Annotated in this window: 86 protein-coding genes and 1 pseudogene (1 of these 87 cut by a window edge); 56 read left to right on the top strand and 31 right to left on the bottom strand. The window is 54.7% G+C overall.

The window, feature by feature from the left end; all coding sequences use genetic code 11:
* The 7 genes in view from LEPIL_RS19965 to trpD are tightly spaced (at most 52 nt apart) and all read left to right on the top strand, a layout consistent with a single transcriptional unit that may run on beyond the window.
* Positions 1-935: the 3' portion of a methyl-accepting chemotaxis protein gene (locus tag LEPIL_RS19965; RefSeq protein WP_002775442.1), read on the top strand. The gene continues 613 nt to the left of window position 1, outside the view; the window shows 935 of its 1,548 coding nt (coding positions 614-1,548); its start codon lies off the left edge, out of view; it ends in the stop codon at positions 933-935.
* Positions 936-987: 52 nt separating this feature from the next.
* Positions 988-4,173, top strand: a complete 3,186-nt coding sequence (locus LEPIL_RS22665) for an FtsK/SpoIIIE family DNA translocase (protein WP_002775444.1) — start codon at positions 988-990, stop codon at positions 4,171-4,173.
* A 30-nt stretch (positions 4,174-4,203) separates the two neighbouring features.
* Positions 4,204-4,905: a LolA family protein gene (locus LEPIL_RS19975; protein WP_040919173.1), complete on the top strand. Its 702-nt coding sequence runs from the start codon at positions 4,204-4,206 to the stop codon at positions 4,903-4,905.
* A gap of 1 nt (position 4,906) precedes the next feature.
* Positions 4,907-5,980 (top strand): helix-turn-helix domain-containing protein, encoded by a 1,074-nt coding sequence (locus tag LEPIL_RS19980; RefSeq protein WP_002775447.1) that lies wholly within the window; start codon positions 4,907-4,909, stop codon positions 5,978-5,980.
* Entirely contained in the window at positions 5,977-7,332 is a 1,356-nt protein-coding gene (gene rimO, locus LEPIL_RS19985) for a 30S ribosomal protein S12 methylthiotransferase RimO (RefSeq protein ID WP_002775449.1), read from the top strand. Before LEPIL_RS19980 ends, rimO begins: the two co-directional genes overlap by 4 nt.
* Positions 7,329-8,042 (top strand): CDP-diacylglycerol--glycerol-3-phosphate 3-phosphatidyltransferase, encoded by a 714-nt coding sequence (gene pgsA, locus LEPIL_RS19990; RefSeq protein ID WP_002775451.1) that lies wholly within the window; start codon positions 7,329-7,331, stop codon positions 8,040-8,042. The genes rimO and pgsA overlap by 4 nt, the downstream gene beginning before the upstream one ends.
* Before the next feature lie 45 nt (positions 8,043-8,087).
* Positions 8,088-9,131, top strand: a complete 1,044-nt coding sequence (gene trpD, locus LEPIL_RS19995; RefSeq protein WP_002775459.1) for an anthranilate phosphoribosyltransferase — start codon at positions 8,088-8,090, stop codon at positions 9,129-9,131.
* Positions 9,132-9,153: 22 nt separating this feature from the next.
* On the opposite strand, the gene LEPIL_RS20000 is transcribed toward trpD, so the two are convergent.
* Entirely contained in the window at positions 9,154-10,974 is a 1,821-nt protein-coding gene (locus tag LEPIL_RS20000) for an SLC13 family permease (protein WP_002775461.1), read from the bottom strand.
* A gap of 117 nt (positions 10,975-11,091) precedes the next feature.
* Here LEPIL_RS20000 and LEPIL_RS20005 point away from each other — a divergent pair, with 117 nt between their 5' ends.
* From LEPIL_RS20005 to LEPIL_RS20040, 8 genes are all read left to right on the top strand, one after another.
* On the top strand, positions 11,092-11,457 hold the full coding sequence (locus LEPIL_RS20005; protein ID WP_040919175.1) for a YceK/YidQ family lipoprotein: 366 nt from the start codon (positions 11,092-11,094) through the stop codon (positions 11,455-11,457).
* A gap of 100 nt (positions 11,458-11,557) precedes the next feature.
* On the top strand, positions 11,558-11,950 hold the full coding sequence (gene yajC / locus LEPIL_RS20010) for a preprotein translocase subunit YajC (protein WP_002775463.1): 393 nt from the start codon (positions 11,558-11,560) through the stop codon (positions 11,948-11,950).
* Positions 11,951-11,956: 6 nt separating this feature from the next.
* A complete protein-coding gene (locus LEPIL_RS20015; RefSeq protein ID WP_002775465.1) occupies positions 11,957-12,313 on the top strand; it encodes a hypothetical protein in 357 nt (118 codons plus the stop codon).
* Between the two features lie 29 nt (positions 12,314-12,342).
* The gene (secD, locus tag LEPIL_RS20020) at positions 12,343-14,250 is read left to right on the top strand and encodes a protein translocase subunit SecD (protein ID WP_002775467.1); all 1,908 of its coding nucleotides are present in this window, start codon (positions 12,343-12,345) and stop codon (positions 14,248-14,250) included.
* On the top strand, positions 14,247-15,239 hold the full coding sequence (gene secF, locus LEPIL_RS20025) for a protein translocase subunit SecF (RefSeq protein WP_002775469.1): 993 nt from the start codon (positions 14,247-14,249) through the stop codon (positions 15,237-15,239). The genes secD and secF overlap by 4 nt, the downstream gene beginning before the upstream one ends.
* Positions 15,208-16,506 (top strand): bifunctional diaminohydroxyphosphoribosylaminopyrimidine deaminase/5-amino-6-(5-phosphoribosylamino)uracil reductase RibD, encoded by a 1,299-nt coding sequence (locus tag LEPIL_RS20030; protein WP_002775471.1) that lies wholly within the window; start codon positions 15,208-15,210, stop codon positions 16,504-16,506. Before secF ends, LEPIL_RS20030 begins: the two co-directional genes overlap by 32 nt.
* Positions 16,493-18,721, top strand: a complete 2,229-nt coding sequence (locus tag LEPIL_RS20035) for an ATP-dependent helicase (RefSeq protein WP_002775473.1) — start codon at positions 16,493-16,495, stop codon at positions 18,719-18,721. The genes LEPIL_RS20030 and LEPIL_RS20035 overlap by 14 nt, the downstream gene beginning before the upstream one ends.
* 119 nt (positions 18,722-18,840) lie before the next feature.
* Positions 18,841-20,325, top strand: coding sequence for a potassium/proton antiporter (locus LEPIL_RS20040; RefSeq protein ID WP_002775475.1), 1,485 nt, complete (start codon positions 18,841-18,843; stop codon positions 20,323-20,325).
* A 43-nt stretch (positions 20,326-20,368) separates the two neighbouring features.
* On the opposite strand, the gene folB is transcribed toward LEPIL_RS20040, so the two are convergent.
* The 9 genes from folB to LEPIL_RS20085 form a co-directional block, all read right to left on the bottom strand.
* A complete protein-coding gene (gene folB, locus LEPIL_RS20045; protein ID WP_002775477.1) occupies positions 20,369-20,740 on the bottom strand; it encodes a dihydroneopterin aldolase in 372 nt (123 codons plus the stop codon).
* Between the two features lie 109 nt (positions 20,741-20,849).
* Positions 20,850-21,611: an SDR family oxidoreductase gene (locus tag LEPIL_RS20050; RefSeq protein ID WP_002775479.1), complete on the bottom strand. Its 762-nt coding sequence runs from the start codon at positions 21,609-21,611 to the stop codon at positions 20,850-20,852.
* Between the two features lies 1 nt (position 21,612).
* The gene (locus LEPIL_RS20055) at positions 21,613-22,836 is read right to left on the bottom strand and encodes a S41 family peptidase (RefSeq protein ID WP_002775481.1); all 1,224 of its coding nucleotides are present in this window, start codon (positions 22,834-22,836) and stop codon (positions 21,613-21,615) included.
* A gap of 20 nt (positions 22,837-22,856) precedes the next feature.
* On the bottom strand, positions 22,857-24,113 hold the full coding sequence (aroC, locus tag LEPIL_RS20060; protein WP_002775483.1) for a chorismate synthase: 1,257 nt from the start codon (positions 24,111-24,113) through the stop codon (positions 22,857-22,859).
* 85 nt (positions 24,114-24,198) lie between these two features.
* Entirely contained in the window at positions 24,199-24,492 is a 294-nt protein-coding gene (locus LEPIL_RS20065; protein ID WP_002775484.1) for a type II toxin-antitoxin system RelE/ParE family toxin, read from the bottom strand.
* Positions 24,477-24,713, bottom strand: a complete 237-nt coding sequence (locus tag LEPIL_RS20070) for a hypothetical protein (RefSeq protein ID WP_002775485.1) — start codon at positions 24,711-24,713, stop codon at positions 24,477-24,479. The genes LEPIL_RS20065 and LEPIL_RS20070 overlap by 16 nt, the downstream gene beginning before the upstream one ends.
* Before the next feature lie 109 nt (positions 24,714-24,822).
* A complete protein-coding gene (locus tag LEPIL_RS20075; protein WP_002775487.1) occupies positions 24,823-25,443 on the bottom strand; it encodes a periplasmic-type flagellar collar protein FlbB in 621 nt (206 codons plus the stop codon).
* 156 nt (positions 25,444-25,599) lie between these two features.
* Positions 25,600-26,193 carry a flagellar export protein FliJ gene (fliJ, locus tag LEPIL_RS20080; protein ID WP_002775489.1) on the bottom strand — a complete coding sequence of 198 codons (594 nt, stop codon included), beginning with the start codon at positions 26,191-26,193 and terminating at the stop codon, positions 25,600-25,602.
* Positions 26,193-27,542 (bottom strand): FliI/YscN family ATPase, encoded by a 1,350-nt coding sequence (locus tag LEPIL_RS20085; RefSeq protein WP_002775491.1) that lies wholly within the window; start codon positions 27,540-27,542, stop codon positions 26,193-26,195. Before LEPIL_RS20085 ends, fliJ begins: the two co-directional genes overlap by 1 nt.
* A gap of 106 nt (positions 27,543-27,648) precedes the next feature.
* On the opposite strand from LEPIL_RS20085, the gene LEPIL_RS20090 reads away from it, so the two are divergent.
* From LEPIL_RS20090 to LEPIL_RS20155, 14 genes are all read left to right on the top strand, one after another.
* Positions 27,649-28,524 carry a PP2C family protein-serine/threonine phosphatase gene (locus tag LEPIL_RS20090; RefSeq protein ID WP_002775493.1) on the top strand — a complete coding sequence of 292 codons (876 nt, stop codon included), beginning with the start codon at positions 27,649-27,651 and terminating at the stop codon, positions 28,522-28,524.
* Positions 28,525-28,553: 29 nt separating this feature from the next.
* On the top strand, positions 28,554-30,221 hold the full coding sequence (locus tag LEPIL_RS20095) for a putative PEP-binding protein (protein ID WP_002775495.1): 1,668 nt from the start codon (positions 28,554-28,556) through the stop codon (positions 30,219-30,221).
* Positions 30,222-30,336: 115 nt separating this feature from the next.
* Entirely contained in the window at positions 30,337-30,783 is a 447-nt protein-coding gene (locus LEPIL_RS20100; protein ID WP_002775496.1) for a hypothetical protein, read from the top strand.
* A gap of 46 nt (positions 30,784-30,829) precedes the next feature.
* Positions 30,830-32,422: an anti-sigma factor antagonist gene (locus tag LEPIL_RS20105; protein ID WP_002775505.1), complete on the top strand. Its 1,593-nt coding sequence runs from the start codon at positions 30,830-30,832 to the stop codon at positions 32,420-32,422.
* The gene (locus LEPIL_RS20110; RefSeq protein WP_002775506.1) at positions 32,422-34,302 is read left to right on the top strand and encodes a hypothetical protein; all 1,881 of its coding nucleotides are present in this window, start codon (positions 32,422-32,424) and stop codon (positions 34,300-34,302) included. The genes LEPIL_RS20105 and LEPIL_RS20110 overlap by 1 nt, the downstream gene beginning before the upstream one ends.
* Before the next feature lie 289 nt (positions 34,303-34,591).
* Entirely contained in the window at positions 34,592-35,023 is a 432-nt protein-coding gene (locus LEPIL_RS20115; protein WP_211208660.1) for a hypothetical protein, read from the top strand.
* A 28-nt stretch (positions 35,024-35,051) separates the two neighbouring features.
* The gene (locus LEPIL_RS20120) at positions 35,052-35,759 is read left to right on the top strand and encodes a tetratricopeptide repeat protein (protein ID WP_002775508.1); all 708 of its coding nucleotides are present in this window, start codon (positions 35,052-35,054) and stop codon (positions 35,757-35,759) included.
* Positions 35,760-35,860: 101 nt separating this feature from the next.
* Positions 35,861-37,069 carry a cyclic nucleotide-binding domain-containing protein gene (locus LEPIL_RS20125; protein WP_002775510.1) on the top strand — a complete coding sequence of 403 codons (1,209 nt, stop codon included), beginning with the start codon at positions 35,861-35,863 and terminating at the stop codon, positions 37,067-37,069.
* A 172-nt stretch (positions 37,070-37,241) separates the two neighbouring features.
* On the top strand, positions 37,242-39,131 hold the full coding sequence (locus LEPIL_RS20130; RefSeq protein ID WP_002775511.1) for a methylmalonyl-CoA mutase family protein: 1,890 nt from the start codon (positions 37,242-37,244) through the stop codon (positions 39,129-39,131).
* Positions 39,128-41,293, top strand: a complete 2,166-nt coding sequence (gene scpA, locus LEPIL_RS20135) for a methylmalonyl-CoA mutase (protein ID WP_002775512.1) — start codon at positions 39,128-39,130, stop codon at positions 41,291-41,293. Before LEPIL_RS20130 ends, scpA begins: the two co-directional genes overlap by 4 nt.
* Before the next feature lie 4 nt (positions 41,294-41,297).
* Positions 41,298-42,425: a methylmalonyl Co-A mutase-associated GTPase MeaB gene (gene meaB, locus LEPIL_RS20140; RefSeq protein WP_002775513.1), complete on the top strand. Its 1,128-nt coding sequence runs from the start codon at positions 41,298-41,300 to the stop codon at positions 42,423-42,425.
* 40 nt (positions 42,426-42,465) lie between these two features.
* Positions 42,466-43,158 carry a ribose-5-phosphate isomerase RpiA gene (gene rpiA / locus LEPIL_RS20145; RefSeq protein WP_002775514.1) on the top strand — a complete coding sequence of 231 codons (693 nt, stop codon included), beginning with the start codon at positions 42,466-42,468 and terminating at the stop codon, positions 43,156-43,158.
* 163 nt (positions 43,159-43,321) lie between these two features.
* Entirely contained in the window at positions 43,322-43,786 is a 465-nt protein-coding gene (locus tag LEPIL_RS20150; RefSeq protein WP_002775516.1) for a DUF4234 domain-containing protein, read from the top strand.
* A 96-nt stretch (positions 43,787-43,882) separates the two neighbouring features.
* The gene (locus tag LEPIL_RS20155; RefSeq protein ID WP_002775517.1) at positions 43,883-44,233 is read left to right on the top strand and encodes a hypothetical protein; all 351 of its coding nucleotides are present in this window, start codon (positions 43,883-43,885) and stop codon (positions 44,231-44,233) included.
* Between the two features lie 22 nt (positions 44,234-44,255).
* On the opposite strand, the gene LEPIL_RS20160 is transcribed toward LEPIL_RS20155, so the two are convergent.
* A complete protein-coding gene (locus LEPIL_RS20160; RefSeq protein ID WP_002775519.1) occupies positions 44,256-45,491 on the bottom strand; it encodes an IS256-like element ISLil1 family transposase in 1,236 nt (411 codons plus the stop codon).
* Positions 45,492-46,164: 673 nt separating this feature from the next.
* Between LEPIL_RS20160 and LEPIL_RS23140 the strand changes: the two genes are divergently transcribed.
* Together LEPIL_RS23140 and LEPIL_RS20170 are read left to right on the top strand one after the other, a co-directional pair.
* Positions 46,165-46,392, top strand: a complete 228-nt coding sequence (locus LEPIL_RS23140; protein ID WP_078123229.1) for a type II toxin-antitoxin system RelE/ParE family toxin — start codon at positions 46,165-46,167, stop codon at positions 46,390-46,392.
* A 24-nt stretch (positions 46,393-46,416) separates the two neighbouring features.
* Positions 46,417-46,713, top strand: coding sequence for a HigA family addiction module antitoxin (locus tag LEPIL_RS20170; RefSeq protein WP_002775523.1), 297 nt, complete (start codon positions 46,417-46,419; stop codon positions 46,711-46,713).
* 13 nt (positions 46,714-46,726) lie between these two features.
* Here LEPIL_RS20170 and vapC read toward each other — a convergent pair whose 3' ends face one another.
* Entirely contained in the window at positions 46,727-47,137 is a 411-nt protein-coding gene (gene vapC / locus LEPIL_RS20175; RefSeq protein WP_002775525.1) for a type II toxin-antitoxin system tRNA(fMet)-specific endonuclease VapC, read from the bottom strand.
* Positions 47,134-47,361 carry a type II toxin-antitoxin system antitoxin VapB gene (gene vapB, locus LEPIL_RS20180; RefSeq protein WP_002775526.1) on the bottom strand — a complete coding sequence of 76 codons (228 nt, stop codon included), beginning with the start codon at positions 47,359-47,361 and terminating at the stop codon, positions 47,134-47,136. Before vapB ends, vapC begins: the two co-directional genes overlap by 4 nt.
* Before the next feature lie 180 nt (positions 47,362-47,541).
* On the opposite strand from vapB, the gene LEPIL_RS20185 reads away from it, so the two are divergent.
* Together LEPIL_RS20185 and LEPIL_RS20190 are read left to right on the top strand one after the other, a co-directional pair.
* Positions 47,542-48,324, top strand: a complete 783-nt coding sequence (locus tag LEPIL_RS20185; protein WP_002775528.1) for a hypothetical protein — start codon at positions 47,542-47,544, stop codon at positions 48,322-48,324.
* A gap of 66 nt (positions 48,325-48,390) precedes the next feature.
* Positions 48,391-49,143 carry a CPBP family intramembrane glutamic endopeptidase gene (locus LEPIL_RS20190; protein ID WP_040919178.1) on the top strand — a complete coding sequence of 251 codons (753 nt, stop codon included), beginning with the start codon at positions 48,391-48,393 and terminating at the stop codon, positions 49,141-49,143.
* Between the two features lie 119 nt (positions 49,144-49,262).
* Here the strand turns inward: LEPIL_RS20190 and proB are convergent, their stop codons facing one another.
* From proB to LEPIL_RS20220, 6 genes are all read right to left on the bottom strand, one after another.
* Positions 49,263-50,390: a glutamate 5-kinase gene (proB, locus tag LEPIL_RS20195; RefSeq protein ID WP_002775532.1), complete on the bottom strand. Its 1,128-nt coding sequence runs from the start codon at positions 50,388-50,390 to the stop codon at positions 49,263-49,265.
* Positions 50,390-51,442 (bottom strand): GTPase ObgE, encoded by a 1,053-nt coding sequence (gene obgE / locus LEPIL_RS20200; protein WP_002775534.1) that lies wholly within the window; start codon positions 51,440-51,442, stop codon positions 50,390-50,392. The genes proB and obgE overlap by 1 nt, the downstream gene beginning before the upstream one ends.
* Positions 51,443-51,467: 25 nt before the next feature.
* Complete coding sequence (rpmA, locus tag LEPIL_RS20205; protein WP_002775536.1) at positions 51,468-51,725, bottom strand: 50S ribosomal protein L27; 258 nt, start codon at positions 51,723-51,725, stop codon at positions 51,468-51,470.
* A gap of 69 nt (positions 51,726-51,794) precedes the next feature.
* A complete protein-coding gene (locus LEPIL_RS20210) occupies positions 51,795-52,112 on the bottom strand; it encodes a ribosomal-processing cysteine protease Prp (RefSeq protein WP_002775537.1) in 318 nt (105 codons plus the stop codon).
* Positions 52,109-52,420 carry a 50S ribosomal protein L21 gene (rplU, locus tag LEPIL_RS20215; protein WP_002775538.1) on the bottom strand — a complete coding sequence of 104 codons (312 nt, stop codon included), beginning with the start codon at positions 52,418-52,420 and terminating at the stop codon, positions 52,109-52,111. The genes LEPIL_RS20210 and rplU overlap by 4 nt, the downstream gene beginning before the upstream one ends.
* 408 nt (positions 52,421-52,828) lie before the next feature.
* Positions 52,829-53,590 carry a peptidylprolyl isomerase gene (locus tag LEPIL_RS20220; RefSeq protein WP_002775539.1) on the bottom strand — a complete coding sequence of 254 codons (762 nt, stop codon included), beginning with the start codon at positions 53,588-53,590 and terminating at the stop codon, positions 52,829-52,831.
* Between the two features lie 152 nt (positions 53,591-53,742).
* Between LEPIL_RS20220 and LEPIL_RS22670 the strand changes: the two genes are divergently transcribed.
* The 4 genes from LEPIL_RS22670 to LEPIL_RS20240 all read left to right on the top strand — a co-directional run bounded on the left by LEPIL_RS22670 (position 53,743) and on the right by LEPIL_RS20240 (position 58,851).
* Entirely contained in the window at positions 53,743-54,441 is a 699-nt protein-coding gene (locus LEPIL_RS22670) for an LA_3696 family protein (RefSeq protein ID WP_143464600.1), read from the top strand.
* Positions 54,442-54,720: 279 nt separating this feature from the next.
* A complete protein-coding gene (gene leuB, locus LEPIL_RS20230; RefSeq protein WP_002775541.1) occupies positions 54,721-55,815 on the top strand; it encodes a 3-isopropylmalate dehydrogenase in 1,095 nt (364 codons plus the stop codon).
* A gap of 22 nt (positions 55,816-55,837) precedes the next feature.
* Complete coding sequence (locus tag LEPIL_RS20235) at positions 55,838-56,212, top strand: response regulator (RefSeq protein WP_002775542.1); 375 nt, start codon at positions 55,838-55,840, stop codon at positions 56,210-56,212.
* Between the two features lie 35 nt (positions 56,213-56,247).
* The gene (locus LEPIL_RS20240) at positions 56,248-58,851 is read left to right on the top strand and encodes a TIGR03960 family B12-binding radical SAM protein (RefSeq protein ID WP_002775543.1); all 2,604 of its coding nucleotides are present in this window, start codon (positions 56,248-56,250) and stop codon (positions 58,849-58,851) included.
* A gap of 57 nt (positions 58,852-58,908) precedes the next feature.
* On the opposite strand, the gene LEPIL_RS20245 is transcribed toward LEPIL_RS20240, so the two are convergent.
* Both LEPIL_RS20245 and LEPIL_RS20250 read right to left on the bottom strand, forming a co-directional pair.
* Positions 58,909-59,730 carry a sulfite exporter TauE/SafE family protein gene (locus tag LEPIL_RS20245; protein WP_002775544.1) on the bottom strand — a complete coding sequence of 274 codons (822 nt, stop codon included), beginning with the start codon at positions 59,728-59,730 and terminating at the stop codon, positions 58,909-58,911.
* Between the two features lie 89 nt (positions 59,731-59,819).
* Positions 59,820-60,158, bottom strand: coding sequence for a single-stranded DNA-binding protein (locus LEPIL_RS20250; RefSeq protein ID WP_002775545.1), 339 nt, complete (start codon positions 60,156-60,158; stop codon positions 59,820-59,822).
* A gap of 132 nt (positions 60,159-60,290) precedes the next feature.
* Between LEPIL_RS20250 and LEPIL_RS20255 the strand changes: the two genes are divergently transcribed.
* Positions 60,291-61,634, top strand: coding sequence for a UvrD-helicase domain-containing protein (locus tag LEPIL_RS20255; RefSeq protein WP_169314839.1), 1,344 nt, complete (start codon positions 60,291-60,293; stop codon positions 61,632-61,634).
* Here the strand turns inward: LEPIL_RS20255 and LEPIL_RS22675 are convergent.
* On the bottom strand, positions 61,622-62,299 hold the full coding sequence (locus LEPIL_RS22675) for a TetR/AcrR family transcriptional regulator (RefSeq protein WP_169314840.1): 678 nt from the start codon (positions 62,297-62,299) through the stop codon (positions 61,622-61,624). The genes LEPIL_RS20255 and LEPIL_RS22675 overlap by 13 nt on opposite strands.
* 177 nt (positions 62,300-62,476) lie before the next feature.
* Between LEPIL_RS22675 and LEPIL_RS20265 the strand changes: the two genes are divergently transcribed.
* Positions 62,477-63,043: a WbuC family cupin fold metalloprotein gene (locus LEPIL_RS20265; RefSeq protein ID WP_002775548.1), complete on the top strand. Its 567-nt coding sequence runs from the start codon at positions 62,477-62,479 to the stop codon at positions 63,041-63,043.
* Complete coding sequence (glgX, locus tag LEPIL_RS20270; protein WP_002775549.1) at positions 63,040-65,154, top strand: glycogen debranching protein GlgX; 2,115 nt, start codon at positions 63,040-63,042, stop codon at positions 65,152-65,154. Before LEPIL_RS20265 ends, glgX begins: the two co-directional genes overlap by 4 nt.
* Before the next feature lie 21 nt (positions 65,155-65,175).
* Here the strand turns inward: glgX and LEPIL_RS20275 are convergent, their stop codons facing one another.
* Entirely contained in the window at positions 65,176-65,907 is a 732-nt protein-coding gene (locus LEPIL_RS20275) for an EI24 domain-containing protein (RefSeq protein WP_002775550.1), read from the bottom strand.
* Entirely contained in the window at positions 65,908-66,285 is a 378-nt protein-coding gene (gene panD, locus LEPIL_RS20280; RefSeq protein WP_002775552.1) for an aspartate 1-decarboxylase, read from the bottom strand.
* Between the two features lie 265 nt (positions 66,286-66,550).
* On the opposite strand from panD, the gene LEPIL_RS20290 reads away from it, so the two are divergent.
* The 10 genes from LEPIL_RS20290 to LEPIL_RS20335 all read left to right on the top strand — a co-directional run bounded on the left by LEPIL_RS20290 (position 66,551) and on the right by LEPIL_RS20335 (position 78,900).
* Positions 66,551-68,590: an HD family phosphohydrolase gene (locus LEPIL_RS20290; RefSeq protein WP_002775554.1), complete on the top strand. Its 2,040-nt coding sequence runs from the start codon at positions 66,551-66,553 to the stop codon at positions 68,588-68,590.
* A gap of 71 nt (positions 68,591-68,661) precedes the next feature.
* A complete protein-coding gene (locus LEPIL_RS20295) occupies positions 68,662-69,168 on the top strand; it encodes a hypothetical protein (protein ID WP_002775556.1) in 507 nt (168 codons plus the stop codon).
* A 68-nt stretch (positions 69,169-69,236) separates the two neighbouring features.
* Positions 69,237-70,682 (top strand): catalase, encoded by a 1,446-nt coding sequence (locus LEPIL_RS20300; RefSeq protein WP_002775558.1) that lies wholly within the window; start codon positions 69,237-69,239, stop codon positions 70,680-70,682.
* Positions 70,683-70,830: 148 nt separating this feature from the next.
* Positions 70,831-71,673: an alpha/beta fold macrolide esterase gene (gene mle, locus LEPIL_RS20305; protein ID WP_002775560.1), complete on the top strand. Its 843-nt coding sequence runs from the start codon at positions 70,831-70,833 to the stop codon at positions 71,671-71,673.
* Between the two features lie 185 nt (positions 71,674-71,858).
* The gene (locus LEPIL_RS20310) at positions 71,859-72,239 is read left to right on the top strand and encodes an ArsR/SmtB family transcription factor (protein ID WP_002775562.1); all 381 of its coding nucleotides are present in this window, start codon (positions 71,859-71,861) and stop codon (positions 72,237-72,239) included.
* Between the two features lie 72 nt (positions 72,240-72,311).
* A complete protein-coding gene (locus LEPIL_RS20315) occupies positions 72,312-72,812 on the top strand; it encodes an SRPBCC domain-containing protein (protein ID WP_002775563.1) in 501 nt (166 codons plus the stop codon).
* Positions 72,813-72,933: 121 nt separating this feature from the next.
* Positions 72,934-73,398: an MORN repeat-containing protein gene (locus tag LEPIL_RS20320; protein WP_002775565.1), complete on the top strand. Its 465-nt coding sequence runs from the start codon at positions 72,934-72,936 to the stop codon at positions 73,396-73,398.
* Positions 73,399-73,544: 146 nt separating this feature from the next.
* Positions 73,545-75,767, top strand: a complete 2,223-nt coding sequence (locus LEPIL_RS20325) for an NADP-dependent isocitrate dehydrogenase (RefSeq protein WP_002775567.1) — start codon at positions 73,545-73,547, stop codon at positions 75,765-75,767.
* A gap of 167 nt (positions 75,768-75,934) precedes the next feature.
* On the top strand, positions 75,935-76,768 hold the full coding sequence (locus tag LEPIL_RS20330; RefSeq protein WP_002775569.1) for an SDR family NAD(P)-dependent oxidoreductase: 834 nt from the start codon (positions 75,935-75,937) through the stop codon (positions 76,766-76,768).
* On the top strand, positions 76,765-78,900 hold the full coding sequence (locus LEPIL_RS20335; protein WP_002775571.1) for a 7TM diverse intracellular signaling domain-containing protein: 2,136 nt from the start codon (positions 76,765-76,767) through the stop codon (positions 78,898-78,900). Before LEPIL_RS20330 ends, LEPIL_RS20335 begins: the two co-directional genes overlap by 4 nt.
* Positions 78,901-79,012: 112 nt before the next feature.
* Here LEPIL_RS20335 and LEPIL_RS20340 read toward each other — a convergent pair whose 3' ends face one another.
* The 3 genes from LEPIL_RS20340 to LEPIL_RS20350 form a co-directional block, all read right to left on the bottom strand.
* A complete protein-coding gene (locus tag LEPIL_RS20340; protein ID WP_002775572.1) occupies positions 79,013-80,266 on the bottom strand; it encodes a DUF6620 family protein in 1,254 nt (417 codons plus the stop codon).
* A 142-nt stretch (positions 80,267-80,408) separates the two neighbouring features.
* Entirely contained in the window at positions 80,409-81,380 is a 972-nt protein-coding gene (locus LEPIL_RS20345; protein ID WP_002775573.1) for an SPFH domain-containing protein, read from the bottom strand.
* Positions 81,377-82,264, bottom strand: coding sequence for a hypothetical protein (locus tag LEPIL_RS20350; protein ID WP_002775574.1), 888 nt, complete (start codon positions 82,262-82,264; stop codon positions 81,377-81,379). Before LEPIL_RS20350 ends, LEPIL_RS20345 begins: the two co-directional genes overlap by 4 nt.
* Positions 82,265-82,444: 180 nt before the next feature.
* Here LEPIL_RS20350 and LEPIL_RS20355 point away from each other — a divergent pair, with 180 nt between their 5' ends.
* Complete coding sequence (locus tag LEPIL_RS20355) at positions 82,445-83,680, top strand: IS256-like element ISLil1 family transposase (RefSeq protein ID WP_002771298.1); 1,236 nt, start codon at positions 82,445-82,447, stop codon at positions 83,678-83,680.
* Positions 83,681-84,003: 323 nt separating this feature from the next.
* On the opposite strand, the gene LEPIL_RS20360 is transcribed toward LEPIL_RS20355, so the two are convergent.
* From LEPIL_RS20360 to LEPIL_RS20375, 4 genes are all read right to left on the bottom strand, one after another.
* Positions 84,004-85,092, bottom strand: a complete 1,089-nt coding sequence (locus LEPIL_RS20360) for a DNA-methyltransferase (RefSeq protein ID WP_002775576.1) — start codon at positions 85,090-85,092, stop codon at positions 84,004-84,006.
* 30 nt (positions 85,093-85,122) lie between these two features.
* Positions 85,123-85,860 (bottom strand): DUF5131 family protein, encoded by a 738-nt coding sequence (locus tag LEPIL_RS20365; protein WP_002775577.1) that lies wholly within the window; start codon positions 85,858-85,860, stop codon positions 85,123-85,125.
* A 1-nt stretch (position 85,861) separates the two neighbouring features.
* A complete protein-coding gene (gene tcmP / locus LEPIL_RS20370; protein ID WP_002775578.1) occupies positions 85,862-86,755 on the bottom strand; it encodes a three-Cys-motif partner protein TcmP in 894 nt (297 codons plus the stop codon).
* A 179-nt stretch (positions 86,756-86,934) separates the two neighbouring features.
* Positions 86,935-88,338: a glycine--tRNA ligase gene (locus tag LEPIL_RS20375; protein WP_002775579.1), complete on the bottom strand. Its 1,404-nt coding sequence runs from the start codon at positions 88,336-88,338 to the stop codon at positions 86,935-86,937.
* 280 nt (positions 88,339-88,618) lie between these two features.
* Between LEPIL_RS20375 and xerD the strand changes: the two genes are divergently transcribed.
* The 5 genes and pseudogenes from xerD to LEPIL_RS20410 form a co-directional block, all read left to right on the top strand.
* Positions 88,619-89,542: a site-specific tyrosine recombinase XerD gene (xerD, locus tag LEPIL_RS20380; protein WP_002775580.1), complete on the top strand. Its 924-nt coding sequence runs from the start codon at positions 88,619-88,621 to the stop codon at positions 89,540-89,542.
* 248 nt (positions 89,543-89,790) lie between these two features.
* The gene (locus LEPIL_RS20390; RefSeq protein ID WP_157135122.1) at positions 89,791-90,321 is read left to right on the top strand and encodes a hypothetical protein; all 531 of its coding nucleotides are present in this window, start codon (positions 89,791-89,793) and stop codon (positions 90,319-90,321) included.
* Positions 90,322-90,504: 183 nt separating this feature from the next.
* A complete protein-coding gene (locus LEPIL_RS20395) occupies positions 90,505-90,945 on the top strand; it encodes a hypothetical protein (protein ID WP_143464753.1) in 441 nt (146 codons plus the stop codon).
* Between the two features lie 437 nt (positions 90,946-91,382).
* Complete coding sequence (locus LEPIL_RS20405; protein ID WP_002775583.1) at positions 91,383-92,552, top strand: hypothetical protein; 1,170 nt, start codon at positions 91,383-91,385, stop codon at positions 92,550-92,552.
* Positions 92,553-92,612: 60 nt separating this feature from the next.
* Positions 92,613-93,296: pseudogene (locus tag LEPIL_RS20410) on the top strand (IS256-like element ISLil1 family transposase); the annotation flags it as partial.

Below are 93,296 nucleotides of genomic sequence, written 5' to 3' on the forward strand. Positions count from 1 at the left end.
TGCGCACGATGGCTACGGCGATCGTACAGACGATAGAGACGGTCAGGTCACAGAGCGAGCAACAGGATCGTATCTCTGATCAGCTGAAAGGCATCTCAGAGCATCAGGCCGCTTCGCTTCAGCAGATCAGGGCTGCCCTGGCCGAACTTGCGGAGCGCGCCGACGCGAATAACGCCATTGCGCGTTCCCTGAACAACGAGACGGCCGCATCGATTCAATCGGTGCACGGTCTCAAGGCGATTAACGCCTCCGTTCAGGATGGGGCGGGGCGCATCCTCACCAACCTGAATAACGTTATGGCCTATTCTACGAATACGTCGCAGCAGATCCGCGATTCGATGGACAGATTCAATCAGGTGCAGACGCGAAGCGGCGAGATCGCGGCCATCGTCGAGGTCATCAACGATATTGCGGCGCGCGTAAACCTGCTCTCGCTTAACGCTGCCATTGAAGCGGCGAGGGCGGGTGAGCACGGGCGCGGCTTTGCCGTCGTTGCCGAGGAAATCTCGAAGCTTGCCGATGCGACGACGAAGAATGCGAAAGAGATATCGAGCATCATCGAAGAAAACCGCTCTATGATTCTCGAAAGCAGCCGAATGATCGCCGATTCGTCGGCGAGTATGGAGAAGCTGGATTCTGCGATCAACGTCATCAAAGGCGAGATCAGCGGCGTCGGCGAACAGATCCGGGACGTCGCCGGAGCGGTTTCGGCAATCGAAAGCCTGAATCAGAGCATCTCAGAAACCAGTCGCAGTATTGAGGCCTCCACGGAGCATCAAAAGAATTCCACCGAAGAGGCCAACCGAACGACGGTAGGTGTGTCGGACTATGCGACGAAGCTCGTCGAGGTGGCGCGAGAGGTTCACGAAAGCAGCCGGGCCACCGGCCGCAGCGTCGTGCAGCTTGAAGAGCTGGCTCAGAAAATGGCCGTGTAGCGCGACCCGAAAATCGCTGTACAGAACGGCGAATCTGCCGATACAGGAGGGGATGGACTCTGCCTCGCCTCCTGCCTCGCCCCCGCCTCCTCCGCCGACGGCCGGGGCGCGTATCGCAGCCGCCCTGCATGCCCGGTCCAGGGCCGTTATCGACGACCTGGCCGTATCGAAGCGCGCCCGTAACGTCACAGGATTCATCTTTATCATCGCCGGCCTGCTTTCAAGCATCGCCGCCGCAACCATCGATGGCGACGCCGCCGATCTCACCGGACGTTTTGGCATCTGGTCCGCTCATCTGCTCTTTGCTCTTTTCGGGAAGGCCGCCTACCTATTCGGGCCGGCCCTGATCTGGAGCGGCCTTCGCGGCATCGCCCGTGACGACTGGCAGGCTTATCTATCGGGAGTGATCGGCAACCTGTCGCTGCTGTGGAGTCTCGCCGTCTTTTTTCATCTCTCGGGCGGAACCGAGCCCGGCATAGCCGGTGAGCAGTTCGGATTGCTGCTTGAATTCTTCACAGGCCGCACGGGCGCCTATACGATCAACGCTCTTCTGCTATTTACGGGCTTGCTCCTGCTCTTGCAGATTCCCTTTGATCAGGTCAAAGAGCGCGTTATCGACATGCTGGAGGGGCGTAATCGCACGCCAGACTCCGATTCTTCCGTATGGTTGAAGCGCGCCGTCGCTCTTGTTCCGTTGATTCCGATGGCCTATTCGATATACAGCAAGTTTCGTAAATCCCGAAAAGAACAGACAACGAACGCGCAGTCTGAGGCGAAGCAATCGTCTACGCAGGAAACGCCTTTCAGCGGCGAGTCCGTTTATGGCGAACAGAATCAGCATAGCGCCGAACCTGTCGGCAAACAAGCGACATCCGGAGGTACGCCCGTGTTAAAGCGATTTCGTTCGGAGGATCGTCCGCCCTGGATTCAAAAGGTCGTCGTTTCAGACGATGGGCTCGAAACCGGCTCTGATCTCGAAGAGATGACAGAAGAGGCTATCCGCGAGGCGGAGTCGCTGTCGGGCAGGCCGCACGAAGGCCTTGAGCACGCAGGAATGGAACAGGAGCGGCCGTTCGAAGATCGTTACGCGCAGATTCGCAGGGCAGGCGGCAACCGCTGGCGGCCCGGTCATGGCTTCGATTCCACGGAAGATAGTGAGTATAACCCTTTTCCCGATGAATCCGACGACGCACGGCCATTCTCGAACGGAGGAGATCTGATCATCGAAGAAGATCGCTTCCCTCTTTCATCGAGTAGAAATGATTTCAAGAATGATCTGCCGCCTTCGCATTCGTCGCGATCAGGGCGTCATAATCCGCGTATCGTCTTTGATCCTGTGAAGAATCGCTATCTGTTCCGTCAGAGCGCCGAAGAACAGGCCCTTACTCCGACACGGCAGCGCGTCGAGCTTCTGGATCGCATGGATCTTGATCTGCCGCATGCCTATAAAGGATCATTTGCCGGCGAGAAGGAAGCGTTCGATAATGGAAACGGATTGGTCGCCACAGATGACGTCGCGGCGGATAGCTATGCCGACGGCTTTGTGGATAACGCTGGAGAAGGCTCTCAGGATGATCTTTTACAGAATTTCGACGAGAGATTCGAACCGGACAGTGTGGATAACCTCGATGAGACCTTCGGCGACGCCTATAGCTACGCCGGACCGGAAGAGACGGAAGATCTCGATGAAGAAGCGGACGACTTCACCGACGAAGAGCCTGCTATGTCTGCTCCGTCCGTAGCCGAAGCGAACGCCCCGAAGAAGAAGGCCGATCAGCCTCTGCTTCCGAATATCAACATGCCGCCCGTCGTTTTCTCTGAGAACCGCTTCTCGCGATATCGATTATCCCGCCGCATCGTGAAGCAGACGCCGAAGGTGGAGGCCGAAGATCCCGAGGCCGAGATTCGCGAAAACTGGCAGCGTCTCGAGAAGGTCATGAGCGATTATGGGATTCAGGCGAAGGTCGTCGGCGCCATCCGCGGACCGATGATTACGATGTTCGAAGTACTGCCCGAGCCCGGCGTTCGTGTGAACCGCATCCTTGGCATACAGGACGAGATTCGTATGCATCTTGCCGCTCTTTCGGTGCGCATTCTGGCGCCGATTCCAGGCAAGTCGACGATCGGCGTCGAGCTGCCGAATCGCAACCGACAGTATGTTTCGATGGGCGACCTCGCAAACGGCGATCCGGAGTTTTCGTCGGGCAAGCGAGAGTTATCCATCGCCCTTGGCAAAGATATTACGGGAACGAACCGCTACCTGGACCTGACGCGCCTGCCGCATCTGCTGATCGCCGGCGCAACGGGTTCGGGTAAGTCGGTGTTTATGAACTCCGTGATCGGTTCGCTGCTTTTCAACCATTCGCCCGATGAGGTGCGCTTCTTGATGGTTGACCCGAAGATGGTGGAGCTCAAACTTTTCGAAGGCATTCCGCATCTGCTGTATCCCGTTATCACCGATGTACGTCTGGCCGATCGTGCTCTGAACTGGGCCGTTCAGGAGATGGAGTCGCGCTATCAGCTTCTTTCAAGTGCGAAGTGCCGCGACATCCGTTCGTATAACGAGCGTGTGAAATCCGGAGCGCTTTCGGGCAAGCTCATGCCCTACATCGTCATCCTGATCGATGAGCTTTCTGATCTCATGATGGTGTCGGCGAAAGAGGTGGAGGATTCGATCATTCGCCTGACGCAGAAGGCCCGCGCCGTCGGGATTCACGTCATCATGGCCACACAGCGACCGTCCGTCGATGTGATCACGGCGCTGATCAAGGCGAACTGTCCGGCGCGCATCTCGTTTCAGGTGGCGCAGCGCACGGACTCGCGCGTCATCCTCGATGCAAACGGCGCCGAGGCGCTGCTCGGTCGGGGCGACATGCTCTATAAATCGCCGACGGCCGCCGATCCGGCACGCATGCAGTCGCCGATGATCTCAGACGAAGAGATCGAGCAACTTGTCGTCGAGGCCTGCCGTTACGGGCATCCGCGCTTTATCGAGTTGCCGGGCCGGGAGAGCGATGATGGCGGCGGCGATGACGGCGGAGCGGACGTCGACCAGGCCCTGCTTGACTCGGCATGGGAGATCATTCAGGAATCGGGCAAGACGTCGACGTCCTACGTGCAGCGTCGTCTGCGCATCGGGTACAACAGAGCGGCAACGATCGTCGAAAAACTTGAACAGATGGGCTATCTGGGCCCCGCCATCGGCAATCGCCCGAGAGAGATCCTGAAAAGACATTGACCGCCGGGCCAGATCCGAAAACGGTGAGGCGTGAGCTCACGTCTTCGATTTCCGGTCCTGGCCGGACTGCTAATCCTGTTCCCGATGGTCCTTCTGGACGCCAATCCGCCCCATAACTGGCATTCTCATGCCGATGTGGTGCGCAAGGTCACCGATCTGTATAAGAAAATGAAGTCCTACAGGGCGGAGTTCCAGATCCAGACTCCGAAGAAGACCATGACGGGCACGGCCTCTTATCTGAACCCCGGCAAGGTGCGTTTTGATTTCTCGAATCCGGCCGGCGATATGCTGCTGTCCGATGGCAAGGTGCTGTGGATCGTCATCTCCCGGCTGAACGTCATAGGACGACAGGATCTCGAACTGGATCAGAAGGACGAAAACGGCAACCGCATCTTCGCAGTCATGCCCGGCTCGGGCATCGATCGTCTGTTTCGCAAATATCATTATCGCTTTGCCGGCCTCGAACAGCCGCGAAAGGTCGACGGCAAAGACTATTTCGTACTTGAACTTGAACAGAAAGAAAAGATCGGCGGTTATACGCAGATGACGCTGTATATCAACTCTCAGACTTACCTCATTGAGAAAGCCGAGGCCATCGACAGCCTCGACGGGAAGACGATGATTCAGTTCCGTAATATTCGTCCGGACGAGCCTCTGGACGGGAAGCTCTTTCAATACAGTCCGCCCGATACGCAGCGAGTCGTGTATAACCCGCTCGTTTCAGAGGAGTAACATGGTAGGTGGACAGATCGGCGACATCCTGAAAGAGGCGCGCCAGGCTAAAGGCTATTCCGTTCGTGAGGTCTCAGAAGAGATCCACATCATGTCCCGCTATATTGACGCCCTGGAGCGCGACGACTACAGCGTCTTTCCGGGCGAGACGTATACGACGGGATTCTTGACCCGCTATGCGGAGTTTCTCGGTCTGAATGCAGAACAGCTGCTTCAGCAGTACAGAGGCGTGAAGCTTGAATACAGCGAGACTCCTTTAAAAGAGCTGACCGAGGTTACCCGTCCCGGGCTTCTCTCGGGCATGAGTATCGACGTCGGAATGATTCAGAAGGCGGCGCTTGTGCTTGCCGGCGTTATCATCGTAGTCGGCGTGATCTACGGAATCATGCAGAGCTCTATTTTCGAGGGCTCGGAATCCGCCGGTACGACATCGTGTGCCGATCGACTGGGCGAACGCGTCGGAGCGACGGGCGGCATCGATACCGTAACGATGCTTGATCCCGATCGTGCCGTCGTGCTTGATACGGAATCGGGCGACCTCAAAGTATGTATGATGTCCATCGATCGCAATCGCGGCGATCGTCCTCTTGTGGCGATGGAATTCGTCTACGGCGGAAAATCCTTCGACGTAACGAGCGGCGAGGGCGAAACCGTTCCTCTGCAGACGAATATTCCCACGCTCGGCGATCTGAAGAATCCGATTGTGTTAACCGTACGCGAGATCGGCGACGTCTCCATCAAGCTGCAGATCAAGAACGAAACGGCGGTCGCTTCGACGAAGCCGATCAGCGTCGTTCTTGAGATCATTCAGGACTCCTATCTGGAATGGACGGCCGACGGTAAAACGCAGACGGCGGGGTATCTGACTCCGGGCGAGAAGCGCACGCTTGAGGCCGACAGCCGACTCGAGGTAAAGATCGGCAACGGCGGCGGCGTTCGTATTTACCGCGAGGGCATGCCTCCGCGACTGGCAGGCCCGCCGGCGAAGATCGTTAAGCTGACGCTGAGCAAGACGCCGAATCCCCTTGATCCGACACGCTTTGAGATCCAGGAGGAGCTGACGGTGGCGCGATGAGCCACAGCTTCTACATTACGACGCTCGGTTGTCCGAAGAATACGGCCGACAGCAGAGAGATGGAACGCTCTCTGCTGCTGGAAGGCTTTCAACCCGCCGACGACGCAGAGTCGGCCGACTTTCATCTGATCAATACCTGCTCCTTCATCGAAAGCGCCCGCGAGCAGACCATCGAAACCGTCTTTGAGGCCATCGACGTAAAAGAGGCCGTTCAGAGCAAACGAGCCGATCAGAAGCTCGTCGTCGTCGGTTGCTTTACAGAGCGTTATCAGGCCGCCGTAACCGAGGAATGGCCCGAGGTCGATTTCAGCTTTGGAACGGGCCTGTATCACCGAGCCGGAGCTCTGATTCGCGAGGCCTTTCGCATTCCGCGTCCGCATGATTCCGAGATCTCTTCGCCGTTCGAGCATCTGAAACGCCGCGAGCGTCACCCGTATGCGCCGGTTAAGGTGTCGGATGGCTGTGACCGCAAATGCGCCTTCTGCGCAATTCCGCAGTTCCGCGGCGCCTTTCGCAGCCGCGAGAGCGACGAGATCTTTACCGAGTGCTCCGATCTGGGAGCGGCGGGCGTGCGCGAGATCTGCCTGGTCAGTCAGGACACTAACGCCTTCGGTGGTAAGCCCGAAGCCCTTGTCGATTTGATCGAACGCCTGAATACGATCGATTCGCTGCACTGGCTGCGCCTGCTCTATCTTTACCCCGATAAAAAGACCGAGCGCATTCTGCGCCTGCTTGCCGAGCGCGGTCTTAACCGATCGAAGCTTGTGCCGTATCTTGAAAGCCCGGTGCAGCACGTTTCGTCGTCGGTTTTGAAGGCCATGAAGCGAGCGGGGGATTCGTCTTACTTTAAAGATCTTTTTGCGCTGGCCCGCGAGCTCTTTCCAGGCCTGGAGATCCGCACGTCGTTTCTGCTCGGATTTCCGGGCGAGACGGCCGCCGATGTCGACGAGCTGCACCGCTTCGTCGAAGAGACGCGGCTTGAGAAGATGGCTCTTTTCGCCTATTCGCCCGAAGAGGGCACAAGCGGTTATGCCCTGGGCAATCTGCCCGATCCCGACGAGACAAAAGAGCGCATCAACGAACTGCGTCAGACGCACCTGAAAGTGCTTGCAGACATCCACCTGCAGCGCGTCGGGCAAACATATAGATGTATGGTGGACGAGCTGCATCCGACTGAGATTATTTGTCGTCGCCCGCAAGACGCCCCGGAAATCGACGAGACGGTCGTCATTCCTTTCAAATATCAGAAGGGAATGAAGTTGCCCGCTCCGGGGGATCTTGTAGAGGTGGAGATCACCGGCTTCTTTGAATACGATATGGAGGGAAGGCTGACCGGGGCCGAACCTGTATGACATGGAAAGATCTTAATATTCCGAATACGCTGACCATCCTCCGGGTGCTTTCCGTTCCGTTTTTCATCTACTTTCTTCTATCGCATTCGCTGACCCTGCGTTTCGTCGCCTTTGTTCTTTTCTCCCTGGCGTCACTTACCGATCTCGTCGACGGCTATATCGCCCGTAAGCTGAATCAGGAGACGGAATTCGGCAAATTCCTTGATCCGCTTGCCGATAAGTTCCTGGTGCTTGGCGCCTTCATTACGTTTCTCTTCATGACCGAACAGATTCAGATCTGGATGGTGCTCTGCATCGTCGGCCGCGATATGCTGATTACCGCCCTGCGCTACCTGGCGATCTGGAAAGGGAAGAGTATGCGCACGTCGCGCTTCGGCAAGATCAAGACGGCGTTTCAGATGTTCGCCATCATCGTCATACTGCTGAGCTTCGTGCTTATCACCTACAAAGAGCGCGGCACGATCAACCAGATGTATCTACAGGGAGCGGAGCAGGGCATCGGTCCTTTTCAGATGGCCGTCGACTCACTGCTGCGTTTTATCGAGGGCCCGAACGAGAGCGTCTTTTTCGGGTTATCCTCTTTTCTGCCTTATTTCCTGATGCTATTCACGACCATTATTACGGTGATCTCAGGGCTGCGATACGTGTACGCTAACTATCAGCTGCTTCTGCCTCCTTACAGGGCTCCGAAAGAAAAGCCTGAGGCCTGAGATCAACGAGAAGGATAACGCGATTCTACTGCGAAGGGTGCGACGATGATTGACTATCTCAAGAAAGTGATGCAGGGCGAAGATCTCACCTCCGACGAGGCCCTGCGTTCCATGACCGAAATCATGACCGGACAGGCCGGCGAGATTCGCACGGCCGGCTTCTTGATCGCTCTCGCTTTAAAAGGCGAAACGGGCGAAGAGATCGAGTCCTTTGCCCGTGCGATGCGCAAGGCGGCGAAACCCTGGCCGTCGCGCGAGAAGTTCGATATCGTCGACACATGCGGAACGGGCGGCGACGCCTCTTCGCTGCTGAACATCTCGACGATCGCCGCCCTTGTCGTTTCTTCGATGGGATTCAAAGTCGCCAAGCACGGCAACCGCGCCGTCTCATCGCCGACGGGATCGGCCGATGTGCTCGAAGAGCTGGGCATCAATCTTGAAATACCGCATGAAGAAAGCGTCGAGGCCCTGAATGAGATCGGCATGTGTTTTCTTTTTGCTCCTGCGTGGCATCCGGCGATGCGCTTTGCCGCTCCCGTACGCAAGGCTCTCGGCGTACGCACCGTCTTTAATATCCTGGGGCCGATCACCAATCCGGCGCCGGTCACGCATCAGCTGATGGGCGTCTATGATCGCAAGTTCCTCGCTCCCGTTGCGCGAGCACTTGTCGGTCTCGGACGCAAGCGCGCCTACGTGATCCATTCGCATGACGGGCTGGACGAGATCTCGATCTCCGCTCCGACCGATTTCATCTTCATCGACAACGGCCGCATTCAATCCGAGGGGACATGGCGCCCCGAGGACTTTGGGATTGATCCGACTCCGATCGATTCGCTGCGCGTCGCCGACCGCAAACAATCGGCCGAGCGCTTCGAGCGTATTCTTAAAGGCGAGGGCGACGCCGTCGAAAACATGATGGTTTCGGTCAATGCCGGAGCCGTTATCAGTCTGCTTCGTGAAGACCTGAATATCGCCGACGCCCGCGCCCTCGTACTCGATCATCTGAAGTCGGGCAAGGCGATTGAAACGCTGGATCGCTGGAGAGCGTTCCGTAACAACTCAGGCTCGGTTACCTCGGTCGGCAGTTAGGCGCCGGGCGGTGCGCTCTCTGTCAGAATGGAAAGATTAAAGGCAGGACGATGATCATGATGACGCCCATGAGGATCTGCATCGGGCCGCCGACCCTTACATAGTCGACAAACGAGTATCGGCCGGGCGTCATCACCATCACATTGGACGGCGTTGAGAACGGACTGGCGAAGCACATACTGGCCGCCACGGTAACTGCCATGAGGAACGGATAAGGGCTGGCGCCGACGCTTTGCGCTACCTTGAAGGCAATGGGCGCAAAAAGTACGGCCGTTGCCGTGTTGCTGATAAAAAGAGTCAGCATGGACGTGCACAGATAGACTCCGGCAAGAAGACCGTAGACTCCCATTCCGCTGAAGGCATCGACAAGGCCGCCTGTAACAAGGCTCACCGTCCCCGTTTTCTCAAGAGCCGTTGCCATGGGCAGCATGGCGGCGAGAAGCACGACGCTTTCCCAGTTAATAAGCTGATAGGCCTCTTCCATGTTCCGTATGCATCCGGTGATGATCATCATCAGCGCGGCGGATATGATAGCGACTACAGGCGGCAGGATGTTCATCGCCATAGAGGCGATCATCAGCAGCATGATCATCGCAGCAAGCGGAGCCTTGTGGTTCAGTGTGACCTTTGCCGCCTCTTCAAGAGGCTGACCGACGAGAACGATATTTTCATAATCCTGATGAAGCCGCGCAAGGTCCTTCCACCTTCCCTGAACAAGAAGCGTGTCTCCGGCGCGCATCACCTCATGGGCAAGGTTGTCGGATCTATACTGTCTGCGATGGTTGATGGCGAGGATATTCACGTTATACTTTTTGCGGAAGCCCGAGTCTTTCACCTTAACGTCGACAAGCCCGGAATTGGGAAGCAGGACGGCCTCGGCAATGCCCATGCTGGAGGGCTCTTCTCTTGCGCCATGGATCAGCGTCAGCGAATGGTCTTCGATGAAGCGTTGCACGTTTTCTTCACTGCCGATGACGCTGATGACGTCTTCGGCATGCAGGATCGTTTGAGGGCCGGCGATTTCGCTTTTCTCTTCTCCTTTTAATATGAAGCGCCTGGAATGCGCGCTTTTTCGGATAACGCCGGTGATATTTATCGAATATTTCTCGGGGATTCTCAGCTCTTTCAGCGTTCTGTCGCAGACGCCTGACGCCTCGGTAATTGCAGCGGTGAACGTGCGGATGCGGTATTCCTTCGCCAGCTCTTTAAGGGGCTTGCTGAGGTTTTTCGCTTTCATGTTTACTTTCTGAGAAAGAAATATCTTCGAGAGCGCCCAGAATCCCAGGATGCCTGAAATGAAGACGACGGTACCGACAGGAGCGAATGAGAAGAACTTGATGTCTGTATATCCGTTCTGAGTAAGAACTCCTTGAATCACAAGATTGGGCGCAGTGCCGATAAGCGTGAACATCCCGCCTATGCTTCCCGCAAAGGCCAGGGGCATGAGTAGCCTGCGGGCGTTTATATCGGATTGCATCGTCATGCTGACGACGATGGGCATCATGAGGGCGACAGTGCCGGTGTTGCTGACAAAGGCGCCGATGAGCGTGGTGACGGCGATGATCAAAAAGAAGAGTCGCTCCTCGTTCTCGCCGGCAAGTTTCAGGATTGTGCGGCCGACCATTTTCGCAAGGCCCGTGCGCAGGATCGCTCCGCTGACTACAAAGAGCCCCACGGTCATAACGACAAGCGGATCAGAGAAGCTCGTCAACGCTTCAGCGGGCGTCAGTATGCCGGTAAGTATAAGAATCAAAAGCGCAGAGAGGGCGACAATATCGGCCCTGACGCGTCCGGTTACGAAGAGAATGATACTGATGCCTAAAACGGCGAGGGTAACAAACATCAAGCCTCCAGGAATCCTCAACCATATTTTTGCTGCTGTTGATGGCAAGTCTTCTGAGCAGGGCCATCTGGTAGATTCGCTTGACGGACGCTCAGTTCGGGCTCGTATGATTCAGCCATGCCTTCCAGGAGCGTCTCTGTCGTATTAAAGGCCCTGACGCTCGTCGCTTTATTCGCGTCGTGCGCTACAACGGGCTCGATCTCTTCTTACAGGTCGGGCGATCTGATCATCTATTCAGGAACTAACTATAATAGCAAAACGATCTCGGACGATCATTGTGCAACGGCGACGGAGAAGGCGATGGCACTGCTCGATTTCCCGGGCTCCTTCTTGCTTGATACGGCCGCTCTTCCCTTCTCGATATCGTTGCAGCTGGTCGCCGCCCTGGCGCAAACAGAAAAAGCCGAATCCCGGTTCGACTGGATGAGCTATTACGACCGAGAACGGCTGAGGCGAGGATGCGGGGCGGCGCGGCAACCATGAGCGCCCTTGCCTTGATCTGACTTTAAACGGCTCATCTAACGGAAACTTACGCCTGCCCGTTTTTGCTTGCCCCCCGACGATCGTCGTAAAGGCTTGCCCAATGGATCCACGTTTTCTTCCCTACCTCGCTCAGCAGACCGCTGAGACGCAGGCGCCTGCCGCTCCGGCACAGCAGCAGTCATCGCCCATGGATATCTGGGCTCAATATTCGATGCCGCTCATGATTCTTGGCGTCTTTGCCGTGATGTATTTCTTCTCGATCCGACCGGCTCGTAAAGAAGAGAAGCGCAAGAAAGAGATGCTCGACGCTCTGAAGAAGGGCGACACGGTCATCACCTCGGCCGGCATCATCGGCAGCGTACACGCCGTAAAAGAAGATACGGTCATTCTCAATGTGGGCGATAATACGCGCATGGAACTGCTGCGCTCGGCCATTCAGGAAGTGCGGGGCCGTTCCAGCACTGAGAAGGCCGAGAAGAAAGAAGGAAAGTGACGCTTCATGCGTAGAACTGTTACAGGGATTGCAGCGCTTCTTTTTCTCGCCGGGCCGCTTCTTGCAGCTCCGGAGGGGGCTGATCTGACGCTGCCGCGCAGCACCGATCGCTATATTCCCGGTTTGATTTCGGGCGAAGAGGCGCAGGTCGACCGTCGCATGGAAGTGACGGAACATGAACAGCCTGCAGCGCCCGAAAAGCCGCAGCAGGAAAAGCCGACGAAGCCTGCCCTGGACGAAGAAGGCGAGGGCTTCCTGTCGAGCCTGTTCAAGGATCAGACGGTCATCAACCTGATCATTCTTGGCGTGCTTCTTGGCGTTTTTATCCTTTATCGATTACGTTCCGGAGGCTCGCGTCGCTGAGCTTTCGCATTTCTGAGACGAGATAACCTATGAATAAACTGATCTGGAAGACGATTGTCGTCGGATTAAGCGTTGGCCTTTCGGCGTTGCTTCTCTGGCCTAACTACGGAGAGCGAGAGGTTCGCATAACCTTTCTCGAATATACGCGCAATGCAGAAGGCCAGCGAGAGCCGCTGCCCGTCGAGAAAATCCGTATGTTCCTTGCTGATAGCGAGAAAGGCCTGCCCGCATCGTTTCCGGGAGCTACCTGCGAGGGGCAGCCCGAGGCGCAGCGGCAGTGCATCGTGAAGGCGCGATACGTTACGGCCACCCAGATCAACGAGATGGTTCAGCGAAACGCCGACGTTCTTGACGACCGCCGGACGATCGTACTTCCGCATCCCGTCGAGCATTTCTTCGGATTCCTCTCCAAAGACGGCATCAAGCGTCTTGCCCTCAAGCTCGGTCTCGACCTGCAGGGCGGTATGCGCGCCGTTTTCCAGGCCAATTACGATACCTATCTGGCTAACCTGAAAGAAAGGTTTGATCCGGTCGTGAAGGATCTCGAGCAGAAGCTTGCCTCGGGCACCCTGCCCGAAGACGAACGCCTTGCCGCCGAAAACCGCCTGGCCGAGATGCGTCGCCTTCTCGACCTTTCCGAGGCAAGAAAGACCGAGCTTCTGCAAGAGGCCCTGCGCATCATTGAAAAACGGCTGATGAATCAGAACCTGACCGAGCCCGAGCTGCGTATGCAGCCCGGTAGCTACAGTATTGCCGTAGACCTTCCCGGTGTGGCCAACTCTACACAGGTCCTCGATATAATCAAAGATACTGTTACTGTGGAATACCGCATGGTGAACGATGCAGCGACGGCTCGCTTTGAAACTCCTGAGTTTCAAGAGACGCTTCTTCGAATTCAGGAAGTATACCGACAGGAGCACCCGGATTTTGTCGAGGTGAAGAGACTGATAGATGAGGCGGCTCTGCGTGCCGGATTGAAGCCCGAAGAGGGTCGTCTGTTTCTTTACTGGCGTAAGAATCAGGCCGGAACCGGTATCTCGCTTCCCCGTGAGTTTCGCGTGCTCGGCCCTGCGGTCATGGACGGAAGCGATATGACCGATGCTCGCGAAAGCCTGACGGGAGACAGCCCATGGTATCGCATCAACTTCGTTATGAGCAACGAAGGAGCGAATAAATTCGCCGACGTTACACGTAACAACATCGGGAAGCGCATGGCGATCATCTGGGGCGATCGAGTCGTATCTGATCCGGTGATTCAGACTGCTATCGTAGGCGGGTCGGGCGTCATTACCGGTCAGTTTGATCTGGAAGAGGCTCGCGAGGTGGCTAACGTCATTCGCGAAGGCGCCCTTCCGCTTCCGCTTGATATCCTTTCTGTCTCTTTTATCGGTCCGTCGCTCGGCAAGCAGTCGATTGAGATGGGCGTCTATTCCGTCGTTGTCGGTTTTATTCTGGTCAACGTTTTCATGCTTCTCTACTACAGAGTGGCCGGTATCGTAGCGGTGATCGCTCTTTTTCTGAATCTTGTGATTCTGAGCGCTCTTCTTTCGCTTCTGGAATTCACGTTAACCCTGCCGGGCTTTGCAGGCCTTATCCTTACCGTCGGTATGGCCGTCGATGCGAACGTGATCATCTTCGAGAAGATCCGCGAAGATCTGAGAGCGGGTAAATCGATGAGCGTGGCCGTGCATTCCGGTTTTGAGTCGTCCTTCTGGACGATTCTCGATGCGAACGTTACGACGCTGATCTCTGCCGTGATCCTTTATTATAACGGCGACGGGCCGATTCAGGGCTTCGCTCTGACGCTGTTCTTCGGTCTCGTTTCGTCGATGTTCACGGCGCTTTTTGTCTCGCGGTATCTTTTTGATCTGATGATCGACGGCCTTGGAATGCGCAACGTTCCGATCGGCACGGGCATAGCGGAGAAACTGAAATGAGTTTTGTTAAGTACAGACGCTACTATCTGATTTTTTCTCTGAGCGGCATGGCGCTGTTCTTCGGCGCCACCTTCTGGCATTTCGGTGGATTCGCTCGCTCGATCGCCTTTGACGGCGGCATCCGGCTGAGCGTCGTTCTGCCTGCCGATATGAGCCGCGACGGCGTTGAGGCAGCCGTGAAGGCTTCGGGTCTTGAGAATCCATTGATTCGCCAGACCGACGTCACAGGAAACAAATACGATATCGAATTCGGCCCCGATGTGCGAGACGCCTATCAGGCCATCGTTGATAAGGCGAACGCCGAAGATCGCAAAAAGTTCGAAGAAGAGCTAAAGAACAGGCCCGTCGTTGAGGGTGAGAAACGTCCGCTTTTCGTCGAGAAGACCGTAGCCGGTGAAATCGAGAAGGTGCTTCTACCGCATCTGAAGATCGAATCCGATAAGGTTGTATCGCGCGAAGTGATCTCAGCCTCTTATGGGGCTGATCTACTCAAGACGTCGTTGAAGGCGCTTTTGTATACGATGCTTCTGATCACGGCGTATGTATCATTCCGCTTCGATTTTTCGTATGCTCTTGGCGCCACGCTTGCTCTGCTGCACGATATCATCTTCACGCTCGGCTATATCGGTATCATGCAGATCGAGCCCTCTGTTCCCGTCATAGCCGCCGTATTGACGCTGATCGGTTATTCGATAAACGATACGATCATCATCTTCGACCGTATCCGTGGCACGATATCGGATCGGTCCGATCTGACTTCGTCGACCATTCTCGATACGGCCATCAAAGGAACGCTTTCACGAACCATCCTCACATCGTTCTTAACGATGCTCTCCATCGTAGCGATCCTTATTAGCGGGGCCGAATCGTTGAAGGACTTCGCCTCCATTCTCGTTTTCGGTATTATCATCGGTACCTACTCGTCTATCTGTGTGGCGAGCCCGATCGTGCAGGTTTATGAAAGGATGCGACTGCGTCGACATTCCTGATGATACTTTGCAGGAGGCCCGCGCCCTCCTGCGCTTATCCATATTCGCCTCCGGTCGCACGGCGCCAAACCCCTCCGTCGCCTGCGTAATCAGCTCGGCCGATCTCAGTATTCTGATCGGCGGCGCCACAGAGCCGGCCGGCCGGCGCCATGCCGAGATTGTCGCCCTTGACGCCCTTGACCGCTTTGCCCTTGAGCATGCTCGTTTTGATCCGCCATTGCCGTTAACCATGACGGTGACGCTTGAGCCGTGCAGTCGTTACGGGAGGACGCCGCCCTGCGTTCAGCGCATCGGTCTGTATGGCAGAGAATCCGACTTTGCAAAGGCGCACGGCCTTTATATCGATACCGTGCGCATTGCAGAGGCCGATCCGTCGTTGCATGGGGCCGGTTTCGCCGCTCTTAGACAGATGGGCTTTCGCGTAGAGCAGGCCGATGGCCCGTTTCGCAGTTTTCTTCTGCCGTTTCTCTCACGATTGAAAGGACGTCCGCTTTATACGGTGAAACTTGCCACCGATCGCAACGGCGTCATGGGCCACCGGGACCGCTCGGTATCGTTAACCGGGGAGTCCGGTCGCATTCTGACGATGCGATTGCGCGCGAAGTGCGACGGCGTGCTTGTCGGCCCCGGCACGGTCGCCGTCGATCGTCCGTCGCTTGATCTGCGTCCTCCGCTTCGCAGCGCGGTGATTCCATTCGAAGAATCGCCGATGGCTCCGGTCGCTGATGTGGATGCACGCAGGGTCTGGCTTCGTTCGCTTTTCGAGCCGGATAGCGGATGGTCGGCGATTGAAGATCCGGAGCTGCGAAGGGAGTTCCAGCCCGTTCGTATCTTTCTGCTCGGGCGTCCCTTTGTCGGTCGAGAGTTATTCTTCGAGAGGCAGTATGCCCTGTCCTCGGCGACCGGACGCGAGGCGCTGTTCTTGAGCGTGCGCTCGATGAGCGGCCACTGGCCAGGCGCCATAGAGGTGCCCGACGTTACTGATCCTGCGTTTTTTAGCGAACTGTCGGAGCTGCTTGCCGAAAAGGGACTGAATCGCATTTTGATTGAATCGGGATACGGCCTTTTGCCGCTATGGCTGCGCTCATTGCAGGAAGACGACGTCTTTCTTCATGTGCAACATGAAGAGCCCCGCGATACTACTGATGACGGCTGGCTACGTATCGACGCCGGTTTTGACGAACTCGATCTGCTTGACGAATATCAATTCGCACCGGGAATGAAGGCCGTGGCGTTTGGCAGGAGGCGGATGGATGGAAACGGATAACCTCAAAGCGACGCTGGAGCGCGAGTTCCTCGAAGGACTCAATGATGTTCAGCGGGAGGCCGTGCTGCACGATGGCGGTCCGCTGCTCATCCTTGCCGGGGCGGGTTCGGGTAAGACGAGAGTCATCACGCATCGCATTGCTCACCTGATTCGCGTGCGCGATGTTCCGTCTCGCCGCATACTGGCCGTCACGTTTACGAACAAGGCTGCGGCTGAGATGCGCGAGCGAACGGAGACGCTTGTCGGTCCGTACGGGCGAGATGCCATGATCCGCACCTTTCATTCTCTTGGTTTGCAGATCTTACGTGAGAATGCTTCGCTTCTTGGGTTAAAAAGCTCTTTTACCGTTTATGACCCGGCGGCACAGAAGAGCCTGGCGAAGAAGATCCTCAAGGATCTAAAAGTGGAAGCCGCTCTACTACCTCCTGAGGCGGCGTTGAATGCGACGGAGCGTGCACGGGAGCGGCTGCTTGATCCCGATTCGTATGCGGCCGAGACGCGCAAAGATCCGTATCATCAATCCATAGCTCAGTTTTATCGCGAATACCATAAACGATTGCGGGAGCAGCAGGCGCTCGATTTTTCAGATCTGCTTTATGAGACGGTCATGCTGCTTCAAACGAACGCCCAGCTGCTTGAGATGTGCCGTCGCCGCTGGCAGCATCTGCTCGTCGACGAGTATCAGGATACGAACCATGCACAGTATCGCCTCGTTCTTTTACTTGCAGGCGGTCACCGCAATGTCGTCGTCGTCGGCGACGACGATCAATCGATCTATTCCTGGCGCGGAGCCGACATCAGCAACATCTTGAATTTCGAGAAGGACTTCCCCGAAGCAAAGGTTCTTCGTCTCGAAGAAAACTATCGCAGCACTCCGTCGATTCTCAAGCTGGCGGCCAGCGTTATCCAGAATAACTCGGAGCGCCGGGAAAAGACGCTTTTCACGAATCGCCCGGACGCTCGTCCTCCGAGCTTTCGTCTATATCAGGAGGAAGGCGAAGAGGCTCGCTCCGTTCTATCTCGCATTCGCGAGTTGCGCAGCGCCGGCGTTCGCCTGAACGAGATCGCCGTCTTCTATCGCACGAACGCTCAATCCCGCATTTTCGAGCAGGTTTTTCGCGAGGCGAACCTACCGCATACGGTTTTCGGCGGGTTTCGCTTTTTCGATCGCAAAGAGATCCGTGACCTGATGGCCTATATGCAGGTTCTGGTTAACCCGCTCGACGTGGAAAATTTTGAGCGCGTGCTTGCCAATCCGCCCAAAGGCATCGGCGAGAAGACCCTGGAATCGGCCCGCTTTCTTGCCGGAACGACCGGCATCCCGTATCTTGAGGCACTGCGTCAGCTGGCCGTGAAGCCCGGCTTTCGCGGCGCGAAGCCGATCAACGCCTTTCTTGCCAATTATGAACGATGGACCGATCTCAACGAATCCGGCGAACGACCGTCTGTGATCCTCAAAACGTTGATCGAGGAGTCGGGTATCGTCGAATATTATCGCAAAGAAGATGATCCGGAATCCGTTTCGCGCATCGAGAATATGCAGGAGTTTGCGACCGCTCTCGCCGATTATGAAGATCGGGCAGGCGCCGAGAACCGTGAGGTCGACATCGCCGAGTTTCTACAGAGCGTTTCCCTGTATTCGTCTGAAAGCGACCCCGATCTCGAAGAAGAGGATCGCCAGGGCGTTCATCTGATGACGCTGCATAACGCGAAAGGCCTGGAGTTTCGCGTCGTCTTTTTCACGGGCCTTGAAGAGTCTCTTCTACCGCATCGTATGTCGCTTGAAGAGGGGAACCTCGAAGAAGAGCGGCGCCTTGTCTATGTGGGTATCACGCGGGCGATGGAGCAGCTCTATCTTTCTGCATGTCGTTTTCGGCGAACGGGTGGATCGTTTGATCCTCGTCTACCTTCACGTTTTCTCGAAGAGATGGGCATCCAGACTCGCCGGGAGCGATCCTATGACGAGTTTGATTCTTCGTGGTCCGATTCCTCTCGCTCGTATTCCGAACGCAAGGTCGTATCGCGGCCGGCTCCCGATTCGGGCTCAAGCGCCCTTAATCTTGTACCGGGTGATCGCATCAGACATAAAAGTTTCGGAACGGGCGAAATCGAAGACACAGAGAAGACGCCGGCCGGAACTAAGTTAACCATACGCTTCGACGACGGGACGACGCGACGGTTTCTCGATCGCTATACTCCGCTTGAAAGAATCTGAAGTCAAATGCCTCTGCGCGCGGGCCGGCAGGTACGGTCGCGCTTTTTTCTTGTCCCGAGAGGCGAATTGTTTTTTATTGGACAGCGAATCTGTGCGTAGTTATTCATAAATAAGAGGTGATGCCTTTGAATTTAACGGCAGAGAACATATTGCTTGTCGGCTCCATTCTTCTTTTTTTGAGCATCCTGGCCGGCAAAACCTCCTATCGGTTTGGAGTTCCGACACTCGTTTTCTTCTTGCTGGTCGGTATGCTTGCCGGCTCAGAGGGGATCGGTGGCATCCAGTTCGATGATCCGAAGAAGGCGCAGTTCGTTGGCATCATCGCCTTTAATTTTATTCTTTTTTCAGGCGGCATGGAGACCGACTGGAAGGCCATCAAACCGATCCTCTGGCAGGGGATAACGCTTTCCACTCTCGGCGTGTTGATGACGGCGATAGGGCTTGGCGCCTTTGTGTACTACGTTACCGATTTCACGCTTTATGAGAGCCTGCTTCTCGGCTCGATCGTTTCGTCTACCGACGCCGCCGCCGTCTTCTCGATTCTGCGATCGAGAAGCCTGGCGCTGAAGCATAACCTGCGTCCGACGCTTGAACTGGAAAGCGGTAGTAACGATCCGATGGCAAACGTTCTCACGATTGTGTTCACCACGCTTGTTCTCAACGAAGAAGAGGGCATTGCCAGCATTGTTCCCTTTTTACTGAAGCAGCTTTTGATCGGCGGCGCGTTTGGCCTGCTTGCCGGGCATCTGAGCAAATTCGTTATTAACCGAATCCGGCTCGATTTCGAGGGGTTGTCTCCCGTTCTTGTAATGGCGCTAATGTTTTTCACGTATTCAGCCACCGATGCGCTTGGAGGAAACGGTTTCCTTGCCGTTTATCTATGTGCGGTGTATCTGGGAAACCAGGAGCTTCTTCATAAGAAGGGAATCATCAAGGCCTTCGACGGCTATGCCTGGCTCAGTCAGATCATTCTGTTTCTTACGCTTGGATTGCTTGTTTTCCCGAGCCAGATCGTGCCCGTCATCGGAATTGGGTTAGTCATCTCCCTTTTCCTTATGTTCGTCGTGCGGCCGCTGACAGTTTTCTTCAGCCTCAGCCTGTTTAGTATGAAGAATCGCAGCCGCTGGTTCGTGTCCTGGGTGGGTCTTCGCGGAGCTGTACCCATCGTTTTCGCCACATATCCTCTCGTTGCCGGCCTGGAGCGAGCGAATATGATCTTTAATATCGTCTTCTTCGTCTCTTTGAGTTCCGTCATGATACAGGGAACGACCCTGTCGTTTGTGGCGAAGATTCTTGGAGTGGGTCTGCCCGAATCGCTGAAGCCGCGCACCGACGTCGATCTTGAGCTGGCCGACTCAGTGAAATCTGAGCTTGTAGAAATCGTTCTCGAAGAGGGAGCTGCTGTCGGGCGTTCTATCGTTCAGCTTGGGTTTCCTCGAACGGCTCTAATATCGATGATTCAGCGAGACGGGCAGTATATCACTCCTAACGGAACGACCGTGCTTGAGAAAGGCGATCGGATGTTTATCCTTGCCGAGGATAACGAGGCTCTGGCCGCGGCTCTGAAGGCGCTGGATTTCAAACTGGAGTCTGAGCAGGCGTGATGATACGGAGGAGGCCGGCCGGAAGTCGATAAAGGGCGACCGCTTAAATCCCGAAATCCGCTCTACTACGTTCGATTTCAATGCCAGCAAATCGGGCAAGCGGCAGGGCGGCCGGTTTTTCTACACGTAACTGCAAGGCTTCAACTGCCGAGAAGTTGACCAGTATCATGCGCGCCATATCTTCAATCAGCGTCTCCAATAACAAGCGACTGGATGTCTCGGTGAAGTCGAGGATGTGCTCGGTGACTTTCTGATAGTCGACGGCATCGCCAATGAAATCCGACGCGGCGGCCTTTCTGATGTCTGTAAACAGCGTCAGGTGAATGCGTAATTCCTGTGCAGTTTCCCGTTCCTCGGGATGGATGCCGATCAGGCATCGCAGTCGCAGATCTCGAATGAGTATTCGATCGGCCATCAGGGCCAGCGAAAAGTCGGCGGTAGTGCTGGCAAACGTAAAGCAGAGGTAAGAGAGAGTGCAGCGGCAGGGCGCCAGACCCGCGATCGAGAAAGGCCTCGCAACGCCTCTACACGTATTCGCCGCCGTCGACAGGCAGAATGACACCGGTCAGAAAATCCTGCTTTAACAGATGTAGAACGTTTGAGGCGATGATCTCGGGCGAACCGGGCCTCTGCAGCGGAACGTGCTTTTGAACGTAGGCGTCGAACAGGCCGGCTGCTCGATCGCCATCGGGGCGGATCGTGCTTCCGTCCGGCCCCATCTTTGCAGGAGGCAGGATCGCCCCGGGGCCTATGCCGTTCACGCGCACGTGCGGGGCCAGCTCAAGGGCAAGCATCAACGTCATCTCTTTCAACGCAGCCTTCGTCATCCGGTAGACGAAATTCTCGCAGCGGATGCGATTGAGGCCGGCATCAATCAGGTTAACAATCGCTCCGGAGCGATTACCGACGAAGAGCCTACGCGAGATTAGCATCGGAGCGAGCACGTTTACGTTCCACAGGCGATCCCATTGCTCCATATTGAACGTGAAGAAGCGGTCTTCGACCGGAAAGAGCGAGGCGTTGTTTATAAGTATATCGACCGGCCCGCGCTCGATTACCGATGCGGCTACGACTTCGATCTGCTCTCGATCCGAGAGGTCGCCCTGAACAGAAAAGCTGTGCGGCGAGAGTCGACGGATCTCGCTCAGCGTCTCGTCTGCTTCCTGCTTTGAATGACGATAGTGCAGGGCGATAATGGCCCCTTCGCCGGCAAGAGCAAGTGCTATGGAGCGTCCGATGCGAGTCGCCGCTCCGGTGACGAGTGCAGTTCTGCCGGCAAGTTCCATGTTACAGGGCTTTCAGTAGCGCCGCCTGAGCGGGATCCTGTTCGTCCGGTTTTGTCGACGGAGGGTTAACAGGAACAAAATCCTCGATTTCTATGTCGGGGTTGAGGCGTGAATCCTTGCCTTCGGCCGGTTCTATAACGGCGTCGATGATCATCGCATAACCGTCGTCTTCGAGAGGCACTTCGATTCCTGCGTAGGCTACGAGGGAGGTGTCCGGGCCGATAAACTTTACTTTATCTGAAAGTCGTAGAGCCATCGCCAGCGTTTTTACATGCGGCGACGTGCGATTGCTGACGAGTACGTAGGTTTTGCCCGAATAGAGTACGTTCGCATCGGCCTGCATGGGACGGGCAGCGATGCCCTTGCGTTTGATGAGTCCCATCTCTCCGCCGCCGACAAAGAGATCGGCGATTGCAAAGGCCTCTTCAAAATCGCCCGAATTGAGCTTACGCAGATCAAGCACCATCGCATCAGGGTTGTTACTTTTCATCAGAACAGATTCAAGTTCGCGGGCGGCGCCTTTGCCGGCCGATCGCAGTTCAACGTAGAGAACGCGCTTCCCATCGACATCCCATTCAGATTTGCGCAGCAGCTGAACGGAATACTGCCCGCGCACGAGCGTGTATTGCTTTCCGTCTACGGTTAACGATAGTGAAGTGCCTGAGGTGCCGCGGATCAGCGCCACGACGTCTTCAAGTTCAAGATCGATAACGGGTCGATTTTCGATCTTTTCGAGCATCCCCTTCTGTGGAATACCGGCAAGGTGAGCGGCCGATCCCTCAAGCACGTCGACGATACGAAAGCGTCCATAGCTCTCACGAAAGAGAACAAGGCCGGCCCCTGCGTTCAGCGCAGGATCTTTCAGGCGACGGGCCGTTTCCAGTCCGATATAGTAGTTGCGGCGGTCGTTGCCTTCACCGCCGAGAAGTGCGTTGAATGCCTTGCGCATAGAATCGTCGCGCTGCGCCTCGGGCATTTCATTGATTCTGCTCGCAAGAGCGGCAGCGGCGTTTTCGCCGGGATTCCATGCAGACTGCGGATCTATGGCCTTTGCTGCCGCCTCATACGCAGCCTCAGAGAAGGCTGGCCCTTCTTCGTAAAAATAATAGTTCTTCTGCACTGCCTGCTCAAGCGCAGAGATTAATTTAGCCGGATCGGCCTTCTTCTGGCAGCTGAAAAGCAGTGCAGGGATAAACAGGATTGCGATCGCTTTTGTAAGGGACATGCAGGGCCTCTCGGTGTTTTTTATGATTCAGACATTTTCGACAGGTAATTTTTCGCGTTTTTTGAATATCGCAACCACCATTCCGGATGAATGGCGCGCTGACGCAGCATCATATCCATCAGTACAAGATGAATCGCCGATTCGACGATCGGAACGGCGCGCGGCACGACACAGGGATCATGACGTCCGCCGGCGCGAAGAGTGATCGGCTCGCCGCTTTCGTTAGCCGTGACCTGCCTTTTGCGAACGGTCGCCGTCGGTTTGAAGGCCAGTCTGAAGAGCAAGGGCATGCCGTTTGAGATGCCGCCCTGGATGCCGCCCGAGCGATTCGTCTTTGTGTATAACTCCGGAACGTTTTCGACGCCATGGACGGGATTCGGCACGTAGCCGGGACGCACGCGCTCCATGCTCTCTGCATCCGTATCGGACTCGTCGTCCTCGCCTTCCGTCGATGCGGCGTCTTTCCCTTTTACGAAGAAGGCGTCGTTATGCTCGCTGCCGCGCATCGTCGTGCCGGCGAAACCCGAACCGGATTCAAAGCCCTTGCAGGCCGGAATACTCAGACAGGCCTTCGCGACCTCGGCCTCAAGCTTGTCGAAGACGGGCTCGCCAAGCCCCGGTGGCACGTTGCGCACGATGACGCAGATCGTACCGCCTACGGAATCGCCGGCGAGTCGGGCCTGTTCGATCTCCTGAATCATGCGCTCCGAGACGTCGGGAATATGTGATCTGACGATAGAGGCATCGACCTCATCGATCGACGTAGGCGGATGCTCGTATCCGCGGCCTGTCGTCTTACCGATGGAGTCGACCCATGCGATGACCTCTGTGCCGAACTCCTCTCTTAGAATTTGCGCGGCAAGAGCACCGGCGGCCACACGGCCAATCGTCTCGCGCACCGATGCTCGCCCCCCGCCGATGGGCGTGCGGTAGCCGTATTTGGCATGATAGGTGAAATCGGCATGCGACGGACGGTAAACGTCGGCCCAGCGGTAATAGTCTCCCGATTTCACGTCGGTGCTCGGCACGAAGAGGGCGATGGGCGTACCCAGCGTGCGGCCTTCGTAGACGCCGCTTAGAATCTGAAAGCGATCCTCTTCGTTTCGCGGAGTCGTCAGCCGGTTCTGACCGGGGCGCCTTCGCGTGAGCTGCCTTTGAATAAAGTCGGAATCGATGGCGATACCGGCGGGGCAGCCGTCGATGACGACGCCGATGCCGGGGCCGTGGCTTTCGCCGAAGGTGGTGATGGAAAACATTCTGCCAGAAGAAGAGGACACGCCGCCATTTGACGCTTCGCTCATGCGATGTCAAGCGCAGAGGACTTGTGGAACATCCAAGCAGTAGCGCGCAATGTGGAGCCGATTAAGGGATAAGAGTATCAGGGTTTCGTCTGCTGTCCCAGACGTGCAATATTTCAATACGGTCCGGCTTTTCAGCATATACGATCAAGTAATGCGATATGACGAAGAACCGCTCGTGGCGGCCTTCAAGTGTGCGACCGATGGCGGGATACTGTGCGATCATTTTTACAACGCGCCGGATTTCGGCATCCAGGCGAGCGCTGTAAGAGGTTGATCCAATCCGTTTTTGCCAGTAGTCCAGAATCGAAATACGGTCGGCGATGGCTTTTCGAGACCAGATTACCCGTTTAACCATTCGTCCACCAGTGCATCGGCTTCCTCGTTTGTGACATATAGTCCTTCGCGTATCTGTTGCGTTGATTCTTCTATACGCTGAATCTGATTTGGGGACAAATGCGGCGGATCCTGAGGAGTGTACTTTCGACCGGCGATTTCCTGCATGGCGAGCAAGATGGCCGGATCATCAATATTCTCAATGCTTTCATGCAGCATCGTTTTGATTTCTGTCATTTCCATCGTGAAGCCTCCGCTCGTAATGAAGCACAAACTCGTTCGCTGTCAAGTCCTTCGGCGCCTATCGGCAAATGCTTTTTCCGTCAGATGAAAGTCGTGCAGAAATCCTATGTCATTCAATGACCGGTTTGAGTCGTGCCTCCTCGTCCATCATCTGTGATGTGATGATGGAGGCGCGGTCTCTTGGCATCTTCGTCAGAAGATAGGGCACGATCGACGTCGTTCCTTCGGCCTCGGCGTTGCGTTCCATGCGCAGAAAGACGTCGACGATATCGGCGTCAGACCATCCGGTGAGGATGGCAACGGCGTCGGTCGGAGGCATGTTGTTCAGACGCTGCGCCATCTCGGCGATCATCTTCTCTTTCTGGGCGTCGGCGTTGCGTCGCTCTTCATAGCGTTTCTTCTCTTCAAGCAGGCCCTGTTTCAGCTCTTCATATTCTTTCTGCTTTTCTTCAAGAGAGCCTTTCTCTTCGGTAAGTCGGGCCTCCATCTCTTTCAGCTGCAGTTCGAGTTCGGCCAGACGCTCTTCTTCTTTGCGTCGCCGCTCTTCTTCAAGCAGGGCGATACTATCCGTCGTATCGCTTACGATCGGCGGCTGATCTGAAAGAAAAGGGATATACCGGCGCGCGTTGATAATGTTCCACGTATCGAGCAGATACAGGAACACTGCTATCGAGAAAAGGATGAGCAGCGTCAGATAGGCGATCTTGATCTTAGGCGACAGCGAGTTCATGAGTGTTTCCGTGCAATCTCTGCGAACAGTCTGGTTCGATCTTCGAGTCGTTTCTTCTGATAATCGACGGAATGCGGATCATAAGATTGTACCATGCGCCGCTCCGGATACAGCTTTCGCTCCAGCTCGGGTTGCGGGATCAGAGCGTACAGCTCGTCAGAGTCCCACGGATCTTCGTGCCTGTTCCTCTGTGAGTCCGGCCTGTTCAAGGTATTCGGCCCGACGACGGGCGTCTCTTGTGCGTAGATCTTCCGTTCGCTCTTCGCTTCCGTCTCCGTCGTCGAAAACAACTGACGTATCTTCTGAAACACTTGATACCTCTTTGCGCAACTGATTCAGTTCCTGTAATTCGCGACGCTCTTCGCGTCGCACTTCTTCGTTATAACGATTCAGATGTCTTTCGCGAAGTAGCTCTACGACTCGCTTTTCCCTTCGAGCCTCCAGTAGCTTCGCCTGCATCCGTTCGAGTTCGGGCCTCATCTCTTCAAGTCGATCGTGAGCCCGGGCCTTCTCGCCTTCGAGTCGATCGATATACCGGTCAAAGGTGCGATACATGTCGATCGAGAACGCTTCACCCTGCGATCGGGCGAAGCGCTCCATCTCGTCGCGGTATTCCTGCTCGGATCGTTCGACGATACTTCGCTGATTGTTCACGCGCTCCGTGATATCGGCCATCTCGGCCATCACCTGCTTCTGCTTGAGATCCCGGACTTTTAATAGCCCTTCGAGTGGAAAACGAAAGCGCTTCATCAGTATTCTTCCTCAGGGGTGAACGTCACCTGCGAGAGCTGATCCAGAGTCTGTTCGAAGGTGAAGCCCTGGCCGATGGGCTGCCTTAAGAACGCCTGGATCTGCGCCTGTCGTGCCAGATACTGATCCAGGTCGGGATTGGATCCTCGCGCATAGGCTCCAAGCGAAACGATCTCTTCGTTTTCTCTGTACGCCGAGATCCACGTCTTCAGCTGATCGGCCTTATCTTTGTGATCGGCCGAAACGACCTGATCCATAACCCTTGAAATAGAGTCGGGAACCTCAATTGATGGATAATGATTCTTACGTGCGAGCCCGCGCGAAAGAATAATATGACCGTCAAGGATACCTCGCGTAGCGTCGGCAACCGGGTCGTTCATATCATCGGCCTCGACGAGTACGCTGTAAAAACCGGTGATCGTTCCTTTTGGAGAGACGCCCGAACGTTCGACAAGCCGGCTCAGTTTATACCAGACGGCAGGAGGATAACCGCCTGGTCCGAGCTGATCGCCCGAAGCAATGCCGATCTCGCGAAGCGCCATACAATAACGCGTCACCGAGTCCATAAGCAGGTTGACGTGCATGCCCTGATCGCGCAGGTACTCGGCGATCGTCGTTGCAAAAAGAGCGGCGTAGACCTTTTCGATGGCCGAACGGTCCGAGGTGGCGACTACAAGGACGGAGCGTTTCAGGCCTTCAGGACCGAGATCTCGCTCGATGAACTCGCGTACCTCACGGCCGCGCTCGCCGACCAGACAGATTACGTTGGCATCGGCCCGTGTATAACGGGCGATCATGCCCAGCGTCGTCGACTTACCGACGCCCGTTCCGGCGAAGATGCCCAGACGTTGCCCGCGCCCGACGGTGAGCAGCCCGTCAATGGCCTTCACGCCCGTAACAAGCACCGAATCGATGGGCTTTCGACTGATCGGATCAGGCGGATTGGCGTCGGCCGATCGTAACTCCCCGTGCAGGATGGGCGGCTTCCCGTCCATTGGCTGCCCCATTCCGTTCAGCATACGGCCCATCAGATCCATGGACGTATAGATGGACATGCGCCGGCCCGTATTGTGTACGACGGCCGAAGGATAAATACCCTCCGTCGAACCGAAGGGCATGAGAATGAGCTGATTATTGCGAAAGCCCGTCACCTCGCAGAGCACCGGGCGGGAGCCGTCGGGCTCGATGCGACAGAGCTGGCCGATACTGGTGTCGGGCGGGCCGAAGCTGAGAATGGAAATGCCGTTCACCTCGACCACGCGGCCCAGCGGCAGAATGGGATCGGTTTCTTTGAGGATGGTCCGATATTTCTGGAGCACATCCTCGGGTTTTCGGAAATCGTCGAGCATGGGCTTGCAGCAGCGTCATCCGTGCAGACTTCCTGTACAGTAAAAAAAGGGTGTCAGGCAATTTTTCTTGCGGCGGGCAGCCTCTGTATATCGTCTGCTGTTTAGCATGGATGATTTACAGGTACTCGACGTCCTGTTCGAGCACGAACTCCTTCCCTTCGAGAGAAAAGGTGAGATCCAGGAGATGGTCCGGAAATCGACCGATCCGCTGGGAGCCTTTCTCGTAAAAAAGAAACTGCTCAGTGAACGAGCGCTGTACCGCTTCATCACGCGGGACCTCGGCATGAACAGCAAAGAGGTCTTTCGTTTCAAGGACTACGAGATTACGGGCCGCACCATCCCGAAGTACCGCACAAGCGGCGATTTTTTCGGTATCTTCCCCCTCTCGAACAGTCGGGTTGCGGTAACACTCTGCGATGTGGCCGGCAAAGGTATTGAGGCCGCACTTCTTACGATCCATCTGGCCAATCTTTTAAACAGCGGCGTCGATATGAGCAGCGTCGTCCCTTCCTCGGTAATGAAGAAGGTCAACATTATCAGCCGGGCCTTCTTCGAGGTCGATCGTTATTCGACGTTTGTATTTATCATCCTTGATCTGCTTTCCGGTACGGTGGAGTATTCGGCTGCCGGCAGCCCGCCCCTTCTGCGGTATGCCTACCGCGAAAACGAGGTGGAGGAACTTGACACTCGAAATATTCCCATCGGTATCTTTGACGACTTCCAGTATCGGGGCAGCCGGTCAGACCTGAACCCCGGCGATGCCATCCTGCTCTATACCGATGGTGCCTACGAAGGCGAAGATCTACAGGGGCGCGCCTACGGAATCGATCGAATGAAGCGCGTCTTTAAAAAATACGCACGACAATCGACGCGAAGTCTGCTGCGTCACCTGATCTTTGACTGGCGTCGACACTCCATCTTTCGCCGGCAGGCCGACGATACGACCTATCTTGTGCTGCGCCGGGTGAAGAAGAAGCGTTGATTTTTCAACGCCGCCCGGAAAATGGGAAGATGCAGAAGGCGGAGCGCAGGGTTTTTTATCTGCATGGCATCGCCGCCTCATCCGGCGATGCGTCCGGGCCTGCGGTCGTACTGCCTCCCGTTCATCGCTTCCTCCCCGAACGAGAAAGCCTGTCCGTCGATCAGGAGCGCCAGCTCCTTGAAAAGGGCATCGAGCAGGCCCTCGATCATCTGCGCCGTTTCGAAGAAGGACAGCCCGAGCCCATCCGTGAGATGCTGCATTTGCAGCAGGTCTTTCTGCGTGATCCACAGCTTGCCGACGAGATCGAGATCCAGCTGGCGGCGGGGTATAACGCTCCGACGGCGCTTTTCAGAGCCCTTGAGGTTCTCAAGAAGCGCTTTACCGAATCGGCCAACGACTTCTACAGGCAGCGCTGGGTGGACTTTGAAGACGCCGGGCGGACGGTCCTTGACATTCTGCTTGGCGTCTCTTACGAAGAGACCTGCCTTGAACGGGTGCGCACGGCCGGCGATCGCCCCGTCGTCGTCGCCTTTGACCTTGCGCCGGCCATGTACCTGAAAATGCCGAAGCCGGCCGCCATCATTCTTCGCGACGGAGGCCCATCGGGGCATCTGGCGCTTCTGGCCGCCAATCAGGGTATTCCCATCCTTGTGCGAACGGGACCGGCCGCCGAGTTTGAACGGATCAGCGACGGCAACTGGATTGAGATCCACGGTGAAACAGGGGCCGTATACGAGGCGCGAGAGCGTATGTCTGACGTTATCGGCGCATCTGCTCCGACCGGTGTTCGAGAGGACAACAGTATAACTCTGGCCGATGGTCGGGTCGTGCGCCTTTCGCTTAACGCCGATGATGCCGAAACGATTCGCGAGCATGGCCTGCATCACAGAGTTTCGGTTGGATTGTTCCGTACCGAGTTTCTCTATCTTCGCGACACTTCGTTGCTTTTTGACGAGAAGCGTTCGGTGGCCGCCTATGGCGAGGTGATGCGAGCGGCCGGACAGGACGGCTCGGTGACGTTCCGGCTGCTTGATGTGGACGAAGACAAGTTCTCGGCCCATTTTTTCACGAAGCCAGGCAATCGCGGGCTGCGCGGAGCGGACTATTACCGCGCCGAGCCCGAGATCTTTCATGCGCAGATCAGATCTCTGTTTCAGGCTGCTATCGAGCATGGCTCCGGTGCGGAGCTGCGCATCATGGCTCCGATGATGCGCACGCCCGAAGACTGGCAGTTTGTTCTCTCTGCTCTTCAGGCAGAGCAGGAGCGCTCCGGCTATGAAGGCCCGTTCCGCGCGGGCATGATGGTCGAGATCCCCTCCGCTCTTTTTTCTATGGAGCGCATGCAGCATTCCGTGGATTTCTTCAGCCTCGGTACGAATGACCTCTTGCGATACGTCATCGGCAAGAGCCGCTCTCAACCGGCGCCCGACGATCTCTATGAGCCGGCCTTTTATCGACTGCTCTTTCACGGGATGCGACGCATAAAACGTGAGGTCTCGATCTGCGGTATGATGGGGGCGAGAGTGGAGTTTTTGCCGCTTTTTCTTGAGTTAGGCGTGACGAACTTCAGCGTGCCTCTCGGGGCCTACGAAACCGTGCGTCAGCGGCTCATGAGCATCGATCCGCAGCAGAGGATGCTGAGGGCCCTTTTGCGTATGCAGAGCCGGGCAGAGATCCGCGAGGCTCTACAGAGTTAAGACTCAATCTCATTATCTCAGGGAGGGTGCTAATTGAGAGAGCGCCGCCGAGAAAAATTATGTTGAGGATTGCCTTTAGAACGCAGATTATAGAAAGGTGGACGCCCTTTTTAAAATGATTGATCGGATGCTGCATGCCATCCCTCCTAACGTGCAGAAGATGGTGCGCCTCGGGGTGCTGGCCGTCTGGGGCGTCCTGGTCATCTTCGTTGTCATCTGGTCTTTTCGTGCTGGAAGCGATTCCGCTCCGCAAACGGGCGACGACATGTACCTGTCGAATATCAAAGAGAAGGTGTACAGAGATCGCATGAAGCGTGATCCGGCCGATGTGACGCTACCCGATCTGAACGAACTCAGCAAAGAGGAGGTCGCTCCGCTGTCGGTGTATGAGCCTGAGTCGACTCCGCCGCGGGGTGATGAGCCTTCTCCTGAAATATCGCCTCTGCCGATGAAGGGCGAAGACGACGACGTAATCTTTCCCGAAAAAGGCGTGCGTCCGGAACGGCGTGGGGAGCCTGCTCCGAAGGCGTCTGAGCCCGCCTTGATGTCTCCGGAGCGATGACAAGGGGCTTGACCTGAATGACTCCCCTGTTACGCCGTAGAGGTTCATGAAATTCAGTCTTCACCTCGAACAGAGGCAGGTTTCGGATCAGGAACCCGCTCTTCAGCATCTGCTGGTAAGGCTGGTCTCGCCGCCGGTCGATGAAGCGGGTCCGCACACCCCTCTGCGCGTGGCGCTGGCCATCGATCGCAGCAAATCGATGCATGGCGAAAAACTGGCCTCGGTGATTGAAGCGGCGAATGCTCTCGTCAACTGGCTTACACGCAACGATTCATTGGCCGTCGTCGCTTATGATACGAACGTCGAGGTGATCCAGCCGCTCCTGCCGCTCACCGACAAGTTTTCGGTAACGCAGCGCATCGAGTCCATTCGAGCGGGCTCTTCGACGAATCTGAGCGGTGGCTGGCTACAGGCACTGCGTATGATAGAAGAAGAGCCGTCCGCAGAGAAAACGGCCGTGCGCCGGGTCATACTGCTGACCGACGGTATGGCCAATGCCGGCATAGTCAATCCGGCCGAGCTGCGACGCATCGCCCGCGATCATTTGCAGCGCAATATCAGCACGACGGCGATGGGATTCGGGCGTGACTTCTCGGAGCTGACGCTGCGCGAGATTGCCAGCGAAGGCGGCGGCAATTTCTACTTTATCGAGGGGCCCGAACAGGCCAGCTCTGTCTTTTTTCAGGAGTTCGGCGAGATCGCAGCCCTGTACGGACAGGGCCTTGAGATCCGACTGCATTTTGCTCCGGGGGTGACGGTAAAAGAGCTTCTGAATGAGATCCCCCATGAACAGCATGGCAGCGAACTGATTCTGCGGCCCGGCGATGTTCGTTCTGATGATCTGATGAATCTCGTGCTCGTCATCGAGATCGATGGCCGCTCCATTTTGCCCGAACAGCCCCTTGTGACGGCGGAGTGCTCGTTCTATAACGTGCGTCAGGGGGCGAAGATGGAGCGGCTTTCGGCCGTGGCCTCCGCACAGGTCGGAACTCCGACCGAAGAATTCGACCCCGAGGTGCGCCTCGAAGCCATCATCGCCTCAGCGGGCCGCGTGCTGCTCGAAGCATCCCGCCTTTCCGCCGAGAAAGACCTTGCCTCGGCTCGTGAACTCATCCGACGTAAGCGCCAGCAGATCGAAGAATCGTTTGATCTGGACTCCGAGCTGCTGCACCGACTGCACGAACGACTGGGCATGACGGAACGCAATCTCGACGAGAATATCGGTCTTCTCAGCAAGCGCCTGATGGCAGAGGCCGAATCGATGGGGCGCCGGGATCTGCGCCGGGTGTCGGGATACCATGATCAGATTTTTGAGCTGACCCTTTCGGAGCAGCTGGACCTCTACAGATGCCCTGATCTGAAAGGGGCGGTTCGGCGGGCCATGGAAAACGGCTATCGTTTTGCCGTCTTTGACATGACAGATCTGTCTTATGTCGACTCATCGGGTATTGGAGCCCTGATTCAGATCTTCAACTGGCTGAAAAGTCGGGGTGGTCTGCTTGTTCTCTCTAATGTGCAGGGCGGCGTGGAACGCATCTTTCAGATGAGCAAGCTCGACGAGTTTTTCGTGCTACGGGACAGCCCGCTTTCGGCGCGCATGCTCATCGAAGAACTGCTTGCCGGGCAGGGAGGAAATTGATGCCGATCTTTTCCCGCGATCCATCGTCAGAGTACTGCACGCAGGGCAGCCTGGTGCCGATAATACGGGCTGAGATGTTTAATATTGGAAAAAGAGCGAGCGGCACTCTCAAGCGGGTGCTCTTTGCGATCAGAGCGGCCTCCGTTTCCGGGGGGCTTCTGGCGCTTCTGCTCTTTTCCGTACCGCTTCAGGCCGAGATCTACAAGCCGCCCGGACAGGGAGCCGGTCAGAACATGGAGGGGACGGGCTATGGCGTCGACACAGGCGTCAAAGACGTCGATGGCGACTATTACGTGACGATCACTCCTACCTTTGAGCTCCCGCTTTTTGGTTTTCGCATCGGCCTTCAGGTGCCTCTTGAAGTGCTCGTTTATGATCGTGACCCGCAATCTGGTGAAAAAGTCCCTTCGCTCCGCCCCGGCATGTACAATGAGAATTCTGACTACATGAAGCTGGTGAAGTACGTGCGCAAGGGCACGCATCTTTACTATAATCCCGACGATCTCTTTAACTGGTCTTTTTTCTATGGTGAGATGACGGACGGCTATATCGGTCATCGTACCATCATACATCGTTACGTAAGCAGCTATGATCCGACCTTGTTTCGCCCTGGCCTGATGGCCGACATCAACAACAACTGGGGCGGGGTCGAGGTATTTCTATCGGACGTCTGGACGCGCGAGGTGCGCGGTGGACGGGGATACATCCGCCCCGTCGGTATCTTTGTTACCGGATGGAATGCCTTTGTTGCGCGTGATTTCAACAGCCGCGATGTGGCCCGCTCTGTGGCCGAGAACAGGCGTGCGCGCAGAGAATATCTGTTTCAGGAGCGCGTGCCCGATCAGGGACAGGGCGGCGCTCTGCGTGAGCATCTCTATCGTCCACTGCGCGAAGATCTCGAAGACAGCAAGATCGAATTCGTCGAGGTGAAAGATCCGGTGACGGGCGAAACGAAGATTGAGCCGGTGCTGAAAGAAGATCTTCCACCGAGCAAGCTTGATCCGACTCTGGAAAAACCGCCCGATCGTAGCGATACAAAGAAATCAAGTAAACTCGATCAGGGCTTCTGGAGTCGCTGGGCGATCGGGGCGACGCGCGTGATGGACTCCGATGCTCCGCTTGAGCTTGAAGTGGACGGTTCTGAGAACCTTGTCGTTGATCCTTATACGCTGCTGCCTCGTTCGATTGAAACGGAAAATCTCACTATCGAGGGGGTCGATACGGAGTTGCGTCTTTCTCCGTTTACCTGGCTTGATCTGACGGCCTATATCGACCGCAACCGCATCAAAGGACTCGATAATGCCGAAGGCACGCATATGGGCCTGATCTTCGAGATGCAGTTCAGCTCGCTCTTGCGGTGGTTTGTACGACCGGAATACCGTGAGGCGACGTCCAACTATCTGCCGACCTACTTCGACTCCTACTATGCAGTCGAACGCACGACGTATCTTCCGTCAGGAGCGACAAGCAGCACGACGCCGAAGCTGGCCTATCTGAAGTCGTTGCCCGACGATGGCGTAATCACGAAGGGGTACTTTGTCAATTCGACCCTGGAGTTCGTTGAATACGTAACTCTTGAAGCGGAATACCAGGACTATGACGGTCCGAATAACTCGGCCGTGATGGTCGGCCTCTATATTCCCGATATGGGCGGCATCTTTGCAAACGGATACTACAAGAAGAAAGAATTCGATAAGATGAAAGAGGCCTTTATCGTAAACGAGAACGCCCTGATGGCCGCCGAGGCCGGACTGCGCTTTTTCGGCGGTATGTACATCAAATATACGTTCCGGCGCACCTGGGTCTATGAAGAGGCCGATGGTCGCTATACGCCTGTCGATGAATCGGGCGTGGGCTTCGGCTACAGCTCCTCGCTTTAAGAAGCAGGCGCAGGTCCTGTGTGGCCCCGATTACCTGTGGGCATCACGACAGCGTTGCGGAATCCGTGGACTCTCATTCGTTTCTGATACCCGGGGCCTTCTCGCTGGTTGCCGAAAAAGCTTTTCTTTGTGTTCAAAATCTGGCAGAAAAATACTCCCGATTCTGTCGCATTTGGTCGATCCATCGAATATGGTAGAGATCAAAGGCTTACATACTCAGCTTCGTGGCATGGTTCTTCGCGGTCAGCTGTCCGCTCGTAAAATCGTCTCTTTACTGGAGCTTCGAGAAATGGTCGATCGCATTGCTCCCGGTCCCCGAGTGGCCGAGCGCGAGGCGGCAGCTCTTGAGGCAAAATACGGGGCACGACCTGAAATCATCTCCTGGGGCGACTACTTCCAGACCGAGATCGCCTCGCAATACTTCGATCACACCGACGAAGAGTTCGAGCGCATCTGCGACACCGTTCACTTTGATCTCATCTCATCCCTTATGATCTTTCGCGGCAAATCGGCGGAGTTCCGACAGGCCGTTCGCGAAGAGGCGCTCGTCGTCTCGGGACTTGACGCAGAGCTGCGCAGCGAGAACGAACAGCAGGCCGAGCATCTTGGCATCCTGCTTCAGTATTTTGAAGAGATGAACCTCGATAAGGCCGAGCTCTCTGAAGAGGATCAGGCCTGGTTTGAAGGCTTTGTCGAAAGCACCCGCTCAGAAGCCGTTTGAGATTTGCGTTCATCTACGCAGGTATGCCATGAAACGCTCTGCCGTTCTTTTCTTACTTTTTGTCCTGACGCTCTCTCTGCAGGCTCAGCCTGCAGAGATGCCCGAAACGTCCGAGCAGCCGGCGCAGCCCGTAAGGCCGACGAAAAAAGAAGAGAAGACCTTCCCGGTCCTTTCCAGCGTCGGATTGAGAAATCAATCGGGCGAGCAGCTCTTTCAGGCGCAGGCGAGGGCCGATTTTGCGCTCGCCCTTGAGCTGAAGGATCGTCGGAATTATTCCTCCGCCCTGCGTCGCTTTCAGGATTTTCGCCTTCTTTACCCGGCGCATCCGCAGACGGCCATCGTCGTCGGCCATATCGCCGATATCTATGAACGGCTTTCACAGCCCGACCGCGCCCTCGCCGAGCTTCGCAAGTACCTGAAGACCTTTAACGGAGCGCCCCAGGCTTCGGCGCAGCCGCTGCTTGCACGTCTGGCCGATCTCGAGTACCGCCTCGGACAGTGGCCGCAGAGCATTGCCACGTATGAACTGCTGCTGGCAGCCTTTCCAGCCTCTGCTGAGGCCGAGCTGGCAGGCCGCCGACTTGCAGAGATGCAGGCCGAGCCCGAGCCGACAGAATCTGAAGGTGAAAAGCAGCCCGCCCCGCGAACCGATAACGAGACCACCCCGGGCAAAGCCCCGAAGAATGATGAATCATCACTTGACAGGTTGGGCGAAGGTCTTGATATTGAAAATTAACTTCGAGCTCCGTTCTTTTCGCTGACCCGACGGTGAAATTCCGTCAAGGTGTGGCCGATAATCAGGACGGATCTCCTTACGGGGAGACCCGGGTTCGGCGCATGTCATTACAGATTGTAAAATTCAATCCGCAGGCCTATATCATCATCGAAGGCCAGGAGGAGCTCAAGGAGTTTTACATCATCCAGAGCGGGCAGGTGCGAACCTATAAGAGCACTCCGGTCTACGGTGATGATAAACCTACTGTGCTCGGCCCCGGCGATTTCTTCGGCGTCGAATCGGCCATGTCGGGGCATAAGCCTATCGAGGTTGCCCAGGCCCTCACTCCCGTTTCGGCGATCAAAGTAAAGAACGACCAGTTCGGCCTTTTGATTCAGAAGAGCGCCCCTCTGGCCATGAAGATCATCCGATCGTTTTCGATGAAGCTGCGAGCCTTCGATACGGCCATCACGCGGCTGTCGTTTCGAAACGCGCTTGATGAAGATCCGAGCCATCTCTTTGAGCTGGGTGAATCCTGGTTCAAAAAAAACCGTCTCGATCATGCGGCCTACGCCTTCCAGCGCTATCTGCAATACTGCCCCAAAGGGGAGCATGTCAGCCAATCGAAGATGTATTTGCAGAAGATGAATCGTCCTCTGCAGGCGCCTCCGGTGGCCGATAAAAACATGAACCGGGTTTATCCTAAAGATAAGATCGTCTTCTGCGAGAACGAGCCCGGTTATGAGCTCTATATTATTCAGGGTGGCAGCGTCATGATCACCAAGCTCGTGAACGGGCAGGAGGTCATGCTGGCCGTTCTTGCAACGGGCGACATCTTCGGCGAGATGGCCATCCTCGATAACAAGCCGCGCAGCGCCTCGGCCATCGTCGCCGAAGATACGCGCATGATGGCCATCAACAAGGCCAACTTCGAAGGCCTCGTAAAAAGCAATCCCAATGTCGCGGTCAAACTGATCACACTGCTTTCAGAGCGCATCTGGACGGCCTATCGCCAGCTTGCGAACCTGACGATCGATGATCCGGTCGGCCGTCTCTATGACATGCTTCTGATCCAGGTCGAGAAGAACAAGACGCCCATCAAGGCGAAGACGACGCATGACTTCAACTTCGGCGCCGAAGATCTTCTGAAAATGGTCGGATTCGATCCGCAGAACGATCAGCAGTATGTGGCCAGCCTGATCAACAAACATCGCTGGCTGCGTCTTGATCAGGGCACGCTGAAGTGCTATGATCTGCCCGAGCTCGAGAAGCAGGTGGATTTCTACCGCAAACAGGTGCAGCGCAAGCGTCAGAAAGCCGCTGCAATGTGATACAGGCTCTGCGCTCTCTCCGTGTCTCCGTGGTTAATCTGTCTTCAGTCAAGCGAAAAGTGCAAACGCATATCGACCGTGCTCCGGTTCAGTCGCTGTGCGGCTAAAAAGACCGGACCCCGTTCTTACATTTCTGCTGGAAAACCAGGCCCGTCACCGAATTGTGTTCTTCATGGCACAGTCGGCAAGCGATCTCTTTCCGCCCTCCGATCTTAAACTTTTTGAAGAATTTCCTTCTTCTTCACGCTCAGCGTGGGAGCAGGAAATCGCCCGCACACTTGAAAAACAGGGAAAGGCCGGCCTTTCTCTGAACTGGGCTCTTCCGGACGGCATCTCACTCCCCCCTTTTTTACTTGAAGAGGATCTGGCCGAGTTGCCTTTTATCGGCGACTTTCCTGGCGTTTACCCGTTCACGAGGTCGACGCAGCGCGGCGGTCAGACGTGGTCGGCGCAGTATCCGCTGCAAGGGGACGGCAGTCTTGCCGATCGTCTGAGCGAGGCGCAGCGTCGCGGAGCGGATGGCGTGACGCTATTCGTCGGCGGAACGTTCCCGGCCGTCCCTTACGGCAGAGGACGTAACGACGCGGCCGCCGCTCTTGCACAGAGCGAGCTTCCCGTGCAGTGCGTCGGTTCGACCGCCGACCTTGTCGCGTTAGTCGGCGCATTGAAAAGTGGATCTGTTAAAAATACGAATTCATCGATTCTCATCGACCCCTTCTCGGACGTCCTGATCGGCGGCGACTTTGCTCTGAACGAAGCCGATATTTACGGCGCCATAAAGGCCGCTTTCGCGCAGATGAAGATTCCGGTCGGCGCCGTAAGGGCCGATCTCTTTCATAATGCCGGCGCCACTCCTGCCCTGGAGCTCGGCCTGACTCTTTCTGCGGCGGCCGATCTTGTTTCTGCTTTAGTCGACGCCGGTATGTCGCCGGTCGATGCTCTGAGTTGTATAACGCTCTTTCAACCTGTCGGAGCCCTTTATTTCGTCGAGATGGCGAAGTTCCGGGCGACGCGAAGGCTTTCGGCTATGGTTGCAAAAGGCTTCGGCGTGACGTCGTACGAAAGACCGGTGCTTGCTCAGTCCGCCGTGACGTCGCTTTTCAACGTCAGTCTCTATGATCCTTATACGAACATGCTGCGCGTCTGTACCGAGGCGATGTCGGCCGTTCTGGGCGGCGCCTCTTCGGTGCTTGTACTGCCTCTTGATGCACCGTTCGATCGGGACGATGAATTTACCCGACGCATGGCGATCAATACGCAGCTTGTACTGCGTCATGAAAGCTATCTTGATCGCGTATCTGATCCGGCCGGCGGATCGTATTATATCGAAGCGGCCACAGATCAGATTGCAGAGGCCGCCTGGAAGATATTCTTAGAGATCGAAGCCGAAGGCGGATATCGCAAGGCCCTCGAGAAGGGCAGCGTCCAGGCCCGTCTCAAGCAGGCCGGCGAACAGCGTCTGGATGCCCTGGCTCGTCGTAAAGAGATTCAGCTCGGCGTGAATCAGTTCCCGAACAATACCGAAATCCTGCGAGATTCCGAGTATAAAGACGCCTCTATTCCGGCGTTACCCGAAGCGAAGCAAGGGCGTTATGCGTCGGCGCCGATCTTCAGAGGGGCCGTGCCCTTCGAGCGTCTGCGACTGCAGACCGAAGAATTCGCGAAAAAAGGACACCGTCCCTTTGTGCAGCTTCTACCGTTTGGCAATCTATCGATGCAGCGAGCGCGTGCCGCCTTTATCGGTAACTTTTTCGGCTGTGCCGGTTTCGCTGTGAACGATCCGGGATCTCTGGAAACGCCCGAGGCATGTCTGGCCTTCGCAAAAGAGGCCGCTGCAAAGCAGAAGATCGACGCCTTCGTTCTCTGCTCGGCCGACGCCGAGTATCTGCCTGCGGCTACCGCCATCATGGCCGAGCTGAAGGCGATCGGTGTTCCGGTCATTCTTGCCGGGAATCCCGCCGAAGTCGAGGCGTTGAAGTCCTCCGGAATCGAAGATTTTATCCACGTTCGTCGCAACGTGTACGAAACACTGAGCGAGTATCAGAAGAGGTTCTGTGCATGAGACCGAATTTTGCCAACATCCCCTATACGAAAGAGCCTTTCGCTCAGATCAGCGAAGAGGAATTCGATCGTCTGCTTGCCGACGACGTCTGGACGACGCCTGAGGGCATTCCCGTAAAACCCGTTTATGATCGCAGGGCTCTTGCGGGAATGGAGCATCTGCACTATGCCGCCGGTATCGCTCCGTTTCTTCGCGGACCATACCCGACCATGTACACGCTGCAGCCGTGGACGATCCGTCAGTACGCCGGCTTTTCGACGGCTGAAGAATCGAACGCCTTCTATCGTCGCAACCTGGCCGCCGGGCAGAAAGGGTTATCCGTAGCCTTCGACCTGGCGACGCACCGCGGTTATGACTCCGATCATCCGCGCGTCGTCGGCGACGTCGGTATGGCCGGTGTGGCCATCGATTCGGTCGAAGATATGAAAATCCTCTTCGATCAGATTCCGCTGGATTCGGTATCGGTTTCGATGACGATGAACGGCGCGGTGATTCCGGTTCTGGCCTTCTTTATCGTAGCGGGCGAAGAACAGGGCGTTCCGCATGAGAAGTTAACCGGAACGATTCAGAACGACATTCTCAAAGAATTCATGGTGCGGAATACGTATATTTATCCGCCCGCTCCTTCGATGCAGATCATCGCCGATATCTTCGCCTTCACATCGAAGAATATGCCGAAGTTCAACTCCATCTCGATCTCGGGCTATCACATGCAGGAGGCGGGAGCGACGGCCGATATCGAGCTCGCTTATACGCTCGCCGACGGCATGGAATACATCAGAACCGGTCTGAAGGCCGGGCTGAGCATCGACGAGTTCGCTCCCCGCCTGTCGTTTTTCTGGGCGATCGGCATGAATCATTTCATGGAAATCGCAAAGATGCGCGCCGGACGACTGCTCTGGGCGAAGATTGTGAATTCGTTCGGGCCGAAGTCGGCGAAGTCGATGGCCCTGCGAACGCACTGCCAGACGTCGGGATGGTCGCTTACGGAGCAGGATCCGTTCAATAACGTTACACGAACCTGCGTCGAGGCCCTGGCTGCCTCGCTCGGTCATACGCAATCCCTGCATACAAACGCCCTTGACGAGGCCATCGCTCTGCCCACCGACTTCTCGGCCCGCATCGCCCGCAATACACAGATCTATCTGCAAGAAGAGACGGGGATCACAAAGGCCATCGATCCGTGGGCCGGCTCCTATTACGTCGAAACGTTAACCCACATGCTTGCCCGCCGGGCATGGAAGCTCATCGAAGAGGTCGAAGGCCTCGGCGGAATCGCAAAGGCCATCGAAACGGGCCTGCCGAAGATGCGCATCGAAGAGGCTTCCGCTCGCAAACAGGCGCGCATCGATTCGGGGCGCGACGTCATCGTCGGTGTTAACAGATTCAAGGCCGACCGCGATAAACCCGTCGATATCCTGGCCGTCGATAATACGGCCGTACGTGGGGCGCAGATCCGCCGCCTTGAGAAGATCCGTGCGGAGCGTAATTCGACCGACGTTGAGGCGGCGCTACAGGCGATCACGAAATGTGCCGAAACGGGGCAGGGCAACCTGCTCGATCTGGCCGTTCAGGCCGCTCGCAAGCGCGCGACGCTGGGCGAGATCTCTGAGGCGATGGAGAAGGTCTTCGGACGTTACCGCGCCGTTATCCGGACGATCTCCGGAGTGTATTCGAGCGAGATCATGAACGACAACTCCTTTAAAGAAGCGAAGGATCTGGCCGATCGTTTCGCTAAGAACGAAGGCCGTCGCCCGCGTATCCTTGTTGCGAAGATGGGACAGGACGGACATGACCGCGGAGCGAAGGTCGTCGCCACAAGCTTCGCCGACATCGGTTTCGACGTCGACGTCGGCCCGCTTTTTCAGACCCCTGAAGAGGTGGCGAAGCAGGCCATCGAGAACGACGTGCATATCCTCGGCGTATCGTCGCTTGCCGGCGGACATCGTACCCTTGTGCCCCAGGTCATTGACGAATTGAAGAGGCTCGGTCGCGACGACATTCTCGTCATTGCAGGGGGCGTTATCCCCCATCAGGATTACGAAGCCCTCTATAAGGCCGGCGTGGCCGCCGTATTCGGACCGGGCACGGTTATCGCCTCAGCGGCCGCTCAGCTGCTGAAGCTTCTGTTAGGCGAAGATCCGGCATCACGCTCGGCATGATCGTATGAAGGACGATCTGGATCAGGAAAAGACCGACGAATCGGCGCTGCACGTAATGGACGGCGTCGATGCTCCTCCTGCTCTGAATCCCGATCTTACGTTTCGTTCGCGTGTGAAGATTCGACGCCGCCCCGACGCCGCCGCTCTGATCGACGGCGTGCGTCGCGGCGATCGAGTGCTACTCAGTCAGGCGATCACGCTGATCGAAAGCGAACGCCCCGAAGACCGCGAGACGGCGGCGCAGGTTCTCGAGGCAGTGATGCCCGAGGCCGGTCGCTCGCTGCGCATCGGTATTACGGGCGTTCCGGGCGTCGGCAAATCGACCTTTATCGAATCGTTCGGACTGCACCTCGTCGAAGGCGGCCATAAGTTAGCCGTCCTCGCCGTCGATCCAAGCAGCGAACGTTCGCATGGTAGCATTCTCGGCGATAAGACGCGTATGGAGCTGCTTTCGCGTGAGCGCAACGCCTATATCAGGCCGACGGCATCAGGCGCTACGCTTGGCGGCGTCGCCCGGCATACACGGGAGACGATTCTACTTGTCGAGGCGGCCGGCTTCGATCGCATACTTATCGAAACCGTAGGCGTCGGTCAGAGCGAGGTCATCGTTCATTCAATGGTAGATTTTTTCATGCTGCTCTCGCTTCCAGGGGCGGGCGATGAGCTGCAGGGCATGAAACGCGGCATCATGGAGATGGCCGACGGCATCGTGATCACAAAGGCCGACGGGGACAACATCCCGCGGGCGAAGATCGCCGCTGCAGATCTGAATCGAGCCCTGCATCTCTTTCCTGCCCGTGAAGACGGATGGACCGTGCCGGTGCGACTGACCTCGGCCATGACGGGCGAAGGCCTTGTCGAGCTGGCCTCTCTGCTTGAGGGTTATACAGAGCAGATGACCGAAAAAGGATTCTTTGCTGATCGCCGTCGCCGCCAGGCACTTTTCTGGATGCAGCAGGCCATCGACGAGCATCTGAAGCAGGATTTCGAGCGCACCGTCGCCGCACGACGCGAAGAGATCGCAGGGCATGTCGAATCGGGTGCGATCAATCCGTTTGAGGCGGCGGAGCGGCTGATCGAGCTCTATCATGAAGAGCTTCGCTCGCGTATCTCGAATTCGGATAACGCCTGAACTTGATTCCATCTATCTTTAACGCAAGTAACGAGGTTTTATGAAAGACGTAAACGCAAACGCCGACGGAAAGCGCAGAGCGGGCGAAGAGGCGGCCCGACGCGTGCAGTCGGGGATGACGGTCGGGCTGGGCACCGGTTCGACGACGGCCTTTGCTATAGCCGAACTCGGCCGCCGCGTGCGCGACGAAGGCCTGAAGATCGAATGCTGTGTTACATCGTTCTCTTCGCAGAACCTTGCGTTGCAGGCCGGAATTCGTCCGCTGCCCGTCGAATCGTTTGACCGTCTCGATATCTCGATCGACGGAGCCGACGAGGTTGACCCGCAGCTTCGCCTGATCAAAGGCGGAGGAGCGGCGCATACCCGAGAGAAGATCGTGCATGCGCTTTCATCGGAGTTCCTGTGCATCGTCGATCCGTCGAAGCTCGTCTCGCAGCTCGGAGCGTTTCGCGTGCCGGTCGAGTTCCTGCCCGTGTCGTTGAAGCTTGTTCAGCGAGAGCTTGTGAAGCTCGGCGGCGACTGTGCTTTGCGTATGGCCGTTAAGAAAGACGGCCCCGTCGTGACGGATAACGGCAATCTTGTCTTCGATGTCGCCTTTCCGCCTTTTGACGCCGATCTGCTTGAGAAAGAGATCAATACCATTCCGGGCGTTCTTGAAAACGGCCTCTTCGCTCGTTACCGACCGAGCGAGGTCATCGTCGGCGAATCTGAATTGCGGTTCCTGAAGCGTTGAAGCGAGGGTTAACCACGGAGGCAGGGGGCACGGAGAAGAGGGCACGGAGGAAATCCAGTAAAGGCAGGAATTGAATTTCTAAAGAGAAGCCTAATAGTCCCTGGGTGCTGACTGCGGGAAAAAAAAGGATTGCCAGTGGCGACGTTTCGACGTCTCAAATGATATGCGCTACGAAGAACGATCCCCCGTAATGGTCCTGCTTCTCACCCTGGTGACGTGCGGCCTGTATCTGGTTTACTGGTATTACTGCTTTTATCGAGATCTCTACTCGATTACGGGGCGGACGCCGACAGGGCTGCCGTTCTTTGTGGATTTTATCATCGCCATATTCACCGCCGGCCTCTGGGGTGCCTACGTCGATTACGGCATCTCACGAGAGCTGCAGCGCATCCGTCAGGCGAACGGCATCGACCTGCCCGATTCCACCGTCCTTGTTCTGGCTCTTGACGTCGTATCGATATTTACGGCGCATCTGCTCTTTATCATCACAAGCGCCATCCAGCAGGATGAATGGAATAAGATGCTGCAGGCCAGAGCAGGGCAGCCATTTGAGCGCCCGGTGACCGTTGTGGCGACCATTGAGTCGAGCCCGAGACGAACAGACGATGCGAGCGGTGGGCCGTATTGAGAGGCGGGGGATGGGAGTAAGACTTGAAAAGACAGTATCAGGAGTATTGAGAAGAACCAGTAGATTGCTCGGAATAGGAGAGAAACAGAGGTGCCTATGGATGTTAACAAGTTAATGAACTATGCAAAAACCGTATTCAATGAGATGATTAATAATAGCGATCGTCTGACCAACCAACAAATTGAAGCAATAATGGGCGAGGATTACTCTCTTTATGAAGATACAATCGTCTCCGGTTTACGCGAAATTGGCAAGGCCAGTCGCAAAGTAGGCCCTGGCGGTGGGATTCAATTCAACCCAAGACAGGGAGCGCAGAGGACACTTAGAGAATCGAACATTAGCGCACTTCAAGCCTACTTCAATGCCAATTTGCCCGACGAGAGTGTCGAGGATTATACCCCGGCCCCAGATGATGAGGACTATGTCCCAGTGATAGTTAGACTTTGAGGCGGGACCCACTGAATGCATCCTATGCCGAGATCCGCTCGTCAATCTTTTTATCCAGGAAGGTGTTTAAGAACTCATGGATATGAGTGTATGACCGCACCTTACGGAATTGTTCCTCCTGTGATAGCAGGAGACTACCGACCCATCGGAGCACCTGGTCTGTCTGCGGCCTTGACCGTTTAACCCGGTTAAGCTGAGACCTGGGATTCGAAAATGCCGAATCGATCAGATTGGTTGTGTAGAAGGATGTTCTCAACTTCGGCGGCATATTGATGCGATGCAGCGTTAACAGCGTCTCTAAGCCCTCCTGAAGGCTCTGGGAGGCACTGTAGCTGATGGATTCGAGCCATGATAGCACGGACCGCATCTCGCTTGCGACATCTTCGTAACTGTTCGCGCTGAATGCCTGCTTGTATCTCTTGCAGAATTCTGCATGATACTTCCGTGGGAGTTTTGCAAGGACATTTCTCTGTTTATGCAAGTAGCAGAGTTGAATTTCAGCTCTGCTACCGAAGAACTCTCTGGCCGCTTTTTCAAGAGCCTTTGATCCATCCATGACGACAAGCACACGATCTGTGAAGCGGATATCACGGCTCTCGATTGATTGAAGGACACTGAGTGCGCTATCAGCATTCTCTGTAGACCCCTCAGAAATGCCCAGAAAATGCTTGTTTCCGGCCGTATCGACCCCGAGAGCAACGATTACGACAGAGCCGCCGAATACGATGCCATCAAGAACAATACACCAGAATGTCTGATCAGGAAACCTGCGTGAATTCAAATGATTGAGCGACTCACGGCTGGACTTCACAAACTCCCGCGAAACCGCACTCCGCGAAAGGCCGAGAGAGGCTTCTGTCTTTCTCAGCGTCTTTTCATAGTTCCGGGTGCTGATGCCTGCCAGCATCAGGCGCTCAACATGCTCGCGAAGATCAGAGCGATCCTGAAGGATCTCATATCGCTCCAGCTTCACTTCCTTGCCATTGCTTCGAGCTCTGGGCCTCTGGATGGCCACCCTTTCACCATCGAGCACAATGGAACCACGCTGGCTGCCGCCTCGATGGGCAAGACCACGGCCTCTCTTATGCTCCCCTGTCTTGCCGCATAACGTTTCGATTTCTTCGAGAATCAAAGCTCCTACGTAACCGAGTGCAAATTCGCGCACTCGAGCATCGAGGCTGGTTCGAATATAATCCCGAAAACCTTCGGCCGTAAGGCTTTGTGTTTGACTGGTTTCTGCCCGTTCGTTCTTCTTCATCTGGAACCCTCCGTAAGGGAATGTGGTGTTCGGCCCACTTTGGGCCAGGGTTCCGCCTTTTCAAACTCTAACTAAATTCGGGACATAATCTATTGCTGAGAACATAGGAAACAACCATTCCTATACTGGCATTTGGGAAAACCCAGATATTATTGCTGCCTCTCTGCCAGCGGGACATTTCTCTGTCACAGTTCCGAACGCACAGCTCACTGTTTTTGAGGTAAAGAACACTTGGCCCACAATACAGGATGCTATGCAAGCTGCGAGTTTTCTGAGGTATTTTAATGCTTCGTATCTTTGCTTCTACGATAGTACATACACGGGAAAGGACTTTGATTCACTCTTCTGGAAACTTGAACAAAATGGAATGAATTTCTGGTTGGAAAGGTTTCGAATTGGACTGATCATCTCTTTTCGGTCAACCTATAGATCTGGATACTCGTTTCAATTAGTAAGGCCTGCGCCAGTTCTGCCGCTGTTGCCTGCTCAGGCTGCCGCGACCATTGAAAGGTATTACTCGAATAGTTCGAAAGAAGAGATGAAAAAAAAGTTTCGCGAGTCGGTCACTCAGCATATCCGATAGATGGACTTTAGTGTTTTTCGCTCACTGTGATTCATCTGTTGAAGACTTTGCAGAGAATCTGATAGTCGGTCATTATGGTATTCAGCCTTTATTCTCTTCCTTGCTACACTTGGTGGGCGGTGGGGATTCAGAAAGCTCAGAAGGTTCAACAATGCAGCCACGCCTGAGGACTTGAAGAATCTACCGTGGAATCATCTTGAGATGCTGAAAGGAAGGCGAAAGGGCCAGTTCAGTATTCGGATCAATCAGCAGTGGCGCATTTGCTTTGGATGGTCGAATGGGCATGCTGCTCGGGTGGAGATAGTCGACTATCACTGACAGTAAGATAGGAGCATTATTGAAATGAAGCGTCTGAACAATGTACATCCAGGTGAAGTTCTTTATGAGGAGTTTCTCGTTCCTCTTGAAATGACCGCCTATCGGCTGGCGAAGGAGACCGGAATCCCGCAGACGCGTATCAGTGAGATTCTAAAGAAGCGACGAGGGATATCGGCGGATACGGCGATTCGTCTGGGGCGTTTCTTTGGAATGAGCCCGCAGTTCTGGTTGGGTTTACAGAATGACTATGATCTGGAAGAAGAGCTGCTGAACAAGGCGAAGCATTTCGAGAAGATCCAGGCCTATGCGCATGGTCGATGATTAGTAGCCTGACCTATCCCCTTCTAACCCAGTTCTCAATTCTCAATCCCGGTATTCGATTGAACTCGTTTTCATTATTGGTTACGAGAGTAAAGCCGCCGGCAAGGGCTGTAGCCGCTATGAGCATATCGTTTGCGCCGATCGGTTTGCCGCGGACTTCCAGATCGGCGCGGATCTTACCATAGAAAGGAGCCGCCTCTTCGCTGAACGGAATCACCTCGAAGGGCAAAAGGAATTTCATGAGGGCAATGGCGTTCTTTTGAGGAGTCGTGCTTTTGTGGACCCCGTATTCCAGCTCTGCAGCAGTAATAGAGGAAAGGCCGACGCTATGCCTGACTGAGACGGTTTTCAGTCTTTTTGCCACGTGTTCCGGTCTATTCCGGATAACGTAAATGCAGATGTTCGTATCGAGCAGATATTTCACAGAGGATCTCTTTCCTGTGCTTCGGGCTGATTGCGCTCTATCATGAAGTCGTCGCTGAAATCCGAAAGGTTGGAGAGCCAGTCCGCCCAGGCGCTCTTCCGGGGTATGAGAACGACCATATCTCCTATTTTGCGGATGTAGACCTCGCTGCCTGTGAATCGGAATTCCTTCGGCAATCGAACGGCCTGACTGCTTCCGTTCTTGAAAAGCTTTGCTTTTTCCATGAGTATATATAGCAGTATATACCGAAAAGTGTCAAGAGAAAGTCGTTTTAATCAATCGGACATGCACAATGAATGCATGGGGTGGAAAATCCGTTTGACTGATTGGAGCGAAGAGCTATCGTATGGACGAAACCCCACACCCATACGCAGAAGAAATTCGTGAGAGGGCTGCTGAAAAGAATGATCATCGTTTACACGAAAGAGCACATCCTGAAGGTCTTCGCCTGCAGTCACGAAATCGCTCGAGTCGTCGACCCGGCAGTCGATCCCGGTCTGGAGCCGCGGGAGGATCTACTGCTCAGGGATTGGATCGAAGGTATGGACCTGATTCTCGATGCGCGCGTTCAGCTGGATCATTTCAGAAAGGCCTACTCTGCATCGATCCCTGAAACGGAGTTCGGTAATCTATGGCGTTCAAAGGACTCCACCTTAGGAGCCCTTGCCGACCTGATTGCTGAGCACTCTCAGCCTGTGCACATTCCTGAATGGAAGTTCGTAGGACGGGAATGCGAACGCGGCACTATTCTGCGATTTCTTTTGCATTCAATTAACTCACGATCCCCACAGAGGATCGCAACAGGTAGAACGTCGCTTGGCTTCCTTGCAAAGGGACGCGATTGGTCGTTTGTCGATGCTATTAACATTCCTTTCCCTGGTGTGTTACCGCCGCCGGTCAGAGTATCTCACAGGAGGCTTCAGCCGGTTCAGGTGCGCGTGATTCAATCGGCATTTTCTATTGTATCGGTTGCATCGGGCGTTGCAGTGGTTGCAGCATTCCTCCTGAAAGCACCGGCCGCTGCGATCATAGGTGCTTTCTTCCTTGCACTATCGATTACAAGCATGATACTGTTCCGCAAGCAACTCGGGCTGGCGTCGACCGTTCATTACATTTTTCCCGGAGTTCGTTCTTTAAGAGAGTTGTCGTTACTCATCTGCGAGAGGCGGAAAGGGGGCTCAGCGTGATGGGCGCAAAGATCAAGAGAGGGTTCGAAGCGTTATCTGAAGGTCATTCTAACTGTATTTGAGCCCATGATGCGTCATTCCTTGCGACATCCTTACGGCGAAACGAGAAATGCCGAAGACGAGAGGCGTTCGTTCGTGGCTCTTGCTATCTTTGCTCTCTCTGTACCCTCGCTTGCGAATGGATTCTATAATCCGGTGTTGGCACAAAGCGCTGTCCTTTACTGGACTGCTGAGTTTTTTACGTGGATTGCCTGGCCGACTGTCTGGTTTCTCGTCCTTTATCGACGTGGCCTGACCCTGGCTGATCTTGGACTGACGCTTCCATCACCCATCTATCGCGGCTTGCTTCCGTTCATGGGCGTTACTCTCTTACTCTTCCCGTTGTCGTTTGTCTTCTACGGCGTCATCGGCTTTGTCGCTCAGATCATGATTTCGGACAACTGGCTGGATCAAGGCTTCCGCTATCCTTCGCAGATTCCGGCTGATGGAACGTGGCGAGTCATCGGTGCCATCTATCTCGCAGCTACAGCTGGTGTTGTTGAAGAGATCGTCTTTCGAGCTCTTCCCCGACTTCTTGCAGACAACAGCTGGATTTCGTCCTTCTTTTATGTGCTGTCGTCTTCCGTTTTATTCGCCTGTGTGCATTGGGAGAACGGGCAAATAGCCTTAGTGGAAACTTTTTTCTGGGGTATGTCCATGGCCGGACTCTTCCTGGCAACGCGCAGTCTGTGGCCGGGTATCATCATCCATTTCCTGACGGATTTTGTTATCTTCTACTATGACTTTTCCGTACTGGGATGGCTCATGAAAGCGCTGTAAACTGGTTGCTGCATGGTGGAAGGGCGGAGTGGATCATGTGGAGCTGAAGTCGAGCGCTCTCGAAGCATCGAGGATCATCCGCATTGATGCGGATGCATTTTGTTACTCTTTGTGCCCCTTCACCCGATCTCAGTCTCGATGATCAGATCGTTGCGATGGATCACCTCGTATGACAGTGGCTTCTTCGCATCGATCGATGCCTGGATCTCACGAGAGCCGGCGCGCACAATGCCGCGACCGATGCTCTGGCCGGCTGCATCGACGATCTCGACGACGTCGGATTGTGCGAAGGCGCCGCGAAGCTCCTTGATGCCGGCTCCAAGAAGCGAGGATCCGCGATGACGCAGGGCGTTTACCGCTCCGTCGTCGATGATGACCGCACCCCTCGTTCTTGCGAAAAGAAGCCACATCTTGCGCGCATTCATGTGAGAGGGCTCGGTGGAGCCTATAATGGTGCCGATGTCTTCTCCGGTAAAAAGGGACTGCACCGGCGCCCGGTCGCGACCCGGTAGTATGGCGACGCGAAACCCCGTGCGCAGACCGAGCTGTCCGGCGCGGATCTTCGTGCGCATGCCGCCCGATCCGGGGCCGCTTGGACCGCCGGCCGCCTCTAATACGTCGGCGGTGATCGACGTCAGCACGGGCACGCGCTGCTCGTTAATCAGAAAGCCGTTAACAGAAGTCAGAAGAACAAGAAGATCGGAACGCAGCAGTGCGGCGCAGGCGGCGCTTAAGAGATCGTTATCACCGAAGCGCAGCTCTTCGGTAGAAACGGTATCGTTCTCGTTGATGATGGGAACGACGCCGAGACGCAGTAGCTCCTGAATCGTGTGGCCGATGTTCAGATAGGCGTTGCGATCGCGAAAGTCCCGCGCCGTGATGAGGATCTGCGAAACGGCCAGGCCCTTCTCGGCGAAGATCTCGCCGTATAACGAGATCAGACGTGCCTGGCCGACGGCGGCCAGGGCCTGCTTGCGCGAAAGCCCGGGATTCGACTGCGGATGATAACCGGCGAGCGTTTTGCGCAGCACGGAGCGTCCCATGGCGACGGCGCCGCTTGAAACAAGGATAACCTCGATGCCGCGTTCGCGCAGAAAGAGCACCTCGTCGCGCAGCTTCTCGATCATGCTGCGATCCAGTCCATTCGGCTCGTTTGCCTCGTTCGCCGTGGCGATCAATCCCGAGCCGATCTTCAGCACGACTCGCTTCGATTCTGTTAACGCCTTCTGTAGTTCTTTGCGGTCCATTATCGCTTGCGGATCAGCCGTTCGGCATGCGTTTCTTCTTTGAATAGAGAAAAGAGCGTTTCAAGAAAGCGATCGAGGTTCTTCTCTTCTTTCGCCGAGATGAAAAGGATATCGGCATCCTCTTTAAGCGGAGGATCAAGATCCCTGCCTTTTTCGCGAAAGAGCTCTTCGACGTTTTTCTCGAAGTCGGCGTCGTATTCGACCTGATCGGCCTTGTTAAAAAGAACGAGATACGGCCTGTGTACAAGCGCCTCGGAGTACTTGCTTAACTCCATACGCAGCATGCGAAACTCAGCCGTCGGATCAAGCGAGCCTATATCGAGAACGAAGATGATGACGTTCACTCGCTCGATATGTTTGAGAAAGGAAAGGCCGAGGCCGGCTCCTTTGCTCGCCCCTTCGATGATGCCGGGAATGTCGGCGAGGATCAGGCGTCGCTCGCCGCGTATCAAGACGCCGAGGTTCGGGTTCAGCGTCGTAAACGGATAATCCCCGATCGCAGGATTGTTATTCGAAACGACCGAAAGCAAAGTCGACTTGCCGGCGTTTGGCAGGCCGATCAGACCGGCGTCGGCGATGAGCTTGAGCGTTAGCCGAAGTCGACGCTCCGTTCCGGCGATACCGGGCTGGGCGTAGGTCGGCGCCTGATTGACCGATGTGGCGAAGTGAACGTTACCCAGGCCGCCTTTGCCGCCTTCGGCGATGACGACGCTGTCTTCGGGATGGATGAGCTCGCAGAGGAATTCGCCTGTGTCGGCGTCTTCGACGACGGTGCCGACGGGAAGTCTGATAACGAGAGGGTCGGCGTCCTGTCCGAAGCGGCGCAGGGAGCGACCGGGCTCGCCGTTAGGCGCGGCGAAGAATTTATGGGAGAGAAAGCGGTCGAGTGTGGAAAGGGAGGGATCGGCCTGCAGCACCACGTCGGCGCCGCGGCCGCCGTCACCGCCGTCGGGCCCGCCTTTTTCGACGTATTTTTCGCGGTGGAAGTGCGCTGAGCCGGGCCCGCCATGCCCGGCCCGCACTCCGATTTCCACCGTATCGACGAATTTCACGGAATCGACTGCGGAAAAAGGAGAATCAGGCTACCGGATAAACCGATACCTTTTTCTTCTCTCGGTTAATATGTTCGAACGTCACCTTTCCGTCGACGAGGGCGAAAAGCGTATGATCACGACCGAGACCGACGTTCGTTCCCGGCTGGATCTGCGTTCCACGCTGACGGATGATGATGTTGCCGGCCTTGATGACCTCGCCGCCGAAGCGCTTAACGCCCAGACGTTTACTCTGCGAGTCGCGACCGTTCTTTGTTGAGCCACCGCCCTTCTTATGTGCCATGACGTTCTCCTGAATTCCCTTGCAATTATGCTTCCAACTTCGAGGCCACCGGCCCCATGCCCGCAGGCTTTATGATAACTCCGGCTGAATCGTAATCCGGATGCGATCCGGATGCTGACTCTGTAGCCGTTTCAACGTCAGCAGCGTCGTGCCGCAGAGCAGCTCAGTCGCCGCTTCGGGGCGGATCAGAATTCTGAGTTCGTCGCCGTCCCGCCTGACCTCAGCCGCTTTTACGACCTCCGAAAGCCCCGCAGCAAGGTTCTCAAGCAATGCCGAAACCGCCGCACAGAGGATGTCGTTGCCTTTTACTGCAAGACCGGCATGGCCGGTAGCCTGTAGCTCGGTCAGACGACCTTCGGAGTCGCTTCGCAGCGAGATCTCAATCAAGCCTTAATTTCGACGACCTTCAGTTTCTGCAGATCCTGACGGTGGCCCCAGCTTGTTTTGTAGCCGGTTTTCTTCTTGTACTTGAAGCCGTGAACCTTCGGACCGCGGATGTCGGCCAGAACCTCGACCTTCACCGATGCGCCCGAAACGAACGGCTTACCGACCTTCACGCCAGCGCCTTCACCGGCCAGAAGCACCTGCTCGATCTGGAACGTTTCTCCCGGCTCTTTGCCGGTGCGCTCAGAGAGGAAAATCTGATCTTTCGTGATTTTGTGCTGCTTCCCTGCCAGCTCGACAATGGCGAACATATCTACCTCAGTATACCAGAATGGAATGTACAGAAAACGCAGGGCGCTGTACCGAGCAACTCATTTTTGGGGCTAAGAACTGAGGCCCGAGCCATCCGGGTACCGATGCTGCGGCTTGAGCAAGGCTATCCTGAGCGCAGTCGGGGTCGCCCGATATTGATCCTGCGATGTAATTCAAGTATAAGGCAGCACCGAGATTGACGTACTCTACATAGGATGTTGGCCTCGATGCGCTGATAGTGGCTGTAGACATCCCCCAGTTGTCCGTGAAAAATCCCTGGACGACTTCAGAATCAATAGACCGAATCAGAACGAAATATGATGTTCTTTTTTCGAGCTTTCAAACGAAAAAGCCCGATTTCTCGGGCCTTCTTGTCCATGCAATGACCGGTTTTAAGACGGTATTGCTTATCTTTTATCGACGATCTCGACGCCCGTGATCTTCGAGTTGCCGTTGCCGGCGTTGATGATCTGATCGAGCACGGGGAAGGATTTGTCTTCAAGCTGACCGAAGAACGTATGCAATCCGTTCAGGTGCGGCGTCTCGACCTGATTGATGAAGAACTGCGAGCCGTTTGTGTTCGGTCCGGAGTTCGCCATGCCGAGCGTGCCGCGTTTGCCGGGCACGGATTTGAGTCCGCTCTTGAAGCTGTATCCGTTCAGTTCAAGAACGTCTTTCACGGATTTGTCGGCGAGGGATCGAGCCTCACGCTCAACCTCAGTGCGACGCTGTTGAAACGTGGCTTCGTCTTCGATGCCCAGCTTGCGAATGACGGCCATCATCATCTGACGTTCGTAATACGGAGCCTCGCCGGCCTTGACCTGATCCAGGCCCAGGGCTGCGGCATCGATCTCATCCTCGAACTTATAGCCGGGACCGCCTGTTCCGGTTCCCTGCGGATCGCCGGTTTGAGCCATAAACTGCGGGATTACACGGTGAAAGATGATTCCATCATAGAAACCTTTCTTCGACAGCGTAACGAAATTTTCTACGGTCTTCGGAGCGGCCTCGGGAAGAAGCTCGACTACGAGATCGCCTTTATCGGTGGAAATGACGGCAAAAAGCCCTTTTCTATCTGGCACAGAGGCAGCTTTTCCCTTACAGGCAGGCAGGGCAACCAGAAAGAGCGTAAAAGCGGCAAGCAGCGCCGTCGATCGATGTCGGAACATAGGCCGATACGAAATCCGGAACGTGCCGTGTAAAGATGATTTTGCATCGGCTTTCTGCCGTTCGAGTTTACAGTAACGGTTTGCCGTCTTCTACTCCAGGCTTTGCATTTTTTTTTCGCGCTCAAATGATCGGTTTCTTACCTATTCTTCGTATGAAGCTACCAGAATTGCCTGTGCCTTTGCGCCAGCTGCTCGGTCCGACAGTCTCGGATTATTTTATTGACTATCTACAGGAGTTGATGCAACTTCAGAGGGAAGAGGTCGTGCAGATGTCGATGACTCAATTTGACCGACGCCTGTTTCAAGAGATTTCAGGAATAAGACTGGATATGTCTGAAATGCGAGAAGAATACCGTTCCGGTCTGGCCGAGGTGAAAACGGAAATGGCCGAGCTGCGAGCCGATATGTCAGAGTTGCGTACCGAGCTGAAGACGGAAATGTCAGAGCTGCGGGCCGATATGTCAGAGTTGCGTACCGAGCTCAAGACGGAAATGGCCGAGCTGCGAGCCGACATGTCAGAGCTGCGTACCGAGCTGAAGACAGAAATGGCCGAGCTGCGTACCGAGCTGAAGACAGAAATGGTCGAGCTGCGAGCCGAGTTAAAGACGGAAATGGGCGAGCTGCGTACAGAGTTAAAGACGGACGTGGCCGAACTCAGGTCCGATTTTGCCAGCCTGCGGGCCGAAACGTCGACGCAGATGGCTCATCTGCGAGCCGAGGTTAAAGCCGATATTGCAGGCGTTCACCACGAAATCAGCCTTCAGACGAAGTGGATTCTGGCGGCGATGGCCACATTTACCGTGCTCTATCCTGTTCTCAGTCAGGTAATATCTCGACTTTTACCCGCATGATTTTCTAAATCCTTCCAGTGACGATTCTTAAAGGAATCAGAGAAGGGCTGAGGAACCCGAAAAATGGCTGCAATGGTGCACGAAAAATCGACCTGAAGTCTTTCTCTGATAACAGTCAGCAGCCCCCTGCCTTCTTTCTCCGTGCTCCCGTGGTTATTCTCACCTTTGAATCAGGTTTTCGCTAATGATTGGAGCTATTGCGGAAGCTCTACCCTCGCTGGTCGGCGATCTCTGCTCCGTTCTTAGTTGACAGTGCTCCCTGCCAGAAAGAATTCCCCCATGCCCCGTCGTATTGCAGTTCTTCCAGGTGATGGTATCGGTCCTGAGGTCATGGAGGCCTCTCTTGAAGTATTAAAGAAGGCCCTGGGCCCGGCCGCCTCTGATTTTCAGTTCGACGATGCCCTTGTCGGTGGCGCGGCCATCGATGCAACGGGTTCGCCGCTGCCGCCGGAAACCCTGAAGCTCTGCGAACAGTCCGATGCGATTCTCTTTGGCTCGGTCGGTGGACCGAAATGGGAGCATCTGCCTCCCGTGCAGCAGCCGGAGCGCGGCGCCCTTCTACCGCTGCGCAAGCATTTTAATCTCTTCGCAAACCTGCGCCCGGTGAAGCTCTATTCCGGACTCATCCACTCGTCTCCTTTAAAAGAAGAGCGCATCAAGGCCGGCGTCGATCTGCTGATCATTCGTGAGCTGACGGGCGACGTCTATTTCGGACAGCCGAAAGGACGCGAAGGCCAGGGAGAAAACGAGAAGGCCTTTGATACGATGGTCTATCATCGTTACGAGATCGAACGCATCGCAAAAGTGGCCTTTGATTCGGCCGATCTTCGTAAAGGTCATGTAACAAGCATCGATAAGGCGAACGTTCTTACAAGTATGGTGCTGTGGCGCGAGGTCGTTACGGAGTTTGCGAAAGGCTATAAGCCGGCTCATAAGTCCGAGATCAAACTCGAACATATGTATGTGGATAACGGCGCCATGCAGCTTATTCTGAATCCTACGCGCTTTGACGTCGTTCTCTGCGGCAATATGTTCGGCGACATCCTGAGCGATGAGGCGTCCGTACTGGGAGGCTCTCTCGGTATGTTGCCTTCGGCGTCGCTTTCGACGCAGGGAAGCTTCGGGTTATACGAGCCTTCGGGCGGAACGGCGCCCGATATCGCCGGCAAGGGCATTGCGAATCCGATAGCGCAAATTCTTTCGGCCGCCCTGATGCTGCGTTATAGCTTTGGTATGGATGACGTGGCGAAGCGCATCGAAAAGGCCGTCGATCGGGCGATCGAGAAAGGCGCCCGTACCGGAGACATCGCCGGCCCGGGTGATGCCGTAATCGGCACAAAAGAGATGGCCGCCGCCATCAACGAAGGATTGTAAGCCAGAGGGCGCAGGAGGCATCATGCAGGCTAAATTCTTGATCTGTGATGATCAGAAGATCCGTGTTCAGGAGATCCGGCAGTTCCTCGGTGCGAATCCGAAATACACCATCGTCGAGACGTTCACCAACGGACGTGAGGTAGCGGACTGGGTGAAACGCAATCCCGGTAAGGCCGACGTTTTAATCCTCGATATCATCATGCCTGTGATGGACGGCTATGCGGCCTTCTTCGAGATCAAGCAGGCTGATCCGAAGTTGAAGGTTTATTTTGTGTCGGTGGAGAACTCGCCTCCTCTTGTTAAAGAGCTGGCAGCACAGGGTGCCGTCGGCTTTTCACCGAAGCCTCTGGATCGCGATAAGTTCGTCGAGAAGATCAAGCAGATCGTCGGTTTTTAAGTTGCCGCTCTTACTTCGCTTCATTATCAGTATCTATGTCTTCCGTTCCCGTAGAGTCGGTTCCGGCTTTACAATCTCTTTCGTCTGATCCTTTTTTTCCGGGCGCCGTGCCCCATCCGGAGCGCGGTTCACGTCCGTTTGCTCCACAGCTCTGTGCGCTTGATGGCCGTCGCCTGAAGGCGCTCTGGCAGCGCGTCGAAAAACCCGGACGATATACGGGAGGCGAGTTCGGTATTCCTGATAAAGATCCGACTCGGGCAAGGGCGCGGGCCGTCTTCAGCTACCCTGATACGTATGAGCTGGCGATGTCGAATGAGGGCTTGAAAATCCTCTATGACCGGGTGCAGCGCCGTGACGATCTTTACGCCGACCGGACGGCGCTTCCGTGGCCTGACTTCGGTGCCCTGCTGCAAGAGCATGAGATCCCGCTTTACAGTCTGGATCGTTATCTCACCGTACGTTCCTTTGATCTATGGGGCTTCAACGTCTGCCATGAGCTGCATTTTACGAATTTGCTCTATGCGCTTGATCTGGCCGGTATTCCGCTTCTTCGCGTAGAGCGCGGGCCCGAAGACCCGCTTATCATCGCAGGCGGTACGGCGGTTACCAATCCCCTGCCGTTGATGGCCTTTGTCGACGGCATCTTCATGGGCGACGGCGAAGAGGCCATCCTTGAGATGATGGATCTTATCGCCGCCGGCAAAGAGAAGGGCCTCAGTCGCCTGCAGATTCTGCAGAGCATGCATGCGGTCGAGGGGTTAGTCATCCCCGATCTGTGGGATGTGAAGATCGACGAGAACGGACCGCATTATATCGGCGAGCGAGTCGGCAAGCGAACCTACAGGGCGCCTGAATTCGCGCGACTCGAACACGTCGTTCTGCCCAGCCTGGCCATCACGCAGGATCGTGCCGTCGTCGAGGTGAACCGCGGATGCGGGCAGGGCTGTCGCTTCTGTCATGCCGGTTTCTGGAAGCGTCCCGTGAGAAACGCAGAGGTCGATCGTCTTGTGGAGATCGCCGAGCACATGGTGCGCAAGACGGGCGCCGATACGCTGACCCTGCATTCGTTATCCATCGCCGATTATCCGTGGCTTGAAGAGCTTGTAATCGCCCTCGCTCAGAAGTTCGGGCCCGAAGGCATATCGCTTTCGGTCCCTTCTCTTCGTGTGCAGGTGCGCACGATTCCGATTCTCGAGATGACGTCGGGCATCCGTCGCTCGAATATCACGTTCGCCCTTGAGGCGGGGTCAGAGCTGATGCGCGAGCGTATTCATAAAAAGTCGTCAGAGGAGAATCTGCACTACCTGATCCATCTCGTTTACGAGAAGGGCTGGGAGCTTGTTAAGGTCTACTTCATGCTCGGGTTGCCGGATCGCGACGGTCGCGAGGTCGAAGATCTGATTCAGTCGATCAATGCGCTCGGCGAGCTGGCGAAAGAGCATGGTCCGCGCAAAAACGCGAACGTCGCCGTCTCGCTTTTTGTGCCGAAGCCTTTTACGACATTCCAGTGGGAAGAACAGAAAGACCCCGCCTTCTTCGAAGAGTCTATCGAAAAGATCAAGGCAGGCATGAAAACGCGTCGCGTCCGCCTGAAACATCCGTCGCCGTGGATGGCCTGGGTGGAGGGACTGCTTTCGCGCAGCGATCACCGCATCGCTCCTTATATTCTGGAAGCCTATCGCCAGGGCGCTCGCTTCGATTCGTGGGATGACGGATTCAAGAAAGAGGTCTGGAAACCCGTCTATGATTCCATCCCGAAAGAGTTAGCCGACCTCTGGATGAAGGCACGGCCCGGCGGATCGCACGTCCCCTGGGAAGATGTCATCGACGGATTCCCGCGAGAAAAGCTCGTTCGGGATTTCGAGAAGTTCGAGTCGATCAACGAAGAGAATATGAATCCGGCGAAGAAGCAGGAGTTCAAGGCATCGGATTTTCCGCCCGAGCTTCTGCAACCCGTCAGTATTCCCGCCGAGCGCTTCAAGACGGTCCGTTACCTTCGTCTTGTATTCCAGAAGAAGGACGCCTTCGCCTACATAAGTCATCTTGATACGGTCGAGGTCGTTCGCAAGGCTCTGCGTCGCATCGGGCTGCCGATGACGTTCTCGCAGGGCTTCAACAAGCACGAGAAGTTTCATCTGGGCGGATCGTTACCCATTTACTTTCACTCCAGAAACGAAAGAATCATCGTCGAGCTGTATAACGACATCGATGAAAAGGCCATGCGTCCGGCTCTGGAACAGAACCTTCCCGCCGGCCTTGTGCTTCTTGATTTTAGCCTGATTGACCGTCTGCCCGATATGAAGACCGGGAGCGTTACGTATGGCATCTACTGTCTCTCGCAAGAATCGGCCGATACCATTTATGCCCGGCTGCTTGAGGCCCCCGAGTCTATCGAGTTCGAAAAGAGAGATAAGAAAACAAAGGGCAGGCAGATGCGTCGGGTGAGCAAACGTCTTTCGTCGGCGTTGAGCGATATTCGCCTTGAGGCCGTCGACGATGAAGGCTGGGCGAGCCGGGTCATTTTCACGATTGAAAGCCCCGAAGAAGGAGCGATCTCGGTGACCGATCTTCTTTCAAAGTATCTCTCTCTGTCGAGCGAACGCTGGAACGTCGATGTAAAGATCGAGAAAATCCGGTAAGCGTCATAGCGGAAGGGGCTTTTTTCTTAGCACGGGTACAGCGTTGCTGTCAGGCGATCAGTGGCCAGACAGCAACGCTATGCGCAGACCGGCGACTCCAAGAGCAATGGCCAGCGATTTCATGATCCAGCTGCCATGAACGCGCCTTGCCAGCAAGGCGCCGCCCTGAGCTCCGATAAGAGCTCCGATGCCGATCCATAAGGTGCGATGAATTCCGCCATGAGAGAAAGCGCCGGTGTAAAAGTGAACGAGCGTTCCCGCAAGGGCCATAATGGCAAGGATGAAGTGAGACGTTGCCGTCGCTATGTGCACGGGAAAGCGAAGCAGCCGATGCAGCGCCGGAACATGTATGATTCCGCCGCCGATTCCAAGAAGGCTCGATATATAACCGACGGCCGCACTGATGAAAACACCGGGTCGTAAATCGTAAGAGAACCGATGCTGTTCGCCGTTTCGTTCGACTAAACTTCGATGGATAACCCAGCGACCTGAATCAGGGCCTGCATTCCCTTCGGTCTCGCTTTGTTTGAAGAGCAGATACAGTGAGGCCATGATCATCAGCAGGCCGAATGTTATGTTGAAAAGATCCCGCGGGATCAGATTCGTCGTCAGAGCACCCAGGACGGCTCCCGGAACGGTGACAGCGGCAAAAATCCAGCCCGAGCGATAGTCGATACGTCCCATCTTTGCGTAGGCCAGTGATCCTGACGCCGCGTTAAAAAAAACGACCGCCAGCGAGATGGCCGTTATCGTTTCAGGCGACGCCGTCGGATAAAGCAGCAAAAGAATCGGAACGAGTATAAAGCCGCCGCCCGCACCAATCAGAGTTCCGAAGACTCCAACGGCAATGCCGAGCAGGATCAGACCGATGGCAGGCATGGGTCCGTTTTTTTGCTCTGATCCGCTGGAGCAAGGGATTCATACGAGATCTGTGAAAAGAGCGGGCCCGAGTCGGGCCCGACGATGAATCAGGCGGCCTCCTGTTTTTTCGAATTTTCGAAGCGCACGTTGCGCGCAAGGATCTTGATGCGGCTGTGGTTCTTTCCCTGGTCGTCCTGCCAGCGCTCCTGCCGAAGGGCGCCTTCGACCGTAACCCTGCTTCCTTTCACGAGATACTTCGCGCAGTTCTCGGCCAGCTTTCCCCAGGTTTCGACAGGGATGTAGCTGACGCCGTCACGATCCTCTTTGCCTGAAGGATGGTTGATGGCGACGGAAAACGTCGTCAGTCGTTTGTTATCGCCGACGATGCGCGCTTCCGGGTCCTGCGTGAGGTTGCCGTCAAACAGCACAAAATCAATGTTAATCATGGGATTCTCCTTACATGCCGCCTCTGCGGCATTCTGTATGTGGGGGTAAGAATCCGGTCGATTGTGCGAAAAAAAAAGCGCGGGCAGATAAAAAAAAACAACTCATCCGTTCGAATGCTGACCTTTCACAGTATGCCACCCCTTTCAGCAAAGCACCGAAATACTCTCGAAGGCTTCTCTTCGGCTCAGATCGCTATCATTACAGAAGAGAAGGCCTGCAAGCAGGTCGTCGCCGCTGCCGGTAGCGGAAAAACGCGAACCGTTATCGGTTTAACCAGGTTCCGATTCGAGTCCGGTCTGGAACGTGCCGGACGTTTTCTTATTCTGAGCTTCAGCAGAAAGGCCTGCGGCGAGATTCGAAGCCGTCTGCCCGCACAGCTGCATGATGCCGTCGAGATCCGCACCTTCCACAGTTTCTGTTACAGGCGTCTTCTGGAGCTGCATCCGACGTTGAGTCGATCCTCGTTTCGCATCCTTGAAGAAGAAGAGCGCAATCGTTTTCTCTATAAGATTCTGCGAGAACATCCCGATGTGATCGGCGGCATCCCTTTCTCGCTTATCTTGAAAAGTCGCGAAACCTTCTACGAATATTTTCCCGAGCTTGCGATGAAAACATACCGAGCTCTGCATGCATATAAACGAGAAAACGATCTGCTTGAATACGACGACCTCATTCAGATTCTTCTGTGGGGATTGCGTCGACAGGAAAGCTGGGCGCTTCACATGAAATCTCTATACGACATGATCCTTGTCGACGAGTTTCAGGATACCGATCCGCAGCAGCTCGAGTTTCTTCTGCGCATGAATTCGCCGAGGCTGATGGTCGTCGGCGACGACTGGCAGGCCATCTACAGCTTTCGCGGCGCTACCGTGCAGCCCTTCCTGGATTTTAAGAAGCTCTTTCCGAGAACCGTCCTGTACCCGTTAACCGAAAACTATCGCAGCCTGCAGCCCATCGTTCACGGCGGTAGCGGCATCATCAAGCATTCATCGCGGCAGATTCGCAAGAAGGTGAAGGCGGTACGCGGGCGCGGTCCTAACTTTCCCGTTCTGTCGTTCGCACTGCGTCCGGGCGAAGAACCCGACTTTGTACGCTTGATAGAGCAGCATGACGTCGTCATTCTCACACGCAGTAACTTCAGACGCGATCTGTGGATCGCCGCCGGCTTTCCCGAAAATCGGATTCTGACCATACATCGTTCGAAAGGGTTGGAGTTTCCGGTCGTGCTGCTTGATGTCATAGGCGGCTGGAGCGGCGAGACCTTTCTTTCAGACGAAGAGATCCGCATCGCCTACGTCGGCATGACGCGCGCCGAGAATCTATTCTGCTGTCTTCATCGTCCGGTTTATCCGGAACAGGCGATGGAGAGGACCGTATTCGAGGTGCTGTTTCGGCCGATCTGTCGTCCGGAAGTCAGAGACGGCCTGAGCGGTCTGTTAGAGCAGGAGGCGCAGTATCGCGATCACGACGCCTGAGGCTGGTTCGGCGAGGCCTTCATGCCTTCGATAAAATAGTCGATGGAGTTGGCCGCCAGTTTGTCGAGGTCCTGCTTGAGAAGCGTAAGGTTGCGGCGATGAAAGAGAACGAGGATGCCGTCGAGAATGGCCCAGAGGCCGGTAGCCGCCGCTCCGGAATCGCTGATCGGGAATTCCCGTCTGAGGATGCCTTCGCGCACGACGGCCTGTACGAACTTCAGAACATCACGTGCCTTGCGGTCGATCTCACGACTGATGCGGGATCGGTTCTCGCGCAGCTCTTCTTCAGTCAGATTCAGGACGGCGATGATGTCGAAGTATTCAGGGTTCTGTCTGTAGAATTCAAGATAGGCCCGGGCGACGATGCGAAGCTTCTCGGTGGAGGAATCTACGCCCGACTCTGAGACGGCCTGGCGCAGATGGTTTTCCAGAAGGACGATGCCTTCGAGAAGAACGCATTTATAGACGTCGACCTTATCCTCGAAATAAAGATAGAAGGTTCCGATAGACAGGCCGGCCCTGTCGGTGATCTCTTTAATCGTCGTATTCTGGTAGCCTTTCTCAAAGAAGGTGGACCGTGCGGCGTCGAGGATTACGTTTCGTCGCTGCTCGCGGGCCTGCTCCGTCCGGGCACGTTTAAAGCTGGAATTCGACTGATTTTCCATCGGAACTTCAGCCCTAAATGAATAGGGTTTCAGGTAAACCCTTTTTTCAGGAATCATTCTCAGTGCCTCAAGTCCTCAATGTGCTTTTTGAGACTGCCTGGCATGATCGCCTGGCCTTCCCGAAAACTGCCGGCGTCTTCCTCTTGACAGGCATATCAATGCAACCAGTCTCTGCCGATGGATCCGATTCGCTGGATTGACGCTTCGATGCTTGATGGACTTGTGCAGCAAGCAGCGGACACTCCGCGGGGTCGATTGAATCGTAACTTTCATCATACGCTTGAAGAGAATCCGCATCGATTCCTGAATGCGATGATGCGCCGAACGTATGTGCGTCCGCACCGCCATCTTCTGCCGCCAAAACCCGAATCGTTTGTTTTGCTTTCCGGTGCGGTGATCTTCCTCATCTTCGACGATGACGGACGCATCAAAGAAAGTCGCCTGATCGCCGCTCCCGATCTTCTGGGCAAGAATCATTCCGAGGCAAAGATGGCCTTCGACAGAGAGCGCAGAAACCTGACCGAACAGTGTCGTGAGAATCCGGCTATGGGCGTCGACATCGATCCAGGGATCTGGCATACGCTGCTTCCCGTAACCGATGTCGCCGTTATCTTTGAAGTGAAACCGGGGCCGTATACGCCGGCCGACGACAAAGAATTCGCCGCATGGGCGCCTCCTGAAAACCATCCCGACGCGAAGGCCTATCTTGACTCTCTGTATAAAATGTGTTACGGTGAGCCATGACGCGCAAAACAGGGTGGATTCGACCGGGACGTAGCTTTCCACCCGGCGCTACGGTTCAAGCAACAGGCACGAACTTCTGCGTCTTTTCGCGCAACTGCGACAGCGTCGAGCTGCTTCTTTTTGACAGAGTAGATGCGGAGCCGACCGACGTCATCGAGCTTGATCCGACCCTGCATCGCACGTTCTATTACTGGCATATCTTCCTCGAAGGCGTCGGCCACGGGCAGCTTTATGGCTGGCGTGTAAAAGGCCCCTTTATTCCCGAGGAAGGCCTCTTCTTTCGCGGAGACAAACTGCTTCTTGATCCCTATACGAAATCAGTCGCCGTGCCTTCGACCTACCGACCTGAGTATGCCATTGAAGACGGCGACAACGCGGCGACGATGATGAAAAGCGTCGTCGTCGATTTAAGCCGCTACGACTGGGATAACGATCATGCGCCGCACATGCGACCCGGTAAGACTCTGATCTATGAAATGCACGTCGCCGGCTTCACGAAGCATCCGTCCTCTGCCGTAGCGGCGCAGCATCGCGGAACCTACAGCGGACTCATCGAAAAGATCCCCTATCTGAAAGAGCTGGGCGTGACGACGGTCGAGCTCATGCCCGTTCAACAGTTTGATCCGTTTGCCGCTCCGCAGGGGCGCACAAATTTCTGGGGATACAGTCCGGTCGCCTTCTTCGCTCCTCATGCGGGTTATGCGACCGGAGCCGCCTTCAATGACGCCGATGCAGGCGAGGCCTTTAACCCGTCCGGACCGGATGACCCGACGGCCGTCGTCGACGAATTTCGCGATATGGTGAAGGCCCTGCATGCGGCCGGCATCCGCATTATCCTTGATGTCGTGTATAACCATACGGCGGAGGGCGACGAAGACGGGCCGACGCTATCGTTTCGCGGGCTTGAGAATCGAGCCTATTATATTCCGCATCCGGAAAGTCGCGGGCGTTATGCGAACTATTCGGGATGCGGGAATACGGTGAACGGCAATCAGTCCATCGTGCGTCGCCTGATCCTCGACAGCCTGCGCTACTGGGTTTCAGAGATGCATATCGACGCCTTCCGTTTCGATCTCGCCTCCGTGCTTGCGCGCGACGAATGGGGAGCGCCGCTGAAAAGCCCGCCCATTCTGTGGGAGATCGAATCCGACCCGGTGCTGGCCGGTACGCCCATCATCGCCGAAGCGTGGGATGCGGCCGGCCTCTATCAGGTCGGATCGTTCATCGGCCATCGATGGGCGGAGTGGAACGGACGCTTTCGCGATGACGTGCGCAGGTTTATACGCGGAGACGGGCAAACGGTCTGGCCGCTCATGCATCGCATCACGGGATCGCCCGATCTCTATCTCGACGCCGAACGCGACATCGGCCGCACCATCAACTTCCTCACCGCCCATGACGGATTCACGCTTATGGATCTTGTCAGTTATGCGCGCAAGCATAACGAGGCGAACGGTGAAGAGAACAGAGACGGAAGCGACGAGAACTTCAGCTCGGGCTGGGGAGCTGAGGGCGAAACCGACGACGTGCAGATCAAGGAGTTGCGTCTGCAGCAGATCCGAAACATGCTGCTGATTCTGCTTCTTTCGCAGGGCACGCCCATGATCCTGATGGGCGACGAGATGGGACGCAGCCAGAAGGGAAACAACAACGCCTACTGCCAGGATAACGCGCTCGGATGGCTGAACTGGGAAGATCTTCAGCGTAACGGAAGCATCGCGAGTTTTCTCAAGAAGGTGCTCTCTTTACGTCGTCTGCATCCGGCATGGGAGCAGGATTCGTCCTGGATCTTACCCGTCGAGCATCCTCGTATTCGATGGAGCGGCGTTCGTCTGCATGAGCCCGATGTATCGGATCATTCGCATACGCTGGCCTTTACGCTGGAGGGGCCTGGGCCACGCATGCATGTGATGCTGAACGCCTATCATGAGCGATTGTCCTTTGCCCTGCCTGAAGCCGAGATGCGCTGGCATCTGCTTATCAATACGGCTGCAAAAGAGCCCTTCGCCGAAGGAGAGCTCTCGCCCGTTTCAGGCAGAAGCTATTACGTTGATGCGCATGCCAGCGTTCTTTTGATCGACGGCGTTTCGCAATATCCGTTTACGATATAGAGTCGGAACCCGTCCTGAAACTCAGGGCAGGTTTTTGATCACTTTCAGATCGCCGTAGTGCAGGCGAAAGGCGGCGATCAGGCCGAAGCCTGCGGCGGTCAGAATGCCGGCGACGGGAATGAGCAGCAGCACAAGCGAACCAAGCCCGAGGCCAAGCGACTCCGGGCGTAGCGCCTTCAGGGTCTGCATGCGGGCCGCGCTTTTCGGATAATCCCGTTCGAGCAGCATATCGAAGACTCCGCGGCCGATGAAGTAGCCGTCATAGAGCGCAAGCGGAATAAACTGAAACGGCCCCAGAGGCAGCGTGACCAGCATAAGCAGCAGCATGCCGGCGATCTGAAGCAATGCGCGCAGCGAACCGAGCAGCGCATTACCGATGTCGGCGGAAAGCGCCGTCTCTTTTCTCTGGCCGAATTGCAGCTGTTCGAGCCGATCTTGCAGAGGGCTTAGAAACGGTAAAACGACAAGGGCCGTTACAAGTCGGTAGCTTATGAAATAGAAGAAAACGGCCTGAACAAGGGCGATGATCCAGAGGAAGGGCAGGGCTGCATCGGCCATCGTGCCTGGAATCAGCACGATCAGCCATTCAAGCAGGGCAAGAGCTGCATAGAAAACCCCGACGGCAAGCGCCGTGCCGAGAACAAGGCTGAGCAGTCCTGGCAATACAAAATAGGACCAGAGCCTTTCTTCGCGAACGATCTTCAGCGAGCGAAAGACGGATAGGAAGGCACGGACGACGCGCTGCAATCTCATTCAGACACTGAGAAGCTCACCGGTCATCGAACGAATGCGATTTGATTCGTCCACATGAACGACGCGGGGCTCGTAGTCGGCCGGAATCTCTTCGGCGTTGTAGTAGGCGTAGGTGATGATGATGATCTTGTCGCCGGCATGGCCCAGACGGGCGGCGGCGCCGTTCAGGCAGATCGTTCCGCTACCGCGTTCTCCGCGAATGGTGTAGGTTTCGAGGCGTGCGCCGTTGTTCACATTGACGATGGCTACTTTTTCGTAGACCTTGATGCCGGCTGCATCGAGCAGATCTTCGTCGACGGTAAGAGAGCCCTGATAGTTCAGATCGGCTTCGGTTACCGTAGCGCGATGGATTTTCGATTTGCACATCTCAATCAGCATGATCAACCCTCCACCCTGAGCCCGGAGGCCCGAACAGTCCTGCTTTCAAGAAGGACCGCTTTTGAAAAAATCCAACCATTTTCCGGTCACAGTTTCGGTCATCTCCTGCATGGGGCCGATTCTGAAAACGAAAAAAAGTTCCCTTGATTTGCAGGCGGCGTACGAACCCCGCTTGATGCCGTCTCTCTTTTATTCATATAAGACGATTTGTTTCCTTTTTTTTTTTACTGGCATTTCCGCCTGAGTCGTTCAACGTTTGTTCGCGATGGATTCTCTAAAAGAATCAGACTCAAAATCAGACGTCAGACAGGACGCTCCGCTCCCCCTTTCTGCCGAGCGGCGTCGGGGAACGGAGCTGGCGCGTTATGTCTTTCTGTCGCCCGATATAGACTCCTCTTCTTTTGATGAGTTGCATATCAGGCAGATCGACAATGCCGATCACCGCGCCGAGCCGGCGCAGGTTCAGGATCGTTTCGTTTCGGCCATCTGTATCGTTACCGAGCAGTATGCCGATGACAACGCCGCTATGCTCGGCCAGTGGCTGGAGGGGATCTTTTCGCGTGAGATGCTTTTTTTGATCCTGTGTAAAAGGGAGCGCGGCCGCAACTCCTTTCAGGGGATTCCCTCCGAATTGATCTATCTTATCATGCCGTCGGGCACGCCCGGTCCATTTTTGCGTCAGCTTGTGGAGAACGCCTACCGCGAGATGTCGCTGCGACTGGATCGCCTCGGCTATCAAACCCGTCTCGAACTCAGCCTGCAGGATATGCGGCGCATTATCCGCATCGGTCAGCTGCTCTCGACCGAGAAAGATTTCGAGGTATTGATCGGGAAGATTCTTCACGAGGCGATGGGCGTCGTCGGCGCCGATGCCGGTTCGATCTATGTAACCGAGCCGTATAAAGGCGATCGTCCGGAATACCTGCGATTTAAGAAGTCAGCCTTACAGCTGAATGCAAGCGAGTTCGTGCTTCCCATCGATGCTCGTTCTATTGCCGGCTATGTGGCATCTTCAGGCGCTCCGCTGATGATTCCCGACTGCTATGCCCTTTCGGGAGAGGAGCCTTACCGTTTCAATAGAGAGTATGATCAGCAGCATCGCTACTTCACGAGATCGATGCTCGTTATTCCGATGAAGAACTATCGCAACGAGATCATCGGCGTTATCCAGCTCATCAATAAAAAGCCCGAGGCCGGACGATCCCTTCGCTTTGAAGAGATGCGAGACGGAGCCGTGCGTCCGTTCACGACGGCCGATATGGATAAGGCCAGCGCCGTCGCCGGTCAGGCCGCCGTCGCTATCGAGAACAACCGACTGATCAACGACATCAATCATCTTTTCGAAGGATTTGTGCGAGCCTCGGTGACGGCCATTGAACAGCGAGATCCGACGACGTCGGGCCATTCGTTTCGCGTCGCCGAGTATACGGTGGGACTTGCCGAGGCCGTCGATCGACTGTCTTCGGGCCGTTTTCAGCATCTCAAATTCACGAGAGAGCAGATTCGCGAGATCCGCTATGCCTCTTTGCTGCACGATTTTGGTAAGGTCGGAGTTCGCGAGCAGGTGCTTGTTAAGGCGAAGAAGCTGTATCCCGATCAGTTAAACGAGATTCGCTGGCGGTTCCGGTATGCGCGAAAGGCCCTTGAATATAAATACTCGCAGAAGAAGCTGAACTACCTCAAAGAGAACGGCGAGGGCCCTTTCCGCGACTACGAGCGTTATATCGACGCCGAGCTTGCACAGAAGATCGAGGAATTGCAGGGCATGCTTCAGATCGTCGAGCTCTCAAACGAGCCGAACGTCGTTGACGGCGATTCCATAGTTCAGATCGAGCAGGTCGCCCTCAACCGCCTCCACCTCGACGATGGAACGATCGTTCCCTTTCTCACGGATAACGAGCTTATGAGCCTTCAGGTGCGACGCGGAAATCTCGATCAACGTGAAAGGCTTGAGATCGAAAGCCATGTCACACATACCTATCGGTTCCTGGTACAGATCCCCTGGACGGGCGATCTCAAGCGCGTTCCCGACATCGCTTACGGACACCATGAGAAGCTTGACGGCTCGGGTTATCCGCTCGGGTTGAATCGGCCCGAGATCCTGCCACAGACGCGAATGATGACGATCGCCGACATCTATGATGCGCTTACCGCTCCGGATCGTCCCTATAAGAAGTCGCTTCATTCCGACGCCGCCCTGGATATCCTTGGCAAAGAGGCGCGTGATGGACATCTCGACCCTGAGATGCTGAAGGTCTTTATAGAGGCGAAGGTCTTCGAGAAAAGAGGAGAAGGCGCCTACTGAAATCGCTGCGCTCGTTATTTCACCGATTTCGCATTCCATCGGGCAACGTGTTCCTGATTTTCACCGGAGCAATGTTACTGTTGCTTCATGCGGGTATGCTTTACGACTGTCCTGTGATTTTTCCGTTTGCAGCCGCTACTATCGCTCTTGATGCAGCCGTGATAAGAATTGCAGGCCGGCAGAAGATCTCTTTTGGACCAGTGGCCGAACAGCTTGTTATTTTGCAGCTGCCGCGTCTGGCCGTTTCTCTGTTAACGATGGCGATCGGCGTCTGGGAGCCCCGCTGGATCCTGCTGCTTCTTATCTGGGGCAGCTTGCAGCTTGCCGGATTTGCCGTATATGTGTACGGATATCTGGTCGGTCCGCGCCGGGTCCAGCTTTCAGAGGAGGAGTTGAGCGTGGATTCTCTCTCATCTGCTTCGCTGGCATCCGGGACTCCCGTTTCTGCGTTGAAAATACTGCATCTTTCTGATCTTCATATGGAATACTGGAGCTTGAGGGTAGAGCAGATACTCGCTCTTGTGAAGCAGAGTGAATCTACAGGCATTATCCCGGCCGTATTGATATCTTCAATCTAAAGATAGTATTAATTGATTTGCGTTATTTCATTCCTTCCTGTAGAGTCGGGGAATCAAAGGGAGGAAGTATGAGCGAACAGAAATGTCCATTTCATACGACGACGGCCGGAGCGCCGATCGCCGATAACCAGAATTCAAAGACGGCCGGGCCTCGCGGACCGGTGCTGCTTGAGGACTGGCAGTTACTTGAGAAGCTGGCACACCAGAATCGGGAGCGTATTCCCGAACGAGTCGTGCATGCAAAAGGCTGGGGAGCGTTTGGAACGCTGACGATCACGAAAGACATCAGCCGTTATTCAAAGGCAAAGGTCTTCAGTGGAATCGGGAAGAAAACGCCGATGCTTGCACGGTTTTCAACGGTGGCCGGCGAGATGGGTGCGGCCGATGCGGAGCGCGACGTACGCGGATTCGCCTTGAAGTTCTATACCGAAGAGGGCAACTGGGATATGGTCGGCAACAATACGCCGGTCTTTTTCATTCGAGATCCTCTGAAGTTTCCGGACTTCATCCATACGCAGAAGCGACATCCGAAGACGAATCTCAGAAGCAATACCGCCGCCTGGGATTTCTGGAGCCTTTCGCCTGAAAGCCTGCATCAGATCACGATACTGATGAGCGATCGCGGTATCCCTGTAAGTCCGCGATTCATGAACGGTTACGGTAGCCATACCTATAGCTTCTGGAACGAGAAAGGCGAGCGTTACTGGGTGAAGTTTCATTTCAAGACGCAGCAGGGGCATAAGACGCTTACGAACGCCGAAGCGGAGGCCGTCGTTGCAAAAAGCAGAGAAACCTATCAGGAAGATCTCTTCTACTCGATTGAGAAGGGGGAATTCCCGAAGTGGACGATGTATGTGCAGGTGATGCCCGAGGCCGACGCCGAGAAGACGTCGTACAACCCGTTTGATCTGACGAAGGTCTGGCCGCATAAGGATTATCCACTGATCGAGGTCGGTGTGATGGAACTGAACCGCAACCCGGATAACTATTTTGCCGAGATCGAGCAGGCCGCTTTTTCGCCGAGCAACGTCGTTCCGGGTATCGGTTTTTCGCCCGATAAGATGTTGCAGGCAAGGATCTTCAGCTATGCCGACGCTCATCGGTATCGCCTCGGAACCCATTACGAAGCTCTGCCGGTGAATGCTCCGAAATGCCCGGTTCATCACTATCATAAAGACGGATCGATGAACTTCATCGGGCAGAAGACGGGTAACGTCGATGCCTATTATGAGCCGAATTCTTTCGGCGGCGCTGTGGCCACAGGCGATACGTCGGAGCCTGCGCTGCGTATATCGGGAGACGGCGATCGTTACGATCATCGCGAAGGCAACGACGACTATTCGCAGGCACGAGTGCTTTTCGAGATGTTTGACGCCGGTCAGAAAGAGAGGCTTTTCAGTAATATCGCCGCTTCGATGAAGGGCGTGCCGGATTTCATCGTAAAGCGACAGCTCGTTCATTTCGAGAAAGTGCATCCGGATTATGCGGCCGGTGTGAAGAAGGCTCTCGCCTGAAAGAAAACAGGCCATGCAAAGAGACGGATGACCTTACATGTAAAGATGATGAAAACAGATGTCATGGCCCGGAAGTCCGGGCCTTTTTCTTGTCTTCTGACCTCGGTACCTGATTCCTGACAGCAGCCTGAGCGTCGGGAGTTATGATATGGCTGAAGTAATTCGAAAGATCAACGGAGTAGAAATCTGCACGGAGGATTTTGGTGATCCGACCATGCCTGCCGTTCTTTTGATGATGGGAGCGACGGCGTCGATGATGTGGTGGGATGATCGATTCTGCACTGCTCTTGCAGATCAAGGGCGATACGTGATCCGTTACGATAACCGCGACACCGGGCAGTCGACGTGCTATGAGCCGGGACGTCCGCCGTATAACGTCATCGACCTGGCCGATGATGCCGTTTCTTTGCTGGACTCTTTTGGATTGAAAGACGCTCACCTTGTGGGTATGTCTCTGGGCGGCATGATCGCGCAGATCGTCGCCATCAGAAATCCCGACCGTGTGCGTACCGTCACGGCTATTTCTTCAAGTGTGTGGGACGATCGTCCGGAGCTGATGCAGATGGACGAACAGGTGCTCGCCCATCATGCGACGGCTTCATCCGTTGACTGGAGTGATCGTCGTTCCGTGGTCGATTTTATGGTCGAAGGATGCCGGATTCTGAACGGATCGGCTCATGCCTTCAACGAAAATGCGGCAAGAAAGCTCGCCGAAAGAGATATGGACAGGGCTCGTAGCCTGCTCAGTATGTTTAACCATGCGCAGCTTACGGGCGGCGAGGATCTTTACGGTCGGTCGGTTGAGATTCGTTGCCCGTTCTTGATTATTCACGGCACCGAAGATCCGATACTGCCCTTTGCTCATGCAAGAGCTCTGCATGCCGATGTGGCCGGTTCCACCCTGCTTGCGCTTGAAGGCGTTGGCCATGAGTTGCATGAGGCCGACTGGCCCGTGATACTCGAAGCGATCGCTGCACATACAGGGTTATGACTGAACAGCTCGTCGGGCACTCCTGCCGGCCTGCGTTCTTATGAATCTGGGCCTTGCTGCCTATCTGACGATCGGATGGTTGCTGTTCTGAACGTGAAGCGAAATCCCTGGCGACAGGTTTGCAAAAAGGTGGAGCAGGAACGAAAAAGACTTGCCTTTTTATATAACCGAATTGTTATGTAGGTATGTCCGTTATTGTTGCCTCGCACAGTCTTGATGCGACGTTTTCTGCTCTTGCTGATCCCACACGGCGCGCCATTCTCGCGAAACTTGCCGAGCGAGATCTTACGGTAAACGAACTGACGGCAGAGTTTGACATGACGCAGCCGGCGATTTCGCGCCATCTGAAGGTTCTCGAAAAGGCCGGGCTTATTGCCGGCAGCAGAGAGGCGCAGAGGCGTCCGCGACATCTGATGCCCGAGCCTCTTGCCGAAGCGACGGCCTATCTTGAAAACTATCGAAAGTTCTGGGAAGAGAGATTCGAGCGCCTCGATAGTCTGCTTGAAGAGATGAAGATGCTTCAGAAGACCGAAAAGGCTTCGAAAAAGCGGCGGCCGCACCGATAGCAGTCTTCGAGCGGTGGCCGTTAGCAGGCTGCTGAAAAAGCAGCCTGTTAGAGAGGGAATGAGAGAGAAGGGATGCATATAAAACATGCTCTATATATAGAAGGAAAGGGTGAGCGTGAGCTCTTGCTCAAGCGCGTATTCTCGGCTCCGCCTGAGATGGTCTTTGATGCCTATACAAAGCCCGAGCTACTTCGCCGATGGTTTACGGGGCCTGATGGATGGGCGCTTTCCGTCTGTGAGGTTGATCTGCGCGTCGATGGCGCTTATCGTTTCGTGTGGAGCGGTGAGACAGGAGAGATGGCCGTATCAGGCACCTACCGCTCGATTGAGCGACCGCATGTTCTTGTGAATACGGAGCGGTTTGATCAGCAGTGGTATCCTGGAGAGTCGCTGATCACGTCCAGCTACAGGAGTCATCCGCAAGGGACCGAGCTACAGATTACGATCCTCTATGAGTCGAGCGATGCGCGCGATACGGTTCTGAATTCGAAGACGGCACGCGGAATTGCGAACAGCTATGATCGGCTCGAAGCGCTTCTTGTCGGGTTGTTGTCTGACCCCGGGAGGTCGTGATGCTTTTTCTTTGCTGCCCTCTGCCACAGATGCTTGTGAAAAGCGCGCTGCCGCCCGCTCCTTCAAGGAAAGGTCGTTCGAAGAAGGCTTGACGACATCGCGGGAGTGGAGACGAAACGGTATGGGAAAACATACTATCGCCATTCTCGTCAGTCTTTCAGCCGCTGCCATCATTATGGGCTCGTACTATTTTTCTTCTCCGGATTGCATTTCGGGGGATTGCGAAAATGGCTGCGGTGTTCAGGAGCAGGCAAAAAAATTCCGCTATGAGGGATGCTTTCGTAACGGCAAGGCTCATGGAGAAGGAGTGTTTACGTCAACAAACGGGCATTCCTATACGGGTAGCTTCGATAACGGGATGAAGCACGGAACGGGCACGTATCGTTATCCGGATGGCGTCGTCTATGAAGGCCTGTGGGTGAACAACAAGCGCGAGGGCCGCGGAAAACTGATCAAGGATGGCGTTGTGGTTTTCGACGGAGACTGGCGGGATGATGCTCCGATCAAAGCGCCTGGAGAAGACACGGCCAGGGATTCGACCGGAGTTCCGAATCAAGATAAAGGCAAAGACGATAAGCAGCCCTGAAGCCTGCTGGAGAGATCTGCAAAGCTCGAAAGTTGGATTTTTTTAGTAAATGCTCCCCATGCGAGGGCAAAAACTGGTTTGCAGCGCGCCCGGCCGGGGCCAACTGGCGGCAGCGCCGTTGCGCAAGCCATCGCTGAGGAGCAAACATGACACAGAAGATCATCTGGACAAAAATCGACGAAGCGCCCGCCCTTGCGACCTATTCGTTGCTTCCTATCATTCAATCTTATACGAAAGGAACAGGTATTGAGATCGAGGTGCGAGACATCTCCCTTGCCGGCAGAATTATTGCCGCCTTTCCCGACCAGCTGACGGATGCTCAGAAGCAGCCCGATAACCTCGCCTATCTGGGAGAGCTGGCCACAAAGCCCGAAGCCAATATCATCAAACTTCCTAACATCAGCGCCTCCGTGCCTCAGCTTGAAGGAGCGATTAAAGAGTTACAGGATCACGGATACAAGATTCCGAACTATCCGCGTGAGCCGAAGAACGACGCCGAAAAAGAGATCCAGGCTCGCTATGCAAAGGTCCTTGGAAGCGCCGTGAACCCCGTTCTGCGCGAAGGTAACTCCGATCGCAGGGCGGCGACCTCTGTTAAAAAATTCGCCCAGAAGAATCCGCATCGGGGAATGAAGCCCTGGCCGCAGCAGTCAAAGGCCCGCGTCGCCTTTATGGACGGAGGCGATTTCTACGGCAGCGAACGATCGACGACCGTTCCCTCGGCGACGACGGTGAAGATCGAATTCGCCGGTAAGGACGGACAGACGAAAGTCCTGAAAGAGAAGCTCTCACTCAAAGCGGGCGAGGTTATCGACACGGCCGTCATGAACGTATCGGCCCTGCGCAAGTTCTATGCCGGGCAGATCGAGGCCTCGAAAAAAGAGGGCACCCTGCTTTCTCTTCACCTGAAGGCGACGATGATGAAGGTCTCTGATCCGATCATGTTCGGCCATGCCGTCTCTGTGTATTACGCCGAAGTTCTGGCGAAACATGCCGATACGATCAAGCAGCTGGGCGTGAATCTGAATAACGGGATTTCTGAACTTTATGCTCGTATTCAGAGCCTGCCCGAGGCTCAGCGCAAGCAGATCGAAGATGATATCCAGGAGCTTTATAAAAAGCAGCCGCCTCTTGCCATGGTGGATTCGCGCAAGGGCATTACGAATCTTCATGTTCCGAACGACGTCATCGTCGACGCTTCGATGCCGAACGTTATCCGCGACGGCGGTAAGATGTGGAACGCGAAAGACGAGTTGCAGGATACGGTGGCCATGGTGCCCGACCGCTGCTACGCTACGATGTATCAGGCGATGATCGAAGACTGTCAGAAGAACGGTCAGTTCGACCCGTCGACGATGGGAAGCGTGCCGAACGTGGGGCTGATGGCGCAGAAGGCCGAGGAGTACGGATCACACGATAAAACCTTCGAGATGGCCTCGGCCGGAACGGTGCGCGTCGTCGACGAATCGGGCAAGGTGCTGCTCGAACAATCCGTTGAGCAGGGCGACATCTTCAGAATGTGCCAGACCAAGGATGAGCCGATCCGCGACTGGGTGAAGCTTGCCGTTACGCGTTCTCGCGCTTCGGGATCGCCTGCGATTTTCTGGCTTGATAAGAACCGGGCGCATGACGCCGAGCTGATCAAGAAGGTCGAGCTTTATCTGAAAGATCACGATACGAGCGGCCTTGAGATCAAGATCCTTGATCCGGTCGCCGCCATGAAGTTCTCGCTCGAACGCATCCGCAAAGGACAGGATACGATCTCCGTTACGGGTAACGTTCTTCGCGATTATCTGACCGACCTTTTTCCTATTCTCGAACTGGGGACGTCGGCCCGAATGCTTTCCATCGTTCCGCTTCTGAACGGCGGCGGGCTTTTTGAAACGGGTGCAGGCGGATCGGCTCCGAAGCATGTACAGCAGTTTCTCGAAGAAGGACACCTGCGATGGGATTCGCTCGGCGAATACTGCGCTCTTGTCGCCTCTATCGAGCACCTTGCGGCTAACTTCAAGAATCAGAAGGCCGCCGTACTGGCCGAATGTCTGGATCAGGCAGTGGGCGCATTTCTTGAAAACGAGCGCTCTCCGTCACGGAAGGTCGGTGAGCTCGACAACCGCGGAAGTAACTTCTATATCGGGCTGTACTGGGCCGAGGCCCTTGCCGCGCAGAGCAAAGATGCCGATCTGAAGAATCGTTTTGCTCCGGTGGCGAAGGCGTTGAAAGAAAACGAAGCGAAGATCGTCGGCGAGCTGAACACGGCACAGGGTAAGCCTGTCGATATCGGCGGATACTATCAACCCGATGATAAAAAGGCGTTTGCCGCTCTGCGACCGAGCGCTACGCTGAACGGCATCATCGACGCCCTGTAAAAACGTGCAGCCGGGAGCTTCGGCATCCGGCTGCCTTCGTTTGTCTGTTACCTTTTTTCTTCCGGGAGCCCGCTTTTGAAGCGGGCTCTTTGCTTAATACTGCCTCGTATTTTTACGGAAAAATTATTCTTGGCTTCTCTGTCGGGAGTGCTACTTCTGCTTTCAGAATGACAGATAAAGTGGTCTTCCTTACGGGAGCGGCCGGCGGAATCGGATCGGCCACTGCTCGAAAACTTGCGGATCGCGGTTTCACTCTCTACCTCGTTGATCTGAAAAACAAACAGAAAGAGCTGCAACAGCTGGCATCGTCGTTGCCTGGCATGCACTATGATGACGCCATCGATCTTCGCGATCGATCCTCGATTGCAAAGGCCGTCAAGCGCTGTATTGCTAAGACGGGGCACATCGACGTGCTTGTAAACAACGCCGGCCTGATGCATCCCTCTCCGCTGGCTCGGGCGAAAGAGACTGAGATCGACGATCAGTTGCAGACGAATCTGTACGGAGCGATTCATCTAACGAACCTTGTGTTGCCGCATCTTCTTCAGAGCCGCGGCAGTGTTGTTTTTGTTTCGTCTCTTGCCGGTATCGTTCCTGCTCCACTTCACTCGGTGTATGGAGCGACAAAGGCGGCCCTTCGCAGCCTTTCTATGAGTCTGCACTTCGAGCTTCGCGAAGCTGGCGTGAGTGTGACCTGTGTGCTTCCGGGAACGGTGGCCGGAGCCATGACAAATGACATGGCAAGGCGTAGCAGCTCGCCGATGGCATATGTGCATCCTCCGATCGACGTTCAGTCAGTGGCGGAGGCCGTTGTGCGCGCCGTTTACTCAAAGCAGCTTGAGATCTATGTGCCGTATGGACAGGGCTTCTGGTCGCGGATCGGTGTGCTTTTTCCCGGATTGCTGCATGCCGTCTTTCCGGTGATGGCAAAAAAAGGAAGTCGCAACTACGAGAAATGGACGAAAAGCGGCGTCTTTGGCGAGATGGAGCATTCGAAATGAATATGCGCGAAGAGGTTACGTCTCTCATGCGCCGCAGGTATAGCGCTCTTGCTCTTGCAGTGACGGTGGTGTTGTCGTTAGCCGTTGTTACTGATCTCTTTGCCTCGCCTGTCGACCTGATCACACAACCAGAAAAGCAGCCCGTCGGCAAAAGCTTGGAGATCCTTGATGATATCATGGGACAGGCCGTCGTTGAAGACGTCCTGAAAAGCGGCGGCTTTCGTCCCTCGACAGAGGCCATACCGAATTTCGGTCAGACAAACTACGCCTACTGGATTCGATTGCATCTGAAGAATCCTTCTGCGGAAAAAGTCGAGCGCATGCTGGAGATCGACTACAGCAATATCGATGAGGTGGACTTTTACCTGTTTTCGGGTGAAAGGCAGATCCGGCACGAGCAGAGCGGGATGCGCTTGCCGTTTCGAAGCCGGGAGTTTATCCACCATAACTTTGTGTTCCCGGTAACGGTGCCGGCCGGAACGGAATATACGGTTCTTCTCAGATTGAAGACAAGCGGTGGGTTGAACGTTCCGCTTTACCTGTGGACGCGGGACGGCTTTGTGCAGGCCTATGCAGGCATCCAGCACGGGCTCGGTATCTACTACGGCGTCATGCTGGTGATGATTCTGTATAACCTCTTTCTCTATGTTACCGTCAGGGATCGAAGTTATCTGTTTTATGTGCTTTATATATTCGGATTTCTCGGTATTCAGCTGACTCTGACGGGGCATGGGTTCCAGTATCTGTGGCCGGATCTTCCGTTCTTGCAGCGGAATGCCTATGTGATGTTCACCGGTATCTGTCTATCCTCGCTCATCGTCTTTGCTCGCCGATTCCTGAATACCGAAAGGATCGTGCATCGATACGTCGATCGTTTCCTCAAGGCGTACGGACTGGCGTTTCTGGCTCTGATCGCTACGGTTGTCATTCTGCCGCCCGAGATCACGGTGAAGCTTGCCCTGTTTCTGACGGGCCCGGCCCCTGTGATCGTGATGGCGGTCGCCATCACGGCATTCGTCAAAGGCTTCAGGCCGGCCCGTTACTTCCTGCTGGCCTTCACGGTTCTCATCGGATCGGGCGTCGTGGTCGTCTTCAAGTTCCTGAATATTCTGCCGTCTTCAATTTTTACGGATTACGGCCTGTATATTGGATCGGCCATGGAAGTGATTCTGCTCTCCATAGCCCTTGCCGATCGTATCAACGTCATGAAGCAGGAAAAAGAAGAGGCGCAGACAAGGGCGATCGAGATGCAGAAGGTGTTAACCGAGTCGTATGCTCGTTTTGTTCCGCGGGACTTCCTGGCCAGCCTGGGGAAGGAGTCGATTCTCGACGTGCGTCTCGGCGATCAAATCCAGAAAGAGATGGCCGTACTGTTCAGCGATATTCGAGCCTTTACCACGCTTTCCGAGCAGATGACGCCCGAGCAGAACTTCAATTTCATCAATTCGTATCTCGGACGGATGAGTCCCATTATTCAGAGGAATCAGGGCTATATCGATAAGTTCATCGGAGACGCCATAATGGCTCTTTTTGAACGCAGTATCATCGATGCCGTCAGAGCGGGCGTCGAGATGCAGCGCTATCTGGAGGAGTATAACGAGCACCGACAGAAGCGCGGGTATCTTCCTGTCCGTATCGGAGTGGGAATCCATGCCGGCACGCTTATGTTGGGAACGATCGGCGCCGAAGAAAGGCTTGAAGGTACCGTCATCTCTGACACCGTTAACCTGGCGGCCCGTGTCGAGAGTCTGACCAAGGTGTATGGCGTACGTATCGCCGTAACCGAGGCGGCCGTTGTGTCGATCAACGAGCAACAGATATCAGATCTGCACTATAGATTTCTTGATCGGGTTCGCGTGAAGGGAAAGACAAGAGCGATATCAGTTTACGAAATATTGAACGGCGATGATCCGTCCGTTCTCGAAAAGAAGATGCAGACACGGGATGCCTTTATTCAGGCGGCGTCGGCCTTTCATGCGCGGCGCTTCGATGAGGCAAAAGGACTTTTCGAACAGGTGGCGGCGGAATTTCCGGATGATAGCGTTACTCAGCTCTATCTGAAGCGCCTGTATCCCATAGTCAATCTGCCGGCAGCCGACGGAGGTCGGGCAGAAGTAAGCGTGCAGGATTAGAAGCCATCACACATCCCTTTGTGGCTTCTAAATGGCCTGAGACCCGTGGCGCCAGCCTGAATAGCCCGAATGCGGAAGTATCCGGCAATCGGGCTATTCAGATAGTCGCTGATCAGAAGTCGATATCGCTGGCCGCTGTGGCGGGAGCAGCGGCGGCAAATTCGGCATTATACCGATTCATGAGATCAGACATCTTCATGGCGAGCTCAAGATTCGAAGCCATCTGCGGGCTCCAGTGAGCGCTTGCCGCTGACCAGTCCACGACGGAGAGGCCGTATTGCTTGAGAATGGACGACGCATCGATTCCCTGCGTTGATCCAATATTCTGATGACACATGATCTTTATATACAGCTCGAAGTCGCCTTTAACCTTTTCTACGGCCGCGCTCGAACCTGCCGAAGATCCATTGGAAGCTGCGGCAAATCGACCCATGTTCGGATTTGTGAAGGCCTCTCCATATACTTTCGAGATCGCAAACGTCGTATCCTGCGACATGCGAGCCATCCATTGCGCTGAGACGTCATCCCAGATGGGCTTTTCGATCTCAAGTATGCGCAGAACTTCGTCAAGAGACGTTCCGCCCGCGATCTTTGCGTTAGCCGCCGCCCAGTCTTCCATGCTCACCCCCTGGATAGGATCAAGCAATCCGCCGGCCTTTGCGGCCGCGACGTTTTGATTCATCTGAGCGTTCATCTTTTCGTTGATGGCATCGAGCATGGCCTGCGCCTCGGCCATACCTTCGGCGATGTTGCCGCGAGCCGATTCGAGCGCATAATGAAGGTGGTCGAGATTCTCGAACCCGGCGGCGATCAGCTTCGATCCGTCGGCATCCACGGCAAGCGCTTCAAGCTCTTTCACGACATCGGTGGCAAGCCGAGTCTTATAATGCTCGGGCATCGTATAGGGAATGATGCCGCAATTGCGGATAGAGTTGCCGAAGTAATGGCCGACCCAGCCGTCTGAACTCTCGTCGTTATACACTCTGATCCATGGAGAGGGCGTATCGAGTTTTTCGCAAAGATAAAGAGATTCCCTGCCGTCGTCTTTTTGATGATAGGCAAAGGGGATATAGTCCGATGGGAATGGCGATTTTGCAAAGCGCTGATAGACAGGCCGTGTGTTTCCTTTTTCTGCCTGCCAGTCGATGATCACAACTTCGATAGAGTTTGTGCTACCTTCGCCGGCCATGACGAGCCGTACCTTGCGGCCGGCATATTTGCTGACGATCTGATTCAGGGCTTCGATCTCCGTTCCGTTGCGAGGGATGGAGTTATCAAGAAACCTTCTTGAGCTCTCAGGATATTCTTTCAGGCCTTTTGTTTTGAAACTGGCAGGATGATCTACCAGCGAGTATCTTTCTTCCATTTGACGTTCCTCTGACTTCCTTCTTTTGGTTATGTGATAGCCGCCGGACCCCGGGATCCGGGCAGATAAGATTGAGTGTTTTATACGAATTCGACAGGCGAGCGTGCATCGTGCGGCCTGTAATGGTTTTTTGTTGAGGGTTCTATAGCCGTGTTAGCAGATCCTGCTTCTTCGCGGCGAACTCCTCATCGGTGATGAGCTGCATCTCTAACATCTTCTTCAATTTTTCGAGCTTCGGCATGATGTCGTCCGACTCGGAGGGCTTCATCTGCTTTGCCATTTCAAGCCCCAGCCCCATCTGCATACCCAGATTGCCTCCGCCTTCGTTACGGGCGAGATCGCGCATGGCCTGTAGCTGCTGGTGTTGTGCATAGTCGATACCCACTTCTTTCAGCGCCTGCGCCTCGGCGCTCATATCGGCGATACGGCCGATGCGTGTCTGCGTAGCCTCATCGAAATTCGTTCCCTCTATGCGCAGATCAAGCAGCTCAAGTCCGAGACCGGTGAATATTGGAGCGGATGAGGCAAGGCAGTGTGCGGCAATCTCGTTACGGTGGCTGCCGATGTCGACGTAGCCGAATGCAGCCGAGGCGAGAAAGTCGCTCATTGGCTGAGTGATGCGCGAAACGAGCACCTTCTGGATCTCGCGCACGGTATAGATGTGAACCCCGGCAACAAGCCTTCGAAAGAACTCAACCGGATCGACGATGGAGAACGAGAAATTGCCAAAGATGCCGAGCCCGACGGGAAACTTGAACTTCGGATCGCTGTAGGTGATCGGCGAAGGGGTTCCCCATCTTCGGTTAACAATGTGTCCGGTTCTAAAAAAATAAATGCCGACGGTGTGTACGGACTGCATGCCGTACATGGCGTTCTTTACGTTCGTCCAGAAGGGGATGTTGTCGGTTTTCAGCTCATAGCTGCCTTCTTTCGTGAAGACGCTTTCGATGCGTCCTTCGTATACAAAGAGGCAGCCCTGGCCCGGACCGACGATCAGACGTGATGCATTCTTGATCTCGTTGCCGTCTTCGGTCCACCGTTCAAAGAGCAATTCGGCATCGGGATTATTCCATTCGATGACCGATCTGAGTGTTTTATTCTGGTTATCGCTCATCTGCTTCTCTCTTCGTTACTCGGTATAGAAAAATCGAGGCCATGCTCGCCGAGCGTCCATTTGCGGACGTGCTCAATTCGTGAGGCAAGGTCTGATTCGTACTGATTCGCATAATCGGGGATGATCTCTATACGTGCCTTCAGATACTTTTCAGCGTAGGCTGTGTAGCATTGTAAGAGCTCTTCTTTTGAAAGAACAGGCGATTCATCGTCGCGCTGAGAACGGTATTTCAGTTCCATGTCATAATAAGCGAGCGCCTCTTCGAAGGCCGCCTCTTCGGCAAGAGCATGCAGAGCATAATGCTCTACGTTACGTGCGATCGTGCCCGGTTCAAATGTGTTCACCGTCTGGCAATAATCACAGGTCTGATAGTAGGAACGAAAGAAATTGTTTCTGAGCGGCAGAGGAGCCTGGCACTGTGTGCACTGAAAGGTCTTTGCAAGCGCCTTTCTGGCCTCATCATGAAGCAGATGTGCCGCGGCAGCGGGAACGCGTATCCCGGCGATGCGCAATTCCCGGTCAAGCTGATGCTGAAGAGTCAGGCCTTTGTTTTGCTCTCTCTCATAGAGCGGATAGAAACGTGCGTAGAATTCGTCAAGACTGCCCTCCCGGTCTTCGACGGCCGCCTCTTCGCGCTCCTGAATCTCTTCGAGTGCGGGGGTAACCTTCTCCTGATAGGTATCTGAGATCTTTGAGATAAGCTCTTTGAGCTGTGTTTCAATACCCTGATAGGCGACGCCAAACGCAGTCGTATCGAAGTTCTCGACCAGAAGCAATGCAGGCAGAGCGGCATTGGCTTCGTTTACGATTTCGTGAAAGCGATTTTCGATCTTAATCAGAAAGGCATCCCAGCGTTCAGCGATCTTAGCAATTTCCTGTTCCATATGTTAGAATACTCAGTAAAATTGATGCCCGCAGAAATCGCAGAAGCGCAGATCTGTTCCTTCCGGGCGGGCTGCCCCGCAACCGGGACAGATTATGTCCCGAATTTAGTTAGAGTTTGAAAAGGCGGAACCCTGGCCCAAAATGGGCCGAACACCACATTCCCTTACGGAGGGTTCCATATGAAGAAGAACGAACGGGCAGAAACCAGTCAAACACAAAGCCTTACGGCCGAAGGTTTTCGGGATTATATTCGAACCAGCCTCGATGCTCGAGTGCGCGAATTTGCACTCGGTTACGTAGGAGCTTTGATTCTCGAAGAAATCGAAACGTTATGCGGCAAGACAGGGGAGCATAAGAGAGGCCGTGGTCTTGCCCATCGAGGCGGCAGCCAGCGTGGTTCCATTGTGCTCGATGGTGAAAGGGTGGCCATCCAGAGGCCCAGAGCTCGAAGCAATGGCAAGGAAGTGAAGCTGGAGCGATATGAGATCCTTCAGGATCGCTCTGATCTTCGCGAGCATGTTGAGCGCCTGATGCTGGCAGGCATCAGCACCCGGAACTATGAAAAGACGCTGAGAAAGACAGAAGCCTCTCTCGGCCTTTCGCGGAGTGCGGTTTCGCGGGAGTTTGTGAAGTCCAGCCGTGAGTCGCTCAATCATTTGAATTCACGCAGGTTTCCTGATCAGACATTCTGGTGTATTGTTCTTGATGGCATCGTATTCGGCGGCTCTGTCGTAATCGTTGCTCTCGGGGTCGATACGGCCGGAAACAAGCATTTTCTGGGCATTTCTGAGGGGTCTACAGAGAATGCTGATAGCGCACTCAGTGTCCTTCAATCAATCGAGAGCCGTGATATCCGCTTCACAGATCGTGTGCTTGTCGTCATGGATGGATCAAAGGCTCTTGAAAAAGCGGCCAGAGAGTTCTTCGGAAAGAAGGCAGAGATCCAACTCTGCTACCTTCATAAACAGAGAAATGTTCTTGCCAAGCTCCCACGGAAGTATCATGCAGAATTCTGCAAGAGATACAAGCAGGCATTCAGCGCTAACAGTTACGAAGATGTCGCAAGCGAGATGCGGTCCGTTCTATCATGGCTCGAATCCATCAGCTACAGTGCCTCTCAGAGTCTTCAGGAGGGTTTAGAGGCACTGTTAACGCTGCATCGCATCAATATGCCGCCGAAATTGAGAACATCCTTTTACACAACCAATCTGATCGATTCGGCATTCTCGAATCCCAGATCTCAGCTTAACCGGGTTAAACGGTCAAGGCCTCAGACAGACCAGGTGCTCCGATGGGTCGGTAGTCTCCTGCTATCACAGGAGGAACAATTCCGTAAGGTGCGGTCATACACTCATATCCATGAGTTCTTAAACACCTTCCTGGATAAAAAGATTGACGAGCGGATCTCGGCATAGGATGCATTCAGTGGGTCCTGCCTCAAAGTCTAACTATCACTGGGACATAGTCACCGGGACATTTCTTTGTTTTAAGTGCCGGCGCTTCCTGCTTGTAGCGCTGCGTGGATTTCAGTGCGTTGCCGAGAATCCCGCTCAGTAAGGATGGGGGTTTATCCGTATTATTTTCTTCTGTATGCATGTTGCCCTGTCGTTCTGCGTTAACAGAAAACCAGGGCTTCGTTCTTTTTCAAAAAATTGTGAAAAGAGTTTTGAAGAAATGCGACATGTATCGACAAAAGGTATGCCGGTTGAAAGTGGATTGTTTTGAACTGTCAGATTTGTTAGAGGCTTAAGGCAAGCTGGTTTGAATCTCTCTCTGCAAGAATATCGGCAAGCGGTAATCTTTCATATTTGCCGATCCATCGACTACACTCTTTCGTGCATTCTCTCAAGAAGTGAAGCTGCAATTCTCGCTCTTGCATAGTCATTACAGGGAAGCCAAAAAAATCATTCCAGTATCGAACGGGTTTGTCTTCGGCCTTTCGTCCTTCTATGAAGGTCAGATGATTTCGAATACGATTTCCTGTAACCTGATTCAGCGAGTCTGGATTTCTTGTCATCTGGTCATGAAGCAGCAGTTGAAAGCTCGCGTCTATATCAATGCCGATCGAATTTCGCTCCGACGAGAGGGCGGCCAGCATGGTTGTACCTGTGCCAAGAAACGGATCGAGTACCGTATCATGCCGCAGGGAATACATATTGATCAACCGGTAGGCAAGCTCAAAAGGAAAAGCTGCACTACGATCTCTTCTTGCACCTGAAAAAGCCTGTCGAATACCTTTAAAATCCCAGACATCAGAGAACCATATATTGCGTTCTTCCCAGAAGAAGGCGGATTGTGTGCGTCGCAATCGCTCCTCGGCGCTATTGAACAGGCGTTTGCCTTCTTTGCGGAAAATCAGAATGTATTCGTGTTCAAGGGTAACGTAAGCGCCGGCAGGTAACATGCCACTGCCCATAAATTTATTCGGAGCGTTCGTCTGTTTACGCCAGATAATATTCGGTAGGTTGCGCAAACCGAGAGAGAGGCAGCTCTGTAGAATCCGCGAGTGATTTGGGTAGAGACGGAATTCTTTTGCTATTGTGCGGGTGGCATCACCGATGTTGATACAGAGAATCCCGCCCGGTCGCATAACGCGAAAGCACTCCTGCCATACGGAATCAAGCAAGCGGTGCATTCGTTCGAAGGCCTGCTCCGGTTGATTCTCGATTAATGTACCGTCGATCGACGAATCCTGTTCGGCGAACATGGCATCCCACATCTCGATCATGGGATAAGGCGGTGAGGTAACGACGAGATCAACCGAGGCGTCGTCAATTCCGCTCATATCGGTGGCCGAACCTGAAATCCAGCGATGCTCCGTTCTCACACTTGCAGGAAAACCGATGACTATTAAGTGTCAAGTGGATCGAGCAAGAGCTTTGGTTGAAACAGCTGGCATTTCATCCCATGTGCGACCTTCCAAAAGCCGGCCAGCCTTCTTTTTGTTGTATCCTCCCCATTGTTTAAAGAAAAAAGGAACATTACTTTCAATGCATTGATCACGAATTTCTAATACCCAGCGACTATCAATGGGCCTGGCCTTCGGGCCTGATTCACCCCCAACTATCACCCAATCGATCCCGGAGAGATTGAGGTTGGGGAGTGGGCCCAGTAATGGCTCTAGCGATAAAAACTTAATGTGAGCATCACACCCTCGCAAATGGTCGAGACGGTAGCTAACCTTTGAATCTTCTATGCTGACACCCATCCAGATATTTTTCCTCCAAGGAAGTGAAGGGCTCAACTGTAAGAGTCGATCGGAACGCTTTGTCAACACTTGAAATCTATGCCAGAATGCGCGCTCCATAGTATCGAAAACTTGTCTGATATACGTGAGCGGTACGCCCCTATGGAAGAGATCACTCATCGAATTTACAAAAATTGTCTGAGGCTTTTTCCATGATAACGGAAGTTCAAGCAATTGCGGTTGCTGTGTTAGCTTGAAGCCATTCCGATAGTTGGATTGACCCATAGCCTGTAGTCGGCGTGACATTCGCTCAGCATAACAATTCTTGCATCCGCTGCTGATCTTTGAGCAACCGGTTACCGGATTCCATGTAGATTCAGTCCACTCAATTTCAGATCCTAGCGCCATTTCAGATCTTGTTTAAAAGATGCTTGGCAATGTTCAAGGCAATTTTTGCTCCGCGGGCATTGGCAGCTGCGAAGCAAAAGAGGTACATTGGATTATTGGCAGTAATGCTCAAGACGGCCGGATTGGGCGCTACTCCCGGGAATATCTCCTCTAATCGTTTGATAAAGAATCGTGCGAGTACTTCTATTCTGGCCTTCGTTATCTCACGATGAGGTTGACCAAATATGTCTTGGTTATGTTCAACGGTGTAGAATTCTTCATACCATTCATCGGTTCCGAGGAACAGGTTTATGCGCCTAATCCATGCTGTAGGGATATCACCTGATCTGGGCAACGTTCGATTCAGTCCAATTCCAAGTGGGAACAGCAACCACATGTCTACAGCTTGTGTTTGAGCAATTTTCTCAATGGTCTGCCATTCCACTTGCATCCCATACGGATCAAGAAACATAACCGCTCTCGTGCTGGACCAATCCATTTCGCAGAGATTTTTAAGCTCTTCATTTGCTTCTCCTCTGCGTATTTGGATTCTTGGTGCGAGATCTGGATATGAGCCACGGAGTCGTTCCAGATCCGCACATCTATTCGCATTCTTCTCGATAAAGACCCATTCATCAAAGGGTGGACTGATTTGCAGAGCAATAGAGGCAGAGCCTTCGAGCATTTTCTCGGGGGAATCAGAGGTGGGAATGGGTATATCGTCGAACAATGAAGGGGCATTTGCAGCGCGGGCGCTGATTTGCTCGATCGAGCCGGAACCGGCAAATGCATCTACGTACATTTTTCTGAACGGCTGTTTTTTTAATGCCTGATTGTAAGCTCCCAAGTATTTTTTCAGAATTGCAAGTTTCCTCTCTGTCCAGCTTCCACCGAATCTATGTGTTGCAGCATTCATTCTGTCCACCTCTGTACTGAAAAGGGGTGGCTTTTAAGGTGAGTTTGTCAACAGAAAAACATATGCAATTAAACACAGCGGATGTTTGGGCAGGTGGCAAATGCCAGCCACTGTGACTGCTGTCGAGTGAACAAATCCGATCAAGTGGAACGGGCCGGCTTTCACCGGCCCGTTCCACTTCAAACCCCGTTCACATGATCGATCAAGAAGTCGCGCACCTTATCAAGCGAGATGCGCTCCTGCTTCGTCGAATCGCGCTCACGCAGCGTGACGGTGTTATCCTCTTTCGTCTGATGATCGATCGTTATACAGTAGGGCGTGCCGAGTTCGTCCTGTCTGTAGTAGCGTTTGCCGATCGAACCCGAAAGATCGTAATCGACGGGAAAGACCTTCGACAGACTTTTATACAGCGCTTCACCGATCTCAGGAAGCCCGTCTTTTTTCGTGAGGGGGAAGATGCCGGCCTTCACCGGAGCAAGCGAAGGATGCAGGCTGAGCACGACGCGCTGTTCTTCAGTGCCTGCATGCTCGACGCGGTAGGCATCTGAAAGGATGGCAAGGAAGAGCCGGTTCACGCCGAGAGCGGGCTCGACGACGTAAGGAACATACTTCTCTTTCGTCTCGGGATCGAGATACTCCAGATTCTTGCGCGAGAACTCCATGTGCTGACGCAGGTCATAATCGGTGCGCGAGGCGATGCCCCAGAGCTCGCCCCATCCGAAGGGAAAGTTGAATTCAATGTCGACCGTTCCTTCTGAATAGAATGCCAGCTCTTCGGGCTCGTGCGCCCTGACGCGAAGGCTATCCTGCTTGATGCCTAACCCGTGCAGCCACTTCACGCAGTAGTCGACCCAGAAGTCGAACCACTCTTTCTGCGTTCCGGGCTTACAAAAGTATTCCATTTCCATCTGCTCGAACTCCCGCGTGCGGAAGACGAACTGACGGGCGACGATTTCGTTACGAAAGGATTTGCCGATCTGAGCGACGCCGAAGGGAACGCGCACGCGACACGTATCGACGATGTTCTTAAAGTTGATAAAGATGCCCTGAGCGGTTTCAGGACGCAGGTAAACGGTCTGATCCGATCCGGCGGCGGCGCCCATCTTCGTTTCGAACATCAGGTTAAACTGACGCGGCTCGGTGAAATCCTTCGCTCCACAGTTGGGGCATTTCAGTTTATCTTTTTCTTTCTCCATCACCTCGCGGATGGCGGCGAGATCGAGTTTTGAGCCGTCGACGCCCAGCGCGTCTTCGAGGAATTTATCTGCGCGAAAGCGAGACTTACAGGCCTTGCAATCGAAAAGCGGATCGGTGAAGCTGTCGACGTGGCCGCTGGCCTTCCAGACGTCTGGATGTAAAAGTATGGAAGAATCCAATCCGACGACGTCGTCGCGATCATGAACAAAGGCCTTCCACCAGGCGTTTTTGATGTTGCGCATCAGCTCTGAGCCATAGGGGCCGTAATCGAACGTGTTCGAGAGTCCTCCATAGATGTCAGAACCCGGATACACGAAGCCCCGGCGCTTGGCGAGCGCTACGATATCCTTCAACGATTCTTCTGCTTTGTTCTTCTTTTCGGCCATGATCTGATCCTGTTGCTCGATAGAAGGCGAGCGTGATAGTGCTTTCTTTTTCGGCACGCTCTCCAATCAATCGAAAAGCAATTTTAACAGGTGTGCATGGCGGCGCTGAAAATCGCTTTTATCCGTTCAGGAAGGCCTCAGAATTCCGGACGCAGCAGCGCAGACGAAGGGGCAGGGAGCGTAATTTTTTTATGTCGGGTTAGCGTTATGAGACAGAAAAAAGTTACAGGGTCTCTTTGAATCCGGGCCGAAAATAGAGCAAACACAGAGGAGAACGGCCTTGGCAACAAAGAAGAAGGCGCAGCAACGCGGTTCAACGGATCTGATCAAAGAGTTTCAGGACTATCTGCTTGTAGAGCGAGGCCTGAGCGAAAACTCCATCTTTGCATATTCATACGACATAAAAAAATTCCTGGACTACTTGCAGAAGTTCCAGAAAGGCAAGGCCGTCGGCGTCGTGACATCCGACGATATCGTCGCCTTTCTGAAGCAACAGCAGGAGATGAACATCTCCACCCGCTCCAGGGCTCGCGAGCTTGCCGCGCTGCGCCAGTTCTTCGGCTATCTTCGCGATGAGGGGCGCGTCAAGGTTAATCCTGCCGATAAGGTCGAGCCGCCCGAGATCCGTCGCACGCTTCCCGATTATCTGACCGTCGACGAGATTCGCTCGCTTTTCACCGTGTTCGACGAGAACGATCCGTACGAGATCCGCGACCGCGCCATCTTTGAGATGATGTATTCAAGCGGACTTCGCATCTCAGAGGCCTGCGCCATGAAGATGAGCGACGTCGATCTTGATAACCTGATGATCGCCGTGCGCGGAAAAGGCGGCCGGGAACGATTGATTCCTTTCGGCGAACAGTCGAAGCAGGTCATCGACGACTATCTGACTAACTCTCGTGAAGTCATCCTGAAAGATCGCGACAGCGAGTATCTCTTTATTTCGAAAAAAGGGGAGAGCCTGAACCGGAAGTCCGTCTGGCGTCTTCTGAAAAAGTATATCTCGCGCACCGGGATTACAAAGACCGTCACGCCGCATACGTTCCGCCACAGCTTCGCAACACACCTGATCGAAAACAACGCCGATCTGCGCAGCGTGCAGGAGCTTCTCGGACACCTCGACATCGCCACTACGCAAATCTACACGCACATGGCGGCCAGCCAGCTGAAAGAGGTGCATCGCAAACATCATCCGCGCGGATGATGACTGGCCGGTCTTACTTAATAGTGCCCGTGTCGTCGATTCGCGCCTGCAACTTCCTGTGCAGTAAATCTGCATGCATTGAATCGGGCCCCTTCGCTTCATGCTGTTGGTATCTGGCTGTAGATTTTGAAGACATAATTTCCCGGCGAAATTCGAGAGTATCGGTAAAGAAAATTGCGACATCCAGTGGATGGTGAAGTGTCTTTTTTTTGATTGACATTCTGATTTTGAGGCCGTATCTGTGGAGTATGCAGGGCGACGCACCTGAAAAAATACGGAATACGGAATACGGAATACGGAATACGGAATACGGAATACGGAATACGGAATACGGAATACGGAATACGGAATACGGAATACGGCCGCTGATTCTCTGGCTGGCACCCGTTGTTTACTGTCTGATTCCAATTGTGAACTTCTTGCAAGTCATGTGGCAATTCCGCACGACCTTTCGTGGGGCTCTGCTGCATTACCCGGCTGTCGGCGCTCTCCTGATGATTCTGGCGCCTGTGGTGGGCATTGGTCTTTTCCTCCAGAAGAGATGGGGGTATCGATTATTCCTTGCCCATTCGATTCTTCTCATTCTCTATAATCTTTCCTTTTTCTCTCATCGATCAGGCACTATTCCCGCAACGAATCTTCTTGTGACCTCTCTGGGTTTGATCATTCTTTTCTGGTTTGTCCATCGAGCTTATGCCCGTCGGAATATCGGTGAGCGCATTCTGCTGCAAAAAGGCCCGCCTGCCCACATAGACGTTCCGGACGGGCGGGCAGAATGAGCAGAATATGGTTATCAAAAACAAAAAAGACGGTAGGTTCCAATGAAGCATTTAATTTTCGCAGGTAGTTTATTCCTTGGGTTCGGTTTTCTTTCATCGTGTATTCCGGGTGAGCATCCCTCCCAGAACAAGGTCGTTCCGCTCATTCTGAGTCTTGCGTACACGCCCGCACCGCCGGAGGCCGTGCGAACACAGATTGTGGAAGAGATGTTTCCTGCCTCAGGCCCGTTAGCCCTCGTGGAGGGGGAGCGGGAGTATTTACAGTACCAGATGCTGGAACGTTACAATCAAGGCTTTTACGAACCGGCCGTTCAGCCGCTCATAGCACGAGATATGCAATCTGTGTTTGCATCTGCTCTCGAAGAGGACGGCACCACCATGGCCAGCTTGAACGCTGATTTTCGTCGGGAAGTGGAGAGAGTTCTTACGACAGCACCCGAAGGGATTCTCTGGAACATCCGATATATTGCGGCTAATTCGGCCGTAATGTCTGATGAGATGCTTCAGGAGGAAGGCTTCTGGGCGGGCGATATATCGAGAGAGGATTTCGAAGAAAACAAAAGGTTCATGCTGGCCCTTTACGAAACCGTAAGCCTGGAGATTGAGCGGAGGCAAGGCCAGTGATTCGCCGCCTGCCACTCATTTTCACTCTAAGCATCGCTGCTTTCTTGCCGGCAGGGTGTGAACCGGAGGAAAGTACGACAAAGGATGAGTTCATGCTCGGTCTTTTAATACAGTACTGGGTGAATTACAATAACCCATGTAAGGATGGGCGTCCGTACATGGAAGTCAATCAAGGCGATCTGGTCGGGCCGTTTACGAGCCAGCAATGCTTCCATCTAACGACAACGTCGGCTGTTACGATTACCATGCTGACTACAGGCACCTCTGTCGGGAGCCTTACGCTGTGGACACCGGTTCGGACATCAATTGACTACCGGGACGATCCGACTTTCACGATATCGCAAGCACCTGCAGACGTGTGGGTTTTTGCTCAATGCGGTGGTTGCGAGTATAGCATTCAGTTTTAATTGAAAGGTACAATCAAGGAGCCAGAGCTTATGGTAGGCAGTAAGAGATATATTCTAATATCCATATTCATCTTCAGTCATGCATTGAATGCCCAGATTCCGGAGCCTCAGTGCGATCCGGATGATATGTTTACGCCTTTTGTTGAAGTCAGTGCATCCCGTGCGTGGGCAAAATGTGATATGCGTTGCGCAGGGCAGCCGGGCCCGTTTCACATCATGCTCGTAGGTGATTCGGTAGGCGCCCTGCTTGCGGCGTCGCCTTCACCGATGGCATGGCAGGTAAACGGTGTGAAGAGTAAGTCATGGGATTACTTCCTGACAGATCCTGCACCGGAAGGGGCCGCAAGCTGGCGTGTACTCAATACTGCGGTTTCGGCAACGACAGCCCATTTCTGGCGTTCGGGTGTTGAGAAATGCCTTGGGGATCATGAAAGCGAAGAAGCCGCGCGCTGGCGAGCGACGGCGCCGGGACGCGTCTGGATGGAGATCGGCGGCAACGATATCAAGTATGCCCATGCGATTGCTGTGAACCCTCACTGGGCGCATTATGTGAATAACAGAATCTTGAACCAGACGGCCAGGATGGTGACATTGTTCCAGCAAAACGGGCGGACCGTGCTTCTAATGGGCTATCATTCAGAGAAGGCAGCCTATGTAACGGGCGGCGCTAAACTCTTTAAAGACAATGATCTTATAGAAACCCTTTGTGGTACCGACAATGAGGTCGCTGACATTCTGTTTAACGATGGTGTTTGCCTTCTTGCAGACGGTTCATGGCAGGTGATTACAAATGTTACCGGCGGCTTCTTTGATGGGCTAAACAAGATGCGTATGTACCTTGATGACCGTCTTGGGCCGGCGGCCATGTTGCTCGATGGAAGCTGGCTACAAAAAATTCCGGGCGGCAGTATGGTTTACGGCGCACTGCGCACGATCGACATCGGGCTGGGTAACGCATTAGGGTTAAACCACAGTCTGACCGGGTTGTTCGAGGATCCGGCACGCCGGTTCTTTGGAAAAAATGGCCACAAAATGGACAGTTATGAAAGCCGTTTTGGTGATGCAGTGCCGTGGCAGGTATTCTGGGCGTGGCTTCAGTCCACGCCGCGCTACGAAGAAGGGTGGGCTGTACAATTTGCCGGCCCGAATAAGCGCAAGGCCGAATCGGCCGATTATGTCCCGAATTTAGTTAGAGTTTGAAAAGGCGGAACCCTGGCCCAAAATGGGCCGAACACCACATTCCCTTACGGAGGGTTCCAGATGAAGAAGAACGAACGGGCAGAAACCAGTCAAACACAAAGCCTTACGGCCGAAGGTTTTCGGGATTATATTCGAACCAGCCTCGATGCTCGAGTGCGCGAATTTGCACTCGGCTACGTAGGAGCTTTGATTCTCGAAGAAATCGAAACGTTATGCGGCAAGACAGGGGAGCATAAGAGAGGCCGTGGTCTTGCCCATCGAGGCGGCAGCCAGCGTGGTTCCATTGTGCTCGATGGAGAAAGGGTGGCCATCCAGAGGCCCAGAGCTCGACGTAACGGCAAGGAGGTGAAGCTGGAGCGATATGAGATCCTTCAGGATCGCTCTGATCTTCGCGAGCATGTTGAGCGCCTGATGCTGGCGGGCATCAGCACCCGGAACTATGAAAAGACGCTGAGAAAGACAGAAGCCTCTCTCGGCCTTTCGCGGAGTGCGGTTTCGCGGGAGTTTGTGAAGTCCAGCCGTGAGTCGCTCAATCATTTGAATTCACGCAGGTTTCCTGATCAGACATTCTGGTGTATTGTTCTTGATGGCATCGTATTCGGCGGCTCTGTCGTAATCGTTGCTCTCGGGGTCGATACGGCCGGAAACAAGCATTTTCTGGGCATTTCTGAGGGGTCTACAGAGAATGCTGATAGCGCACTCAGTGTCCTTCAATCAATCGAGAGCCGTGATATCCGCTTCACA

The sequence above is a fragment of the Leptonema illini DSM 21528 genome (assembly GCF_000243335.1).
GTDB classification, from domain to species: Bacteria; Spirochaetota; Leptospiria; order Leptospirales; family Leptonemataceae; genus Leptonema; species Leptonema illini.

Bases quoted from the DNA above. Each gene is read 5' to 3' on its own strand.
- LEPIL_RS22665 (WP_002775444.1), top strand. From the start codon at position 988: ATGGACTCTGCCTCGCCTCCTGCCTCGCCCCCGCCTCCTCCGCCGACG.
- LEPIL_RS19980 (WP_002775447.1), top strand. From the start codon at position 4,907: ATGGTAGGTGGACAGATCGGCGACATCCTGAAAGAGGCGCGCCAGGCT.
- rimO (WP_002775449.1), top strand. From the start codon at position 5,977: ATGAGCCACAGCTTCTACATTACGACGCTCGGTTGTCCGAAGAATACG.
- pgsA (WP_002775451.1), top strand. From the start codon at position 7,329: ATGACATGGAAAGATCTTAATATTCCGAATACGCTGACCATCCTCCGG.
- trpD (WP_002775459.1), top strand. From the start codon at position 8,088: ATGATTGACTATCTCAAGAAAGTGATGCAGGGCGAAGATCTCACCTCC.
- LEPIL_RS20000 (WP_002775461.1), bottom strand. From the start codon at position 10,974: ATGTTTGTTACCCTCGCCGTTTTAGGCATCAGTATCATTCTCTTCGTA.
- LEPIL_RS20005 (WP_040919175.1), top strand. From the start codon at position 11,092: ATGCCTTCCAGGAGCGTCTCTGTCGTATTAAAGGCCCTGACGCTCGTC.
- yajC (WP_002775463.1), top strand. From the start codon at position 11,558: ATGGATCCACGTTTTCTTCCCTACCTCGCTCAGCAGACCGCTGAGACG.
- LEPIL_RS20015 (WP_002775465.1), top strand. From the start codon at position 11,957: ATGCGTAGAACTGTTACAGGGATTGCAGCGCTTCTTTTTCTCGCCGGG.
- secD (WP_002775467.1), top strand. From the start codon at position 12,343: ATGAATAAACTGATCTGGAAGACGATTGTCGTCGGATTAAGCGTTGGC.
- secF (WP_002775469.1), top strand. From the start codon at position 14,247: ATGAGTTTTGTTAAGTACAGACGCTACTATCTGATTTTTTCTCTGAGC.
- LEPIL_RS20030 (WP_002775471.1), top strand. From the start codon at position 15,208: ATGAAAGGATGCGACTGCGTCGACATTCCTGATGATACTTTGCAGGAG.
- LEPIL_RS20035 (WP_002775473.1), top strand. From the start codon at position 16,493: ATGGAAACGGATAACCTCAAAGCGACGCTGGAGCGCGAGTTCCTCGAA.
- LEPIL_RS20040 (WP_002775475.1), top strand. From the start codon at position 18,841: ATGCCTTTGAATTTAACGGCAGAGAACATATTGCTTGTCGGCTCCATT.
- folB (WP_002775477.1), bottom strand. From the start codon at position 20,740: ATGGCCGATCGAATACTCATTCGAGATCTGCGACTGCGATGCCTGATC.
- LEPIL_RS20050 (WP_002775479.1), bottom strand. From the start codon at position 21,611: ATGGAACTTGCCGGCAGAACTGCACTCGTCACCGGAGCGGCGACTCGC.
- LEPIL_RS20055 (WP_002775481.1), bottom strand. From the start codon at position 22,836: ATGTCCCTTACAAAAGCGATCGCAATCCTGTTTATCCCTGCACTGCTT.
- LEPIL_RS20065 (WP_002775484.1), bottom strand. From the start codon at position 24,492: ATGGTTAAACGGGTAATCTGGTCTCGAAAAGCCATCGCCGACCGTATT.
- LEPIL_RS20070 (WP_002775485.1), bottom strand. From the start codon at position 24,713: ATGGAAATGACAGAAATCAAAACGATGCTGCATGAAAGCATTGAGAAT.
- LEPIL_RS20075 (WP_002775487.1), bottom strand. From the start codon at position 25,443: ATGAACTCGCTGTCGCCTAAGATCAAGATCGCCTATCTGACGCTGCTC.
- fliJ (WP_002775489.1), bottom strand. From the start codon at position 26,193: ATGAAGCGCTTTCGTTTTCCACTCGAAGGGCTATTAAAAGTCCGGGAT.
- LEPIL_RS20085 (WP_002775491.1), bottom strand. From the start codon at position 27,542: ATGCTCGACGATTTCCGAAAACCCGAGGATGTGCTCCAGAAATATCGG.
- LEPIL_RS20090 (WP_002775493.1), top strand. From the start codon at position 27,649: ATGGATGATTTACAGGTACTCGACGTCCTGTTCGAGCACGAACTCCTT.
- LEPIL_RS20095 (WP_002775495.1), top strand. From the start codon at position 28,554: ATGCAGAAGGCGGAGCGCAGGGTTTTTTATCTGCATGGCATCGCCGCC.
- LEPIL_RS20100 (WP_002775496.1), top strand. From the start codon at position 30,337: ATGATTGATCGGATGCTGCATGCCATCCCTCCTAACGTGCAGAAGATG.
- LEPIL_RS20105 (WP_002775505.1), top strand. From the start codon at position 30,830: ATGAAATTCAGTCTTCACCTCGAACAGAGGCAGGTTTCGGATCAGGAA.
- LEPIL_RS20110 (WP_002775506.1), top strand. From the start codon at position 32,422: ATGCCGATCTTTTCCCGCGATCCATCGTCAGAGTACTGCACGCAGGGC.
- LEPIL_RS20115 (WP_211208660.1), top strand. From the start codon at position 34,592: ATGGTCGATCGCATTGCTCCCGGTCCCCGAGTGGCCGAGCGCGAGGCG.
- LEPIL_RS20120 (WP_002775508.1), top strand. From the start codon at position 35,052: ATGAAACGCTCTGCCGTTCTTTTCTTACTTTTTGTCCTGACGCTCTCT.
- LEPIL_RS20125 (WP_002775510.1), top strand. From the start codon at position 35,861: ATGTCATTACAGATTGTAAAATTCAATCCGCAGGCCTATATCATCATC.
- LEPIL_RS20130 (WP_002775511.1), top strand. From the start codon at position 37,242: ATGGCACAGTCGGCAAGCGATCTCTTTCCGCCCTCCGATCTTAAACTT.
- scpA (WP_002775512.1), top strand. From the start codon at position 39,128: ATGAGACCGAATTTTGCCAACATCCCCTATACGAAAGAGCCTTTCGCT.
- meaB (WP_002775513.1), top strand. From the start codon at position 41,298: ATGAAGGACGATCTGGATCAGGAAAAGACCGACGAATCGGCGCTGCAC.
- rpiA (WP_002775514.1), top strand. From the start codon at position 42,466: ATGAAAGACGTAAACGCAAACGCCGACGGAAAGCGCAGAGCGGGCGAA.
- LEPIL_RS20150 (WP_002775516.1), top strand. From the start codon at position 43,322: ATGCGCTACGAAGAACGATCCCCCGTAATGGTCCTGCTTCTCACCCTG.
- LEPIL_RS20155 (WP_002775517.1), top strand. From the start codon at position 43,883: ATGGATGTTAACAAGTTAATGAACTATGCAAAAACCGTATTCAATGAG.
- LEPIL_RS20160 (WP_002775519.1), bottom strand. From the start codon at position 45,491: ATGAAGAAGAACGAACGGGCAGAAACCAGTCAAACACAAAGCCTTACG.
- LEPIL_RS20170 (WP_002775523.1), top strand. From the start codon at position 46,417: ATGAAGCGTCTGAACAATGTACATCCAGGTGAAGTTCTTTATGAGGAG.
- vapB (WP_002775526.1), bottom strand. From the start codon at position 47,361: ATGGAAAAAGCAAAGCTTTTCAAGAACGGAAGCAGTCAGGCCGTTCGA.
- LEPIL_RS20185 (WP_002775528.1), top strand. From the start codon at position 47,542: ATGATCATCGTTTACACGAAAGAGCACATCCTGAAGGTCTTCGCCTGC.
- LEPIL_RS20190 (WP_040919178.1), top strand. From the start codon at position 48,391: ATGATGCGTCATTCCTTGCGACATCCTTACGGCGAAACGAGAAATGCC.
- proB (WP_002775532.1), bottom strand. From the start codon at position 50,390: ATGGACCGCAAAGAACTACAGAAGGCGTTAACAGAATCGAAGCGAGTC.
- rpmA (WP_002775536.1), bottom strand. From the start codon at position 51,725: ATGGCACATAAGAAGGGCGGTGGCTCAACAAAGAACGGTCGCGACTCG.
- rplU (WP_002775538.1), bottom strand. From the start codon at position 52,420: ATGTTCGCCATTGTCGAGCTGGCAGGGAAGCAGCACAAAATCACGAAA.
- LEPIL_RS20220 (WP_002775539.1), bottom strand. From the start codon at position 53,590: ATGTTCCGACATCGATCGACGGCGCTGCTTGCCGCTTTTACGCTCTTT.
- LEPIL_RS22670 (WP_143464600.1), top strand. From the start codon at position 53,743: ATGAAGCTACCAGAATTGCCTGTGCCTTTGCGCCAGCTGCTCGGTCCG.
- leuB (WP_002775541.1), top strand. From the start codon at position 54,721: ATGCCCCGTCGTATTGCAGTTCTTCCAGGTGATGGTATCGGTCCTGAG.
- LEPIL_RS20235 (WP_002775542.1), top strand. From the start codon at position 55,838: ATGCAGGCTAAATTCTTGATCTGTGATGATCAGAAGATCCGTGTTCAG.
- LEPIL_RS20240 (WP_002775543.1), top strand. From the start codon at position 56,248: ATGTCTTCCGTTCCCGTAGAGTCGGTTCCGGCTTTACAATCTCTTTCG.
- LEPIL_RS20245 (WP_002775544.1), bottom strand. From the start codon at position 59,730: ATGCCTGCCATCGGTCTGATCCTGCTCGGCATTGCCGTTGGAGTCTTC.
- LEPIL_RS20250 (WP_002775545.1), bottom strand. From the start codon at position 60,158: ATGATTAACATTGATTTTGTGCTGTTTGACGGCAACCTCACGCAGGAC.
- LEPIL_RS20255 (WP_169314839.1), top strand. From the start codon at position 60,291: ATGCCACCCCTTTCAGCAAAGCACCGAAATACTCTCGAAGGCTTCTCT.
- LEPIL_RS22675 (WP_169314840.1), bottom strand. From the start codon at position 62,299: ATGGAAAATCAGTCGAATTCCAGCTTTAAACGTGCCCGGACGGAGCAG.
- LEPIL_RS20265 (WP_002775548.1), top strand. From the start codon at position 62,477: ATGGATCCGATTCGCTGGATTGACGCTTCGATGCTTGATGGACTTGTG.
- glgX (WP_002775549.1), top strand. From the start codon at position 63,040: ATGACGCGCAAAACAGGGTGGATTCGACCGGGACGTAGCTTTCCACCC.
- LEPIL_RS20275 (WP_002775550.1), bottom strand. From the start codon at position 65,907: ATGAGATTGCAGCGCGTCGTCCGTGCCTTCCTATCCGTCTTTCGCTCG.
- panD (WP_002775552.1), bottom strand. From the start codon at position 66,285: ATGCTGATTGAGATGTGCAAATCGAAAATCCATCGCGCTACGGTAACC.
- LEPIL_RS20290 (WP_002775554.1), top strand. From the start codon at position 66,551: ATGGATTCTCTAAAAGAATCAGACTCAAAATCAGACGTCAGACAGGAC.
- LEPIL_RS20295 (WP_002775556.1), top strand. From the start codon at position 68,662: ATGTTACTGTTGCTTCATGCGGGTATGCTTTACGACTGTCCTGTGATT.
- LEPIL_RS20300 (WP_002775558.1), top strand. From the start codon at position 69,237: ATGAGCGAACAGAAATGTCCATTTCATACGACGACGGCCGGAGCGCCG.
- mle (WP_002775560.1), top strand. From the start codon at position 70,831: ATGGCTGAAGTAATTCGAAAGATCAACGGAGTAGAAATCTGCACGGAG.
- LEPIL_RS20310 (WP_002775562.1), top strand. From the start codon at position 71,859: ATGTCCGTTATTGTTGCCTCGCACAGTCTTGATGCGACGTTTTCTGCT.
- LEPIL_RS20315 (WP_002775563.1), top strand. From the start codon at position 72,312: ATGCATATAAAACATGCTCTATATATAGAAGGAAAGGGTGAGCGTGAG.
- LEPIL_RS20320 (WP_002775565.1), top strand. From the start codon at position 72,934: ATGGGAAAACATACTATCGCCATTCTCGTCAGTCTTTCAGCCGCTGCC.
- LEPIL_RS20325 (WP_002775567.1), top strand. From the start codon at position 73,545: ATGACACAGAAGATCATCTGGACAAAAATCGACGAAGCGCCCGCCCTT.
- LEPIL_RS20330 (WP_002775569.1), top strand. From the start codon at position 75,935: ATGACAGATAAAGTGGTCTTCCTTACGGGAGCGGCCGGCGGAATCGGA.
- LEPIL_RS20335 (WP_002775571.1), top strand. From the start codon at position 76,765: ATGAATATGCGCGAAGAGGTTACGTCTCTCATGCGCCGCAGGTATAGC.
- LEPIL_RS20340 (WP_002775572.1), bottom strand. From the start codon at position 80,266: ATGGAAGAAAGATACTCGCTGGTAGATCATCCTGCCAGTTTCAAAACA.
- LEPIL_RS20345 (WP_002775573.1), bottom strand. From the start codon at position 81,380: ATGAGCGATAACCAGAATAAAACACTCAGATCGGTCATCGAATGGAAT.
- LEPIL_RS20350 (WP_002775574.1), bottom strand. From the start codon at position 82,264: ATGGAACAGGAAATTGCTAAGATCGCTGAACGCTGGGATGCCTTTCTG.
- LEPIL_RS20355 (WP_002771298.1), top strand. From the start codon at position 82,445: ATGAAGAAGAACGAACGGGCAGAAACCAGTCAAACACAAAGCCTTACG.
- LEPIL_RS20365 (WP_002775577.1), bottom strand. From the start codon at position 85,860: ATGGCGCTAGGATCTGAAATTGAGTGGACTGAATCTACATGGAATCCG.
- tcmP (WP_002775578.1), bottom strand. From the start codon at position 86,755: ATGAATGCTGCAACACATAGATTCGGTGGAAGCTGGACAGAGAGGAAA.
- LEPIL_RS20375 (WP_002775579.1), bottom strand. From the start codon at position 88,338: ATGGCCGAAAAGAAGAACAAAGCAGAAGAATCGTTGAAGGATATCGTA.
- LEPIL_RS20390 (WP_157135122.1), top strand. From the start codon at position 89,791: ATGCAGGGCGACGCACCTGAAAAAATACGGAATACGGAATACGGAATA.
- LEPIL_RS20405 (WP_002775583.1), top strand. From the start codon at position 91,383: ATGGTAGGCAGTAAGAGATATATTCTAATATCCATATTCATCTTCAGT.